Source organism: Bacillus sp. UMB0728, from assembly GCF_002858875.1.
GTDB classification, from domain to species: Bacteria; Bacillota; Bacilli; order Bacillales; family Cytobacillaceae; genus Bacillus_AB; species Bacillus_AB infantis.
Genome location: NZ_PKLA01000003.1, coordinates 802,159 through 917,501, shown reverse-complemented (window position 1 = coordinate 917,501; position 115,343 = coordinate 802,159). Strand labels below are relative to the sequence as shown.

Annotated in this window: 105 protein-coding genes, 1 riboswitch and 3 other annotated features (2 of these 109 only partly in view); of the genes, 86 read left to right on the top strand and 19 right to left on the bottom strand. The window is 46.9% G+C overall.

Features of this window, described 5'->3' with window-relative positions; translation table 11 throughout:
• A protein-coding gene (locus tag CYJ37_RS15585; RefSeq protein WP_101550539.1) for a transglycosylase domain-containing protein crosses the window boundary here: on the bottom strand, nucleotides 1-2,394 show its 5' portion. It extends 486 nt beyond the left edge of the window; only the first 2,394 of its 2,880 coding nucleotides appear in the window; it begins with the start codon at nucleotides 2,392-2,394; the stop codon falls past the left edge of the window.
• A gap of 815 nt (nucleotides 2,395-3,209) precedes the next feature.
• Nucleotides 3,210-3,432 (top strand) — a binding site (T-box leader).
• Nucleotides 3,433-3,506: 74 nt separating this feature from the next.
• On the opposite strand from CYJ37_RS15585, the gene tyrS reads away from it, so the two are divergent.
• A complete protein-coding gene (gene tyrS, locus CYJ37_RS15580; protein ID WP_101550537.1) occupies nucleotides 3,507-4,763 on the top strand; it encodes a tyrosine--tRNA ligase in 1,257 nt (418 codons plus the stop codon).
• 102 nt (nucleotides 4,764-4,865) lie between these two features.
• Here tyrS and rpsD read toward each other — a convergent pair whose 3' ends face one another.
• Nucleotides 4,866-5,468 carry a 30S ribosomal protein S4 gene (gene rpsD / locus CYJ37_RS15575; protein ID WP_009795353.1) on the bottom strand — a complete coding sequence of 201 codons (603 nt, stop codon included), beginning with the start codon at nucleotides 5,466-5,468 and terminating at the stop codon, nucleotides 4,866-4,868.
• Between the two features lie 471 nt (nucleotides 5,469-5,939).
• Between rpsD and CYJ37_RS15570 the strand changes: the two genes are divergently transcribed.
• From CYJ37_RS15570 to CYJ37_RS15555, 4 genes are all read left to right on the top strand, one after another.
• Nucleotides 5,940-6,530, top strand: coding sequence for a hypothetical protein (locus CYJ37_RS15570; RefSeq protein ID WP_101550535.1), 591 nt, complete (start codon nucleotides 5,940-5,942; stop codon nucleotides 6,528-6,530).
• A 53-nt stretch (nucleotides 6,531-6,583) separates the two neighbouring features.
• On the top strand, nucleotides 6,584-8,386 hold the full coding sequence (locus CYJ37_RS15565) for a sensor domain-containing diguanylate cyclase (RefSeq protein ID WP_101550533.1): 1,803 nt from the start codon (nucleotides 6,584-6,586) through the stop codon (nucleotides 8,384-8,386).
• Nucleotides 8,387-8,515: 129 nt separating this feature from the next.
• Nucleotides 8,516-9,703 carry a methionine gamma-lyase gene (gene megL / locus CYJ37_RS15560; RefSeq protein WP_101550531.1) on the top strand — a complete coding sequence of 396 codons (1,188 nt, stop codon included), beginning with the start codon at nucleotides 8,516-8,518 and terminating at the stop codon, nucleotides 9,701-9,703.
• A gap of 102 nt (nucleotides 9,704-9,805) precedes the next feature.
• Nucleotides 9,806-10,231, top strand: a complete 426-nt coding sequence (locus CYJ37_RS15555) for an OsmC family protein (protein ID WP_101550529.1) — start codon at nucleotides 9,806-9,808, stop codon at nucleotides 10,229-10,231.
• A 56-nt stretch (nucleotides 10,232-10,287) separates the two neighbouring features.
• Here the strand turns inward: CYJ37_RS15555 and CYJ37_RS15550 are convergent, their stop codons facing one another.
• Nucleotides 10,288-10,767 carry a GAF domain-containing protein gene (locus tag CYJ37_RS15550; protein WP_009795348.1) on the bottom strand — a complete coding sequence of 160 codons (480 nt, stop codon included), beginning with the start codon at nucleotides 10,765-10,767 and terminating at the stop codon, nucleotides 10,288-10,290.
• A gap of 231 nt (nucleotides 10,768-10,998) precedes the next feature.
• Here CYJ37_RS15550 and refZ point away from each other — a divergent pair, with 231 nt between their 5' ends.
• A complete protein-coding gene (gene refZ, locus CYJ37_RS15545; RefSeq protein ID WP_035403253.1) occupies nucleotides 10,999-11,628 on the top strand; it encodes a forespore capture DNA-binding protein RefZ in 630 nt (209 codons plus the stop codon).
• On the opposite strand, the gene hisJ is transcribed toward refZ, so the two are convergent.
• Nucleotides 11,625-12,422 carry a histidinol-phosphatase HisJ gene (gene hisJ, locus CYJ37_RS15540; protein WP_101550527.1) on the bottom strand — a complete coding sequence of 266 codons (798 nt, stop codon included), beginning with the start codon at nucleotides 12,420-12,422 and terminating at the stop codon, nucleotides 11,625-11,627. The two genes, refZ and hisJ, sit on opposite strands and share 4 nt — an antisense overlap.
• 349 nt (nucleotides 12,423-12,771) lie before the next feature.
• Here hisJ and ezrA point away from each other — a divergent pair, with 349 nt between their 5' ends.
• The gene (gene ezrA / locus CYJ37_RS15535) at nucleotides 12,772-14,469 is read left to right on the top strand and encodes a septation ring formation regulator EzrA (RefSeq protein WP_009795345.1); all 1,698 of its coding nucleotides are present in this window, start codon (nucleotides 12,772-12,774) and stop codon (nucleotides 14,467-14,469) included.
• 58 nt (nucleotides 14,470-14,527) lie between these two features.
• Here the strand turns inward: ezrA and brnQ are convergent, their stop codons facing one another.
• Nucleotides 14,528-15,853 (bottom strand): branched-chain amino acid transport system II carrier protein, encoded by a 1,326-nt coding sequence (gene brnQ / locus CYJ37_RS15530; RefSeq protein WP_101550525.1) that lies wholly within the window; start codon nucleotides 15,851-15,853, stop codon nucleotides 14,528-14,530.
• Between the two features lie 231 nt (nucleotides 15,854-16,084).
• On the opposite strand from brnQ, the gene CYJ37_RS15525 reads away from it, so the two are divergent.
• The 6 genes from CYJ37_RS15525 (at nucleotide 16,085) to rarD (ending at nucleotide 23,240) form a co-directional block, all read left to right on the top strand.
• Entirely contained in the window at nucleotides 16,085-17,227 is a 1,143-nt protein-coding gene (locus CYJ37_RS15525) for a cysteine desulfurase family protein (RefSeq protein WP_009795343.1), read from the top strand.
• Nucleotides 17,228-18,433 carry a tRNA uracil 4-sulfurtransferase ThiI gene (thiI, locus tag CYJ37_RS15520; RefSeq protein ID WP_009795342.1) on the top strand — a complete coding sequence of 402 codons (1,206 nt, stop codon included), beginning with the start codon at nucleotides 17,228-17,230 and terminating at the stop codon, nucleotides 18,431-18,433.
• Between the two features lie 103 nt (nucleotides 18,434-18,536).
• Nucleotides 18,537-18,740, top strand: a complete 204-nt coding sequence (locus CYJ37_RS15515) for an alpha/beta-type small acid-soluble spore protein (RefSeq protein WP_009795341.1) — start codon at nucleotides 18,537-18,539, stop codon at nucleotides 18,738-18,740.
• A gap of 139 nt (nucleotides 18,741-18,879) precedes the next feature.
• Nucleotides 18,880-20,466 carry an acyl-CoA synthetase MbcS gene (mbcS, locus tag CYJ37_RS15510; RefSeq protein WP_101550523.1) on the top strand — a complete coding sequence of 529 codons (1,587 nt, stop codon included), beginning with the start codon at nucleotides 18,880-18,882 and terminating at the stop codon, nucleotides 20,464-20,466.
• Nucleotides 20,467-20,614: 148 nt separating this feature from the next.
• A complete protein-coding gene (locus CYJ37_RS15505) occupies nucleotides 20,615-22,219 on the top strand; it encodes an amidohydrolase (RefSeq protein ID WP_101550521.1) in 1,605 nt (534 codons plus the stop codon).
• Between the two features lie 94 nt (nucleotides 22,220-22,313).
• Nucleotides 22,314-23,240, top strand: coding sequence for an EamA family transporter RarD (gene rarD, locus CYJ37_RS15500; RefSeq protein ID WP_009795338.1), 927 nt, complete (start codon nucleotides 22,314-22,316; stop codon nucleotides 23,238-23,240).
• 283 nt (nucleotides 23,241-23,523) lie between these two features.
• Here rarD and CYJ37_RS15495 read toward each other — a convergent pair whose 3' ends face one another.
• Complete coding sequence (locus tag CYJ37_RS15495; protein WP_035403221.1) at nucleotides 23,524-24,327, bottom strand: NAD kinase; 804 nt, start codon at nucleotides 24,325-24,327, stop codon at nucleotides 23,524-23,526.
• Nucleotides 24,328-24,471: 144 nt separating this feature from the next.
• Between CYJ37_RS15495 and sppA the strand changes: the two genes are divergently transcribed.
• The 9 genes from sppA (at nucleotide 24,472) to CYJ37_RS15450 (ending at nucleotide 32,309) form a co-directional block, all read left to right on the top strand.
• Nucleotides 24,472-25,479 (top strand): signal peptide peptidase SppA, encoded by a 1,008-nt coding sequence (sppA, locus tag CYJ37_RS15490; RefSeq protein WP_101550519.1) that lies wholly within the window; start codon nucleotides 24,472-24,474, stop codon nucleotides 25,477-25,479.
• A gap of 13 nt (nucleotides 25,480-25,492) precedes the next feature.
• Nucleotides 25,493-25,996 (top strand): RDD family protein, encoded by a 504-nt coding sequence (locus CYJ37_RS15485; RefSeq protein WP_009795335.1) that lies wholly within the window; start codon nucleotides 25,493-25,495, stop codon nucleotides 25,994-25,996.
• Nucleotides 25,997-26,142: 146 nt separating this feature from the next.
• Nucleotides 26,143-26,844 carry a DUF2953 domain-containing protein gene (locus CYJ37_RS15480; RefSeq protein WP_009795334.1) on the top strand — a complete coding sequence of 234 codons (702 nt, stop codon included), beginning with the start codon at nucleotides 26,143-26,145 and terminating at the stop codon, nucleotides 26,842-26,844.
• Between the two features lie 18 nt (nucleotides 26,845-26,862).
• Nucleotides 26,863-27,351 (top strand): GerW family sporulation protein, encoded by a 489-nt coding sequence (gene ytfJ / locus CYJ37_RS15475; RefSeq protein ID WP_101550517.1) that lies wholly within the window; start codon nucleotides 26,863-26,865, stop codon nucleotides 27,349-27,351.
• A gap of 141 nt (nucleotides 27,352-27,492) precedes the next feature.
• A complete protein-coding gene (gene tpx / locus CYJ37_RS15470; protein WP_009795332.1) occupies nucleotides 27,493-27,993 on the top strand; it encodes a thiol peroxidase in 501 nt (166 codons plus the stop codon).
• A gap of 154 nt (nucleotides 27,994-28,147) precedes the next feature.
• A complete protein-coding gene (locus CYJ37_RS15465; RefSeq protein WP_022544275.1) occupies nucleotides 28,148-29,134 on the top strand; it encodes a class I SAM-dependent methyltransferase in 987 nt (328 codons plus the stop codon).
• A gap of 494 nt (nucleotides 29,135-29,628) precedes the next feature.
• A complete protein-coding gene (locus CYJ37_RS15460; RefSeq protein ID WP_009795330.1) occupies nucleotides 29,629-30,816 on the top strand; it encodes an acetate kinase in 1,188 nt (395 codons plus the stop codon).
• 138 nt (nucleotides 30,817-30,954) lie between these two features.
• Entirely contained in the window at nucleotides 30,955-31,794 is an 840-nt protein-coding gene (locus CYJ37_RS15455; protein WP_094766897.1) for an EcsC family protein, read from the top strand.
• A complete protein-coding gene (locus CYJ37_RS15450; protein ID WP_094766898.1) occupies nucleotides 31,794-32,309 on the top strand; it encodes a MogA/MoaB family molybdenum cofactor biosynthesis protein in 516 nt (171 codons plus the stop codon). Before CYJ37_RS15455 ends, CYJ37_RS15450 begins: the two co-directional genes overlap by 1 nt.
• A gap of 73 nt (nucleotides 32,310-32,382) precedes the next feature.
• Here the strand turns inward: CYJ37_RS15450 and CYJ37_RS15445 are convergent, their stop codons facing one another.
• Nucleotides 32,383-32,697, bottom strand: a complete 315-nt coding sequence (locus tag CYJ37_RS15445) for a hypothetical protein (protein ID WP_094766899.1) — start codon at nucleotides 32,695-32,697, stop codon at nucleotides 32,383-32,385.
• Between the two features lie 225 nt (nucleotides 32,698-32,922).
• Here CYJ37_RS15445 and CYJ37_RS15440 point away from each other — a divergent pair, with 225 nt between their 5' ends.
• Both CYJ37_RS15440 and argH read left to right on the top strand, forming a co-directional pair.
• Complete coding sequence (locus tag CYJ37_RS15440; RefSeq protein WP_101550515.1) at nucleotides 32,923-34,128, top strand: argininosuccinate synthase; 1,206 nt, start codon at nucleotides 32,923-32,925, stop codon at nucleotides 34,126-34,128.
• Complete coding sequence (gene argH / locus CYJ37_RS15435) at nucleotides 34,125-35,513, top strand: argininosuccinate lyase (protein WP_101550513.1); 1,389 nt, start codon at nucleotides 34,125-34,127, stop codon at nucleotides 35,511-35,513. Before CYJ37_RS15440 ends, argH begins: the two co-directional genes overlap by 4 nt.
• Before the next feature lie 40 nt (nucleotides 35,514-35,553).
• On the opposite strand, the gene CYJ37_RS15430 is transcribed toward argH, so the two are convergent.
• Entirely contained in the window at nucleotides 35,554-36,006 is a 453-nt protein-coding gene (locus CYJ37_RS15430) for a universal stress protein (RefSeq protein ID WP_009791719.1), read from the bottom strand.
• A gap of 107 nt (nucleotides 36,007-36,113) precedes the next feature.
• On the opposite strand from CYJ37_RS15430, the gene CYJ37_RS27330 reads away from it, so the two are divergent.
• The gene (locus tag CYJ37_RS27330) at nucleotides 36,114-36,269 is read left to right on the top strand and encodes a hypothetical protein (RefSeq protein ID WP_022544273.1); all 156 of its coding nucleotides are present in this window, start codon (nucleotides 36,114-36,116) and stop codon (nucleotides 36,267-36,269) included.
• Between the two features lie 41 nt (nucleotides 36,270-36,310).
• Here CYJ37_RS27330 and CYJ37_RS15425 read toward each other — a convergent pair whose 3' ends face one another.
• Nucleotides 36,311-37,636 (bottom strand): purine-cytosine permease family protein, encoded by a 1,326-nt coding sequence (locus CYJ37_RS15425; RefSeq protein WP_101550511.1) that lies wholly within the window; start codon nucleotides 37,634-37,636, stop codon nucleotides 36,311-36,313.
• A 248-nt stretch (nucleotides 37,637-37,884) separates the two neighbouring features.
• Between CYJ37_RS15425 and ald the strand changes: the two genes are divergently transcribed.
• Nucleotides 37,885-39,006, top strand: coding sequence for an alanine dehydrogenase (gene ald / locus CYJ37_RS15420; protein WP_094766904.1), 1,122 nt, complete (start codon nucleotides 37,885-37,887; stop codon nucleotides 39,004-39,006).
• A gap of 44 nt (nucleotides 39,007-39,050) precedes the next feature.
• Here ald and CYJ37_RS15415 read toward each other — a convergent pair whose 3' ends face one another.
• Entirely contained in the window at nucleotides 39,051-40,145 is a 1,095-nt protein-coding gene (locus CYJ37_RS15415) for a M24 family metallopeptidase (RefSeq protein ID WP_094766905.1), read from the bottom strand.
• A gap of 158 nt (nucleotides 40,146-40,303) precedes the next feature.
• Between CYJ37_RS15415 and CYJ37_RS15410 the strand changes: the two genes are divergently transcribed.
• The 3 genes from CYJ37_RS15410 to CYJ37_RS15400 all read left to right on the top strand — a co-directional run bounded on the left by CYJ37_RS15410 (nucleotide 40,304) and on the right by CYJ37_RS15400 (nucleotide 42,794).
• The gene (locus tag CYJ37_RS15410; RefSeq protein WP_094766906.1) at nucleotides 40,304-40,984 is read left to right on the top strand and encodes a metal-dependent hydrolase; all 681 of its coding nucleotides are present in this window, start codon (nucleotides 40,304-40,306) and stop codon (nucleotides 40,982-40,984) included.
• Between the two features lie 107 nt (nucleotides 40,985-41,091).
• Entirely contained in the window at nucleotides 41,092-41,343 is a 252-nt protein-coding gene (locus tag CYJ37_RS15405) for a hypothetical protein (RefSeq protein WP_094766907.1), read from the top strand.
• 131 nt (nucleotides 41,344-41,474) lie between these two features.
• Nucleotides 41,475-42,794 (top strand): CBS domain-containing protein, encoded by a 1,320-nt coding sequence (locus CYJ37_RS15400; protein WP_094766908.1) that lies wholly within the window; start codon nucleotides 41,475-41,477, stop codon nucleotides 42,792-42,794.
• A gap of 315 nt (nucleotides 42,795-43,109) precedes the next feature.
• On the opposite strand, the gene CYJ37_RS15395 is transcribed toward CYJ37_RS15400, so the two are convergent.
• A complete protein-coding gene (locus CYJ37_RS15395) occupies nucleotides 43,110-43,421 on the bottom strand; it encodes a YtpI family protein (protein WP_022544270.1) in 312 nt (103 codons plus the stop codon).
• Nucleotides 43,422-43,601: 180 nt separating this feature from the next.
• On the opposite strand from CYJ37_RS15395, the gene CYJ37_RS15390 reads away from it, so the two are divergent.
• Complete coding sequence (locus CYJ37_RS15390) at nucleotides 43,602-44,534, top strand: DHH family phosphoesterase (RefSeq protein ID WP_094766909.1); 933 nt, start codon at nucleotides 43,602-43,604, stop codon at nucleotides 44,532-44,534.
• A 38-nt stretch (nucleotides 44,535-44,572) separates the two neighbouring features.
• Here the strand turns inward: CYJ37_RS15390 and ytrI are convergent, their stop codons facing one another.
• Nucleotides 44,573-45,076 carry a sporulation membrane protein YtrI gene (ytrI, locus tag CYJ37_RS15385; protein WP_009791342.1) on the bottom strand — a complete coding sequence of 168 codons (504 nt, stop codon included), beginning with the start codon at nucleotides 45,074-45,076 and terminating at the stop codon, nucleotides 44,573-44,575.
• A complete protein-coding gene (locus tag CYJ37_RS15380) occupies nucleotides 45,073-45,408 on the bottom strand; it encodes a YtrH family sporulation protein (protein ID WP_009791343.1) in 336 nt (111 codons plus the stop codon). Before CYJ37_RS15380 ends, ytrI begins: the two co-directional genes overlap by 4 nt.
• Nucleotides 45,409-45,944: 536 nt before the next feature.
• On the opposite strand from CYJ37_RS15380, the gene dnaE reads away from it, so the two are divergent.
• From dnaE to pyk, 7 genes are all read left to right on the top strand, one after another.
• A complete protein-coding gene (dnaE, locus tag CYJ37_RS15375) occupies nucleotides 45,945-49,304 on the top strand; it encodes a DNA polymerase III subunit alpha (RefSeq protein ID WP_101550508.1) in 3,360 nt (1,119 codons plus the stop codon).
• 243 nt (nucleotides 49,305-49,547) lie between these two features.
• Nucleotides 49,548-50,786 carry an NAD(P)-dependent malic enzyme gene (locus CYJ37_RS15370; RefSeq protein ID WP_022544269.1) on the top strand — a complete coding sequence of 413 codons (1,239 nt, stop codon included), beginning with the start codon at nucleotides 49,548-49,550 and terminating at the stop codon, nucleotides 50,784-50,786.
• A 66-nt stretch (nucleotides 50,787-50,852) separates the two neighbouring features.
• Nucleotides 50,853-51,419, top strand: coding sequence for a FadR/GntR family transcriptional regulator (locus CYJ37_RS15365; protein WP_050767249.1), 567 nt, complete (start codon nucleotides 50,853-50,855; stop codon nucleotides 51,417-51,419).
• Between the two features lie 198 nt (nucleotides 51,420-51,617).
• The gene (gene accD / locus CYJ37_RS15360; protein ID WP_009791348.1) at nucleotides 51,618-52,484 is read left to right on the top strand and encodes an acetyl-CoA carboxylase, carboxyltransferase subunit beta; all 867 of its coding nucleotides are present in this window, start codon (nucleotides 51,618-51,620) and stop codon (nucleotides 52,482-52,484) included.
• Nucleotides 52,478-53,455, top strand: a complete 978-nt coding sequence (gene accA, locus CYJ37_RS15355; protein WP_094766911.1) for an acetyl-CoA carboxylase carboxyl transferase subunit alpha — start codon at nucleotides 52,478-52,480, stop codon at nucleotides 53,453-53,455. Before accD ends, accA begins: the two co-directional genes overlap by 7 nt.
• Before the next feature lie 270 nt (nucleotides 53,456-53,725).
• Nucleotides 53,726-54,685, top strand: a complete 960-nt coding sequence (gene pfkA / locus CYJ37_RS15350) for a 6-phosphofructokinase (protein ID WP_009791350.1) — start codon at nucleotides 53,726-53,728, stop codon at nucleotides 54,683-54,685.
• A 173-nt stretch (nucleotides 54,686-54,858) separates the two neighbouring features.
• Nucleotides 54,859-56,619: a pyruvate kinase gene (gene pyk, locus CYJ37_RS15345; RefSeq protein WP_009791352.1), complete on the top strand. Its 1,761-nt coding sequence runs from the start codon at nucleotides 54,859-54,861 to the stop codon at nucleotides 56,617-56,619.
• Here the strand turns inward: pyk and CYJ37_RS27325 are convergent.
• The gene (locus tag CYJ37_RS27325) at nucleotides 56,592-56,768 is read right to left on the bottom strand and encodes a hypothetical protein (protein WP_156917018.1); all 177 of its coding nucleotides are present in this window, start codon (nucleotides 56,766-56,768) and stop codon (nucleotides 56,592-56,594) included. The two genes, pyk and CYJ37_RS27325, sit on opposite strands and share 28 nt — an antisense overlap.
• Nucleotides 56,769-56,804: 36 nt before the next feature.
• On the opposite strand from CYJ37_RS27325, the gene CYJ37_RS15340 reads away from it, so the two are divergent.
• Entirely contained in the window at nucleotides 56,805-57,191 is a 387-nt protein-coding gene (locus CYJ37_RS15340; protein WP_022544267.1) for an FxsA family protein, read from the top strand.
• A gap of 80 nt (nucleotides 57,192-57,271) precedes the next feature.
• On the opposite strand, the gene ytvI is transcribed toward CYJ37_RS15340, so the two are convergent.
• Complete coding sequence (gene ytvI / locus CYJ37_RS15335) at nucleotides 57,272-58,399, bottom strand: sporulation integral membrane protein YtvI (protein WP_009791355.1); 1,128 nt, start codon at nucleotides 58,397-58,399, stop codon at nucleotides 57,272-57,274.
• A gap of 382 nt (nucleotides 58,400-58,781) precedes the next feature.
• Between ytvI and CYJ37_RS15325 the strand changes: the two genes are divergently transcribed.
• The 26 genes from CYJ37_RS15325 to CYJ37_RS15200 all read left to right on the top strand — a co-directional run bounded on the left by CYJ37_RS15325 (nucleotide 58,782) and on the right by CYJ37_RS15200 (nucleotide 86,046).
• Nucleotides 58,782-59,240, top strand: coding sequence for a DUF441 domain-containing protein (locus CYJ37_RS15325; protein ID WP_009791357.1), 459 nt, complete (start codon nucleotides 58,782-58,784; stop codon nucleotides 59,238-59,240).
• Between the two features lie 369 nt (nucleotides 59,241-59,609).
• Nucleotides 59,610-60,728, top strand: a complete 1,119-nt coding sequence (gene citZ / locus CYJ37_RS15320) for a citrate synthase (RefSeq protein WP_009791359.1) — start codon at nucleotides 59,610-59,612, stop codon at nucleotides 60,726-60,728.
• A 240-nt stretch (nucleotides 60,729-60,968) separates the two neighbouring features.
• A complete protein-coding gene (icd, locus tag CYJ37_RS15315; protein ID WP_009791360.1) occupies nucleotides 60,969-62,237 on the top strand; it encodes an NADP-dependent isocitrate dehydrogenase in 1,269 nt (422 codons plus the stop codon).
• A 129-nt stretch (nucleotides 62,238-62,366) separates the two neighbouring features.
• On the top strand, nucleotides 62,367-63,305 hold the full coding sequence (gene mdh, locus CYJ37_RS15310) for a malate dehydrogenase (protein ID WP_009791361.1): 939 nt from the start codon (nucleotides 62,367-62,369) through the stop codon (nucleotides 63,303-63,305).
• Between the two features lie 106 nt (nucleotides 63,306-63,411).
• Complete coding sequence (locus tag CYJ37_RS15305) at nucleotides 63,412-63,888, top strand: MaoC family dehydratase (protein ID WP_009791362.1); 477 nt, start codon at nucleotides 63,412-63,414, stop codon at nucleotides 63,886-63,888.
• 221 nt (nucleotides 63,889-64,109) lie between these two features.
• The gene (locus tag CYJ37_RS15300; RefSeq protein ID WP_009791363.1) at nucleotides 64,110-64,823 is read left to right on the top strand and encodes a response regulator transcription factor; all 714 of its coding nucleotides are present in this window, start codon (nucleotides 64,110-64,112) and stop codon (nucleotides 64,821-64,823) included.
• Nucleotides 64,823-66,586, top strand: a complete 1,764-nt coding sequence (pnpS, locus tag CYJ37_RS15295; protein WP_101550506.1) for a two-component system histidine kinase PnpS — start codon at nucleotides 64,823-64,825, stop codon at nucleotides 66,584-66,586. The genes CYJ37_RS15300 and pnpS overlap by 1 nt, the downstream gene beginning before the upstream one ends.
• Nucleotides 66,587-66,828: 242 nt before the next feature.
• Nucleotides 66,829-67,797: an FtsH protease activity modulator HflK gene (hflK, locus tag CYJ37_RS15290; protein ID WP_022544265.1), complete on the top strand. Its 969-nt coding sequence runs from the start codon at nucleotides 66,829-66,831 to the stop codon at nucleotides 67,795-67,797.
• Nucleotides 67,790-68,725, top strand: a complete 936-nt coding sequence (hflC, locus tag CYJ37_RS15285) for a protease modulator HflC (RefSeq protein WP_009791366.1) — start codon at nucleotides 67,790-67,792, stop codon at nucleotides 68,723-68,725. The genes hflK and hflC overlap by 8 nt, the downstream gene beginning before the upstream one ends.
• Nucleotides 68,726-68,922: 197 nt before the next feature.
• Entirely contained in the window at nucleotides 68,923-71,556 is a 2,634-nt protein-coding gene (gene polA / locus CYJ37_RS15280; RefSeq protein ID WP_094766915.1) for a DNA polymerase I, read from the top strand.
• An 87-nt stretch (nucleotides 71,557-71,643) separates the two neighbouring features.
• A complete protein-coding gene (mutM, locus tag CYJ37_RS15275) occupies nucleotides 71,644-72,471 on the top strand; it encodes a DNA-formamidopyrimidine glycosylase (protein WP_101550504.1) in 828 nt (275 codons plus the stop codon).
• Nucleotides 72,472-72,807: 336 nt separating this feature from the next.
• Complete coding sequence (gene ytaF / locus CYJ37_RS15270; protein ID WP_022544264.1) at nucleotides 72,808-73,443, top strand: sporulation membrane protein YtaF; 636 nt, start codon at nucleotides 72,808-72,810, stop codon at nucleotides 73,441-73,443.
• 21 nt (nucleotides 73,444-73,464) lie between these two features.
• Complete coding sequence (gene coaE / locus CYJ37_RS15265; protein WP_101550502.1) at nucleotides 73,465-74,079, top strand: dephospho-CoA kinase; 615 nt, start codon at nucleotides 73,465-73,467, stop codon at nucleotides 74,077-74,079.
• Nucleotides 74,080-74,314: 235 nt separating this feature from the next.
• Complete coding sequence (locus CYJ37_RS15260; RefSeq protein WP_009791373.1) at nucleotides 74,315-75,346, top strand: glyceraldehyde-3-phosphate dehydrogenase; 1,032 nt, start codon at nucleotides 74,315-74,317, stop codon at nucleotides 75,344-75,346.
• 569 nt (nucleotides 75,347-75,915) lie between these two features.
• Complete coding sequence (gene speD, locus CYJ37_RS15255) at nucleotides 75,916-76,296, top strand: adenosylmethionine decarboxylase (RefSeq protein WP_009791374.1); 381 nt, start codon at nucleotides 75,916-75,918, stop codon at nucleotides 76,294-76,296.
• Nucleotides 76,297-76,555: 259 nt separating this feature from the next.
• Nucleotides 76,556-76,957, top strand: coding sequence for a hypothetical protein (locus CYJ37_RS15250; RefSeq protein ID WP_009791375.1), 402 nt, complete (start codon nucleotides 76,556-76,558; stop codon nucleotides 76,955-76,957).
• Between the two features lie 105 nt (nucleotides 76,958-77,062).
• Complete coding sequence (nrdR, locus tag CYJ37_RS15245; RefSeq protein WP_009791377.1) at nucleotides 77,063-77,521, top strand: transcriptional regulator NrdR; 459 nt, start codon at nucleotides 77,063-77,065, stop codon at nucleotides 77,519-77,521.
• Between the two features lie 107 nt (nucleotides 77,522-77,628).
• Nucleotides 77,629-79,026 carry a replication initiation and membrane attachment family protein gene (locus CYJ37_RS15240; protein WP_101550614.1) on the top strand — a complete coding sequence of 466 codons (1,398 nt, stop codon included), beginning with the start codon at nucleotides 77,629-77,631 and terminating at the stop codon, nucleotides 79,024-79,026.
• A gap of 12 nt (nucleotides 79,027-79,038) precedes the next feature.
• Nucleotides 79,039-79,965 (top strand): primosomal protein DnaI, encoded by a 927-nt coding sequence (gene dnaI / locus CYJ37_RS15235; protein WP_009791379.1) that lies wholly within the window; start codon nucleotides 79,039-79,041, stop codon nucleotides 79,963-79,965.
• A 240-nt stretch (nucleotides 79,966-80,205) separates the two neighbouring features.
• Nucleotides 80,206-81,072 (top strand): putative sporulation protein YtxC, encoded by an 867-nt coding sequence (gene ytxC / locus CYJ37_RS15230; RefSeq protein ID WP_101550500.1) that lies wholly within the window; start codon nucleotides 80,206-80,208, stop codon nucleotides 81,070-81,072.
• A gap of 413 nt (nucleotides 81,073-81,485) precedes the next feature.
• Nucleotides 81,486-83,417, top strand: a complete 1,932-nt coding sequence (gene thrS / locus CYJ37_RS15225; protein WP_101550497.1) for a threonine--tRNA ligase — start codon at nucleotides 81,486-81,488, stop codon at nucleotides 83,415-83,417.
• A gap of 257 nt (nucleotides 83,418-83,674) precedes the next feature.
• Nucleotides 83,675-83,801 (top strand) — a sequence feature (ribosomal protein L20 leader region).
• A 147-nt stretch (nucleotides 83,802-83,948) separates the two neighbouring features.
• On the top strand, nucleotides 83,949-84,452 hold the full coding sequence (gene infC / locus CYJ37_RS15220; RefSeq protein WP_022544261.1) for a translation initiation factor IF-3: 504 nt from the start codon (nucleotides 83,949-83,951) through the stop codon (nucleotides 84,450-84,452).
• Between the two features lie 16 nt (nucleotides 84,453-84,468).
• Nucleotides 84,469-84,669, top strand: coding sequence for a 50S ribosomal protein L35 (rpmI, locus tag CYJ37_RS15215; protein WP_009796129.1), 201 nt, complete (start codon nucleotides 84,469-84,471; stop codon nucleotides 84,667-84,669).
• Nucleotides 84,670-84,694: 25 nt separating this feature from the next.
• A complete protein-coding gene (gene rplT / locus CYJ37_RS15210) occupies nucleotides 84,695-85,054 on the top strand; it encodes a 50S ribosomal protein L20 (protein WP_009796130.1) in 360 nt (119 codons plus the stop codon).
• A gap of 86 nt (nucleotides 85,055-85,140) precedes the next feature.
• On the top strand, nucleotides 85,141-85,410 hold the full coding sequence (locus tag CYJ37_RS15205; protein ID WP_009796131.1) for a DUF1294 domain-containing protein: 270 nt from the start codon (nucleotides 85,141-85,143) through the stop codon (nucleotides 85,408-85,410).
• A gap of 63 nt (nucleotides 85,411-85,473) precedes the next feature.
• The gene (locus CYJ37_RS15200) at nucleotides 85,474-86,046 is read left to right on the top strand and encodes a TVP38/TMEM64 family protein (RefSeq protein ID WP_101550496.1); all 573 of its coding nucleotides are present in this window, start codon (nucleotides 85,474-85,476) and stop codon (nucleotides 86,044-86,046) included.
• Nucleotides 86,047-86,157: 111 nt separating this feature from the next.
• Here CYJ37_RS15200 and CYJ37_RS15195 read toward each other — a convergent pair whose 3' ends face one another.
• Nucleotides 86,158-86,553, bottom strand: a complete 396-nt coding sequence (locus CYJ37_RS15195) for a hypothetical protein (RefSeq protein ID WP_009796133.1) — start codon at nucleotides 86,551-86,553, stop codon at nucleotides 86,158-86,160.
• Nucleotides 86,554-86,724: 171 nt separating this feature from the next.
• Between CYJ37_RS15195 and CYJ37_RS15190 the strand changes: the two genes are divergently transcribed.
• Nucleotides 86,725-87,213 carry a dUTP diphosphatase gene (locus tag CYJ37_RS15190; RefSeq protein WP_022544260.1) on the top strand — a complete coding sequence of 163 codons (489 nt, stop codon included), beginning with the start codon at nucleotides 86,725-86,727 and terminating at the stop codon, nucleotides 87,211-87,213.
• A 114-nt stretch (nucleotides 87,214-87,327) separates the two neighbouring features.
• Entirely contained in the window at nucleotides 87,328-88,413 is a 1,086-nt protein-coding gene (locus CYJ37_RS15185; RefSeq protein ID WP_009796003.1) for a M42 family metallopeptidase, read from the top strand.
• 114 nt (nucleotides 88,414-88,527) lie between these two features.
• Here the strand turns inward: CYJ37_RS15185 and sspI are convergent, their stop codons facing one another.
• The gene (gene sspI / locus CYJ37_RS15180) at nucleotides 88,528-88,734 is read right to left on the bottom strand and encodes a small acid-soluble spore protein SspI (protein ID WP_009796004.1); all 207 of its coding nucleotides are present in this window, start codon (nucleotides 88,732-88,734) and stop codon (nucleotides 88,528-88,530) included.
• Between the two features lie 119 nt (nucleotides 88,735-88,853).
• On the opposite strand from sspI, the gene CYJ37_RS15175 reads away from it, so the two are divergent.
• The 3 genes from CYJ37_RS15175 to pheT all read left to right on the top strand — a co-directional run bounded on the left by CYJ37_RS15175 (nucleotide 88,854) and on the right by pheT (nucleotide 93,456).
• Nucleotides 88,854-89,603 carry a TrmH family RNA methyltransferase gene (locus CYJ37_RS15175; protein ID WP_101550494.1) on the top strand — a complete coding sequence of 250 codons (750 nt, stop codon included), beginning with the start codon at nucleotides 88,854-88,856 and terminating at the stop codon, nucleotides 89,601-89,603.
• Between the two features lie 79 nt (nucleotides 89,604-89,682).
• Nucleotides 89,683-89,930, top strand: a binding site (T-box leader).
• A 61-nt stretch (nucleotides 89,931-89,991) separates the two neighbouring features.
• On the top strand, nucleotides 89,992-91,029 hold the full coding sequence (gene pheS, locus CYJ37_RS15170; RefSeq protein WP_101550492.1) for a phenylalanine--tRNA ligase subunit alpha: 1,038 nt from the start codon (nucleotides 89,992-89,994) through the stop codon (nucleotides 91,027-91,029).
• Nucleotides 91,030-91,041: 12 nt separating this feature from the next.
• Nucleotides 91,042-93,456 (top strand): phenylalanine--tRNA ligase subunit beta, encoded by a 2,415-nt coding sequence (gene pheT, locus CYJ37_RS15165; protein WP_101550490.1) that lies wholly within the window; start codon nucleotides 91,042-91,044, stop codon nucleotides 93,454-93,456.
• 728 nt (nucleotides 93,457-94,184) lie between these two features.
• On the opposite strand, the gene rnhC is transcribed toward pheT, so the two are convergent.
• Nucleotides 94,185-95,111 (bottom strand): ribonuclease HIII, encoded by a 927-nt coding sequence (gene rnhC, locus CYJ37_RS15155; protein WP_022544259.1) that lies wholly within the window; start codon nucleotides 95,109-95,111, stop codon nucleotides 94,185-94,187.
• Between the two features lie 220 nt (nucleotides 95,112-95,331).
• Between rnhC and zapA the strand changes: the two genes are divergently transcribed.
• The 13 genes from zapA to CYJ37_RS15090 all read left to right on the top strand — a co-directional run bounded on the left by zapA (nucleotide 95,332) and on the right by CYJ37_RS15090 (nucleotide 110,884).
• Nucleotides 95,332-95,592, top strand: a complete 261-nt coding sequence (gene zapA, locus CYJ37_RS15150) for a cell division protein ZapA (RefSeq protein ID WP_101550488.1) — start codon at nucleotides 95,332-95,334, stop codon at nucleotides 95,590-95,592.
• 8 nt (nucleotides 95,593-95,600) lie between these two features.
• On the top strand, nucleotides 95,601-96,143 hold the full coding sequence (locus tag CYJ37_RS15145) for a CvpA family protein (protein WP_009796010.1): 543 nt from the start codon (nucleotides 95,601-95,603) through the stop codon (nucleotides 96,141-96,143).
• Between the two features lie 275 nt (nucleotides 96,144-96,418).
• Nucleotides 96,419-98,137 carry a DNA polymerase/3'-5' exonuclease PolX gene (gene polX / locus CYJ37_RS15140; RefSeq protein WP_094766924.1) on the top strand — a complete coding sequence of 573 codons (1,719 nt, stop codon included), beginning with the start codon at nucleotides 96,419-96,421 and terminating at the stop codon, nucleotides 98,135-98,137.
• An 88-nt stretch (nucleotides 98,138-98,225) separates the two neighbouring features.
• Nucleotides 98,226-100,580 (top strand): endonuclease MutS2, encoded by a 2,355-nt coding sequence (locus CYJ37_RS15135; RefSeq protein WP_009796013.1) that lies wholly within the window; start codon nucleotides 98,226-98,228, stop codon nucleotides 100,578-100,580.
• A gap of 14 nt (nucleotides 100,581-100,594) precedes the next feature.
• On the top strand, nucleotides 100,595-100,999 hold the full coding sequence (locus tag CYJ37_RS15130) for a DUF350 domain-containing protein (RefSeq protein ID WP_009796014.1): 405 nt from the start codon (nucleotides 100,595-100,597) through the stop codon (nucleotides 100,997-100,999).
• 299 nt (nucleotides 101,000-101,298) lie between these two features.
• Complete coding sequence (locus CYJ37_RS15125) at nucleotides 101,299-103,002, top strand: long-chain-fatty-acid--CoA ligase (RefSeq protein ID WP_101550486.1); 1,704 nt, start codon at nucleotides 101,299-101,301, stop codon at nucleotides 103,000-103,002.
• A gap of 283 nt (nucleotides 103,003-103,285) precedes the next feature.
• A complete protein-coding gene (locus CYJ37_RS15120) occupies nucleotides 103,286-103,870 on the top strand; it encodes a TetR/AcrR family transcriptional regulator (protein ID WP_009796016.1) in 585 nt (194 codons plus the stop codon).
• Between the two features lie 52 nt (nucleotides 103,871-103,922).
• On the top strand, nucleotides 103,923-104,696 hold the full coding sequence (locus CYJ37_RS15115) for an enoyl-CoA hydratase (protein ID WP_022544255.1): 774 nt from the start codon (nucleotides 103,923-103,925) through the stop codon (nucleotides 104,694-104,696).
• A 151-nt stretch (nucleotides 104,697-104,847) separates the two neighbouring features.
• Nucleotides 104,848-105,621: an electron transfer flavoprotein subunit beta/FixA family protein gene (locus tag CYJ37_RS15110; RefSeq protein ID WP_009796018.1), complete on the top strand. Its 774-nt coding sequence runs from the start codon at nucleotides 104,848-104,850 to the stop codon at nucleotides 105,619-105,621.
• 38 nt (nucleotides 105,622-105,659) lie between these two features.
• Entirely contained in the window at nucleotides 105,660-106,637 is a 978-nt protein-coding gene (locus tag CYJ37_RS15105; protein WP_009796019.1) for an electron transfer flavoprotein subunit alpha/FixB family protein, read from the top strand.
• A gap of 272 nt (nucleotides 106,638-106,909) precedes the next feature.
• Nucleotides 106,910-107,224 (top strand): thioredoxin, encoded by a 315-nt coding sequence (trxA, locus tag CYJ37_RS15100; protein ID WP_009796020.1) that lies wholly within the window; start codon nucleotides 106,910-106,912, stop codon nucleotides 107,222-107,224.
• A gap of 259 nt (nucleotides 107,225-107,483) precedes the next feature.
• Nucleotides 107,484-109,256, top strand: coding sequence for an excinuclease ABC subunit UvrC (gene uvrC / locus CYJ37_RS15095; protein WP_101550484.1), 1,773 nt, complete (start codon nucleotides 107,484-107,486; stop codon nucleotides 109,254-109,256).
• Nucleotides 109,257-109,325: 69 nt separating this feature from the next.
• Nucleotides 109,326-109,505: riboswitch (Lysine riboswitch) on the top strand.
• A gap of 146 nt (nucleotides 109,506-109,651) precedes the next feature.
• Nucleotides 109,652-110,884: an aspartate kinase gene (locus CYJ37_RS15090; RefSeq protein ID WP_101550609.1), complete on the top strand. Its 1,233-nt coding sequence runs from the start codon at nucleotides 109,652-109,654 to the stop codon at nucleotides 110,882-110,884.
• A 112-nt stretch (nucleotides 110,885-110,996) separates the two neighbouring features.
• Here the strand turns inward: CYJ37_RS15090 and CYJ37_RS15085 are convergent, their stop codons facing one another.
• Nucleotides 110,997-111,446 (bottom strand): YslB family protein, encoded by a 450-nt coding sequence (locus CYJ37_RS15085; RefSeq protein WP_101550607.1) that lies wholly within the window; start codon nucleotides 111,444-111,446, stop codon nucleotides 110,997-110,999.
• A 393-nt stretch (nucleotides 111,447-111,839) separates the two neighbouring features.
• On the opposite strand from CYJ37_RS15085, the gene CYJ37_RS15080 reads away from it, so the two are divergent.
• From CYJ37_RS15080 to CYJ37_RS15065, 4 genes are all read left to right on the top strand, one after another.
• Nucleotides 111,840-112,448, top strand: coding sequence for a succinate dehydrogenase cytochrome b558 subunit (locus CYJ37_RS15080; protein WP_009796028.1), 609 nt, complete (start codon nucleotides 111,840-111,842; stop codon nucleotides 112,446-112,448).
• 107 nt (nucleotides 112,449-112,555) lie between these two features.
• Complete coding sequence (gene sdhA, locus CYJ37_RS15075; RefSeq protein WP_009796029.1) at nucleotides 112,556-114,316, top strand: succinate dehydrogenase flavoprotein subunit; 1,761 nt, start codon at nucleotides 112,556-112,558, stop codon at nucleotides 114,314-114,316.
• Nucleotides 114,317-114,319: 3 nt separating this feature from the next.
• Nucleotides 114,320-115,081, top strand: a complete 762-nt coding sequence (gene sdhB / locus CYJ37_RS15070; protein ID WP_009796030.1) for a succinate dehydrogenase iron-sulfur subunit — start codon at nucleotides 114,320-114,322, stop codon at nucleotides 115,079-115,081.
• Nucleotides 115,082-115,202: 121 nt separating this feature from the next.
• A protein-coding gene (locus tag CYJ37_RS15065) for an acyl-CoA thioesterase (RefSeq protein ID WP_022544252.1) crosses the window boundary here: on the top strand, nucleotides 115,203-115,343 show its 5' end (the start). It continues 324 nt past the right edge of the window; 141 of the gene's 465 nt are visible here — the first part of the coding sequence; the start codon lies at nucleotides 115,203-115,205; its stop codon lies off the right edge, out of view.

Genomic DNA, 115,343 nt, shown 5'->3' with positions numbered 1-115,343 from the left:
TAGCTTTTCAATATAATCAGGGTTAAGGATAAGCCCTGATTCAGCAAATTCGGCTGGCGTTGAATCAAGCGCCAGATATTTTCTGTCGCCAATGCGGACGAATTTACCATTCACAAGGCTGTCATCCGTTTTGGTCGGCACATACTTGCTGTTAAACAGGTCTGTCTCCACCAGGCCGGCCTGTGAGCAGGCTTCTGATGGGAGAAGGCCGGATACACCGCAGAAGGATCTTCTGACAATCCCGCCTGGCATCTTGATGCTTTCGCTCGGATCAACGAGATCCGGGGCAACATCGTAGGCTGCATTCATCAAATCTGCCCAAAGATAAATATTCCTCATGCTGTAGCTCATGCCGCCTGTTTTTAATGACTTGGGCGTGTCATATCCTGTCCAGATGCCGAAAGAAACATTCGGGTTTGTCGCTACAAACCATGCATCATGGTACTGGTTTCCTGTACCGGTCTTCCCGGCCCAGTCTGAACTGAATTTCAGCCTGTTTTTTAAAGAGGTAGCTGTACCGCTGTTGATAACATCCCGCATCATATCGTAAGTAAGATATGCCGTTTGCGGACTGAAGACCTCAACAGGCTCAGGTTTATGCTGATAAACGATATTTCCATCCCTGTCAGTGATTTTGTCAATAATATAGGCATCGACAAATTTGCCGCTGTTGGCAAAGGTCCCGAATGCATTGGTGTTCTCTTCAACTGTCACGCCGTTCCCAAGAGATCCGATAGCCGTTGAAGGGTTTGTATAATCCGTTTCAATCAATGAGGTGAAGCCCATCTTTTTCAGATATTCTGCAGGCCTTTGGCCGAGAATATCCTTGTATAGCTTGACAGCTGGCACATTATAAGATTTTTCGAGGGCATACCTTGCTGTTACGAGTCCAGAGTAACGCTTATCATAGTTACTTGGCCATGGCCTGTTCAGGCTGGGATCAAGCCTCAGCGGAACATCCGGCAGGATGGTGCCCGGAGATGCCTTGCCAAGCTCAATGGCAGGTGCGTAAACCAGAAGCGGCTTCATGGTAGAGCCGTTCTGCCTGACAGCATGTGTGGCGTGATTCAGCTTTTCTTTCTTATAGTCACGGCCGCCCACAAAGCTGATGATCTTTCCGGTAGAATTCTCGATGAGGACAGCACCGACCTCGACCGGTTCCATGATGCTTACCTCTTCTCCGGTATCTGGATCAGTCATCTTCTGGGCTTTATCAGGACCGTAATGCTGATACTGATTTTTTACCTGCTGCATTCTATCGTAGATTTCCTTATTGATGGTTGAATGGATCTTGTAGCCGTTTTGGCGCAGATTCTTATCAGCCAGAGCGAGGTATCGCTGCTTGGTTTCTTCGTCACTGTTGTACTGCTCCATTGCGCCGTCTTTTTCAGCCAGCACCTTGGACATGACTTCGGCTGCACGCTCCTCAATTTCAAATGTGACCCAAGGATATTTTTCTACCGCACTTGAGCCTGCAGGAACGAAATCTTTGGTAATATCATAAGCAAGAGCTTCCTGATATTCTTTATCGGAAATCTTTCCGTCGTCATACATCCGTTTCAGAACGGTCTTCATTCTTGACAATCCAGGTTCCAGATCCTCTTTGACGGTCCCTTTGTTTGTAAAAGGGGTATATCCGAAAGGGCTCTGCGGAAGACCGGCGATAAAAGCGGACTGGGCAATATTCAGGTCTTTGGCAGGAACCCCGAAGATTCCCTTTGCTGCTGCCTGTACGCCGCCGATATTCCGGCCGGATGAATTGCGCCCGAATGTTGACACATTCAGGTAGGCTTCAAGGATTTCTTTTTTATCAAAGAATTTTTCGAGCCGGAGCGCGAGCAGGATTTCTTTTGCCTTCCTCTCGAATGACACTTCATTTGTCAGAATCTGATTCTTGATCAGCTGCTGTGTCAGGGTGCTTCCGCCGCTTTGTACAGCGCTGTTTGATACTTCCTGGTAGAGTGCGCGCAGAATTGCTTTTGGCACAACACCATCATGCTCATAAAAATATTCATCCTCTGTCGCAATGACTGCGTCCTTCAGATATTCTGATACATCCTCAAGCTTTACTTCCTCCCGTTCAAGGTCTGTGCGGAGCTTTCCGAGGTAGACATTATCGGCAAAATAAAGCTCTGATGTTTCTTCATAATTGTATATATCTTTCTTCATGCTCTCATAGGAACGGATCGGCTCATCTTTCACCAGGGAGGCAAAATACCCGGCACCCACTCCTCCTGCAAAAGCTCCTCCGAGAACAACGAGTATAATGAACAGAAGAGTTAAATTCCACACGACTTGATAGGTAATAGAAGCGCCTTTTACTGTCTTTTTATTTGTAAAAAGGCTTAGCCAGGACCTGAATTTATTGTTCAAATTATGTTTTTCCCCCTTCATTTTATAAACCCCCAAAACCACATACATTATAGCACAAACCCAGGCGCCATTTGACAAGCACTGACATTTTTCTGAAATTTCCTTTTTTATCAGGCGGCAGATTTGTAAGTTTTTTAATATGGAGGGAGGCTTCTTAAAAGGAGGTCGCAAATATATGGGGAAACTCGCAAATATATGGTGAGACTCGCAAATATATCAGAAATGTCGCAAATATATTGAAAAACCCGCAAATATAGTTGAAAACTCGCAAATATCTGCAGTTCAGGGTGCCCTGGTTAGGGGGTTAGCCCCTCGAGTCATAAGCCAATCAGGCCAGAAGGTTAAAGAACAACCTTCCGTCCTGATCGTCTTATGCTTGGGGTCCGCAGGACGCGGGTCATGCAGGCGTTGCCACAGGACGTGGCGTTTTTAGTCTGCGTTCCTTAATTGAACAAGGCTTTTCCGCATTTCGATTGTCCAGCTCCAGCGGCTAGAGCCTCGAGTCATAAGCCACGCAAGAATTAAAGGCAAAGAGCGCCTTTTATTCTTGCGCGTCTTATGCTTGTCGGCTCTGGGCAAGCCGCCTCCGCATTTCGATTGTCCAGCTCCGGCTCCTAGGTGCTCGAGTCATAAGTCACTTTGGAACCGAAGGCAAAGAACGCCTTCAATTCCAAAGCGCCTTATGCTGGGCCCGCAGGACGCGGGTCATGCAGGCGTTGCCACAGGACGTGGCGTTTTTAGCCTGCGTTCCTTAATTGAACAAGGCTTTTCCGCATTTCGATTTGACACACCCCCTTTCTTTATGGTAAAACTTTTGTATTATCTTATGTATTTGAATAGCTGCTTTGATGGGAATGAGTAGTGCTTCTGTCTCTGTTTCAGAAAGCCGGCGGGTGCTGTGAGCCGGTGCATGCAGAAGGATGAATTACCTCCCGGAGCTTCTGTTGTGAATCTGCGTATGCAGTAGTAGCAATGGACGGTTGAACCGTTATCAGGAAAAGAGCGGAGGACAGCTGTGTCCTCAATTTGGGTGGTACCGCGCTGTCAAGCGTCCCTGCATATTTGCAGGGGCGCTTTTTTGTTTTTTCCGACGGAGGCTGCCGGCGTTTAAAGAAATGAATGGAGGAAGAATGATGAGTTTGCTTGAGGATTTAAAATGGAGAGGCATTGTTTACCAGCAGACAGATGAAGAGGGAACAGAGGAGCTGCTGAAAAAAGAGAAGATTTCGCTATACTGCGGGATTGACCCGACGGCTGACAGCATGCATATCGGCCATCTGCTGCCGTTTTTAACATTGCGCCGTTTTCAGAATGAAGGCCATAGGCCGATTGTGCTTGTCGGCGGTGCCACAGGACTTATCGGAGATCCAAGCGGAAAGAGCGAGGAGCGCAAACTGCAGACGCTGGAAGCCATCCAGCATAATGTCAGCAGCATCCAGCAGCAGCTGAAGAAAATCTTCAGCTTCGAGGGTGAGAACGGTGCCCTTATGGTCAACAACTATGACTGGGCAGGCTCCATGGACATTGTTACATTCCTGAGGGATTATGGAAAGCATGTCGGTGTCAATTATATGCTCGCAAAGGATACTATCGCTTCACGTCTTGATACGGGTATTTCTTTTACGGAGTTTACTTATACCATCCTGCAGGCAATGGATTTCCTTCATCTTTATGAGAAGCATAACTGCAAAATGCAGATCGGCGGAAGTGACCAGTGGGGCAATATCACGACAGGGCTTGAGCTCATCCGCAAGATGATGCCTGAAGGTGCCAAAGGCTATGGTGTTACGATTCCGCTTGTAACAAAGGCAGATGGCACTAAATTCGGCAAAACGGAAAGCGGGGCAATCTGGCTCGATCCTGAAAAGACTTCTCCATATGAGTTCTATCAGTTCTGGATCAATACCGCTGATGCCGATGTCATCAAATACCTGAAGTACTTCACTTTCCTTCCAAAGGAAGAAATAGAGGCGCTTGAGAATTCGCTTGCTGAGGAAGCTCATCTCCGCAAAGCGCAAAAGGCGCTTGCTGAAGAGATGACAAAGCTGATCCATGGTGAAGCAGCGCTTGAACAGGCAATCAAAATCTCTGCCGCACTGTTCAGCGGCGATGTCAAAAACCTTACAGCATCAGAAATCACCCAAGGTTTCAAGGATGTGCCATCCTATGAGCCGACAGGCGAAGAGAATGGCATCGTCGATTTGCTGACGGCTGCCAAGATTTCTCCATCCAAGCGCCAGGCCCGGGAAGATGTATCAAACGGCGCCGTCTATGTAAATGGGGAAAGAATTACAGCAACAGATTATGAACTTACAGAAAAAGACCGCATTGAAGGCCAGTTCACAATCATCCGCCGAGGCAAAAAGAAATATTTCCTTATCAGATATTAAACCGCAGAAAGGTCCGCTTCCAGCAGGAGGCGGACCTTTCTGTTTAGATAGCAAAAAGAAAACACCAGCCAAAAGGCAGGTGCTTTCTTGTGCTTTTCCCGATTAACGAGAGTAGAATTCAACGATAAGAGCTTCATTGATTTCAGCAGGAAGTTCAGAACGCTCAGGAAGACGAGTGAATGAACCTTCCAGTTTGTCAGCATCGAAAGTCAAGAAGTCAGGAACGAAGTTGTTTACTTCGATTGCTTCTTTAACGATGTCAAGACCGCGTGACTTTTCACGCAATGTGATCGTTTGACCAGGCTGAACGCGGTATGAAGGAATATCAACGCGTCCTCCGTCAACGATGATGTGGCCGTGGTTTACAAGCTGACGAGCTTGACGGCGAGTACGAGCTAAACCTAAACGGTAAACAACGTTGTCAAGACGTGATTCTAGAAGAACCATGAAGTTTTCACCGTGCTTACCAGCCATTTTGCCGGCCTTGTCGAATAGGTTGCGGAATTGACGCTCAGTAACTCCGTACATGTGGCGAAGTTTCTGTTTTTCCTGTAATTGTAAACCGTACTCAGAAATTTTTCTGCGCTGGTTTGGACCATGTTGTCCTGGAGCGTAAGGACGCTTTTCTAATTCTTTACCAGTTCCGCTTAGAGAAATTCCAAGACGGCGGGATAGTTTCCAGCTTGGACCTGTATAACGAGCCATGAATGACTCCTCCTTGTGTTTTTATTTTGTTGTAAAATAAAAACAGATGCGTACGATCATTAAGCTCATTTTGTTTTCATGTACCTTCGCCCTAGCAGCAGCGGGTTACACAGTACCCCTTCGAATAAAAGGCTAAAACGCCATGCTTACCGGCATTTTGGGCTCAAACCCGTGCTTTCCGCCTCAAAAGAGATGGGAAGCGGTGCCTTATTTGAGGAACAAAATGATCACCTAAAGTGTCACATTTGCTGCGATATTTTACACAAAGGATATTATATAATTTTTATAAAGTTTATGTCAAGGCATGTTTTGCTTTTCCTGGAATAAGTGCTCCTGCCTCATCCTTTTTATTATCTCATTATGCAGGCATAGAGGGCAATTTACTGGAAAATATTTTTATCATATCATAACGGGGAGAATTTTCCTGTGGTATAATAGTCTTAATTAATTCTCGTAAAAGTGTTGATGAAATTGAGAGAAACGAAGAAGGAAAAAAACGTCCGCCTTTTTCTGGCTTTGGCATTTGCTGTCGTGGCCCTTGCTGCCATGTACTTCCAGTATTTTAAGCCAGTGAGCGGGACAGGGAGCCCGCTTGCCCTGGTCATAAAGGAGGGCACTGCCGAAGGCGACCCCCTCGTTGTTTTATATGATGAAAAAAAAGAGGACCATGTGCTGGCCCTTTATGAGGTAGAAAAAGACAATGATTTTAAGTTTCGCCTGATCAAATCTGCACCCCTGGAGAATGCCCCTGAGCAATTGGCGGTTGATCGTGACGGTGCCGGCTTCTGGGCTGAGTTGGATGGAGACTGGGTTTATCTGGATCGGGACCTGGAAGTGCAGGACCGTGAACCGGGCCTTCGGGGCACCATCACTTCGGATGGCGAGCCTTTTGAAGTAAGGAAGACTTCAAATCATACCGTTCTTGAAACGGAGGGCCAATATGAAGTAGCCTTCAATGAAGCAGGCAGGCCGGAGAGCATCCATGCCCTCACAGCCGATCATTCTTCATGGCTTATCCTGCTTGATGGAGGATTGAGGATTGCCTCCGGCAGGACGCTGTAAAACGGCATTTATATGAGAATGCCTATATGAACTGGGTAAATAGGGTGATGAATATGGAAATGCTCAAAAGCCAGAAAATATTATGCCTGAAAAGCCGCTTTTTTGACCTGATTGATACAGATGACGGATTTATTCAGTCTGATTCTTTAATTGTGCAAATGCTTGAAGCGGTCAAAGAGTCTGCTGAAGCCTCCGAAGCCTGCTATCGGGATCCCGGAGGCACCGTCAGGAGTACAGATTCCTCAGCTGTGAGATATGGGCAGGATGGACAGCCGTCAGGGAAAGCGGGCCTCAGGGGTTCCGCGTGCTGCCAGGTTCCGCTTTCTGCCAGGTCAATGGATCTGGGAATCCTTGAGCTGAACGGGCTGCCGGAACCCTTGACTGAAGAAAGCCTTAGGGAGCTCGGCGCTGCCTGTGCCGCCTTCATTATGAAGGCCAGGGAACTCGGGGGGATCTCAGCCAGGGAAAAGCGCTACAAGCAGCTTTTTCGCGTTACAGAGCAGTTTCATTCCTCAATGGATATGGATGCTGTTCTCGGAGAGATCATTAAAACCCTTCAGGAAGTATATCCTGACTTTACCTATTATCTAATGCTGTCCCATGACAATAACAGCCATGGGGATCTCCCTTTAAAAGATCTTAAATATGACAGTCAGAATATTGCGGCCATGCAGGCATATGTCACAGGCGCCATTCAGTTTGAGGATTCGATTTCGGAGAAGAGGTCTGTCCTTTATGCCCCTCTAAAAGGAAAGCAGGGTGTGTATGGCGTGCTCCAGGTCATTGCACCGAATGCACTGGTCTTTCCTGAAAGCGAAGTCGAATTCATTTCCATCCTCGCCAATACGGCAGGCGGTGCACTTGAGAACGCCCAGCTGTATCACCAGTCGAAGAGGCTGATTGCCGACCTCCAGCTAATAAATGAGACTTCGCACCAGCTTAATTCCAATCTTAGGCTGACGGAAACAATGACCTATATGGCTGAACAGATCATCAAGTCCTTTGATGCGGAAGAGGCAGGCTTTGTCCTTTTATCTGAAGAATCCGAACAGGTCAGCATTCTAAAAGGAAGCACTTCTTTCTTCCGGACAAGGGAATCCGGCATCTATATAAAATATATTAAAGAAAAGATCAGGCAGGATAAGGATAGCCTGTTCATTGGCGAGCTTGACCTCCAGAACGATGCCCTGGCCGAGCAGTTCAAATCAGTCATGGCGGTCCCGATGTCCCAGTCTGGTGTCCTGAAAGGATTTGCCCTTATCCTGCACCGCGATCCTTATCATTTTTCATTTGAGACATTTAAGCTTCTTCAGTCCCTGATTCACCATTCCACTTTGGCCCTTACAAACTCAATGCTGAGAGAGGAGCTTGAAAAGATGGTCGTCACAGACCACCTGACCAGGCTTTATTCCCGGAATTATCTGGATGAAAGGATACATCAGTCCTTAAGCGAGGATGCTGAGGGTGCTTTTATCCTGGTTGATATAGATAATTTCAAATCTGTCAATGATACATACGGCCATCAGGTCGGTGATGAAGTCATTGTCCAGGTGGCCGGGATTATTGTGAACAGCATCCGCAGCACCGATGTTGCCGCCAGATGGGGAGGGGAAGAGCTTGCCGTTTATCTGCCTTCTATTTCCCTGGAAACGGGCGTTGCAATTGCAGAACGGATTGTCAGGAAGGTCTCTGAGAGTACGAATCCCGTTGTTACCATTTCCTGCGGGGTGTCCCACTGGAATGTGGAAAGGGAGGATTCATATTCGCGCCTGTTCAAGCGGGCTGATAAAGCTTTGTATACAGCAAAAGAATCCGGAAAAAACCAGGTTGTGGTCCAGGGATTCAGCATTTCTTAAAGACAGGCCAGCCAAGCCTGTCTTTTTTCCTTTTCTTTCAGCACTCAAATTGCTTTGCAAAAACTGAAAAATAACATATCCTGTAAACATAGAATATTGTAAACGCTTTCAACTCAAGGGGGATATACAATGGAGAAAAAGAATATGCAGTTCGAGACAAAAGTGATCCATGAAGGGTATGATGCCCGGGAGTTTAAAGGGAGTCTGGCACCGCCGATTTTTCAAACCTCCACGTTCGTGTTCGATCATGCAGAACAGGGAGAACGGAGGTTTTCTGGAGAGGAAGAAGGATATATCTATTCACGGCTCGGCAATCCGACTGTTGCTGTTCTTGAAGAAAGGATGGCTGCCCTCGAGCAGGCTGAGGCTGCATTGGCCTTCAGTTCGGGGATGGCTGCCGTCTCAGCGGTGCTGGTTGCCCTGACAAAGGCAGGGGATCATATATTATGCTCACAGGGAGTGTATGGGTGTACCTTTGGCCTTCTTCAGCTGATGAAAAAGAAATACAATATCAATCATGATTTTTCTTTGATGGAATCAAAGGAGCAGCTGCTGGGGGCAATCAGGCCGGAGACTGCCTGTCTTTATATTGAAACGCCAATCAATCCGACTATGAAACTCGTTGATCTGGAAATGGCCGTGGAGGCTGCCAGGGAAAAGGGAATCCAGGTTATAGTGGATAATACCTTCTGCTCGCCGTATCTGCAAAATCCGCTGTCATTGGGCTGCGACATTGTTATCCACAGTGCAACTAAATATATATGCGGGCATGGAGATGTGATTGCCGGCATTGCTGCGGGCAGGAAAGAGCTGATGGATGAAATCTCCTTTACAACCCAAAAGGATATCGGTGGTGTTATTTCCCCATTTGATGCCTGGCTTCTTTTGAGGGGGCTGAAGACTTTGCCGGTCAGGATGGATCGCCATACCAGCAACGCGGAAAAGCTGGCCGCATATTTAAAGGGACATTCAAAAGTAACGGACGTTTATTATCCTGGCGATCCGCAGCATAAAGATTATCCTGTCATGCAAAAGCAAATGAGGAGCGGAGGCGGGATCCTTTCTTTTTCAATTACTGGCACGAAGGAGACGGCCCAAAAGTTCATGAACCAGCTTCAATTCATAAAAATTGCTGTAAGCCTGGGAGATGCAGAAACCCTTATCCAGCATCCTGCCACCATGACACACTCGGTGATCCCGCCGAAAACGAGGGAGGAAATGGGGATAACGGACACTATGCTCAGGCTGTCTGCCGGCCTTGAAGCATGGGAAGATATACGGGATGACTTGGAGCAGGCCTTTTCTTCAATAGAATAAGAATGGAGCTTTACAGAGCAGCGGCAAAAATAATTGAATGCCCCCGACCTCCTGCCGGAAGAATATAAAAAGAAAGATTGTGACCAAAAAGGAGGATATATCATGGATATGACGGTAACATGGACTGGAAACATGGCGTTTGCGGGGGCTGCACCTTCAGGCCATAAAATTGTGATGGATGCATCCGGGGAAGCCGGGGGAGAGAATGCCGGGGCAAGGCCGACAGAGCTGCTGTTGGGCGCGGCGGCAGGCTGCACGGGAATTGATATTGTGTCCATCCTGAAAAAGATGCGGCTTGAGCCAGTTTCCTTCCATATGGACATTAAAGGGACAAGGGCTGAAGAGCATCCGAAAAGGTTCACCGATATCCACATCCACTATGCGTTAGAAGGGGAGCTTCCGGAAGAAAAAGTGGTCAGGGCCATCAAGCTTTCAAAGGATAAATACTGCTCTGTCTCAAAGTCTTTAAATGCAGGTATCACGGTAAGCTACTCTATTAACGGATCTGCCGGCGGACAGAAGCTGTAAGAAAACAGCAGCAAAAAAGCCTGATTCCAAAAGGATCAGGCTTTTTTGCTGCTGTTTTATAGATGTTTGACAAGTGTATCAACAAAGTCTTCGAGGCCCTGCTGGTCGATTTCGTCAAAGCGGTTCTTTTCAGGAGAATCAATATCAAGGACACCGAATACTTCTCCATCCTTTATGATGGGAACTACAATTTCTGATTGGGATGCTGCATCACAGGCGATATGCCCAGGGAATGCATGGACATCCTCAATGCGCAATGTCTCGCGCTTCTGGGCAGAAGTGCCGCAGACGCCTTTTCCAAGCGGAATCCTTACACAGGCCGGGAGTCCCTGGAAAGGACCGAGTACCAGTTCCCCGCCCTCCATGGTATAGAAGCCGGCCCAGTTAATGCGATCAAGAAATTGGTTCAGAAGTGCTGCTGCATTGCTCAGATTTGCAATGCGGTTTGGTTCGCCCTCCAAAAGAGCATGGAGCTGTTTATTTAATAATGCATAATTTTTTTTGCGGTCTTCGCTGTATGTTTCGACTTTAAACAACGTGTTTCCCTCCACTATTCCGAGAATTATTATTCATTCTATCAAATCCGGGTGAAAAAGAGGAGACTTTGTCGATATTTTTTAAAAGGACAACCGGAAAATAAAAAGAATGTTTAATTAAGAAAGGCAATTGCACAGATATGCGAGGTTGATCACTTTCTGCTGTCCAGTCCCTGTATATCCATTCATATTGCGTTGTGCCAATGGGAATTTAAGAAGCGAGGTAGGATGATGAAAAAAAATTCGAAAGATGCCATTGTTGCTGCAGCGATTTCCCTTTTTAATACAAACGGATTCACCGGTACATCCATACGTGATATAGCCGCGAAAGCTAAGGTGAATGCCGCCAATATCGCCTATTATTTTCACAATAAACATGGTCTGCTGGAACACTGTTTCACGGAATTTTTTGAGGGATATATTGCCGAAATAGAGAAGGGTTTTTCCTGCTTGCACCTGGGGGCAGCGGCTGCCCTGAAGATCATTTCAGAAAATATCCTGATGTATCATAGCCGGAATATTCATCTGACCAGGTTTATCCTGAGGGAAGTTTCGCTTGATTCCCAGGTGGTGAGGGAAATCATGTCGACCTATTTGATGAAGGAAAAATATTATCTGAATAAAGTATTTGAAATCGGGATGAGAGCGAAGGAATTCCGCTCTCAGCACCCCAGTTATTTAATCATCCAGTTTAAAGGGCTGTTGTCGATGCCATTTTTAAATATGCAGTATGTGTCAGAGGTGCTTCACGTTTTTCCAAACGAAAGATATTTCGCAGATAAATACTTAATTGAAATCTATAATTGGATTGACGGAGCCGTCCTGGAACATGCTGCAAGGGAAGTCGTCATGGCCAATTAGCCTTCAAAGGGGAAACTGCTGAAGCCCTGACCCAGTTCTTTCGCCTGGTGTGCATCCGAACCATAGACGAGCTGAATGCCAAGGGACTTGGCCATCGAAGATGCCCATTCCGGCGGATAAGGCTCCCGGCAGAGCGGTTTTGCGGTGCCGGCCCCATTGCAGTCCAGTGCGTATCCGTGGAGTTTCATCAACTGAAGGATATCTGAAATCTCCTGTTTGTCTTCAAAGCCGGCAGGATATTTTTTTTGGAATTTATGGATCAGTGAAATATGGCCGATCCTCTTTGGCTTATATGGACCCAGGTCAGCTGCTATCGACTTTCTGACCGTTTCGTAATATTTTCTATAAACAGCCTCTGTGGAGCCGTATCGGCTGATCATGGAACAGAAGACGTCCGGGCTGTAATCTGCACAGTCATATTGCCAATCATAATACAAAAAGTGGACCGAAAGAATGCTGTCATCCAGAAGATGCCCGACCTTCGAGAGGAAGCTGCCTGTTTCTTTTTCAAAACCCTCTATAAAATCCACTTCAAGCCCTGCGTTGATCTTGATTTTATTTTTGTAGAGAGCTTTTACACGGCTGATTTCCTCGAAGTAGGCTTCCAGATCATCTGCCTGCATGGCGCTGTCCCGTGCAGGGGCTGTGTCTGTGAACCCATCGGGGAGCGGGGCATGCTCAGTGAAGGTCAGTTCTGCAAAACCGAGCGAAAGGGCCCTGTCTATATACTCTTCAAAAGCATCCTTCGAACCATGGGGGCAAAAAGGTGTATGTATATGTCCATCCCTTAGCATAGGGCATCGCTCCATTCTGTCGAAATTTAAAAATGCGAATTATTTGTAATGCGGCAAAACGTATTGTTCAATTATAGGTGCCGGGCTAAAAGACGTCAGGTTCCAGTTTTCTGGAGGGAAAGCAAGTTCATGCTTCAATTGGGAGCACTGGATCAGTCAATTTTGAATCCCGGGTTTTGCACAAAAACGGCAAGCGGGTTATAATAGCAAGTTTCTCTCAAAAAAAATTAAATTAATAGTCAAAAATTGTCGTTTACATGGTATCATAAAAACATTGAATTGCATATTTCAAGTTTTTTTTACATATATCTATCAGTTATCAGCTCGGCAGCAGAACAGGGGGCTTTCAATGGAATACATAATTGGAGGAATAGTGATCGTGATTGCACTATTTCTGACGGGTTATCTAATGAAAAAGAAATATTATAAAGAAATAGACCGGCTGGAAGGCTGGAAAATGGACATAACGGACAGGCCGGTCCTCGACGAAATGTCCAAAGTGAAGCAGCTGAATATGACTGGCCAGACAGAGGAGCTCTTCGAACGCTGGAGGAATGAGTGGGACGATATCGTTACCGGGCAGCTTCCTGGAGTGGAGGAGCTGCTGTTTGATGCTGAGGAATATATCGACCGCTACCGCTTTAAGAAGGCAAAGGAAGTTCAGCAGGCAATCGAGGAAAGCCTTGCAGGCATAGAGGATAAAATCAAATCCCTTCTTGCTGAAATCAATGAGCTGGTCGGAAGCGAAGAAAAAAACCGCACCGAGATCGACGGACTCAAAGATCTGTACAGGGAATGCAAAAAGGCGCTGCTTGCCCACCGGCATACTTATGGAAAGGCTGAAACCATCCTTGGCATCCAGCTTGATGAAGCTTTTGCGAAGTTCCAGGACTTTGAGGACCGGACAGCAAACGGCGACTATCTTCAGGCCAGGGAAATCGTCCTGACCATCCAGACCCAGCTGGACAGCATCCAAAAGAAAATGGAAGCTATCCCCGATTTGCTGGTGGATGCCGGGTCCAATATCCCATCCCAGCTTCTCGAGGTGAGAGAAGGCTTCCGTGAAATGGAGCAGCAGGGATATATGCTTGAACATGTAGAAGTGGACAAGGAAACTGAGTCATTAGAAAAAGAGGCTGCAGGATATCTCGCCATGATTGAGCGGGGAGAGACCGGTGAAGCGCATGAGGGCCTTGAGGATATCAAGCAGAGAATCGATGCGCTCTATGATCTGCTTGAAAAAGAAGTGTATGCGAGGAAGTTCATCCAATCGCATGATGAAAAGGTCCGTACTGAATTGTACAATGCCAAAGATGCAAACTTTATGCTGAAGAAAGAGCTCGGCATCGTACAGCAAAGCTACCATCTCCAGGAAAAGGACGAGGAAACACACAGCCTGCTGGAAACGAAGCTGACCAAGCTCTTCAAACGCTTCGAAATACTTGAGCATAAAATCAGCAATCAAAGCTCAGCCCATTCGGTACTTGGTGAAGAATTGGAATATATTAAAAATGAACTGGAAGCACTGTCAGAAGAGCAGGTGCATTTTGCCGAAAAACTGCAGGCCTTGAGGAAGGACGAGCTTGCGGCACGGGAGAAGGTAAAGGAAATCAGCAAAAAGCTGTCTGAAACCATCAGGCTCGTATCAAAGAGCAATATACCGGGACTGTCCCAAAACTACCGGTATTTAATGGAAGATACGAAGGAAAGCATTCAAAATGTCATTGAGAAGCTTGATGAGAAGCCCCTTGATATACCTGCTGTCCAGCAGTATCTGGAAATAGCGGTCATGACAGTTGATAAAGCTGCAGACAGCACGGCTGAAATGATTGAAACCGTCCAGCTGGCTGAAAAGGTGATCCAGTATGGAAACAGGTACCGCAGCAAATATCCTTCCATCGCTAAAGCACTGAGGGAAGCGGAGGATTCATTCAGGAATTACAATTATAAAGAGGCATTGGAGCAGGCCGCTTCATCTATTGAAGAGATTGAGCCAGGAGCTTTGAAAAGAATAGAAGATATGATCGGCGAAAAAGAAAATGCATAAAAAACCAGATCTGCTTTGGCAGATCTGGTTTTTTATTTTAGGAAAATAATTGGCCAGGCTATTTTGCTGTCTTTTTGCCCCTTCCGGCAATGAGCAGGCCGAGCAGTCCCCCGGCAACGGCTGGAATGACCCAGCCGAGTCCTTCTGAATAGAGAGGAAGAAATCCCAGCATGTCTGAAAAAATCCGGGTATCTGCCCCCGCTGCCTTTATTGCATCAATGGTACTGATCAGCCCCGCCGGTATCAGGGCTCCTGCATATACAGCTCTGGAGCCTCCAAAGGCATGATGCAGAAAAGAAAGCAATACCAGTACGATTGCGGGCGGATAGATCATCGTGAGCATTGGCAAAGATACAGAAATGAGCTGTGTCAAGCCGATATTGGCGATCATCATGCTGAATAAGGATAAAATCAGCACAAATGACCTGTAAGATATGCTTGGCACAACTTTTGAAAAATATTGCGCACAGGATGAGACGAGTCCAATAGAAGTGGTAAGACAGGCAAAAGTAATGGCCAGCCCAAGGATGACAGCGCCAAAAGATCCGAAAAGACGGGAAGCGGCGGCGGAAAGAAGCGCTCCCCCGTTATCCTGGAATCCAATAGATTCTTCACCGGATGCCCCGATGTATGCGAGCGAAAGGTAAACGAGCATAAGGGCAGCGGCAGCAATAAGTCCGGAATAGATGCATATTTTTGCAATCTGTTTTGAACTGCTGATCCCTCTTTCTTTTATTGAACCAATCACAACTATGCCAAAAACAAGGGCGGCGATAGCGTCCATGGTCAAATAGCCTTCGATAAATCCTTTAAAGAAAGGGGTCTCGGCATATGCGCCTTTTGGAGCCATTGGCTCACCTAAAGGGGTGATTATACTTTTTACAGCCAGAATGGCCAATATAGCAAGGAGAATCGGAGTAAATAATTTTCCGATCCGGTCTACAAGCTTAGAAGGGTTCATTGAAAGCCAAGCTGTGACGGTAAAAAAGATAATGGTATAAAAAAGCAGCGCCATCCCATATTTAGAAACGGTATCAGGCAAAAACGGAGTGATGCCAATTTCGTAGGCAACGGTTCCGGTCCTCGGAATCCCGAATAGCGGGCCGATGGCCAGATACAAAAGCAATGTAAAGGCAGCCCCGAATAAAGGGTGGACTCTTCCAGCCAGCGTTCGGAGATCCCCAGCTTTGGCTATGCTGATGACTCCCAAAAGCGGGAGGCCGACACCGGTTATGAGAAATCCAATGATGGCTTTTCCCATGTTGACACCAGATTCCTGCCCGAGATATGGAGGGAAAATCATATTCCCTGCGCCAAAGAAAAGAGCGAAAAGCATCAGTCCTATTGCGATTATTTCCCTGCTGGATAGGCTCTTATTATTCATACAAACCTCCATGACTGTCTATCGAAATGTTTAGAACATTTAACATACTAACACAGGAAGTGAGAAATTTGTCGAATGGAATTACAGTCAAAACATTCAGATTTTTATTGTTGCCTCTGTTCTGCTTTTGGCTTCCAAAAGAAAACTAAAAGATTATGCAGATGAAAACATTGTCCCAGTATGATAAGATTTACTATTGGCTAAACGGTTTTTCAAGGAAGGGGAAGACCCATGATTTACTTTGATAATAGTGCAACAACTAAACCATATAAAGAAGTGCTGGATTCATTTAATAAGGTGGCCTTAGATTACTTTGGCAATCCCTCGTCTTTGCATGGAATCGGCGGCAGGGCAGAAAAGCTCCTGTCACAAGCCAGGCTGCAGATTGCCGAGCTCCTGGGAGCCGGCCAGAAGGAAATCTTCTTTACTTCGGGCGGAACTGAAGGCAATAATCTGGCTGTAAAAGGGACTGCCATGATGCATAAAAGCAGGGGGCGCCATCTTATTACGACTGAATCAGAGCATTCGTCAGTAGCAGAAGCCTTTGAACAGCTGAAAGAGCTCGGTTTCCGCGTTACGTATATCCCTGTAGACGAGGATGGGAGAATCAGGCCGGAGGACATAGAGGCTGCCCTATGCCATGATACAATTCTTGTGAGTGTTATCCATGTTAATAATGAGGTTGGCACCATTCAGCCGATTGCTGAAATCGGCAAAATGCTCAAGTCTTATTCGAAAGTGCTTTTCCATGTGGATCATGTACAGGGAATTGCAAAGGTGCCGCTTGATTTTCAAGAAAATGAAATAGACCTTTGCACCATTTCTGCCCATAAATTCCACGGTTTAAAGGGCACGGGTGTCCTTTACATCAGGGAAGGCGTCAAGCTTTCACCGCTGTTTTCAGGCGGAAGCCAGGAATGGAACCAGCGGAGCGGTACAGAGAATGTACCTGGAATTGTCAGTATGGCCAAGGCGCTCAGAATCAGCCTTGAGAGGCACAGGATCGGACTGGAGCAGCTTAATAGGGTTAAATGTTTGCTGAGGGAAGGACTGGAATCCATTGAAGGGATCTCTGTCCATACACCGCTTGAAGGCTCGGCCCCGCACATTCTTAATTTTTCTGCACCAGGCTTGAAGGCAGAAGTATTTGTGCATAGCCTTGAGGAAAAAAATATATATGTCTCCACCACCAGCGCCTGTTCCTCGAAGAAGAAATCAGTCAGCAAGACACTGCTGGCAATGGGCATTCCTGAGGAGGATGCAGCAAGCAGCATCAGGATCAGCCTTTCTTATGATAATACAGCAGAGGAAGCAGAAGCTGTGCTGCAGGCAATTGAAGAAACAGCGAAAAAGTTAAGGAAGGTAATGAAATAAATGAATTATGACCGCATATTAATCCGCTATGGAGAAATTTCAACAAAAGGCCGAAACAGGGGGAAGTTTGTCGAGAAGCTGAAAAAAAGCATTAAAAAAGTTCTGCACAGCTACCCAGCCGTCAGGATCGAAGGCCAGAGGGACAGGATGTTCATCCAGCTTAACGGTGAAAATGGGGACGAGATCATCGAGAAGCTCAAAGGGGTTTTTGGCATCCAATCCTTCAGTCCTGCTGTAAAAACGGAAAAGGATATAGAAAAAATCAAGGAAGCTGCCCTGGCACTTTTAAAACGGGTATACAAGGATGGAGATACCTTCAAGGTATCGGCGCGGAGAGCGGATAAAAGCTTTCACCTTGACACCGGAGAACTGAACCATGCACTTGGCTCACATATCCTGAAGAATATGGAAGGCTTGAAAGTGGATGTGAAACAGCCTGATATCAATCTCCAGGCTGAGATAAGGCCGGAAGCCGCATATCTCTCATGCGAAAATATCCAGGGAGCCGGAGGGATGCCGGCAGGCTCAGGCGGCAAGGCGATGCTCATGCTGTCAGGCGGCATAGACAGCCCCGTCGCAGGCTATTTATCCATGAAGAGAGGGCTTGATGTAGAAGCCGTCCATTTCTACAGCCCTCCTTTCACCAGCGAAAGGTCGAAGCAAAAGGTGATTGACCTGGCAGAAAAGCTGGCGGGATATACAGGGCAGATGGTCCTTCACATTGTTCCTTTTACGGAAATCCAGCAGCTCATCCAAAAGCAGGTGCCTGAAAATTATACGATGACAACCACCAGAAGGCTGATGCTTAAAATTACGGATCTCGTCCGGGAAAAGCATGGCGGGCTCGCAGTCATTACCGGTGAAAGCCTCGGGCAGGTTGCAAGCCAGACACTGGACAGCATGTACGCTATTAATGAAGTGACAAGCACACCGGTACTGCGCCCGCTGATAACAATGGACAAGACCGATATTATTGAGATTGCACAGGAAATTGACACCCATGACATATCCATCCTGCCATATGATGACTGCTGCACCGTATTTGTCCCGGCTTCTCCAAAAACGAAGCCCAAGCTTGATAAAGCAGCATATTATGAAAGTTTTGTTGATTTTGATGCGCTTATTGCAAAAGCTGTGGAGCATATTGAAACTATTCACATCAAGCCGTATGAAGCAGGCAGTGGAAGTGAGGACGATCTTTTCTAGGGAGAATGAAAATTCGAACGGGATGATGAAAACATTACCAATTTAAATTTGTATGAAGCCATGTGATTCTACACATTCTAAACTCACAAGGAGGTGAGATCACATGGCAAGCAGCAACAACTCTAACCAGCTTCTAGTACCTGGCGTACAGCAAGCTCTTGACTCAATGAAATACGAAATCGCTACTGAATTTGGTGTTAACCTTGGCGCTGAAACAACTTCACGTGCTAACGGTTCAGTAGGAGGAGAAATCACTAAGCGTTTAGTTCAAATGGCTGAACAACAGCTTGGAGGTTTCCAACGCTAATCGAAAAATAAATAATATGGCTACAAGGGAGCAGGCTGACAGCCTGCTCCTTTACTTTTTGTTATACATTTTTAAATTTTTAAAAAATTATGTATAATAAACCATAAGGATACAATTTCAGATTAGGAGGACATATAACATGAAGCGTGAAGATCTGCTGGCGCCAGAAAAATATAATCTGGTCTCTGAAATGGAAAAGTTTGCAGAAGCTCCTGAAAGAACTGCCATCCTGTGGGAAAGCGGGGAAGGAGAAAGAAAGGAAATTACATATTCCAGACTCCTGTCCAATGCCAATAAAATTGGAAACGTTTTCTCCGAAAACGGCCTAAGGCAGGGGGATGTAGTCCTGATCATGGTCCCGCGCCTTATAGAAGCTTACCAGACGTACATAGCGGCACTTAAAATGGGCCTGGTAGTCATTCCCTGTTCAGAGATGCTCCGCTCTAAAGATATCCAATACAGGATCAATCATGGCGATGTGAAAGCCATTGTATGCTTTTCGCCGTTTACAGAGCAATTTGCAGGTGTTACGGAAGCTGCTTCGCTGCCTAAATTTGTGATTGGAGAGCCTGTGCCGGGCTGGATTCCGCTGGATGAAAAGATGGAGGCAGCCTCTGATATCATGGAGACTGCTGGAACAAGCAGGGACGACATGGCTTTCCTGTCCTATACTTCCGGTACCACGGGCAATCCTAAGGGAGTTGTACATACACATGGCTGGGCATATGCACATCTCCGTGCCGCCGGGCCCAACTGGCTTTGCATCAAGGAGGGGGATACTGTCTGGGCCACTGCCGGCCCCGGCTGGCAGAAATGGATATGGAGCCCTTTCCTCTCTGTGCTGGGTTCTGGGGGAACAGGACTGGTGTATTCAGGAAAATTCGAGCCGAAAAAATATCTTGCACTCCTTCAGGATTATAAAGTCAATGTTCTTTGCTGCACCCCGACAGAATACAGGCTGATGGCAAAGGTCGACAATCTTGCTGAATACAGCCTCCCGGATCTTCATAGTGCAGTCTCAGCCGGAGAGCCGCTTAACCGCGAAGTGATTGATGCTTTCAAAAAGCATTTTGATATTGAAGTGCGGGACGGATACGGCCAGACGGAAAACACCCTGCTGGTCGGCATAACAAAAGGGATGGAGCTTAGGCCTGGTTCGATGGGAAAGCCGATTCCCGGCAATTCTGTTGAGATCATCAATGAAGATGGAAAGGCATGCGGACCTGGGGAAGTGGGGGATATCGCCGTCCATATTGAAACCCCTGCGTTATTTAAAAATTATTATAAGGATCCTGAACGGACCGCCATGCAATTCAGGGGTGAATATTATGTGACCGGAGACAAAGCGAAAAAGGATGAAGACGGGTATTTCTGGTTTGAAGGCAGGGGAGATGATATTATCATCAGTTCCGGATATACAATCGGGCCGTTTGAGGTGGAGGATGCTCTTGTCAAACATCCGTACGTCAAGGAATGTGCCGTCGTGGCCAGCCCGGACGAAATCCGCGGAGCAGTCGTCAAAGCATTTATCGTCCTGCAGGATGGCATCGCGGAAGATAAGCCGGATCTCATTAATACCTTGCAGGAGCATGTAAAGGAGCTGACTGCCCCTTATAAATATCCCCGCAGGGTTGAGTTTCTTTCAGAGCTTCCAAAAACCACCTCAGGAAAGATCCGCAGGGTAGAGCTGAGGAAAAAAGAAATGGAGGAGGCTGCCCGCAGCTAGTATCCAGCTGGGAGATCCTCTATAAAAAAGATTTCGCTGAGCTTTTTTAAAGCTCAGTTTTTTTGTGTCCCGAAAGAAGATATAATCAGATCAGCAGGCACAGAGGATTTTTATGTGCAGAATTAGGAAGAAAAGGAGCAATAAGAAGATGCGGACACTATGGCATGGAGGACATATATATACCCTTCAGGAAGAAGGGCATAAAGCCGAAGCGGTTATGACGGAGAATGGAAAGATCCTGAGGGCAGGGCCGCTGGAAGACTTGAAAAGAAACTTCTCGGTAAAACCCTCTGAAATGAGGGACCTTGAGGGAACGCTGATGCTGCCCGGTTTTGTGGACAGCCATATGCATTTGATTGGGCATGGGGAGAGGCTGATAAGGCTTGATCTGTCTGGTTATACCTCAAAATCGCAAGTGCTGGAGGCAGTTAAAGAGTATGCAGGGAAGTTTTCAAAAGGCAGCTGGGTCATTGGCGAGGGCTGGAACGAAAATTTATGGGACATCCCTGCCCCCATTCTGGCAAAGGAGCTTGATGAAGCAGTCCCTGGACATCCAGTCTGCCTGAAAAGGATCTGCCGGCACGCAATTGCAGTCAATTCGAAAGCATTGGAAGCAGGCGGAATTACCCCTGAAACCATTTGCCCTCCAGGCGGAGTCATTGAAAAAGATGAAGAAGGCCTTCCATCAGGCCTGCTGAAGGACCAGGCACAGGAGCTGATCTTCTCTATTCTCCCTGGTGCTTCAAAGGAGTATCTGGAGACGGCAATGCGTGCAGCCATCCAGGATGCCTACGCGCTGGGCCTGACAGGGGCACATACTGAGGATCTTAATTATTATGGCGGTTTCCATGGGACCTATAGGACTTTCAAGGAGGTCATTGGTGAAGATAAACTGCCTTTCCGGGCCCACCTGCTCGTCCATCACGAGGTAATCAATGACATGAAGCTTGAGGGCGGAAATTATCTTGGTGGAGATGATTGGATAGAATTCGGTGCAATGAAGATTTTTTCAGACGGGGCATTGGGAGGCCGGACTGCTTTGCTGAGCCATCCGTATGCGGATGATCCTTCAACCTCAGGAGTGGCTATTTTTACACAGGATCAGCTTGACGGGCTATTGAAAAAAGCCAGGGAGCTGGATATGCCGGTGGCCATACATGCCATCGGTGACAGGGCTTTTGAAATGTCACTGAACAGCATTGAAAAATACCCGCTGAAAGGAAAAGGCAGGGACCGGCTCATTCATGCACAGATACTGCGGAAAGAACTCATTCCAAGGGCAAAAAAGCTTCCTCTTATACTGGATATACAGCCAAGATTCCTGGCTTCTGACTTTCCGTGGGTCATCAGCAGGATCGGTGAAGAGCATATGGATTACTGTTATGCCTGGAAAACATTGCTTGATGAAGGCATCCCATGTGCAGGCGGATCTGATGCGCCAATCGAGCAGGCTGACCCGCTCCTCGGCATCCATTCGGCGGTTACAAGAACCAGCAGCGATGACCCCGGGAGGATTGCCTATATCAAAGAGGAGGCATTATCCATGTACGAAGCTGTTTCCTTATATACAAAAGGCAGCGCATATGCAATCTGCCATGAAGTTGACAGGGGAATGATCAAGGAAGGATATCTTGCTGATTTCACAATCCTTGACCGGAATATATTCGAAGAAGATCCGGAGGCACTCCTCCGTACACGAGTCAATGAGACAGTAATAGGAGGAAAAACCGTTTATAAGCGCGGACAGATTTAAACGAGCGAATCCTGCTAAAACGAATAGGTTGCCAGTTTTTTTCTTTTGGCTTTATACTTATTTCGATATTAGAAAGAATCGAGGCTAACCAACAATGACAGATACTGAAGTAAAACAAGGGGCCCTGTACGCAGGGCTGTCTTATTTGATATGGGGCATCCTGCCGATCTACTGGAAGCTTCTCAATCATGTGAGTGCTGATGAAATCCTGGCCAGCCGGGTTTTCTGGTCCTTCATCTTTATGCTGGCTGTACTTGTCCTGACCAGGAAATGGCCGGATTTTGTCCGGACATTGAGAGGAATACGGAACAACAAGAAGCAAATGCTCGCTTTGACAATTGCTTCCTTGCTCATAAGCTGCAACTGGTTCATATACATTTGGGCAGTCAATTCCGGCCAAATGATTGAAGCAAGCCTTGGCTACTATATCAACCCGCTGGTCAGTGTCCTTCTGGGAATAGTTGTTTTAAAAGAAAAGCTTTCCTCTGTGCAGGCAGTATCTTTCCTGCTGGCTGCAGCGGGTGTGCTTATCATGACCCTCTCTTATGGACGATTTCCATGGATTGCGGTTGTGCTTGCTTTATCTTTCGGCCTTTACGGTTTGGCAAAGAAACTGATCAAGGTGGAATCTGCCATTGGACTGACGCTCGAAACGATGGTTGTCATGCCATTGGCACTTGGATATCTGATTTATTTATTTGCAGCCGGAAAGCAGTCCTTCCTGGCCATTTCCACAGGAACGGATCTCCTGCTGATCGGTGCAGGGGCAGCCACTGCGATCCCGCTTCTGTATTTTGCCAAAGGGGCACAGAAAATACCGCTTTCCATGCTGGGTTATCTGCAGTATATCGCCCCGACATTGACACTGCTGCTCGGCATTTTCGTATATGGTGAAGAATTCACAAAGACCCATCTGGTTGCATTCTTGTTCATTTGGCTTGCTTTGACCGTCTACTCGCTGTCCAGGACGAAATTATTTGCCAATATGAAATGGAAGCATGGAAAAGGGCTGGGGATGTAAAAAGGAAGAGGCCGCGGCCTCTTCCTTTTTCTGATTTGAACGTCCCTCTGCAGGGCCGCCAAAGAGCCTTTTTGGCTGTGGGACGAACTGTATTTTGATGTTATGGGCTGGAGAAAAAAAGAAAGTCATGTATTCCATCAGGCACCTGGGATACATATGTGTGAAAAAAAAGGAAGTCAAGTATTCCAACCGGCTCCTGGGATACATGATTGTGAAGAAAAAGGAAGTCATGTATCCCATCTGGTATCGGGATACATGACTTGTTCAGACAATCTTGGCCTTTTTATAGAAAACTCCTCTTTACCTTTTCCCAGAAGGAGTTGTCCTTAAGTTTGACAGTCTTGATTTGTTTGCCGCTCAGTTTGGCTTCAATTTTTTCGACATGCTGGATGCTTAGTGCTTCGTTGTCCATTCCCATTGTCGGATGGTCATTGCCGTCCTGGATGACTCTGAGGGTCAGGCTGCGGCCGCTGCTCAGGATGAATGAAGAACCCAGTGTCCTGTAGCGGTTATTGTTCAGGGATGCCAGTTCGCTGACCTGGAGGCAAGGGAGCATAGGGTCAACGATGGCGCCATTGACCGATTTATTATAGGCTGTACTGCCTGTCGGAGTTGCGACAATCATCCCGTCGCCCCTGAAGGTTTCGAAATGGAGATTATCGATAAATACATCCATAACAAATGTTTTGATGATCGCAGACCGTATGCTGAATTCATTCAGGCAATAGAAGGAGGATTCATCATCCACCTTTATCTCCATCGTCGGGTATCTCCTGACTTCAATCTGCTCATTGGCCATCGCTTCAACCATCTTGGATGTGTCATCAATATGGAAATCGCAGTACATGCTTAATGTGCCGGTCGTAGAGATGCCCGCGTACAGGCAGTCCTCGCGGAAGCCGGTCTTGCGGACCGCCTGAAGAAATGTCCCGTCACCGCCAATGCTCACAATGATATTAGCCTGTTTAAAGTCATTGACTATGGTAAAGCCGTATTTTTCGGCAAGCTCATAAAGATGGCCTGCTTTTTCCATCATTTCAGAATCTTTCTTATGGTAAAAATATAAGTTTCGGCGCGTCACTTTCATTCCTCCCATTCAAAATGATAATATTTGCGTATGATTGGTATTTTGCGGCAATAACGTTTATTGTCATCAGTGTACATGTTTTTGAAACATTTTAAAAGTTATTGCGTATTAACACTTGGAAAAGGAAAAAAAGGAGGAGAAGATATGAATGGGAAAAGATGGGCGGCTCTTGGAATAGCCGCTGCACTGCTGTTTTTCTCCATTATTACTAGTGTGCTGTCGACTTTCGCATTTAGAAATGCCGAAAGCACATTTGCGGATATGTTTCCAGTTGATGAAGCATTTTCTGAAGAAATCATTGAACCGGGCAGCAGTTCAAAGAAAATTGCCGTCCTGAATGTAGATGGGACCATCCAGGATGCAGGAGATGCCAGCTCACTGTTTGCCAGTCCCGGCTATAACCACAAATCTTTCATGAAAAAGCTGGACCATGTTAAAGAGGATGATAGTGTGAAAGCGGTCATTCTTCGCGTGAATTCCCCGGGTGGCGGTGTAGTGGAAAGCTCTGAGATCCATGATAAGATCGTGGAAATCCAGAAGGAAGCGAAAAAGCCTGTGTACATATCAATGGGGTCCATGGCTGCTTCCGGCGGCTACTATATTTCAGCACCTGCTGAAAAAATCTATGCCAGTCCTGAAACCCTGACAGGCTCCCTGGGTGTCATCATGCAGGGATATAATTATGCAGGGCTTGCCGAAAAGTATGGCGTAGAATTTGTCACGATCAAGAGCGGACCTTACAAAGATATTATGAGCCCTTCAAGGGAGATGACGGAAGAAGAACGGGAGATCCTCCAGTCTATGATCGACAATTCTTATGAAGGCTTTGTTAAAGTCATTTCAGAAGGAAGGGGCATCCCGGCAGATCAGGTGAGGAAAATCGCCGACGGACGGATCTATGACGGCCGCCAGGCAAAAGAGCTCGACCTGATTGATGGTTTCGGCTTCTTTGAAGATGTTGTAGATGAACTGGAGAAAGACCATAAGCTTAAGGGTGCACAGGTAGTCAGCTATTCGGAAAATATGGGCTTTGGCTCCTTGTTCAGCATGGGTGCGCGGAAAGTGATGGGCGATGATATTGAAATGGCCGGCATGATGAAGCTGTTGTCACAGCCGAATGCCCCGCGGCTGATGTACATGTATTCAGAATGAGGAGGGATGGCAAATGACCACATTAGACAGCCATTTGGACAAGGATTTGCCTGCTGACAATCATTCACCAGCCAGCCCGTCATATGAAGATCATGCGGCATCAGTCCGTTTTGCCGGTTTCTGGATGAGGTTCTGGGCGTATCTGGCCGATCTCATTGTCATAGGCAGCATTAACCGCATTATCGTGCATCCGATTTTTCGGGCGGCGGATCTTCCCCTTGCCGATTCCGGCATTTTCACTCCCGCAAATATCGTCACAAGCATCATTTTTTATGCCTATTTTGTCCTGATGACAAAGTATTTCAGGCAGACGCTCGGGAAAATGATATTCGGGCTGAAAGTAGTCAGTCTTAAAGATGAAGAAATGTCCTGGAGCACCATATTGTTCAGGGAGTGGATCGGTCGTTTCATTTCAGCCACTATTTATATTGGCTATGTCATTGTCGCTTTTCTGCCGAAAAAACAGGGGCTTCATGACCTGTTTGCCGATACAAGCGTCATTCACGAAAGAAAATAAGGAATAATTGAAAGAATCGCCTGCCGGCCTGCTGCCGGCAGGTTTATTTTTTTTCCCAAAAGGAAAGCCTAGATTTAGCGTCTGGATATCTTTAGCAGGAGACTAATGCGAAAAAATACACCAGCCTGTTAATAGGGGGTGATCGGATGTGGTGGCTGATCCTTGGAGCAGCAGCGGCAGTCATTCTGCTTTTGCTCATTATTCTTCTTTTCTCAAAGCTAACAGTTTACTTTAACTTTTATCATGGCCAGGACAATGACCATATATCAATAAAGTTCCGGGCCTGGTTGGGGCTTATCCGCTATAACATACAGGTTCCGCTGATAAAAATCGATGATGACTCCCCTTCCATTGTGGTTGAAGAGAAAGTGGAAGCCGGCCGGGAGGAGGAGAAGAAGCAGGAAGACCGGAAAAAGTTCACGCCGGAGGACTTCCTGAACAGTATCAAGGATGCCGAGGAGCTGATACGCCATGTATTTGGCCTCCACACGATCATCCGGCGATTTCTGAAAAAGGTGGCAATCAGGGATATCGAATGGCATACATTGGCCGGAATCGGTGATGCGGCGCACACTGCTGTCCTTGCAGGGATAATCTGGTCTGCAAAAGGAAGCCTGGTCGGCATTCTCAGCCACTATATGAGGATGAGGGACATGCCCGTTTTGTCGGTGACCCCCCATTTTCAGGCTGCAGTTTCCCAAACCCGTTTTTCATGTATGTTTCAATTCCGCATCGGGCAAGCTATGTTGGCAGGAATTAAACTGATTAAATATTGGAAAGGCGGAATGCCGGACTTTAGGACAAAGCCGTTATCCGTGCTATCTGATAATAAAACAAAATCCGTTTAGATGAGGAGGAAGTTTATTATGTCTGATCATCCGATACAAGGCTTGATGACGACCGCAATGGAAAATTTGAAAGAAATGATTGATGTGAATACAATCATCGGGGACCCGGTTGAAACTCCTGATGGAAGTGTGATCCTTACCGTATCAAAGGTCGGTTTCGGCTTTGCAGCAGGCGGCAGTGAGTTCATGCTTGAAGGTTCAGGCCGCGAGGGAGAAGGCAAACCGAAGCATCCGTTTGGCGGAGGAAGCGGCGGCGGAGTTTCCATAACGCCGATTGCTTTTTTAATCGTAAGTTCCCACGGAGTTAAAATGGTCCATCTGGACGAGAGCACACATCTATATGAAAAAATCCTTGATTTGGCCCCTCAGGCTGTTGATAAGATCCAGCAGATGATGTCAAAAAATAACGGATCAGGGAACAGCGGCCAGGATGGAAAGAGCGAAGGCCAAAGCAGCCAGAACCGCTCGAACGAATACAATGGACCAAAGCATGACCTGGACTTCTAAAATGGATGTTTGAAAAGGCTGGTCTTCTTCCCCGGAGACAGCCTTTTCTATTGCCGGAATAAATGGCTTTTCATTGCAAAATGATTTTCCAGGAAGTATGATTGCACTGTACATATATGAAAAATAAGGAGGAAGAAACCAATGGCATCAATTACTTTTAAAGGAAATCCGGTTACTTTGCTGGGGAATGAAGTGAAAGCAGGAGACCAGGCTCCGGAATTCAAAGTGCTTGCCAATGACTTATCTGAGGTAACGCTTGCGGATTCCAAGGGCCAGGTAAGACTGATTAGTGTTGTTCCCTCTATTGATACAGGCGTTTGCGACGCTCAGACGCGCCGATTCAATGAAGAAGCATCAAAGCTTGATAATGTAAAAGTTCTTACAGTCAGCGTAGATCTTCCTTTCGCACAGAAGCGCTGGTGCGCAGCTGCCGGCATTGAAAATGTGCAGACAGTTTCAGACCACCGCGACCTTTCTTTCGGTGAAGCTTACGGAGTAGCAATCAAGGAGCTCCGCCTTCTTGCACGGGCAGTATTTGTTGTTGATTCCAATGACAAAGTGGTTTATGCCCAATATGTGAGCGAAGCAACTGACCATCCTGACTACGAAGCTGCAGTGGAAGCTGCAAGGCAAGCTGAATAAACTTCGAAGAACCCCGGGCAATCGGGGTTTTTGTATGCCTTAAGAATGCCCAGGCTGTATTCCTTAATCTCCTGAATGGCAGGCGGCGGGCTTGTGATCCTGCCGGAACCCCGTTACAATAAGACAATAATATTTTAGCAGGAGGAATGAATTAGTGAGTATCACTCCCGTAGAAGAACTGTTCTCAGTCTTTAATGAAACAGCTATGATCTTGCAGGAAGAGCTGCAATGTACATATTTAGAGGCGCTTGCAGAAACAGGCGATAATATTTTTCAAGAGTCCATTCTCCAGGACGGACTCAGTGAGCTTAATGTAAAAAGGCTGAAAAAAAGCTATGAGTCGCTGAATCTTGACCTATATACAAGCGAGAATATCAGAAAGTCGTTTCAGCTGGCCATTTTAAAGGGCATGAAGGAAAATGTGCAGCCAAACCACCAGATGACACCGGATGCTGTCGGAATGCTGACAGGTTATCTGGTGAATAAATTTGTCGGGGCGAAATCTTTCCGCCTTCTGGATCCAGCGGTCGGGACAGGCAATCTCCTTACGACTGTCATCAATCAGCAGGAAGGAAAAAGCATTGAAGCAGTCGGGTCAGATGTGGACGACCTCCTCATTAAGCTTGCCTACATCAATGCCAACCTCCAGAAGCACCCCATCCAATTCTATAACCAGGACAGCCTTGAGCCGCTGTTCATTGAAAGTGTGGATGCAGTCATCAGCGACCTTCCGGTGGGGTATTATCCAAACGACATAAGGGCGCAGGACTATGAGCTGAAGGCAGACGAGGGCCATTCTTATGCCCATCACCTTTTCCTGGAACAGAGCATGCGCCATGTTAAGGAAGGCGGCTATCTGTTCCTGATTGTGCCAAATGGCCTGTTTGAAAGCGAACAGGCGGACAAACTGAAGGCGTATATAAGCAAGACAAGCATCATCCAGGGCCTGCTCCAGCTCCCGGAAACATTGTTTAAAAATAAAAATGCCGCAAAAAGCGTCTTTATCCTCCAGAAAAAGGGTGAAGGGGTCACAGCTCCAAAGCAAGCCCTGCTTGTAAACATGCCGAGCCTTTCAAAAACGGAACAGGTCGAGAGAATCCTTAAGCAGGTGGATGCCTGGTTCAGGGAAAATAAGATATAGAGTGCAAAAAGCATGGTCCCAAACTGGATCATGCTTTTTCTATTTGAATGAGAAGAAAATATTAATGGAGCTGTCCAGACTTAAAACCTGCTGGCATAAGTCTTCCGGAGAGTGTTAAGAGGATGCTGCCGCATTTAGTCTGGAGTCTTTAATTGGAAGTTCTGTTTTAGCTGAAGAGCCGCAGGGGTAATGGAAAATAAGAAATGGAAATCACCGAAATGTCGGAATACATTTAATTTTAACTGTAAACGATACCAATTTTGAATGTTCCTTGAAATCATGCAAGCACAGTGATTAAATGGGGAATTGAGAGATAAAATGATGCCAGTTGCACACAATAAATGTGTACCACATCAGGCATTAGATTAGCATCGGTGTTATATAAAGGCTGGCATCCTGGAGGGAAAAGAGATACATATTTCCCCATGGTCCCCATTGCACTGGTTAAACATACAGGACGTATGCGAGTCCGCATTTAAAAGGAGCGACATATCGTGGCGAAAATTATTGCAATTAATGCTGGAAGTTCTTCATTGAAATTTCAATTATTTGAAATGCCGAGCGAAGAAGTAATCACAAAAGGTCTTATTGAACGAATCGGTCTGAACGATGCAGTTTTCAGTATTTCTGTTAACGGCGAGAAGCAGACGGAAGTAACGGAAATACCTGACCATGAGGTTGCAGTCAAGCTTCTGCTCAATAAGCTGACTGATCTGAAGATCATCGAATCACTGGATGAAATTGAAGGAATCGGCCACCGTGTAGTACACGGTGGAGAAGAGTTTGCAGATTCTGCGGTTATCACGGAAGAGGTACTGAGCAAAATCGATGCACTTTCCGAGCTGGCACCTCTTCACAACCCTGCAAATATTACAGGAATCAAGGCATTCCAGCAGGTGCTTCCAAATGTACCGGCAGTAGCTGTCTTTGATACTGCGTTCCATCAGACTATGCCTGAAAGCTCATTCCTGTACAGCCTTCCTTATGAGTATTATGAGAAGTTCGGCATCCGTAAATACGGCTTCCACGGAACTTCACATAAATATGTATCAGAGCGTGCAGCAGAGCTTCTTGGCCGTCCGCTTGAGCAGCTTCGCCTGCTTTCCTGCCACCTGGGGAACGGTGCAAGCATCGCGGCCATTGAAGGCGGAAAATCAATTGATACATCCATGGGCTTTACACCGCTTGCCGGTGTGACAATGGGTACCCGTTCAGGGAATATTGACCCTGCTTTGATTCCATTCATCATGGAGAAAACAGGCAAGTCAGCTGACGAAGTGCTTAATGTACTGAATAAAGAGAGCGGAATGCTTGGAGTTTCTGGCTTCTCAAGCGACCTTCGCGACATCGAGGTACAAGCGTCTGAAGGAAACGAAAGAGCAGAGCTTGCTCTCGAAGTGTTTGCAAACCGGATCCACAAATATATCGGCTCTTATGCTTCACGCATGTACGGAGTTGATGCCATTATCTTTACAGCAGGCATCGGCGAAAACAGTGCTGAAATCCGCGAGCGTGTCCTTCAGGGACTGGAATTCATGGGCGTATATTGGGACCCTGCATTGAACAAGGTCCGCGGTGAGGAAACGTTTGTCAACTATCCTCACTCACCGGTCAAGGTTATCATTATTCCGACAAATGAAGAAGTTATGATTGCCAGGGATGTTGTAAGGCTTGCGAAATAATATTTGAATGATTGAAAGGACAAAGAAGCCAAGGCTTTTTTGTCCTTTTGTTTTTCTGCCTTCTCCATCCAATGAAACAGGATTTGCCTGAATCAATATGCTATACTGAACAAAAACACCGGCAAGGAGGATGAAGATATGGCACTAAACGGACGGGAAGAACAGGCTTTATCTGAGATCGCACAATGGGAAGACAAGCTGGCACAGTATGAATCCAATGATTTGGAGCTGACCTATGACAAATATTTAGAAAAGGCGTTCCTGCTGCTTCCTGAGAAAACTCAGCAGCAATTTTTTGCTTCCCTGGATAACTGGCTGTTCCATCTCCATGCCTTGATCCAAAGCTCACAGCTCCAGCTGGATGCAAAGGAACGAATCCTATCTGCAGGCCGCATCTTTGATGCCGGCATTGAAACAGTGGAAGATCTGGCTTCATTGGACATCAATCAGCTGCAATACATAGCCAATCAGCAGATTGCCCGCCACCGCCTTTACTCATTTGCACAGGGAGGGGCATCGGGGACCGGCGGTGTGCTGCTGCTTGGATCCGATCTTCCTGCGATGGCTGTCATCAATTTGCGTGCAGTCCAGCTCATCGCGATGACATATGGGATTGAAGTGAACACACCTTATGAGATGATGGCTTCTTTAAAGGTGTTTTGCGCATCAATCCTGCCGCCGCGGCTTCAGGGACAGGCCTGGGAACAGCTTCTGGCCGAACTGGAGAATGCGGAAGAAGCTTATTTTTATGAGGGGCAGGAGGAACTGACGGACATCGCCTGGATGGGCCAGCCGATCAAACAGCTTTTCAAAGGCCTGGCTATAGCAGCTTTCAAAAGGAAATCCATCCAGGGCATCCCGCTTGTCAGCATGGCCATAGGAGCAGGGGCAAACTATCAGTTTACAAGGAAGGTCACTGATTTTGCCCATAAATATTATCAGTACAGGTATCTGCTGAAGAAACAGGGTGAAGTTTGATGAGCAGCGAGGAACACAAAAAAGAAGCCCCCAAAACAGTCAGATGCAAAATCATTACCATCAGTGATACAAGAAATTCGGAGACCGATAAAAGCGGAAGGCTGATGAAGGAACTTCTTGAAGCAGAGGGCCACAGGGTAAGTTCCTACCAGATTGTCGCCGATGAAAAAGAAAAGATCCGTCAGGCGGTCCTGGAGGGATGTTCAGATCCGGATATCGATGCAGTCCTTACCAATGGCGGGACAGGAATCGCTTTAAGGGATGTAACCATTGAAACGGTGAGTGCACTTTATCAAAAGGAAATTAGCGGCTTCGGGGAATTATTCCGTATGCTGAGCTACCAGGAGGACATCGGCTCTGCTGCAATTCTCTCCCGCGCTTCTGCGGGCATCATCGAGAATACAGCTGTCTTTTCCACACCTGGATCTTCAGGTGCAGTAAGGCTGGCCATGAATAAATTGATCATCCCGGAGCTGGGGCATGTTATAAGGGAAGTAAAGAAAGATCTTGTATAAAAAGGGGGCGGGGCGCCATCATGGCGCCCTGCCTTTTTGCTTTGCCTGAATAATATTCTCTATAGATCTTAAATCAGCGATGCAGCTTTCCCCCGATTTCCTGATTGGCCCTGTACCACAGCCAAAGATCGTTGATGATGGAAGCAAGATCCGCGATCTCACTGTTCAATTTGCATGAAAGCTCAAAATTCTCTTCATCTGCGAGCTGGTCCTGTCTGCGGTTTATCTGCGTCTCAAGCTCTGATATCCTGTCCGGGATCCCCCCGCGTATCTTCTCCCATGTATACAGAATTTCCTGGCGCTCTTCCTGCGGGTACTCTTCCCACTCGCCATCCAGCACAGGGACAGCAATCCCCAGGCGCTTATCCAAAATGAAAACATCCTCCATCTCATCCGTCCCCCAAAAATAGGCTGCTTTTATTGTACATGGTGACAGGCACCTATACCAGTCGGCCGGACTGGTACAGGTGCCTGTCACCATAAATTTTTATACATTTTAACGAATAACTATTGAATTAATCCCGGAATATTGTTAGAGTATTAACTAGTTAATTGTATAAAAACATAATTTAAATGAATATTTATTCGTTCATCTATAGAGGAGGAAATTTTCATGTCAAATCAAAAAGTTGTTTTAGCATACTCAGGCGGACTGGATACTTCTGTGGCGATCAAATGGCTTGGCGACCAGGGATACTCGGTGGTTGCGTGCTGCCTTGACGTTGGGGAAGGCAAGGATCTGAAGTTCATCCAGGAAAAGGCGCTTAAAGTGGGAGCAGTCCAGTCATATGTACTGGATGTGAAAGAAGAGTTTGCGAATGAATATGCACTTGCTGCCCTTCAGGCGCATGCTCTATATGAAGGCAAATACCCGCTTGTATCTGCTCTTTCCAGGCCTCTTATTGCTAAAAAGCTTGTTGAAGTGGCTGAAAAGGAAGGCGCCGCTGCTGTTGCGCATGGCTGTACAGGAAAAGGAAATGACCAGGTAAGATTCGAGGTATCGATCCAGGCACTTAATCCAGACCTCAAGGTGCTCGCGCCTGTAAGGGAATGGAAATGGTCCAGAGAAGAAGAAATCCAATATGCAAAGGATAATAATATCCCGATTCCGATCAATCTGGATTCTCCGTTCTCAATAGACCAGAACCTTTGGGGCCGCAGCAATGAGTGCGGGATTCTGGAAGATCCGTGGGCGGCTCCGCCTGAAGAGGCCTACGACCTGACAACAAGCCTTGAGTATACGCCTGACACACCTGATATCGTAGAAATCGAATTCAGCAAAGGGGTGCCGGTAAGCCTGAACGGCAAAGCTTATCCGTTATCCGAGTTGATTCTGGAGCTGAATCTGATGGCAGGCAAGCATGGAGTCGGGCGCATTGACCATGTTGAGAACAGACTTGTCGGCATTAAATCAAGGGAAGTCTATGAGTGTCCGGGAGCCATGACGCTGATCAAAGCGCATAAAGAGCTTGAAGACCTCACACTTGTTAAAGAGCTTGCCCATTTCAAGCCTGTCATCGAGAAAAAACTGACTGAGCTGATTTATGAAGGGCTTTGGTTCTCGCCATTGAAAAAGGCTTTAACGGCTTTCCTTGAGGAAACACAAAAGCATGTGACAGGAACTGTAAGGGTGAAATTGTTCAAGGGGCACAGCATCGTCGAAGGCAGAAAATCTCCTTATTCCCTTTATGATGAAAAATTGGCCACATATACATCTGAAGATGAATTCGACCATAATGCCGCGGTTGGTTTTATCCAGTTATGGGGCCTGCCGACAAAGGTTCAAAGCATTGTCCAGAATAAGAAGGTGACAGTGTGAAAAAGCTTTGGGGAGGAAGATTCACGAAATCGGCAGAAGAATGGGTCGATGAATTCGGAGCCTCCATCTCCTTTGACCAGGAGCTTGTTGAGGAAGATATAGAGGGAAGCCTTGCACACGTGGAAATGCTGTCCCGCTGCGGGATTATTGAAGAGGAGGAAGCAGCTCAGATCCAAAAGGGACTCAAGCTGTTAAAGGAAAAGTCCCAGGAGGAAGGGCTTCCTTTCTCTGTAAAGCTGGAGGATATACATCTGAACCTGGAAAGCCTGCTTACGGACGAAATCGGGCCTGTCGGCGGCAAGCTTCATACAGGCAGAAGCAGGAATGATCAGGTAGCAACAGATATGCACTTGTATTTAAAGAAACAGGCAGCACATGTTATCAAGCTGATTGAAGAGCTCCAGGCAGCCCTGCTTTCCCAGGCAGAGGAGAATGTGGAAACCCTCATGCCGGGCTATACTCATCTTCAGAGAGCACAGCCTATTTCGTTTGCGCATCACTTGATGGCTTATTTCTGGATGCTGGAAAGGGATAAGGAGAGATACAGCGAGAATCTGAAAAGGATCAATGTTTCTCCTCTTGGTGCAGGCGCCCTTGCCGGTACAACCTTTCCAATCGACCGCGAGCTGACAGCCAGTCTGCTCGGGTTTGATGACATCTATGAAAACAGCATGGATGCTGTAAGCGACAGGGACTTTATCCTTGAATTCCTTTCAGCAAGCAGCATTCTGATGATGCATCTGTCCCGTTTCAGCGAGGAAATCATTCTCTGGTCGAGCCAGGAATTCCGGTTCATTGAGCTCGATGACAGTTTTGCTACAGGAAGCAGCATTATGCCGCAAAAGAAAAACCCAGACATGGCAGAACTGATACGCGGAAAAACCGGCCGCGTCTACGGCAACCTTGTCGGCCTGCTCACAGTGCTGAAGGGGCTGCCTCTTGCTTATAACAAAGATATGCAGGAAGATAAAGAGGGAATGTTTGATACAGTTAGAACGGTTATTGGCTCACTTAAAATTTTTTCCGGCATGGTTGGGTCCATGACGGTTAACAGTGAAGTAATGGAAAAGGCCACGAAAAGCGATTTTTCCAATGCGACAGAACTGGCTGACTATCTTTCCGGTAAAGGCTTGCCATTCAGGGAAGCCCACGAAATTGTCGGGAAGCTTGTCCTTGATTGTGTGAACAGAGGCTGCTTCCTTTCCGGCCTGCCGATGGAAGTGTATAAGGAGGCAAGCGCCCTTTTTGAGGAGGATATTTACGAGGTCATTGACCCGCGGGCGGCTGTTGCAAGAAGGAACAGCCAGGGCGGAACAGGGTTTGCCCAAATAAAGAAGGCGCTGGAAAAAGCAAAAGGGCGCCTGAAGGATAAAGCCTACTCATAACAATAAAGGCCGCTGCAGGGAAGCAGCGGCCTTTTAACTATTATTCCGGGTCCTTTTCGGTCCTGACTACAAGCACATCACATGGGGCATAGCGGGTGATATGTTCGGAAACGCTGCCGATCAGGAAGCGTTCAACTGCATTCAAACCAGTTGCCCCGCAGACAATCAGATCTGCATGCTGGACCTTGGCAATTTCCTTGGGTATCTTTACTTTCGGAGAACCATAATCTGTCACATATTCCACATTTTCTACTCCAGCCTCCACTGCTTCCTGCTGATATTTTTTAAGCAGCTCGGCTGCAAACATGTCAGCCCTTTCAGCAATCGTCCTGTCATAGGCTTCGACAGTTGCGAAGGTGCGCGTATCGATAATGTGGGCAAGGGTCAGCCTGGCTTTGTTCCTGACTGCGATCCCGACCGCCTTCTTGAAGGCCCATTCCGCTTCCTTGGAACCGTCTACTGCTACTAAAATGTTTTTGTACGTGAGCGTCATTTGCATCTCCTCCTTTACCTTTATTATACATTACCCCAAAATGCATAACTGTTACAGAAATTCGAAAGATAGTATAGATGAAAAAAATCGATAAGGGGGAAATGAAGATGCCAAAAGAGCCGAAAGGGCAGTCTCATTATATCTATGACGACCAGGGACACAGCCAGGTAAGTGCACAAATCATGGATTCGTACAACAGCGGTGTCATCGATCAGGAAAATGGAAGAGTCGACACTTACAGCAGCGAAGAGGAAACAAAATAAAACATTGAAAAAAGTGCAGGGCGCTGTCCTGCACTTTCTCGTTATTGCCTTCCTTTTCGCAGCTGAAGACAAATGTAAAGGGAAGCGGTGGCTATAAATGAAACAAAACCTGGAGAAGCATTTTCAGGCAGGAGGCTGTAAGAGATGATCCCGAAAGCCATGCTGATGATTGCCTGCTTATTGACAAAACCAGGCTCCCGCAGGACCAGCAGATCTGCCTCAGTCAGCTTCCGCCTTTTTATGAAAAGAAAATCTGCTGCAATAACCGCAGAAATGGGAATGACAAAGGTGCCGAGCAGAGAGATGTATTTCTGCGCTGATTCAACGATATCAGGAAAGCAGCTCAGAATGACCGCAGCGAGTCCGAACAGGCATGCACTCTTTATCCTGCCGAGCCCCTGGAATGTATTCAGCAGACTGAATCCGCCTGTATAGGCGTTGTTCAGGTTGATGGAAATCATCGACATCATGGCACAGGCGAAAATCAGCACCAGTACGGAAACAGAAGATGTGAGGGTGCTTGCCGACACAAATGGATTCAGCTCTCCCAGGAGGCTTGCAGACAATGCCCCTAAAACGGCTGTGATGGCAAAGCCGGCTGTGTTCCCGGAAAAAAGCCCCCAGAAAGCGCCGCGTTCAGACTTCGCGTACCTTGCCATATCAGAAGAAGCACTTAATCCTGAAACGTATTGGACAAAAGCCAGGCTTGAATAGAACAGGAATGAAGAAAACTCCCAGCTGCCATGGGTTAAGATTATGCTGTGATCAGTCTGGCCCGCTTTTTGGATCAGCAGGACAAACAGTGCAGCCTGGCCGATCAGCAGAAATGGCATAAAATAGCGGGTTGCTTTTTTCACCGCATCAAAGCCGACAAGCGCTAATATGGCCATGATCAGGGCCAGGCAGACCGACACTGCCAGAAAAGGCAGCCTGACAGAAAAAAGCCTGCTGCCCAGCTCGGTCAGTACAGCAGTTCCGCCGATCGTCTGGACAGCAAACCAGTATAATGAGGTCAAAGTACGGATCGGAGACGAAATATATCTTGCCGCCCCTGTGCCAAGCATGCTTCTGATCGCATATTGGGCAGGCAGCCCGTAGCGGGATCCGGGCAGCGTCAAGAAGGACACAAACAGAAAGGCGAAAGCCGCCCCGATCATGGTGGATGCTGCGGCAGCATAAAAAGAAAGGCCCCCTGAAATCACGGCGAGTGCAGGGACAAGGAAATTCCCCGAATTTACCGAAAAGGCCATCTGCAGAATCATGTAATCATACCAGGGTGTCTGTTTGAGATGGGAGGGAACGGCCTCCAGCCCAAGCTGCTCAATTTTACCCCGGCTGTCTTTTTGTATGTTGGCAGTTGACGCCATACTTGCATCAGCTCTCTTTCTAAATACATTTTACAATAATCGGTGGAACTGAAGGATATTTTTTTGTCCCGGGCATGGAAAGAAGTCATCTTAACCGAATAACTCAGCATTTTTAACAAGAGCGTATCATCACGGCAATGTAAGGGTTTGCAGGCGATAAAAAAATTTTACTTTCTTCTTTTCCTATAAAGGTGTTATAGTAGTATCGGTTCTATCCTATTTACTATATTTTGCAGGAGGTATGCAGCATGCGTATCGGAATACCCAGAGAGATAAAAAACAATGAAAATCGTGTCGCAATGACACCGGCTGGCGTTGTCAATTTGCTGAACTTTGGTCATGAAGTATTTATTGAAACCCAGGCTGGCATGGGATCCGGTTTCACTGATGAAGATTATACAGCTGCTGGCGCGAAAATCGTAAACAGTGCAGAGGAAGCATGGTCCATGGAAATGGTCATGAAGGTAAAAGAGCCCCTGCCTAGTGAATATGCTTATTTCCGTGAAGGCCTGATTTTATTTACATACTTGCATTTAGCTCCAGAGCCGGAGCTGACGAAGGCTCTGATTGATCATAAAGTGGTTGGGATCGCTTATGAAACGGTCCAGCTTGCCAATCATGCATTGCCTCTCTTGACCCCAATGAGCGAGGTTGCCGGAAGGATGGCTTCCCAGATCGGGGCGCAGTTCCTGGAGAAGGTCCATGGCGGCAAAGGGATCCTGTTATCCGGTGTGCCTGGCGTGCAGCGCGGAAAAGTAACAATCATCGGCGGCGGTGTAGCCGGTACGAATGCAGCTAAAATGGCAGTAGGACTTGGTGCAAAGGTGACAATCATCGACCTGAGCCCGGAACGCCTGCGCCAGCTTGATGATATCTTCGGCAATGATGTGACAACATTGATGTCCAATCCTTATAATATTGCAGAAGCGGTCAAAGATTCTGATCTAGTGATCGGTGCCGTTCTCATTCCGGGAGCAAAAGCGCCAAAGCTTGTGACAGAAGAAATGATCATGAGCATGAACCCAGGCTCTGTCGTGGTTGATATTGCGATTGACCAGGGAGGGATTTTTGAGACAACTGACAGAATCACTACCCATGACAACCCGACTTACGAAAAACACGGTGTAGTCCATTACGCGGTTGCCAATATGCCTGGCGCCGTGCCGCGCACTTCAACGATTGCCCTGACGAACGTGACTGTGCCGTATGCAGTCCAGATCGCCAATAAAGGGTATAAGCAGGCATGCGCAGATAATGAAGCTCTGCTGAAGGGAATCAATACTCTTAACGGCTATGTTACGTATAAAGCTGTAGCCGAGGCACATGGCCTTGACTATTCTGATACAGCGACGCTGCTTGAGCAGCAGTAAATAGAAAAGATCCGGAGCCGCTGCTCCGGATCTTTTTGCTTCAATCAGACAAATTGAAGTTCCTTCGGGAATTTCGTTAAAATCTCAACACCGTTTTCTGTTACGGCCAGATCATCCTCTATCCGGACGCCTGCCACACCAGGAACATAAATGCCAGGCTCAATGGTAAATACCATGCCTTTCTCAAGCTGAAGGGAGTTGGCTGAAGTCAACGAAGGATACTCATGTACACTTACTCCGAGACCATGGCCGAGGCGGTGAGGGAAGTATTCCCCGTAGCCGGCCTCTGCAATGATATTTCTTGCCGTCATATCTATTTCAGAGCAGGCAGCTCCCGGCTTTGATGCGTCCACGGCGGCCAGCTGCGCTTTAAGGACTGTTTCATATATTTCTCTCTGCTTCTCGCTGATCTCACCGTATGCGACAGTGCGGGTGATGTCTGAGCAGTAGCCGTCGACTACGACACCTAAATCAAAAAGGACAAGATCGCCTTTCTTGATTTTGGTCATTCCCGGTGTCCCGTGGGGGGAAGCGCCGTTTGCGCCGGTCAGGACCATCGTGGAGAAGGACATTTCATTGATGCCCTTTTTCTTCAAGGCATACTCGACCGCAGCGAGGACATCCATCTCGGTCTTTCCTTCCTTAATTTCTTCACAGCCTGTCTGGATGGCAAAGTCGGCCAGGGCGCATGCTTCACGGATGATTTTCAGCTCCTTGTCATCCTTCACCATCCTGAGCTTTCTCAGCTTTTCTTCTGCAGGAACGAATGCCGCGCTGGAGAATAAAGCAGAAATTGCTTCATAACGCTCTACATTCATATGTTCTTTTTCAACTGCAGCCCTGCTGACTTTTTGATTTCTTTTCTGGATGGCCGAAGAGATGAATTCCCATGGATTATCCGTATCGCTGTAGCCGATGATTTCATAATTCCATCCGGCATTCTTAGCATCATTTTTTTCCATCCCGGGGCAGACAAGGAAAGGCTCTTCATCCTGGAAAACGCCAAGGCCAAGGAGGCGTTCATGCGGATCGCTTAGGAACCCGCTTAAGTAAAAGACATTATCGGGAGAAGTGATAAAGCTGAAGTCAATATCCTCTTCCTTCATCCATTGTGATAACTTGCTGATTCTGCTGTCCATGCAAAAACCTCCTAAATCGTATGTAAGTGCAGTTTGCTTCATGTTAATTGTAAACTTTTAATTGTGAATTAGAAAGGGTATAGGACTATATCAGGGAGGAAATCCTGTATTTTTGTTGAACATTGAATTACATAAGAGTTTGAAGGGAGAAGATAGCGATGAAGGTTTCATACCATGGGCATGCTGTCGTAAAAATTGAAACAAAAGGCAAAGTAATTTTATTCGATCCATTCATCACAGGGAATGAACTGACAGACCTGAAGGCAGAGGACGTCAAACCGGATGTCATCATCCTGACACACGGCCACAGCGACCATCTTGGGGATACAGTGGAATTGGCAAGGAAGAATGATTCTCTTGTTATTGCAAATGCCGAGCTTGCTGCTTATCTTGGCTGGCAGGGCATCAGGACGCATGCGATGAGCATCGGAGGAGCTTATGAGTTCGACTTTGGAAAGGTAAAGCTCACACCTGCCATTCATGGCACCGGGCTGATGACAGAGAATAAAGAGATTATCTATCTTGGCATGCCGGCCGGCGTCCTTTTCACGTCTGAGGGAAAAACGGTTTATCATGCAGGAGATACTGCATTATTTTCAGATATGAAGCTGATCGGCGAGCGCCATCCGATTGATGTTGCATTCCTGCCGATTGGCGATAACTTCACAATGGGGCCTGAAGATGCCGCATATGCAGCTGAGCTGCTGAAGGCAGGGGTGACAGTACCGATCCATTTTAATACTTTCCCCCCGATCAAACAGGATCCGCAGAAATTTATTGAAATGCTTCCTTCAGGCAAAGGCAAGGTGCTTGAAGCAGGGGAGTCCATCGAACTATAAGTGCAGCTGCGGCTGCACTTCTTTTTTTCTGAGCCGCCCCCTCCTTATCTAAAGGTCTTTTTCAGGCATGTCCGCATAGATATAAAATAGAAAAAGGAGGAGTTGCAATGAAAAACAATCGGTATTTACTGTGTATCCTGCTGTGCGGGATGATGCTGTACTATGCGGTCCCCAAGCTGTCGATTGAAAGCGCGGGGGCGGAAGGCATCTTTGCCGGGGCCTGGCTGCTGCTGGCCCTGTTTGTGGTGGCCGGCAATCTATCCGGCCTGCTGTTTTCGCAGGCCAAAGCGAAGGCAAGGCTTTCTGCGGGAGCAGCAGCCAGAAGGAAAAAGAGGCCGGCCAGGAGCTTCAGCAAATAACCTGAGGGCTCCTGTCCTGCGGATATGTGTTATAACATCAATCGTAAATTGAATCGGCCGGGAATTCACCTTATAATAAAATAAGAAAAATTTACAAGACGAACAGCAATTTTAAATAAAGGGTGAAGGTTTTGGCTACTAAGCATGAACAAATTCTGCAATATATAGATGAGCTTCCGATCGGCGAGAAAATATCTGTCAGGCAGATAGCAAAGGCCTTGTCGGTCAGTGAGGGAACGGCTTACCGTGCAATCAAGGATGCTGAAAATAAAGGATATGTTAGCACGATTGAAAGAGTCGGCACCATCAGGATCGAAAGGAAGAAAAAAGAGAATATTGAAAAGCTGACATTCGCTGAAGTGGTCAACATTGTAGACGGGACTGTCCTTGGAGGGCGCGACGGCCTCCATAAAACCCTTAATAAATTCGTGATCGGCGCCATGAAGCTGGAAGCCATGATGCGCTATACAGGCGCCGGGAACCTGCTGATCATAGGAAACAGGACACGCGCCCATGAGCTGGCACTTAAAGCAGAGGCGGCGGTCCTGATTACAGGCGGATTCGATACGGATGATGAGGTCAAAAAGCTGGCAGATGACCTTCAGCTGCCGATCATCTCTACTAGCTATGATACGTTTACTGTTGCCACGATGATCAACAGGGCCATCTATGATCAGCTGATCAAAAAAGAGATTGTCATGGTAGAGGATATTTTGACCCCACTGCAGGAAACGGTGTTCCTTTATTCCTCTGAAACTGTTTCAGAATGGCATGGCCGCAACAGGGAAACCCTTCACAGCCGCTTCCCTGTCGTGGATCAGAATATGAAAATACAGGGCATGATCACTTCAAAGGATATAATGGGACATGCTCCGGAATCAGCTATCGAAAAGCTGATGACCAAAAGCCCGATGACTGTAAACGGGAAGACAAGTGTAGCATCAGCCGCCCATATGATGGTCTGGGAAGGCATCGAGGTTCTTCCAGTTGCCGATGAAGCCAATCGGCTCCAGGGGATCATCAGCAGGCAGGATGTACTCAAGGCGCTGCAGATGATCCAGAGGCAGCCGCAGGTGGGAGAGACAATTGATGATACTGTAACAAGCCAGCTGGTCCTGTCGCGCGGAAAGGCGAGGGGAGAAGATGTATACCGCTGCGAGGTCAGCCCCCAGATGACCAATCCGCTCGGCACAATCTCTTACGGCGTGTTCACAACCATTGTCACCGAAGCAGCCAACAGAGTCCTGAGAAGCTATAAAAAAGGGGATCTTGTTGTTGAGAATATGACTATCTACTTCCTGAAGCCTGTCCAGATCGACAGCGTACTCGAAATCGTTCCAAAAATACTTGAAGCCGGTCGCAAATTCGGCAAAGTAGACGTCGAAGTCTTCAGTGAAGGCATTCTCGTAGGAAAAGCCATGATGATGTGCCAGCTCATTGACCGGCATTAAGAAATGCAGAAAAGCTGTGCTATATTAAAGAACGCAGGCTAAGAACGCCACGTCCTGTGGCAACGCCTGCATGACCCACATCCTGTGGGCCCAGCATAAGACAAGAAGGGTGGAAGGTTGTTCTTTAACCTTCTGGCCTGATCAGCTTATGACTCGAGGGGCTAGCGCCCGGAACTGGACTGTTTTCGAAGACCGAAGAGGAATAACTATAAATGATAAAAGCGGAGGCGGCTTGCCCATTAGGCAGCTTCCGCATCTTGAACCAAGCCATAAATAAAAGCCGCTTCCATAAGGAACGGCTTTTTGAAAAAGGCTTTAATTTTGCTGTTTGCGGAGATCTTCTGCTTCCTTAGCGGCATAAGGAAGATAATGCTGGTAGGCTTTAAAACCTGCCCAGACATTGATTCCGCCGAGAATAATAAAGACGGCAGCGACAATATAGGTGACAGTTGTGCTGTAAAGGAAAAGCTGGTTGATGCCGAATAAGGCGACAAACAGTCCCAGCGCGATGCTTGACTTGGCAGACAGCCACTTTTTTTCCGCAGGCCTCCGGCTTCTCACAGTCTTTATTTTATAGAATACATAGAATGCAATGGAAATAACAATCAGTATGACTAAAACAGGCATTTGAATTCCTCCGGGCATCATTCTCTTGGGATTAATATAAGTGTCAGCCTGATTATGAGCCGGCACCTATATTATTTTAACGATAATCAGGAGGAAAAGCCATAAAAAGAGCAGGCCGTTTCTTTTTCTTTTGATTCTTTTATGCTAATAATTAGATATTCTTTCTAAAAGGAGACCACAATGAAATCAAAAATTCTTGATGAAATAAAAAAATATGATACCATCATCATCCACCGCCATGTAAGGCCTGATCCTGATGCATACGGCTCCCAGGGCGGGCTGGCGGAAATCATTAAAACATCTTTCCCGGAAAAAACGGTATATACGGTCGGGAAGGAGGAAGAGTCGCTGAACTTTATGAGGCGGCTTGACAGCATCCCGGATGAAGCCTATAAAGGGGCTTTGGTCATTGTGTGCGACACAGCCAATCAGGAGCGGGTCTGTGACCAGCGATATACGATGGGCGATAAGCTCATTAAAATCGACCATCACCCGAACGAAGATCCTTATGGCGACATTATGTGGGTTGAAACCGATGCCAGCTCTGTCAGTGAAATGATCTATGAGTTCTACCTGGAGGGGAAGGATGCAGGATTAAAGATGTCTGATGAGGCAGCCAGGCTGATATACGGGGGAATTGTCGGGGATACGGGACGATTCCTGTTTCCGAGCACAACGGAAAAAACCTTTGAAATTGCTGGTGAATTGATCCGCTATAATTTTTCACGGACAGATCTTTACGACAAAATGTATGAGCTGAAGCCGAATGTCGTCAAACTGAACGGATATGTTCTGCAGAATTTCGAGGTTCTTGCCAACGGCGCAGCATCTGTGACAATCAGCAGGGAGCTTCAGGAGCAATATGGACTTAAGGCTTCAGATGCATCCCTTCTTGTAGGGGTACTTGGCAATGTCCAGGGAATCAAAGCATGGGTATTCTTTATCGAGGAAGAAGATCAGATCAGGGTCCGCCTCCGTTCAAAGGGGCCGGTCATCAATGGCCTGGCCAAGAAGTATAAAGGCGGGGGACATCCCCTGGCAGCAGGAGCTTCCATCCATTCATGGGAAGAAAAGAAGGATGTTATCAAAGATTTGGAGGAAATCTGCCTGTAACAGGCTGAAAGGGCGCCGGTATAATGGGCGCCCTTTCCTTAGTCTTCAAAAGATATCTTCAAGGAAATCGTCAATGTTGTAAAAATGACCATTTCACTTACTTCCAGGCGGTATCTTTTATCATTGATGCGGAATGTCCGGTTTTCAATGACCTTCCTGATCAGTCCTGTGCTTTTCGATACGCTTTCCATATCCTTTGCCACCAGAATTCTTATATCCTCCTTGACGCTGTCCTCGACCTGAAGCACACTCAATGTATCAAGCTTATATTTATCGGCGTTGGTTATTTTTACTTTTATGTCCTGTACAGTCATCTGTTTAAGGCTTTTCTTATTCTGTTCCTTGAAGCTCTCCTGCCAGAGCTTGATATCATTTCTTAGCCCTGCAATTGTTTCTTCCTGTTTTTCTATCTTAAAACTGTAGTCCTCCTGCCATACGCCAAAAATGAACAAAAAGATGAACCAGCTGACGGCGCCGCCAATGGCCATGCCGGCAAACAGCTGCTGCCATGCCGGCTTCCTGTAATAAGGAGGGATCCTCATGATATATGCTCCTGTGTGAGCCAGCTGATGATTAGTGCCCCCGTTTGTGCTCCGCCCAGCGCGGAAAGAATGAGCATGAACTGTTTGAAAATATCTTTTGTCTCTCCCTGGAACAGCCCTCTTTCAAAGCTGTATACAGCATCGAAAGTGCCCCCGATCGCGGCGACGATCGCCCAGATCCTGATCATATTGGAGAGGCGGAACACCTCAGTCAGAGGCGGCTTGCCGGTCAGGAAAGCTGCAAGCCCCCCGATAATCGATCCGCCAATCAAAACACCCAGTGCAATAAAATAGCTTTCCATCATTGAAGCAAAAAATGGCTGGTGTTTCATAGTGTAATCCTTCCTTATCGAGATAGTCGCTCGTTTAAAAGATTCATAAATTTCCCCTATTCCATCTTATGGACAAACTCCAGCTATTATGTTCAGGATCAGGAAAGTTTGGAGGGATTTTTAAGGCAGATGAGCAAGGCTTTTCCGCATTTCGTGTTGTCCAGCTCCAAAGCCTAGCCCCTCGAGTCATAAGTCACTTAGGAATTGAAGGCAAAGAACGCCTTCTATTCCTAAGCGCCTTATGCTTGTCGGGGCTGATCAAGGCTTTTCCGCATTTCGTGTTGTCCAGCTCCAGCGGCTAGAGACTCGAGTCATAAGCCAATCAGGCCAGAAGGTTAAAGAACAACCTTCCGTCCTGCTCGTCTTATGCTTGTCGTCTCTGGGCAAGCCGCTTCCGCATTTCTTATTTTCTTTTTGGAAACGGACGTTCTATAATTGATATTATAAAAGTTTCTTTCTAGTGCGGGGCCGGCGGGAGAGGTTGAAGATCCCTGCCAGGCTTTGTGCCCGGAACGACGGATTAAGGGTGTGAGTTAATGTCATTTATTCACCTTCATGTATATAGTGCATACAGCCTGCTGACAAGTACGGTTTCGGTTGAACAGCTTGTTGCGCGGGCAAAGCAGAAAGGCTTCAGCGCCATTGCCTTGACAGACCGGAATGTAATGTATGGTACGGTTCAGTTTTACAAGGAATGTCTCAAGCATTCTATTAAACCGATCATCGGCCTTTGTGCAGATATTGAATCCGCGGGAGGGGAAAAGGGGCCGAGCCCTTTAGTGCTCCTGGCCCAAAACCAGGACGGCTTCCAGAACCTCCTGAAAATATCGAGCACTCTTCAAACGAAAGCGGACGGGGGGATCCCGGTAAAATGGCTGAAGCATTATTCCTCAGGGCTTATTGCCCTTACACCGGGCCTGGAAGGAGAAATCGAACAGTATATTGCCGGCGGTGAAGAAGAGAAGGCGCTTGAAGCCATTCGCCTCTATACAGAGATTTTCGGAAAAGACCGGTTTTATCTGGCCTATCAGGATCATGGCCTTCCGGAAGAAAAGAAGATAAACAGAAAGCTGAAGGAATTGTCTGTAAACCATGGCTTTCAGACCGCTGCGGCAAACCAGGTGTTTTATGCCGAAAAAGAAGATGCTTTTGCCCAGGAATGCCTTCTGGCCATTAAAAATGGCGATAAACTCCAGGACGAAAACCGCTTCCGTCTTCAAAGCGATGAATATTATCTTAAGACAGCAGAAGAAATGTCAGAGGTTTTTACAGAAAGCACTGAAGCACTGGAGAACACCATTAAAATTATGGAGCAATGCAATGTCATGCTGGAGCTTGATAAGAAGCATCTGCCAAAATACCCTGTCCCGGAGGGGGATGCGGATACACTGCTGGAAGAGCTGTGCTGGAAGGGATTTGCGGAGCGCTATCCCGAGGCTTCGGAAGTCCATCGCCAACGCCTTCTATATGAGTTAGGCATCATTAAAAAAATGAAGTTCAGCGATTATTTTCTGATTGTCTGGGATTTCATCAAATTCTCCAGAGAAAACGGCATCCTAACTGGCCCTGGCCGGGGATCTGCGGCCGGATCCATGGTGTCTTACGTCCTTTATATAACCGATGCTGACCCAATTGAGCATGAGCTCCTGTTTGAGCGCTTTCTTAATCCGGAGCGGATATCCATGCCAGATATTGATATAGACTTTCCGGACCATAGAAGGGATGAGGTCATCAGATACGTCGCAAAAAAATACGGAGAGCTCCATGTGGCCCAGATTATCACTTTCGGCACGCTGGCAGCCAAAGCGGCAATGCGGGATACCGGAAGGGTGTTCGGCCTGAATGCAAAAGAGCTTGAGCAGGTTTCTCGCCTGATCCCGTCCCGACCAGGCACAAACCTGAAAACAGCCTACAAAGAATCAGAACAGCTGCGGGCGTTTACGGCTGAATCCAGCCTGAATAAGAGGTTATTTGAAACAGCGCTGAAAATCGAAGGGCTTCCAAGGCATACATCCACACACGCTGCAGGTGTGGTTATCAGCGAATTTCCCCTTGTTAATGTGGTTCCAATCCAGCAGGGCCATGAAGGAGTCTATTTGACGCAATACTCAATGGAGCATCTGGAGGCTGCCGGCCTTTTAAAAATGGACTTCCTGGGGCTGCGCAATCTTTCCCTTATTGAAACGATTTTATCCTCCATTCAGCGGAAAACAGGAAAGAAACCTGATATAAAAAAGATCCCCCTGGATGATGAAAAGACATACCGGCTTCTTAGCTCCGGGGAGACGACAGGTGTCTTCCAGCTTGAATCTGATGGGATGCGGAATGTACTCAAGAAGCTGAAGCCGACCCGCTTTGAAGATATTGTGGCGGTCAATGCATTATACAGGCCGGGACCGATGGAGAATATCCCATCCTTCATTAACAGGAAGCATGGGAAAGAGCCGATTTCTTACCCGCATCCGGATTTGAAGCCGTATTTAGAAAAAACTTACGGAGTCATTGTCTACCAGGAGCAAATCATGCAGATTGCTTCCAAGATGGCCGGCTTCTCTTTGGGAGAAGCAGATTTGCTGAGAAGGGCTGTGAGTAAAAAGCAGAAGGATGTGCTGGACCGGGAGAGGGCCCATTTTGCATCAGGTGCTGTGAGCAGCGGCTATGACGAGAAAACAGCTCAGGAAGTTTACGACCTGATTGTGCGCTTTGCAAATTACGGCTTTAACAGAAGCCACGCTGTCGCCTACAGCTTTATCGCTTACCAGCTTGCCTATTTGAAAGCTAATTATCCTTTGAACTTTATGGCTGCACTCCTTTCACAGGCTTCAGGCAATGAAGATAAGCTTGCCCAGTATATCCGTGAGCTGAAGCATCTGGGGCTCACGCTTCTTCCGCCATCAATCAATTCGAGCGGCTATTCCTTCCAGGCAGAAAGCGGCGGCATCCGCTACAGCCTTGCAGCAGTGAAAGGGATAGGCGCCTCTGTCCTGAAGGATGTCTTTCACGCCCGAAGGCAGAAGCGTTTTGAGGATTTGTTTGATTTTTGCATCAGGGTACCTGCAAAATCAGCCACACGAAAAATTCTGGAGGCATTTGTGCATTCCGGCAGCTTCGACGAATTCGGGGAGGACCGCGCTGTTTTGCTTGCCACTCTGGATATAGCGATTGAGCATGCAGAACTGGTTAAGCCGGATGAGTCCGGCCAGGAGGATTTCTTCTCTGAAGATGAATTTTCCATCAAGCCGAAGTACGCGGAAAATGACCCCATCCGCATTGAAGATAAGCTTCAGTATGAAAAAGAGTATCTCGGACTTTATCTGTCAGACCATCCTGTTTCCGTTTATGCTGCCAGTTTTGCCTCCCTCGGTGTCACACAGCTGGCAGATATGGAACCTGGCAGCCGGAATATAAGAACTGCCGCTTATCTTTCAGAAGTAAAAAAAATCAGGACGAAGAAGGGAGAGGCCATGGCTTTCCTGTCCCTCAATGACCAGAGCGGAGAAATGGAGGCAGTTGTATTCCCTGCGGTATATAAAAGGGATTCTGCACTCCTGAAGCAGGGAGCTATCCTTCTCTTGGAAGGCAAAGCCGAGGAGCGGGATGGAAAGAGGCAGTTTATTGTGAACCGTGCCGCAGATATGGGACAGGCAGCAGCAGAAGCAGGCAAGCATGAGAGGACCTTATATTTGAAGGTCCCTGAAGATATAGAAACACCTGAAGGCCTGAAGGAGCTCAAAGCTATCCTGGGGAGGAATCCTGGATCAGTTCCGGTCGTCCTTCATTATGCAGGATCTCAAAAGACGATCCGCCTGGCAGAAGGAAACGGAGCAGATGCCTCAGAAAAGCTGCTCAAAGATCTGGGCAGCGTGCTCGGCACTGAAAATGTAATTATAAAATAGTGGGATTCTTGCCTGTTTCAGGCAGGAATTTTGCTTCTTCCGGCAGAAAGGTTACAGCAGCAAGTCGTCCTGAGATTAGGCAGAAACGGACGAAAATACGTCATTTGGACCGGTTGTTTTGTCTTTACATCAAATCAGGATATGTTATATTGGTAAATAGATTGACTGGTCTGACCACTAAAATAAGTCATTTAATAATATAGCAAATGAAACCTTTCTGCATAAACGAAGGAGTGAGCCGTTTTGACACTAAGAGAAGAAGCTTTGCATATGCACCGCGAAAACCAGGGAAAGCTGGAGTCGAAATCCAAGGTCCAGGTACGTAATGCCAAGGATCTGAGCCTTGCTTATTCGCCGGGAGTGGCTGAGCCGTGCAAGGCGATATATGATAAACCGGAAACAGTATACGAGTATACAATGAAGGGCAATATGGTTGCTGTAGTATCAGACGGTACAGCCGTGCTTGGACTCGGCAACATCGGCCCGGAGGCTGCGCTACCTGTAATGGAAGGGAAAGCGGTCCTTTTTAAAAGCTTTGCAGGCGTTGATGCTTTTCCCATCTGCCTGAATACAACCGATATTGATAAAATCGTTGAAACTGTAAAGCTTCTTGAGCCAACCTTCGGGGGCGTCAATTTGGAGGATATTGCGGCTCCTAATTGCTTCGTGATTGAAGAAAGGCTGAAAAAAGAAACCAATATACCAATCTTCCACGATGATCAGCATGGCACAGCTATTGTGACAGTTGCAGGGATGGTCAATGCCCTTAAGCTTGCAGGAAAGAAGATGAATGAGGTCAAAGTTGTAGCTAATGGTGCAGGCGCTGCCGGAATTGCCATCATTAAGCTGCTGTACAGCTATGGCGTCAGGGACATTATCATGTGCGATACAAAAGGCGCCATTTTTGAAGGCCGTCCGCAGGGCATGAATGATATTAAAAATGAAGTGGCGAAATATACGAACCGCGACAATAAGCAAGGAAGCCTGGCAGATGTCATTGTCGATGCAGACGTATTTATTGGAGTTTCTGCAGAAGGAGCTCTGACAGCAGACATGGTCAGGTCGATGAAGCAGGATCCTATTATTTTTGCGATGGCCAATCCTAATCCGGAGATCATGCCTGAAGAAGCAAAAGAGGCAGGCGCAATGGTTGTGGGCACCGGAAGGTCGGATTTCCCTAACCAGGTGAATAATGTCCTTGCTTTTCCCGGAATCTTCCGCGGAGCCCTGGATGTGAGGGCAACACATATAAATGAGAAAATGAAAGTGGCTGCGGTCGAAGCAATTGCAAGCCTGGTCAGCACAGAAGAGCTGACTGCAGACTACGTCATTCCGGGACCGTTTGATCCGAGGGTTGCGCCGGCGGTGGCTGCAGCGGTAGCGAGGGCAGCCATGGAGACGGGCGTAGCCAGGATCAAAGTGGATCCTGAAGAAGTAAAGGCAAAAACAAGCAGACTTGCAGTCATTGGAAAAAGTGAGTGATCAGAGAGCGTGAATTTGTCGGAAGGCTCCAAAGTATATGTTGAAATCGTGAAAGAATTAAGATCGATGATCCAGGAGGATGGCTTGAAGCCTGGGGACAAATTGCCTTCTGAACGGGAACTGACAGAGCGCCTGAATGTTGGGCGCTCTTCCGTCCGGGAAGCGCTGCGGGCGCTTGAACTGCTTGGCCTTATTGAGACAAGGCGCGGGGAAGGGACATTCATCCGTGACTTCAGGGGGCACCAGCTTGTACAATTATTGAGTACATTCATCCTGCAGGATGAAAGATCAAAGCATGATGTCAGGGAAACCAAGTACCTGATTGAGATGGACTGCCTGTGGCTGGTCATGCGCAAGGCAGAAGATGCCCAGCTTCTGGAGCTGCGGAAGTGGGTGGATTCATCTGCTTTTGCAGATGATGATTTTTTTTACAAAATTGTCAGCCTGGCGGATAACCATCTGTTCATCAGAATGTGGCTGATCCTGAAGGATTATTACAATTCACTGCATCTGCAAGGAGCCGATGCCACACTCGAAGAGTATACAAATCTTATCGACGCTCTTTCAACCCGGAAAGAATCAGAAGTCAGAAGAGTGTACCGGGATTTGAGGAAATTGTCGATTCAGCGGTGACAGTTTTTTGCAGATTCTGCAAAGCGATTGTTCTATATTGATAGGGACAAACATACGAAGCGCCTGAAAAGGCTTCGTTTTTTAGATCGGTGGTCTGACCACTGGATCTTAAGCAGTATTTAAGTATATTGGGGCTGATAGTTCCTGAGGCATTTGCCTGATATTAATTGCTTATGTAACGAATGGGGGAGGTTCACCTTGCTTAAAGATATATTCAGTAAACCAAAAAAGAAGAAATATGCAACCATACCTTCGGAAACCGCAAAGCATGATGTTCCAGAGGGAATTATGACGAAATGTCCTAATTGCAAAAAGATCATGTATACGAAAGAGCTGTCCAAAAATTTAAAAGTGTGCTTCCATTGCCAGCACCATCATTCCATGAATTCCCGTGAGCGGCTTAACAGCTTCCTCGATCCGCATACTTTTGAAGAGCTTAATGCTAATATGATTTCTGAAAATCCGCTTGGCTTTCCGGATTATGTAGAGAAGCTGGAGAAAGACCGCAAAAAGACAGGCATCAATGAGGCTGTCGTAACGGGGACTGGTGAAGTAGAAGGCATGAAAGTTTCTGTGGCTGTAATGGATTCGACTTTCCGGATGGGAAGCATGGGATCTGTAGTCGGGGAGAAGATCACCCGGGCAATTGAAAAAGCGGATGAACTGGCTGTTCCGTTCATCATTTTCACTGCTTCCGGCGGGGCAAGGATGCAGGAAGGGGTACTCAGCCTTATGCAGATGGCCAAGACCAGCGTTGCGCTGAAACGCTTCAGCGATAATGGCGGCCTGATTATCTCGATCATGACCCATCCTACTACAGGAGGCGTTTCAGCAAGCTTTGCCTCACTGGGGGATTACAATTTGGCAGAGCCTGGAGCACTGATCGGCTTTGCGGGCAGGAGGATCATTGAACAGACGATAAGGGAAGAACTGCCTGAAGATTTTCAGACGTCTGAATTCCTGCTTAAGCATGGCCAGCTTGATGCAGTGGTTTCAAGGACGGAGCTGAAGGAGAAAGTAGCCAACATACTCAGCATTCATCAAGGAGGTGACTTCGAATGGTAGGAGAACTTGAATTTGAAAAGCCGGTCGTCGAGCTGAAAAAGAAAATTGCCGAGCTGAAGGATTTTACAAAAGATGCAGAAGTCGACCTTTCTGCCGAAATAACCAAGCTTGAGAACCGCCTTGAGAAGCTGGAGAAGGATATTTATGAGAATCTGAAGCCTTGGGACAGGGTGCAGATTGCACGCCATCCTTCCCGGCCAACGACGCTTGATTATATATCCCACATCTTTACTGACTTTTTTGAGTGCCATGGAGACAGGGCCTTTGGGGATGATGAAGCCATTGTTGGAGGTATTGCAAAGTTCAGGGGACTTCCTGTCACGGTAATCGGCCAGCAGCGCGGCAAGGATACCAAGGAAAATATACGCAGGAATTTCGGGATGCCTCATCCTGAAGGATACCGCAAGGCACTCCGTTTGATGAAGCAGGCGGAGAAGTTTGGCCGTCCTGTCATTTGCTTCATTGACACGAAAGGCGCTTATCCCGGGAAGGCAGCAGAAGAGCGGGGACAGAGCGAAGCCATTGCCCGAAATCTATTTGAAATGGCTGGCCTCACGGTGCCCGTCCTTTGTGTCGTCATCGGTGAAGGCGGCAGCGGAGGCGCCCTGGCATTGGGAGTCGGGGACCGCATTATGATGCTTGAAAACTCCACCTACTCCGTCATCTCACCAGAAGGGGCAGCAGCAATTCTCTGGAAAGATGCAGCCCAGGCGAAAAGGGCGGCAGAGTCAATGAAGATCACCGCTCCGGATCTGAAAGAGCTTGGAGTTGTAGACGAAGTGATCCCGGAAATCAAAGGGGGAGCTCATAAAGATGCGAGAGGACAGGCCTTCGAAATCGAAAGCATCTTGTACTCGGCACTGAAGGAGTTGAAAGGCTTGCCGGTGGAGCAGCTTGTCAGCCAAAGATATGAAAAATATAAGTCGATCGGTGAATACTCGTTTTTGAATGACTATATTGGGGTAAATTAAAAAACGTGCTTCCAGCACGTTTTTCTTTTACTCCACATGGGAAAAGTCGTCCGGCTAAAGGTTAAACGCTTTCATTTTAGCGATAATTCCGTCTTTTGCTGTTTCGTGCAGGATTAAGTTGAGATAGACCATTCTTCATGGTATTTTAGAAATATTCCCTGCTATTATGTTTATAATAAGAGGGTATGAACTATCCTCTCAAATATAGATCTTTCCTATTTTATCCATTTACATAGTTTATTGCTATTGACAATTAATGAGGTGATTATGTTGAAACGAATTGGCGTATTAACAAGCGGAGGGGACGCTCCCGGAATGAATGCAGCTGTGCGTGCCGTAGTCCGAAAGGCGATCTTCCATGAAATTGAAGTATATGGCGTTTTCGGCGGATATGCAGGCTTGATCAGCGGAAATATCAAGAAACTGGAGCTTGGTTCAGTCGGCGATATTATTCACCGCGGCGGCACAATGCTTTATTCAGCAAGATGCGAAGAGTTCAAGACAAAAGAAGGACAGCAAAAGGGGATCGATCAGCTCAAAAAGCATGGCATTGACGGCCTTGTCGTAATCGGCGGGGATGGCTCCTACATGGGCGCCAAAGCCCTGACTGAGCAAGGATATCCTTGTGTAGGGGTGCCGGGCACAATCGACAATGATATCCCTGGTACAGAATTTACAATCGGCTTTGACACGGCTTTGAATACAGTTATTGATGCGATCGACAAAATCCGCGATACAGCTACATCTCATGAAAGAACCTTCATCATTGAGGTTATGGGCCGGAATGCAGGAGATATCGCCCTTTGGGCTGGCCTTGCAGGCGGAGCAGAAACCATTCTGATCCCAGAAGAAAATTACGATATGAATGATATCGCAGATCGTCTTCAAAAAGGGAATGAACGCGGCAAGAAGCACAGTATCATCGTGGTTGCTGAAGGTGTATGCAGCGGCCATGAGTTCGGAAAGCAGCTGAAAGAAGCCACCGGCACTGATAACCGGATTTCAACACTGGGCCATATCCAGCGCGGCGGATCTCCGACTGCTTTTGACCGTGTGCTGGCAAGCAGGCTCGGCGCCCGTGCTGTGGAATTGCTGCTGGATGGCAAAGGCGGCCGTGCAGTAGGCATGGAGCAGAATAAATTGGTTGATTATGATATTATTGAAGCATTGGGCAGAAAGCACACTGTTGACCTTGACTTGTACAAACTGTCACAGGAGCTTTCCATTTAAAGAAAATGGCGGAGGCTTGCGAGGAAGCCTCCCCGCCTTTTCATCAGGGCCGGCTCATGATCGGATTAAGGAGCCGGAACGCCCTGGATTATGAACGCAATGGCTTGCAGAAGCAAGCACAGGTACAGTAGGAGGAATCTGACTGTGCAAATATATCAGGAGGTTTGTGAAATATGCGCAAAACGAAAATCGTTTGTACGATTGGCCCTGCCAGTGAAAGTATTGAGAAATTGACACAGCTGATTGAAGCTGGAATGAACGTTTCCCGTCTGAATTTTTCCCACGGAGATTTTGAAGAACATGGAGCAAGGATCAAAAACATCCGCGAGGCTTCTAAAAGCACTGGCAAGACGGTCGCAATCCTGCTTGATACAAAAGGACCTGAAATCCGTACAAACAATATGGAAAACGGGGCAGTCGAGCTAGAAGCCGGAAACAATATCATTGTTTCAATGAATGAAGTTCTGGGGAATGCCGATAAATTTTCAGTTACATACGCCGGACTGATTGACGATGTCCATACTGGTTCAAAAATCCTGCTGGATGACGGCCTGATCGGATTAGAAGTAACAAAGATTGATAAGGCCAACAGTGAAATTCACACAAAGATCCTCAACAGCGGAACTTTGAAAAATAAAAAAGGCGTTAACGTTCCAGGCGTTTCTGTAAAACTTCCAGGAATTACAGAGAAGGATGCAAATGATATCCTTTTTGGAATTGAGCAGGGAGTAGACTTCATTGCTGCATCATTCGTGCGCCGTGCTTCGGATGTTCTTGAAATCAGGCAGCTGCTTGAAGATAATAATGCTTCACATATCCAAATCATCCCTAAGATCGAAAACCAGGAAGGCGTCGACAACATCGATGAAATCCTTGAAGTATCTGACGGTCTGATGGTAGCCCGCGGCGACCTTGGTGTTGAAATCCCTGCTGAAGAGGTTCCTCTTGTGCAAAAAAGCCTGATCAAAAAGTGCAATATTCAAGGCAAGCCTGTTATTACCGCTACACAGATGCTTGATTCCATGCAGCGCAATCCGCGCCCGACGCGTGCAGAAGCAAGCGATGTGGCCAATGCGATCTTTGACGGCACAGATGCCATCATGCTATCCGGAGAAACAGCAGCAGGCACATACCCGGTAGAAGCAGTGCAGACGATGCATAACATCGCTTCCCGTGCAGAATCAGCGCTTGATCATAAAGAAATCCTTTCTAACCGCAGCAAGGATAACGAACATAATATCACAGATGCGATCGGCCAGTCTGTGGCACATACTGCTTTGAATCTCGATGTTAATGCAATCATCACTCCAACGGAAAGCGGCCATACAGCAAGGATGATTTCAAAATATCGTCCAAAGGCACCGATTGTTGCGGTAACTTCCCAAGAATCTGTTACACGCCGCCTTTCATTGGTTTGGGGTGTATATCCTCAGGTCGGACAGGAAGCTTCAACGACGGATGATATGCTCGATTCAGCTGTACAGGAAAGCATGAACAGCGGACTAGTCGGTTCAGGCGACCTGGTTGTCATCACTGCAGGCGTCCCTGTTGGCGAGGCAGGAACAACGAATCTGATGAAGATTCACGTGATTGGCGATGCAGCACTGAGAGCACAGGGCATCGGCCGCAAATCAGCGTTCGGGAAAGTGGTTGTCGCAAAGGATGCAAAGGAAGCGATTGAAAAGGTCACGCAAGGTTCCATTCTTGTCACAGTCGGCTCTGACCGTGATATGGTTCCTGCCATTGAAAAATGCAGTGCCTTGATCACGGAAGAGGGCGGATTAACAAGCCATGCAGCTGTTGTCGGCCTTAATCTTGGAATTCCTGTTATCGTGGGTGCGGAAAACGCTACTTCCATTTTCAAGGATGGCCAGGAAATCACAGTCGATTCGCGCAGAGGCATCATCTATAATGGACATGCCAGCGTCCTGTAATTAAGAAAAGAAGAAGGGTTTTGCCGCCCTTCTTCTTTTTTGTCAAAAATTAATTTTATGATGTGCTGTTCCTGCATAATTGGTCTTTTAAGCCATACAGTTTTATAATAGGGACAGGCAGGTATTTTAGAAAAAATGTCTTCTGGCATGTAATCCACCACCTGTTCAAGACTGGAGGAAAAGAAATGCGCTATATTCTTCTGCTGTTGATCGTCATCCCGGCAGCTGAAATAGGAGTTCTTCTGCTGTCAGGAAAGGTCATCGGTGTATGGCTGACCATCCTGCTCATCATTTGTACAGGCCTGCTGGGTGCTTACCTGGCAAAGAAGCAGGGGCTTGAGACAATCCGCAGGGTACAGGAACAGCTCGGCCGCGGCCAGCTTCCGGGAGATGCGGTCCTGGATGGCATCTGCATCCTAGTCGGCGGCACGCTGCTCTTGACGCCCGGGTTTATTACAGATATAACTGGTTTCCTTCTGCTGCTGCCCCCTTCAAGGATATTCTTCAAAAATATCCTGATGAAAATTTTCAGGAGCAGGATTCAAAGAGGAAACATTAAGATTATCAGATAGAAAGAAAGTCTGCCCTGGAGCAGCGGGTTCCTTATTCCCCCGCTTCCTGCATGGCAGACTTTCTTCTTTTCATTGCCTGTTCATACAGGCTTTCTTCTGTCATTACCTTTAATGTAAAGCCATAAATCCCTGAACACGCCTGCCTTATGGAGGGTCGTGATAATGACAAGGACTACAGGGCCGGCAATGAGGCCAAGAAAACCGATTGTCTTAAAGCCGACAAACAAAGCAACCAGGGTAGCGAGCGGATCCATGCCTATGCTGGAGGAAAGCACCTTCGGCTCCATGATCTGCCTTTGTACAAGGACGATGACATATAGGACTCCCAGTCCGACTGCGGTGCTCATTTCTCCTGCAATGGCCTCGTAAATAATCCAAGGGACAAAAATCAGGCCTGTGCCCAGGTAAGGGATGATGTCAACGATCCCTGTAACGAGGGCAATCGTGATGGCATAATCTACACGAAGGATGAGCAGCCCGATTAATATGATGATAGCAGTGATAGAGACCAGGGTAGCCTGTGCTTTGACAAACCCGAATAAGGCCTTTTTCAGATCGGTGAAAACTGTTGCGCTGCTGGCTTTTGCTTTTTCAGGGAGCAGCCTGTTCCCCAGGATGGAAAGCCTGTACCAGTCTTTGCTGATGAAAAAAGTGGCCAGAAGGGAAAAAATCACGACGGTTGCAGCATTAGGGAACCAGGAAAGGATATTTGGGATTTTTTCAAAAAACGATTGTATAAAAGATCCTGCGGTCGCTCCGAATCTGGAGCCTACATTTTGGATATTGGCGAGGATGGTATCCTTTTGTCCCGTATCCAGGCTGTTGAACATACTGGTGAGCTGATTGTAAAGCGGGATCAGCTGTCCTGCAAAAAAGTCTTCGGCATATGTAATCAGCGTTTCAAGATGATTCGGAACCACCTGTGCCAGGTAGTCTGCACCAGAGACGATCTCGGCAATCAGCAGAGTAATAAGACCGGCAAAAAAGGCAAAAATAAGAATCAGGCTGATAAGAACGGCGAGAGCCCTTGGCATCCTCCCTTTCCTGACGAGGAAATTGACAAGCGGATTCATCAGAAACGCAATGGCGAATCCGATTATAAACGGATAGGTTACCTTTGAAACATAAAATAAACCAGCCAGGAGCAGGAGGACTGCTCCAATAACTACAATAAATCTCAGGGATCGATTCAGATAAACAGTATTCAAAACCGTTTTTCCTCCTTGGGATATTCAAATTTGCGCCGGGTGCTGCCCTCTGCCGTACTGCACTGCTCAGCAGGCATCACTTCATATTTACGTTCCCCGCTGGAGTAAGATTCGGCACTGCCGGAAAAAAGATATTTTTTGGGGCAGGCGCTAAAGCAGCCAGGACCAGCATATAGTGACATATTCGTTGAAGACGGTCCATTGTCCTGCTGCATATGTTTCAAAAGAAAAAGCGATTAAGCAGCTTCAATAGCATCAGAATCAGGAGGAAGACCAGACTGAAAAGCAATGTGGCAGCATGTGCGCATTGTCAGGCAAATCAATAAAAAACCTTAATTATATTATGTTAAAATAATGAAAGTATGAAGGAAGGAAGAATAATATGTCTCAGTCGCTTATTTTTTTGATCCTGCTGCTGGCCATCGGGCTGGCTGCGAAAAATAACTCTCTTGTCCTCGCTGTCATGGTGCTGGTGGCTATAAAAGCCATTGGTGCTGATTCAAAGATATTTTCCGTGCTGCAGTCAAAAGGAGTCAATTGGGGAGTCACGGTCATTACCATCGCAGTACTGGCCCCGATTGCAAGCGGAGATATCGGTTTCAAGGAACTGACAGCAGCTTTTAAATCGCCGTACGCCTGGATTGCCCTGATTTCGGGAATGGCAGTCGCGCTGATTGCAAAAGGCGGATTGACACTGCTGACCGAGGATCCGCATATTACGGCAGCGCTTGTTCTTGGGACCATTCTGGCCGTATCCCTGTTTAAGGGGGTTGCAGTCGGGCCATTGATCGGAGCTGGAATCGCTTACATGGCAATGAGACTATTTGAATTTCTAAAATAGTTTTCTCCAAAAATAATAATTTTTTCACATTTCGAGTGCCTTTTCATTCACAAATATCAGATAATTGTTTATAATAGGACTTGTAAGCGTAACCTTTTTACAATTTCCTGCCGCCAGAATCAGTAAAAGGCGGCAACGAAAAAATGAAAGCATTTTCTTTTTTTTAATACTGGTTCCGAGCAAGCGCTCGATATATCAGGCTTGCGGAGCTTTGTTCAAAAACCTGCAGCATCAGCTCTGCAGTCTATTACACAACAGGCTCGGTCGGGCTGAACAGAATGATCTTTTACCGGTGCTATTTTTGGACATGCCGGCATGTTTACAGGCATACCGGCAAGGGGAAAATCAATTTGTAAAGGAGAGGTTCATATGACAGCAACACGAGGACTTGAAGGGGTAGTGGCGACTACTTCCTCTATCAGCTCGATCATCGATGATACGCTCACTTATGTGGGATATAATATCGATGATCTGGCGGAAAATGCAAGTTTTGAAGAGGTAATCTATTTATTGTGGCACAGGAAGCTTCCGACTGCCAAACAATTGGAAGAGCTTAAGAACCAGCTGGCAGAAGATATGGAACTTCCTCAGGAAGTGCTTGAACATTTCAAAATGTATCCGATTGATAAGGTGCATCCTATGGCTGCGCTGAGGTCAGCTGTGTCCCTGCTTGGCTTATATGATGAGGAAGCAGATGAAATGAATGAAGAGGCCAATTACCGCAAAGCAGTCCGCCTGCAGGCCAAAATGCCTGCGATCGTTACGGCATTTGCACGTGTGCGCAAAGGGCTTGATCCGATCGCCCCTAGAAAGGATCTCACTTTTGCTGCCAACTTCCTTTATATGCTTACTGGCAACGAGCCGGAAGATATCGCAGTTGAAGCTTTCAACAAGGCGCTTGTCCTGCATGCCGACCATGAGCTGAATGCATCCACTTTCACTGCCCGTGTCTGTGTAGCGACATTATCTGACGTTTATTCCGGTGTCACTGCAGCCATAGGCGCTCTTAAAGGGCCTCTTCATGGAGGAGCAAACGAAGCCGTCATGAAGATGCTTACAGAAATCGGCGAATTGAATAATGTAGATTCATATATTCGCGAGAAGCTGGACAATAAAGAAAAAATCATGGGCTTTGGCCACCGCGTATACCGTAAAGGCGATCCGCGCGCCAAACACCTGAGGGAAATGTCTGAAAAGCTGACTCATCTGACTGGTGAGCCGCACTGGTATCAGATGTCAACACAGATTGAGGACATTGTGACAGGAGAGAAAGACCTTCCGCCAAATGTTGATTTTTATTCTGCATCTGTTTATCACAGCCTGGGAATCGACCATGACCTGTTTACGCCGATCTTTGCCGTAAGCCGCGTATCCGGATGGCTTGCCCATATTCTGGAGCAATACGAAAACAACCGCCTCATCCGTCCGCGCGCCGACTATACAGGACCGGGTATGCAGACATATGTTCCGGTTGCTGAACGCGGATAATATAGTAAACAATTTTACTTTTCAGTAAAAAATTGATGTAATAGAAGAAGGGAATTCGGATGCCTCTTTTTAAAGAGGATAGGATGGCAGCATGATAGAATGATAGGCTGCACTTTTAAACTTCCGTTTCCTGGAGAAAACCGCGCACCGATCGGCATTTCCGGCCAGCTTTTTCCCGCTGGTCTCTGCTGCCGGGGTGATGTGTGCCGGCCTATGCTTAAGAATTTGGAGGGAGAAACCATGCAAGGTGAAAAAATTACTGTAACGAACGGCGCTTTAAACGTGCCTAACAATCCTATCGTCCCATTTATCGAGGGAGATGGAACTGGACCGGATATTTGGGCTTCAGCATCAAGAGTATTGGATGCTGCAGTTGAGAAAGCTTATAATGGCGAGCGCAAAATCGTCTGGAAAGAGGTTCTTGCAGGTGAAAAGGCATTCAACCAGACGGGCGAATGGCTTCCATCTGAAACGCTTGAACTTATCAACGAATACCTGATTGCGATTAAAGGTCCGCTGACAACTCCAATCGGAGGCGGGATCCGTTCATTGAACGTTGCCCTTCGCCAGGAGCTTGACCTGTATGTCTGCCTGCGCCCTGTACGCTGGTTCGAAGGTGTCCCATCTCCAGTCAAGCGTCCTCAGGATACTGATATGGTTATTTTCCGCGAAAATACGGAAGATATCTATGCAGGGATTGAATATGCAAAAGGCTCTGATGAAGTGAAGAAGCTGATCACTTTCCTTCAAAACGAAATGGGCGTCAATAAGATCCGTTTCCCTGAGACATCAGGAATCGGCATCAAGCCAGTGTCTGAAGAAGGCACAAGCCGTTTAGTCCGTGCAGCTATTGATTATGCCATCAAGGAAGGCCGCAAATCAGTAACGCTTGTACATAAAGGCAATATCATGAAGTTCACAGAAGGCGCATTCAAAAACTGGGGCTATGAGTTGGCTGAGAAGGAATACGGCGACAAAGTATTCACTTGGGCCCAGTATGACCGCATCAAAGAAGAGCAGGGGACAGAAGCTGCCAATAATGCACAGGCTGATGCAGAAGCTGCAGGCAAAATCATCGTCAAGGATGCCATTGCCGATATCTTCCTTCAGCAGATCCTTACACGTCCGCGCGAGTTTGATGTAGTGGCTACAATGAACCTGAACGGAGATTATATCTCTGATGCACTGGCTGCACAGGTAGGCGGCATCGGAATCGCTCCTGGAGCAAATATCAACTATGTAACAGGACATGCAATCTTTGAAGCAACCCACGGCACTGCACCTAAGTATGCCGGTCTTGATAAAGTTAATCCATCTTCAGTTATCCTGTCAGGCGTATTGCTGCTTGAGCATCTTGGCTGGACTGAAGCTGCGAACTTAATCGTCAAATCCATGGAAAATACAATTGCATCAAAAGTTGTGACTTATGACTTTGCGCGTCTGATGGACGGTGCGACAGAAGTGAAATGTTCTGAGTTCGGCGATGAGCTGATCAAGAACATGAAGTAAAACCAGCAGGAACTTTTCAGGAGGCCGGTTCTCATCAGAGGACGGCCTCTTACATAATCGGAGATATCCGGCCGCTGCCCTGCCAGCTGCAGGCTGCGTACCAAACCATTCCTTAAGGGGGAACATGTCATGACATTGAAACGCAAAAAGATTTCTGTAATCGGCGGAGGATTTACCGGAGCAACGACAGCTTTCCTGCTTGCCCAAAAGGAGCTTGGGGATGTAGTCCTTGTGGATATTCCTCAAATGGAAAACCCTACAAAAGGAAAAGCGCTTGATATGCTTGAAGCAAGTCCTGTACAGGGGTTTGATGCCAATATAACAGGCACATCCAGCTATGAAGATACGAAGGATTCCGATATCGTGGTGATTACAGCCGGAATTGCACGCAAGCCTGGCATGAGCCGCGACGACCTTGTTCAGACCAACCAAAAAATCATGAAAAGCGTCGCGCAGGAAATTGTAAAATATTCTCCTGAAAGCTATATCATTGTCCTGACAAACCCGGTTGATGCCATGACCTATACGGTCTTCACAGAGTCAGGCTTCCCGAAAAACCGGGTAATAGGCCAGTCAGGCATCCTTGATACGGCGCGTTTCCGCACCTTTGTCGCCCAGGAGCTTAACCTTTCTGTTAAGGATATTACAGGCTTCGTCCTTGGCGGACATGGAGATGACATGGTGCCGCTTGTCCGCTATTCTTATGCAGGGGGCATTCCGCTGGAAACATTGATTCCGAAGGACCGCCTGGATGCAATCGTTGAGCGGACACGCAAAGGCGGAGGAGAAATCGTTAACCTTCTTGGAAACGGAAGCGCTTATTATGCTCCGGCTGCTTCTTTGGTGGAGATGTGCGAAGCAATCCTTAAAGACCAGCGGCGGGTGCTGCCTTCCATTGCTTATCTTGAAGGGGAATATGGTTATGAAGGCATTTATCTTGGCGTTCCAACCATTCTTGGGGCGAACGGGATCGAAAAAATCATTGAACTGGAACTGACAGACGAAGAAAAAGCTGCGCTGGATAAATCGGCAGAAGCTGTCCGAAATGTAATGGATGTGCTTGCTTGATAAACAATCAGATCGGGGGGGAATACCCCCGATTTTTTTAAAAATAAATAACTGAATTATCAAACTTAAAAATGAAAACGATTACAATAATTGGAGGTGCTCTTCCTTGCTTCTAGGAAAAAAGCGCAAACTGGGCAGGAGAATTGAAGAAATAACAGCAGGGGAAAAGCTGACATTAACAGAAAAAATAGAGGATAAGGATCTGCTGCTTTATCTTGGCTTGACCAATGATGCAAATCCTCTTTATATCCAGCATGACTATGCTTCCCAGACGCCTTATAAAAAACCGATAGTACCCAATATCATGCTGAATGGCATCATATCTTCGGCGGTTTCCAAGTATTTGCCTGGTCCGGGTTCTCATATTCTTAAACAGGAGATTGAGTATCATAAACCTGTGTTCCATTATTCTGTCATCGAATTTCTATTTTTGGTGGATGACGTAAATCAAAGCAGCCATACAGTAACAATCAAAGTGGAGGCCATCACGGAAGAAGGCGAACTCGCATTAAGCGGTTCTCTCCTTGTATGCCCTCCATACCGCCTGGAAGGAATGGAAGGCAGCGCATTGGATAACTTTTAAATAGACAATATTTAGACCCGGAATGGAAGCATTCCGGGTCTTTTTAATCTTTTTTAGCTTAAATCTCATGCTCGGACTGTCCACCGGTTGTGAGACATCCTGAAAATCATATTTCTTATCCCGGAATATTCCTTATTGCTTTTCCTCCGGCCCCATATATTATAATAGAGCTGTGGTACTTGGGGTTTTTACAGGGGTAATATAGATTATTGGAGGCCTTTATGGATAAAAAAGTGCTAGTAGTTGATGATGAACAATCCATTGTCACCCTTTTGGAGTATAACCTGAAACAGGCAGGATATGAGGTAATCACTGCAATGGATGGAGAGTCCGGCAAGGATTTTGCCCTGCAGGAAAGGCCGGATCTGATCGTGCTGGATCTAATGCTGCCAAAGCTCAATGGCATAGAGGTCTGCAAGCAGCTTCGCCAGGAAAAAATACATACACCCATCCTCATGCTGACTGCAAAGGATGATGAATTTGATAAGGTGCTTGGCCTGGAGCTTGGCGCTGATGATTATATGACAAAACCTTTTAGCCCGAGAGAGGTTGTTGCCCGGGTAAAAGCAATCCTGCGCAGGACTCAGCTGACGGCCGGGCAGCAGGAGCAGGCTGAAGAGGATTCTGATTCTATCCGGATAGGCGGGCTGAAGATCTTCCCGGAGCATTATGAGGCATTTTTCTCGGAAGAACTGCTGGAACTGACACCGAAGGAATTTGAACTCCTGCTTTACCTTGCCCAAAATAAAGGCAGGGTGCTGACGAGGGACCAGCTGCTGAGTGCTGTATGGAATTATGATTTCGCAGGCGATACAAGAATCGTGGATGTACATGTCAGCCATCTGCGGGAAAAGATTGAGGAGAATACGAAAAAGCCGGCTTATATAAAAACAATCAGGGGGCTGGGCTATAAACTGGAGGAGCCGAAGGGCTGATGACCAAATTCCGCACAAGGCTTCTTTTTGCCCTGATCACGCTTATCATTGCTGTTTTGGTAGGTTTGGGCCTCCTGCTGGGCCAGCTGTTTAAAAGCTATTATCTTAAGTCATTCGATGAAAGGCTCATCAAGGAAAGTGAGATGCTTTCTACATATATTGAAGACAGCGGGGGGATTGATGCGCTGAGCCAAAAAACCATCCTCGATTTTGGGGAAATGCTGGGTGTCCGTGTCACCATTGTCAATGCTGACGGCACCATCCGTTATGACAGCAAAGGTGAAAGAGAAAGCATTGATAGCAGGCATGAAGGGATTATACAGGGAATCCTAAGCAAAACAGGCAGAGATGAGGAGGTCTTCGAGGTTGAAGGCGGCTTTGATCTGCATTATTATTGGAAGCCGATTATCCAGGATGGAGCAAATGAAGGCTATATATTTCTCAGCTCACAGATGACAGAGCTGAAAAAAGCCTACAGGCAGATTTGGTGGATATTGACTGTCAGCCTCGGGCTTGCACTTGCAGTCATCATCCTCCTGGGCTCAAAGATTGCTGCGAGATATACGAAGCCAATTGAATCAGCTACTAACGTCGCCATTGAACTTGCAAAAGGAAATTACCGTGCAAGGACGTATGAGGATAATATAGATGAAACCGGTATGCTCAGCTCCTCGATCAATGTCCTTGCCAGAAATCTGCAGGATATGGTTAAGGCCCAGGAAATGCAGCAGGACCGGCTGGGAACCCTGATTGAAAACATGGGGAGCGGCCTTATTTTAATTGACAGCAGGGGCTATATCAGCCTTGTGAATAAGCCATACTATGAAATCTTCGGCCTGGAGCCTCACGGCTATGTCGGCAATCTTTATTATGAAGTGATTGAACAAAAAGAAATAACCGACCTGGTTGAAGATATCTTCATGACAGAACAGAAAACAAGAAAGCAAATGGTGATCCCGGTTGCAATTGAGCGCAAGCATTTTGAGGTGTATGGAGTCCCGATCATCGGAACGAATGATGTATGGAAAGGTATCCTGCTTGTTTTCCATGATATAACGGAATTAAAAAAGCTCGAACAGATGAGAAAGGACTTTGTCGCTAATGTTTCTCATGAGCTGAAGACACCGATCACCTCTATTAAAGGTTTTTCAGAAACACTGCTTGATGGTGCTATGCATGATCAAGCAGCGTTATCGGCTTTCCTGGACATTATATTGAAAGAAAGCGACCGCCTCCAGTCGCTCATCCAGGATCTGCTGGATCTCTCCAAAACAGAACAGCAGGGGTTCAGGCTTTCTGTCCAGGAGATGGATCTTTCGAGCCTGCTTGGCGAATGCCTGGCAATACTGAATGGAAAAGCAAAGGATAAGGCTATTGATATAGAGTATTCAGATCAATCGGGAAATGGGTGGATCAAGGGAGATCCTCACCGTCTGAAGCAGGTGTTCATCAACCTGCTGACCAATGCCATTACTTATACTCCGCAGGGCGGAAAAATATCCGTATCGCTGGAGGAAAAGGAAGATAAGGTCCAGGTTGAGGTTAAGGATACAGGCATGGGAATTGACCAGGATGAAATTCCCCGGATCTTTGAACGGTTCTACAGGATCGACAAAGCAAGGAGCAGGAATTCCGGAGGCACTGGCCTTGGCCTTGCCATCGTTAAGCATCTCGTTGAGGCCCACAAAGGCAGCATTACGGTTGAAAGTGAAGTGGGGAAGGGGACAACTTTTAAAGTGCAGCTGCACAGGGAAATTTCATAAAATGCGTACATATGGATTTAAGTTTACACATTCTTTACATGGTGTTTATTGTGCCTTAATATTCCATTGATACAATCATTTATGAAAAACCCCTTCATCCAAGGAGCCAAACCAGAAAGACGAAAGCAGACCCCGCTTTCGTCTTTCGCCATTTATTCAGCTTTTTTGTAATCATATTGAAACCTTTCTGTTATACAGCCGTATTAAGAGGCAGAGATAAAAACAGAAAGGGGAGCAGGGGAATGGTCAGTTTAAAAAGGATTTATACGATATTAGGCCTCGCGGTCCTGATTATCATACTGAGCATTGCAGCATTCACGACCTGGTATACAGTCGACGAATCTGAACAGGCTGTCATATTGACATTCGGTGAAGTGGAACAGGGCATCAATGAGCCTGGACTGCATTTTAAAATGCCATGGCCAATTCAATCAGTAGAAAAGCTATCGAAAGAAACCTTCAGCCTTCAATTCGGTTATGAAGAAAAAGATGGGAAGGTAAAGGAACATCCTCAAGATACAAAGATGATTACAGGGGATGAGAACATAGTCCATGCAGACCTTGTGGTGCAATGGAAAATTACAAATCCTGAAAAATTCCTTTTTAATGCTGATAATCCTGAGGAAGTCATGTATGATGCAACTTCTGCCTCATTAAGAAGCATCATAGGCAATTCTAAGATCGATGACGCCTTAACCTCAGGCAAGGCGCAAATCGAAGGGGATGTCAGAGAGATGCTGACTTCTTTGATTGAAAAATATGATATTGGCATATCGATACTGGCAGTCAAACTTCAGGATGTCGAACTTCCCAATGATGAAGTCCGCAAGGCATTCACCAATGTAACAGATGCCCGTGAGACGATGAATACTAAAATAAATGAAGCCAAGAAATATAAGAATAAGAGAATGAATGAGGCAGCCGGTGAAGAGGATGCCATGATTTCCAAGGCAAAAGGAGATAAAACTGCAAGGATCCAGGGAGCGACTGGTGATGTAGCCGTATTCAATAAGCTGTACGCGGAATATAAGAACAGCCCTGATATCACAAGGGAGAGGCTGGTGCTCGAAACGCTTGAGCAGGTTCTTCCCGGTGCTGAAATCTATATCATGAATGATGACGGGAATACCATGAAATATTTCCCGATCAGGCCTCTTGAGAAGGAGCAGCCTAAGGCACCGGCAGAGGAAGGAAGTGAAAGCAATGGATGATCAGAATGTAGTGAATATAAATGAGCGCGGAAACGGGTTTCAATGGCGAAACTATATTAAAGCAGGAATTTTTCTTGTAGTTGTCATCGCAGCACTGATTCTGGTCTTTGCCAACCTCTTTATCGTGAAGGAAGGCGAGTACAGGGTTATCCGCCAGTTTGGAGAAGTAGTCAGGATTGAGAAGGATCCCGGACTCAGCTATAAACTTCCTTTCATCCAGAGTGTCACTTCCCTGCCTAAGTATCAGATGACCTATGATGTCAATGAAGCGGAAATTAATACGAAAGATAAGAAAAGGATCATTATTGATAATTATGCCGTTTGGAGAATCGAGGATCCCAAGAAGCTGATTGCAAATGCCCAGACGATGGAAAAAGCAGAGTCAAGAATGGAAGAATTCATCTACTCGGTGGTAAGGGCAGAGCTTGGAAATTTGGAATATGAGGACATCATCACTGATGAAGAAGCCTCTTCCCGCGGTTCAATCAATGACAGGATCACTGAACAGGTGAATGAGATGCTGTCCAGGGACCAGTATGGGGTCGTTGTGACGGATGTCAGGATGAAAAGGACCGATCTGCCAAGCGAAAATGAGCAGTCTGTATACACAAGGATGATTTCCGAGCGGGATACAAAGGCACAGGAATATCTTTCACAGGGTGATGCGCAAAATAACAGGATTGTAGCAGAAACAGACATGAACGTTAAAGAGATGCTTTCAAAGGCACAGGCTGAAGCAGAAACGATCCGGGCGGAGGGTGAGGCAGAAGCTGCCCGCATCTACAATCAGTCGTTTTCAAAAGATCCTGATTTCTACTCTCTATACAGAACACTTCAATCTTATAAAAAGACGATCAATGGGGAGTCTGTTATTGTGCTTCCTTCCGATTCGCCGTATGCCCGCCTGTTGATGGGGTATACAAACTAGCAGGCAAATAGCTGCGCGCCGTTATTTTTCTTTCTTTATCCAGTCGTGATAAAATGAAAGAAGAATAACGGTTTTTTTATGATAAGCTACTTTTCTGCCAGGGTGAGGGGTATTTTGACTGGCTGAAGATGCGGCAGCGCTGAACAAGAGTGCGCTTCCGGGCTTTCAAAGAACTACGCTGCAAGGAGGATGGACCAATGGCTAAAAAGCTTGTATTGATTGATGGAAACAGTATTGCATACAGGGCCTTTTTCGCGCTTCCGCTGCTGAATAATGACAAAGGCATACATACAAATGCGGTTTACGGTTTTACGATGATGCTCATGCGCATCCTGGAGGATGAGGATCCTTCTCATATTCTGGTTGCTTTTGATGCAGGAAAAACAACATTCCGCCATAAAACATTCACTGAATATAAGGGAGGCAGGCAAAAAACTCCGCCGGAGCTGTCTGAACAATTCCCCTTCATCCGTGATCTGCTTGATGCTTATCAGATTCCGCGCTATGAGCTTGAAAATTATGAGGCGGATGATATCATCGGCACACTTTCCCTCCAGGCAGAGCAGGAGGGCTTCGAGGTAAAAGTCATTTCCGGGGATAAGGATTTGACCCAGTTAAGCTCTGAACATACTACCGTCGGAATCACCCGCAAGGGAATAACGGATATAGAAGAATATACTCCGGAACATATCCGGGAAAAATATGGCCTGTCGCCTGGCCAGATCATTGATATGAAAGGCCTGATGGGGGACAGCTCAGACAATATCCCAGGGGTGCCCGGTGTAGGAGAGAAAACAGCCATCAAGCTGCTGAAGGAATTTGAAACGCTTGAGAACCTGCTTGGATCCATCGATCGTGTGAGCGGCCAGAAGCTGAAGGAAAAGCTTGAGGAGCACAAAGATCTGGCAGTGATGAGCAAGGAGCTTGCCACCATCACAAGGGAAGCGCCTGTTGAAGTGAAGGTAGAAGATGTGGGCTATTCAGGCTACGACCAGGCCAAAGTCGTTTCCCTTTTCAAAGATCTCGGATTCAACTCGCTACTTGAAAAGATTGGCGGGGAATTACCAGAAGAAACTGCTGCGCCCCTTGAAGATATCCAGTTTGAAACAGCAGAAAACATCCTGGACGATTTATTTGCAGACGAAACTGCTTTTTATGTCGAGATGCTTGAAGAGAATTATCATACCGCCGAAATAGCCGGCTTCTCGGCTGCAAGCGGAAATGGGGTCTATTTTATTCCCGCTGAGCTTGCACTAAGCTCTGAGACCTTTAAGAAATGGGCCGAGGACGAATCTAAAACGAAGATTGTCTATGATGCCAAGCGAACGGAGGTTTCCCTGCGCCATCACGGCATCCACTTAAAAGGAGTGGAGTTTGACCTTCTTATCGCTTCCTATATCATCAATCCGTCAGAATCAATCGAAGACTTTGCTTCTGTTGCCAAACGCCATGGGTACAATGGTGTACAGACGGATGATGCTGTCTACGGGAAAGGTGCGAAAAGAAAGATTCCGGCACAGGAAGAGCTGGCAGGGCATCTTGCCAGAAAAGCTGCAGCCCTGGAAGCCCTTAGGGACAAGCTTGAAGATGAGTTAAAGGAAAACAGGCAGTATGAGCTTTTTTATGATCTGGAAATGCCGCTTTCGCTTATTTTGGCTGATATGGAGTCGCAGGGCGTCAAAGTCGACCTTGAAAGGCTTCAGGCGATGGGAGAACAGATCAATCAGAAGCTGGGCGATATTGAAGAGCGCATCCACGAGCTCGCGGGTGAGGCTTTCAACATTAATTCTCCTAAACAGCTTGGGGTCATCCTCTTTGAAAAGCTCGGCCTGCCTCCTGTCAAAAAGACAAAGACAGGATATTCTACTTCTGCTGATGTTCTGGAAAAGCTGGAAGATAAGCATGAGATCATCAGGGAAATCCTGCAGTACAGGCAGCTCGGCAAACTGCAGTCGACTTATATTGAAGGGCTGCTGAAGGTGACGGACAAGAAAACAGGGAAGGTTCATACCCGCTTTAATCAGGCACTCACACAAACGGGGCGCCTCAGCTCTACGGATCCGAACCTGCAGAATATCCCGATCCGGCTGGAAGAGGGCAGAAAGATCAGGCAGGCATTTGTACCTTCTGAAAAAGGCTGGGTCATTTTTGCAGCCGACTATTCCCAGATCGAGCTAAGGGTCCTTGCGCATATTGCTGGCGATGAAAAGCTGATCGAGGCTTTCCGTGAAGATCAGGATGTCCATACAAAGACAGCTATGGAGGTATTCCATGTTTCAGAAGGCGAAGTGACTTCGAACATGAGGCGCCACGCTAAAGCAGTCAACTTTGGAATTGTATATGGAATAAGCGATTATGGATTGTCGCAAAGCCTGGGGATTACGAGGAAGGAAGCCGGGCAGTTCATCGACCGCTATCTGGAAAGCTATCCCGGAGTCCGCGAGTATATGGACGATATCATCCAGGAGGCGAAACAGAAGGGATATGTTTCGACACTTCTTCACAGAAGAAGATATCTTCCCGAGATTACGAGCCGGAATTTCAATCTAAGGAGCTTCGCAGAGCGGACAGCCATGAATACGCCCATTCAGGGCAGTGCTGCCGATGTTATTAAGAAAGCCATGATTGACATGGCCGATCGGCTTCGGGAAGAAGGACTGCAGTCCCGCCTTCTTTTATCGGTGCACGATGAATTGATCTTTGAGGCGCCTGAGGAAGAAATTGAGATACTAAAGAGAATTGTGCCCGACGTGATGGAAAATACAGTAGATCTGGATGTCCCGCTAAAGGTCGACTTCTCATACGGCCCGACATGGTTTGATGCAAAATAGAAGGAAGAAGCAAGCGCTTGGGTACAGCCGGGCGCTTTCTTCCTTCCCGACAGCCCGGGCTGAAGAAAGAAGAAAGGAGAATGAATCATGCCTGAATTGCCTGAAGTAGAAACAGTCAGGAAAACATTGAAAGAGCTTGTCACCGGCAAAGAAATCGGGCAAGTGTCCATCCATTGGCCGAAGATGATCAAGCAGCCTGGTGAAGCTGAGCAGTTTGCCGATGCGCTTGCCGGACAGACTATCCTGGATGTCGGAAGGCGCGGAAAGTTCTTGATCATTTATACAGACGATTATGCTTTGGTTTCCCATCTCCGCATGGAAGGCAAGTATGCTCTCTATTCAAAAGAAGAGGACAAGGATAAGCATACCCATGTTATCTTCCATTTCACAGACGGTTCTGAACTCCGCTACAGGGATGTAAGGAAGTTCGGGACAATGCACCTGTTTGCCAAGGGAGAGGAGTTTGCGAGTCTGCCCCTTTCCCAGCTGGGGCCTGAGCCGTTTTCGGAAGAATTTACTCCCCAGTTTCTGCAGCAGCGGCTGGCCGGCACCAATCGAGCGGTCAAAACTGCCCTTTTAGATCAGAAAGCAGTCGTCGGACTTGGGAATATCTACGTGGATGAGGCGCTTTTCAGAGCAGGCATCCACCCTGAAAGGCTGGCCAGTTCTCTTTCTGATGATGAAATCGGCAGGCTGCATAAGGAGATTGTCGCCACACTTTCTGAAGCAGTTGAGAAGGGGGGCAGCACCATCAGGTCTTATGTGAATTCACAGGGCCAGATCGGCATGTTCCAGCTCGAGCTTTTCGTCTACGGGCGAAAAGGAGAGGAATGCAAAACATGCGGCAGCACACTCGAAAGAATCATCGTCGGCGGGCGGGGCACAGTCTTCTGCCCTGTGTGCCAGGTGAAGTAGAGGGACTTTCGCCCTCCGCATTTCGATTGTCCAGCTGCAGCGGCTAGGGACTCGAGTCATAAGTCACCCAGGAATTAAAGGCAAAGAACGCCTTTTATTCCTGGGCGCCTTATGCTTGTCGTCCCTGGGCAAGCCGCTTCCGCATTTCGATTCAGCTGCGGCTCCTAGGTGCTCGAGTCATAAGCCGCGCAAGAATTAAAGGCAAAGAACGCCTTTTATTCTTGCGCGTCCTATGCTTGTCGGCTCTGGGCAAGCCGCTTCCGCTTTTCTAATAACATTGGATTGGCTTCTTCCATATACTATCCTAGCGATTTACAGGAGGAAGGAGCATGATCCATGGTACACACACTCTCACTTCTTATGCTTGCATTTGCTGTCAGTCTTGACAGTTTCAGTGTTGGCTTGACATATGGGTTAAGGAAAATGAGCATACCCTTAAAGTCGATTTTAATTATTGCCTGCTGTTCGGCTATAACGCTTATAACAGCAATGACCATCGGCCATGTGATCGAGAGTTTTCTGTCACCTCAAGCTGCCGAGAGTCTTGGCGGAATTCTTTTGATTCTCCTTGGAGCCTGGGTCTTGTACCAGTTTTTCCGTCCGGAAAAATCAAAAGATGTTCTTCCCCATGAGAAAACGATTGTCAATTTTGAAATTAAATCATTAGGCCTTGTTATAAACATCCTGCAAAAGCCCATGGCTGCCGATTTTGATAAATCAGGCACGATTACAGGGATTGAAGCATTTATGCTGGGCCTTGCTTTATCTTTGGATGCGTTTGGAGCAGGGATAGGAGCCGCCATGCTGGGATATTCTCCCGGCTATCTGGCCGCTGCGGTGGCTGCGATGAGCTCGCTATTTGTTTTTGCCGGAATGAAAATCGGCACCATTTTCAGCCACAGCAGCTGGGTGCAGCGCTTTTCTTTTATTCCTGGGCTTTTGCTGATTGTCATCGGAATCTGGAAAATATAACGAGTCCGGAAAGGACAGAATATGCCGTTAGTAATAGGATTGACTGGAGGCATCGCCAGCGGGAAAAGCACCGTATCCTCCATGCTGATAGAAAAAGGGGTTACGGTCATTGATGCAGATTTGGAAGCACGGCTTGCAGTGGAAAAGGGAGAAGAAGCATATAACGGTATTGTCAGCCGCTTTGGAACCGGGATTCTGCAGCCTGATGGAGAAATTGACCGGGCAAAGCTCGGGGCCATCATTTTTCATAATGAAGAGGAACGGCTGGCTCTTAATGCGATTGTCCATCCTGCAGTCCGCAAGAGAATGCTGAAAAAAAAAGAGCAGGCCATCCAAAAAGGGGAGCAGCTAGTAGTGCTGGATATACCGCTGCTGTTCGAAAGCAAGCTGGAACATTTGGCAGATAAGACATTGCTTGTTTATACAGATGGGGAAACTCAGCTGAGGCGCCTGATGAACCGTAATTCATTAAGTGAAAAAGAAGCGGAGGCCCGCATCAATTCTCAAATGCCTCTTACTGAAAAAGTCAGGCTGGCAGATGCGGTTATTAATAATAATGGCACCATTGAGGAGACGAAGGAGCAGTTATCCGGGCTGCTTGATCTATGGCTGCCGGAGGAAAAGGGGAAGAGCTGATGCCTTCCTCTTTTTTATGTTTAAAAAACAAAACATTTATAGTATGTGCTTTGTTATTTCCGTTCATAAAAGGCTTAAAGCTGACTATATTGAACTGAAGTCTAAAAATGTTATTCTGAATAATTAGACTTTTTGAAAATGTGCACAATCAGGAGCACAAAAGGTTTTATATATGTTATACTAATAGCAAAGGTAAACAACATAAGTATAACACTTATTCGGAAGGGGCCGTATAATGATGGCGAGAATAGCGATTAATGGTTTTGGAAGGATCGGAAGAATGGTGTTCAGAAAGGCAATTATGGAGGAAAACCTTGAAATTGCAGCAATCAACGCCAGCTATCCTGCTGAAACTCTGGCTCATTTAATTAAATATGATACGAATCACGGGATGTTTGAAGGCGAAGTGATTCCTGAAAATAATGCAATTGTCGTAAATGGGAAGCGCATCAGGCTGCTGGCAAGCAGAGATCCCCTTGAACTCCCATGGAGGGACCTGGAGATTGATATTGTTATAGAAGCAACAGGCAAATTCAATTCCCGCGAAAAAGCAGCGCTCCATTTAGAGGCAGGAGCTAAAAAGGTTATACTGACTGCTCCGGGTAAAAATGAGGATGTCACCATTGTGATGGGAGTAAATGAAAGCGCATTAAATATTTATGAGCATGACATCATTTCTAACGCATCATGCACAACAAATTGCCTTGCGCCCGTCGCAAAGGTGCTTGATGAAAAATTCGGGATCGAAAATGGACTGATGACGACTGTCCATGCTTACACAAACGATCAGAAAAATATCGACAATCCGCATAAGGACCTGCGCCGCGCACGGGCATGCGGACAATCGATCATTCCGACATCGACAGGCGCTGCCAAAGCCCTTTCCCTAGTGCTGCCCCAGCTGAAGGGCAAGCTTCACGGAATGGCCCTCCGTGTCCCGACGCCAAATGTATCGCTGGTTGACCTTGTGGTGGACCTGAATAAAGAAGTGACTGCCGAGGAAATCAACGATGCCTTTGAAGCTGCAGCCAGAGGAAGCATGAGGGGCGTCCTGGATATTACAGAAGAGCCGCTCGTATCTGTCGACTTTAATACCAATGAACACTCTGCCATCATAGACGGCCTCTCAACCATGGTCATCGGCCCCAACAAAGTAAAAGTGCTCGCCTGGTATGACAACGAATGGGGCTACTCCTGCCGAGTCGTCGACCTCGTCAACTTCGTTGCCGGAAAAATGGCAAAACTAACAGAAGTAAAAGCAGGCTGACACACCGGAAAATTGTAAGCCAATGCTTGTTTATTAAAGCACGCTGAATTTAGACATAAGGGGTACGGAAGAATTCTTCCGTACCCTGTTTTTATTTTTTATTTTTTTGTATTATGATTTTGCCTTTTAAAATTTCTAAAACCAGTTGATTGCAGTGGAAGGCACGAAGACTCCTGCGGGATTGCAGCTGCAAAGCTGAGACCCCGCAAGAGCTTGCTCTGAGGAGGCTCAGCGCCGCCCCGCGGAAAGCGAAGTGCCTGGAACGGAAATCAACACTCCATTATTAGAGGATAGTCCTTTAAGTAAACCAGTTTTGTCCTGATTTATTTCAATGGTTGACCATCTAATGATGAGGAAAATAGCCATCTAAAAAAATCAAAAACTCCTGTTGCAAAAAAAATATAAACAAAGTATACTATTCCTCGTGAACTTCTTGAATTTTGGCAGTGATGGCTACTTAAAGGGTTAGGACCTCTCTGGACTAACTTTCCCCCGTGGTAGTTGTTGGCCAGTAAAAATGAAGAAGCTCATTAATTCGTTTGTATTTTTAAAAAGGGGGAAATTTGAATATGGAAACAATGGGCCGTCATGTTATTTCAGAGCTATGGGGCTGCGATTTTGAAAAGTTGAATGATATGGAATTTATTGAGCAGACATTTGTAGGGGCTGCATTAAAGTCTGGTGCAGAAATCCGCGAAGTCGCATTCCACAAGTTTGCGCCGCAGGGTGTAAGCGGAGTGGTAATCATTTCCGAGTCTCATTTAACTATCCACAGCTTCCCGGAGCATGGCTATGCAAGCATTGATGTATACACATGCGGAGATCTTGATCCTAACATTGCTGCAGACTATATTGCGGAAGAGTTAGGCGCTCAAACGCGTGAGAATATCGAAATTCCTCGCGGCATGGGTCCTGTTCAAGTTAAGCAAGCTCAAGCAAACGCACTATAAAAATGACAAACTGATAAACTGACAAATCAAAGGGGTGTATCCGTACACCTCTTTTTATATTGGCCGGAAGAAAGGGCAGGCAGCATGATCTTCTATAAAGATTAGATACTTTTTTCAGCTATGGCAGCTGTACAGCCCCAGCTCCTGCCCCTCAAGATCACAAGACGCTGCCGCAGGACGCAGCGTCCCGTTTTTGACAAGGCGCTGGCGCTTTTCTTGTGTTAAAATAGAGAAAAGTGATAACTCGGAGGATGAATGAATGTCAATTTTTCGGACAGTTTTCGGCCGCTTTCAAAAACAGTGTGAAACAAGCGAAAGCCATCGGGATGAGAATCTGCGCACAAGATACTATAAGGCCAGCTTTAATAAGGCTTTTGAAACCGCGGAAAACGTTCTGCGGAAGGACCCCAGTGTGAAAATGATCAGCTCTGCCAAAGAGCATGGAGAAATGGCTGCGGAAATTACCCGCGGCAAAAAGTACTTTGCCATTATCACCATTGTGTCTGTAAGAGGAATGGAGTCTGCCATTGATGTAAATATATCGACTGAGCAATTTTCTCCTGCGGGAGCATTACCTTCCCTGAAAAAGGAAATCACAGGTTTCTACAGCAGACTGGATAAAGAACTTACATATCTTGGTTCCGGCAGGAATGCTGAATAGCGGAAGCTTGTACAGCTGATGTGTTTTTTATATGATAGAAACAGAATGGCCTTCGTGCAGAGAAACGGCCAGCAAGTACATGAATGAGGATACGGAGCTGATTGTATGAAATGCCCTTCATGCCAGAATAACAATACACGCGTCCTTGATTCCCGTCCGGTCGATGACGGCCGTTCCATTCGCAGAAGGCGGGAGTGCGAGAAATGCGGCTATCGCTTCACCACATTCGAGAAGGTGGAGGAAATTCCGCTCATTGTCGTAAAGAAGGAAGGCACACGCGAGGAGTTCAGCCGCGATAAGATGCTGAGGGGCCTGATCAAGGCCTGCGAAAAACGTCCTGTAGCCCTTAAGGAGCTTGAAGAAGTGACATCTGAAGTGGAGAAGGAGCTTCGCAGCCAGGGGGTTTCTGAAATAAAAAGCGAATTTATCGGTGAAATGGTCATGGACAGACTGGCCAAAATCGATGAGGTTGCTTATGTCAGATTTGCCTCTGTTTACCGGCAATTCAAGGATATCAATGTATTTATCGATGAGTTGAAAGAATTAATCAAAAAAGAACAATGATCTTTTGGAAGTGATGCATTGAGGTGCCTCCAGCCAGAGCCGAGCTAAAGACTGTCTTTGGCTCTTTTTTGGCTGGTTTCCTGAAGATCGTAGAAAGGTTGGCAGCTATGGCCCAGCATTGGCAAGAAATGCTTCCGATTGACCGCTATGCAGTGGCCGCGAGCGGTCTTTTGCATGATTATGACAGAAAAGTTCTGACTTTGTTGTATCAGCCCTTAATCGGGGCGGCCTGTCTCAGTCTATATATGACGTTATGGGCTGAACTGGAGGAAAACAGGCTTTGGTCTCAATCTAACAGCCATCACAGCTTGATGAATTTCATGGGGATGAACTTAAAGGAAATTTATGAAGCAAGACTGAAGCTTGAAGGAATTGGTCTTTTGAAGGCTTTTGTGAAAAATGAGGAGGGCAGCCGCTCTTTTATATACGAACTGCAGCCGCCGCTGAGTCCGGAGCAGTTTTTCCTGGATGGGATGCTTAACATTTATCTATACCGCAAAATCGGCAAAAATCAGTTTCTGAGGCTCAAGCGCTTTTTCTGTGACCATGATTCCGGCGTGATGCAGGGTTATGATGAAGTGACTAAAGCCTTTCAGGATGTATATGAGTCAGGCCATCCTGCAGCTTTCTCCCCTGACCTAGATACAGGAAGGGATCTGTCTCTTGAAGAGGGATTTACCTTCATAGGGAGAACAAGCCCTGAAGAGATAAAAATCGGAGGTTCATCCTTTGATTTTGAGCTGCTGGCAGCGGGGTTGAATGAATCTCTTCTCCCCAAGTCGGCGCTGACCCCGAAGGTCCGGGAAGCCATCAGCAACCTGTCCTTCCTTTATGGGATTGATGCCCTGCAGATGAAAAACATCCTGATTAGTGCAATGACGGAAGATAATGATATCAATATTGAAGAACTGCGGAAATCGGCACGTGACTGGTATCAATTTGAGCATCAGGACCAGCTGCCTTCCCTGATAGACCGGATTCAGCCAGGCATCCATCAGGTTCAAGCCGCTGAGCCGAAAACACAGGAAGAAGAATTGATCAGATATATGGAGATCACTTCCCCGCGCCAGCTGTTAAAGGATATTTCCGGCGGGGCAGATCCCTCTAAAGGTGATCTGCAAATCATTGAGGACGTTATGTTTCAGCAGAAACTGCATCCAGGCGTTGCTAATGTTCTCATTCAGTATGTTATGCTAAAAACAGATATGAAGCTGACGAAAGCATATGTAGAGAAGATTGCCGGGCATTGGGCAAGAAAACAGATTAAAACGGTTAAAGAAGCTATGATGCTGGCCAAGAATGAACACCGCCAGTATCTGGAGTGGGCAGAAGGCAAAAAGGCGAAGCCTGCTTCAGCGAAAAAGCCGATCAGAAAAGAAGCATTGCCTGACTGGTTTGATGAGCAGCAGGAAGAGCAGCCGCAAAAAGCAGCTGCCGCCAATGACTCAGAATATGAGGCAAAAAGGCGGGCCTTAGAGGAAAGGCTTAAAAAGTATCGGAAATAAGGAGGTGGCAGCATGGAAAGAATCAATGAGACATTGAAAAAACTTGCAGGTAATGAAAGCTTTCAAAAGAGGTACGAGCAGCAAAAGAAGGAAGTTTTCTCCCATCCTGATGTAAAAGCTTTTTTGCAGGAGCACCGCGCAGAAATTACAGCTGAAATGGCAGAAAGGAGCATGATCAAGCTTTCGGAGTATGCCCAGCAGAGCAAGGAATGCAGAGAGTGCCCAAGCCTTGGGGAATGCAAGAATATGATGCAGGGATATCATCCTGAACTGGTCATCAGGCGGGGAATCATTGATGTCCAATACAACCGCTGCCCGCGCAAGGTGATTCATGATGAACGGAAGAAAAATGAGAAGCTGATCCGGAGCCTGTATATCCCAAAAGAGATTGTCAACGCCTCCTTCGCTGATGTTTACCTGGATACAAGACTGGATGCGGTGGATAAAGCGGAAAGCTTCGTCGAAAATTACCAGCCCGGGACAAGGCAGAAGGGGCTGTATTTCTATGGGAAGTTCGGAGTCGGCAAATCATTTCTGCTTGGTGCAATTGCCAATGAGCTTGCCAAGAAGAAGATTTCGTCCATGATCGTCTATGTCCCGGAGCTTTTAAGGGAAATGAAAAGCAGCATCGGAGATTCGACCTTAAATGAAAAGCTTGAGGCCATCAAGCGCGAGCCGATCCTGATGCTCGATGATATTGGCGCCGAAACGATGTCCAGCTGGACAAGGGATGAGGTATTAGGACCGATCCTGCAGTTCAGGATGCTGGAGAACCTGCCAACCTTCTTTACGTCCAATTTTGATATGCAGGGGCTGGAGCATCATCTGACCTACAGCCAGCGCGGTGAAGAAGAAAAAATGAAAGCGCGCCGGATCATGGAGCGCATCCGCTACCTGTCTGAGCCTGTCCTGGTTGACGGTCCGAACCGCCGTGTATAAAGAATGAATCTGAAAACTGCCTTGGGAAAGGCAGTTTTTATTTTTTCTCCAAATTCCATTCCTCCAATATGTCCCCTTTTTTATCCCTGTTATGCTCCGCATCTGCTTCTAAATTGTACAAGTTTCCCATATACATGGAATCAGGGATATTAACGAAGGAAGCCGTATAGGTAAGGAGAGGATATCTCCCGGCGCTTGCTGCAGCTTCGAATATTGTTTAAAAAACAAGGGGGGATATGATTGATTGAAATCATTTTCCAGAATCAGCAGGATGCGAGGAAACTGCAGGGTCTCCTGGAGCTTGGACTGTCATCCTCTAATATATCATCACTTCAGCTTAAAGACGGGTATGCTGTTCAGATTAAAACGGGCGGATTGCAGGAGACGGCAGACCTGGTAAAAAGGGCGATGACACATTTTATTATAGAAACGAAGCAGGATGACTGGTTCCGCAGGATTCTTTCGGAGCAGTATTTTTATGAAGACGAGGAAGAGCAGCAGCAGATATTGGATATCATCCATTCTATCCTGGAGGGAAACAGGGATGATTTGTCTGCTTTTCTGGACGGTCCTGGACCGGAGGAAAGCCTTAGCCTCGCAATTGAAGAATTAATGACAGGGGACATCTCTTCGTTTTCGTTCGACTCTTTTGTAAAATTCCGTCTCCGCCCGATGATGGACCAGCTTGAACGATATGCAGCACTTTCCATAGATGAATATAAAATGGAGCAGGAATACCAAATGTTCATCCACATGCTGAGGGACTTCCTGAAGGGCAGGGCCCCTAAGCGCAGTGCTGTCCATCTGGTGATGGGGGAGGAGACTGCTTTTTATGATGGAGGACTTATTGAAATCAAGCGGGCTGAGCTCTTGAAGATGGTTGACCGCCGGCTGCTTTTTAACCATCCAGTATACGTCGACTCTGTTACGATTGCCCCGCTCCTTTCAATGGCACCGTCAGCCATTTATCTTTATTCTGATGAACCAGACTGTCCGCTCGCCAGTACCGTCCGCAATATTTTTGAGGAAAGAGTAATCATCCAGCCTCTTGAGGCCTTTATAGAACTGAAGAAAATCCTCTCTGCAGCAGGAAGGGAGAAAATCTGAAATCCCTTGATTTTTCCAAGATAAACTACTATAATAACGTACATAATAATTCAAACACCACAAATGTAGCGACGAGGACAAGGGTATTCATTACGGTTCAAAGAGAGGGAAGCCAAGGCTGAAAACTTCCCAGCACGGATGAAATGCTTACCGCCTCCGAACAACAGCCAGGAAAAGGACGATGATTTTGCGCCCGTAACAATAGCCGGGTGCAGCAGACGGCGAAAAGATTTGCTGCTGTTATCATTGGCCAAAGTATCGGCTGGCGGGTATGGGACCGTTATATCCCTCACTAAGCCGGACTGCGTGTTTTTTTGCGTCTGGGAATTTGGGTGGAACCACGTGTTAAATACAACTCGTCCCTTCTTTAGGGACGGGTTTTTTGTTTTTTAAGCACATAAGGAGGAATTTTCATGTCAGAATTAATTAAATTGACTTTTCCGGATGGAGCTGTAAAGGAATTTCCGAAAGGAACATCTACAGAGGATGTGGCTGCATCCATCAGCCCGGGATTGAAGAAAAAAGCACTGGCCGGAAAGCTGAACGGCATAATGTACGATCTTCGCAGGCCGATTGAAGAAGATGGTTCCATTGAAATTGTCACTCAGGGCAGTGATGAAGCGCTCGAGGTTCTTCGCCACAGTACAGCCCACTTAATGGCACAGGCCATCAAACGCCTGCACAAGGGCGCCAAATTCGGTGTTGGCCCTGTCATTGAAGGCGGATTCTATTATGATGTGGATCTTGAAGAATCACTGACTCCGGAAGACCTGCCGCTGATTGAAAAAGAAATGGCCAAAATCGTCAATGAAAACATTAATGTGCACCGCAAAGCAGTTAGCCGTGAAGAAGCGGTCGAGTTCTTCAAGGAAATCGGCGATGAGTACAAGCTTGAACTGATTGAAGCGATTCCGGAGGGGGAAACTGTCACTCTTTATGAGCAGGGTGATTTCACAGACCTTTGCCGCGGTGTCCATGTGCCTTCCACAGGCAAGATCAAGGAATTCAAGCTTCTCAGCATTGCCGGCGCATACTGGCGCGGAGACAGCGACAATAAGATGCTGCAGCGCATTTACGGTACAGCATTCTTTAAGAAAGAAGATCTGGCTGAGCATCTGCGCCTGCTCGAGGAAGCGAAAGAGCGCGACCACAGGAAGATCGGCAAAGAGCTTGATCTGTTCATGACTTCCCAGAAGGTCGGCCAGGGGCTGCCAATGTGGCTGCCGAAGGGTGCAACCATCCGCCGCATCGTCGAGCGCTATATCGTTGATAAGGAACAGCGGCTCGGCTATGAGCATGTATATACGCCAGTTATGGCAAATGTTGAGCTATATAAAACATCCGGCCACTGGGACCACTACCAGGAAGATATGTTCCCTGTCATGGAAATGGATAATGAGGAGCTTGTCCTCCGCCCGATGAACTGCCCGCACCATATGATGATTTATAAAAACAGCATTCACAGCTACCGTGAGCTGCCGATCAGGATTGCCGAGCTTGGCACCATGCACCGCTATGAAATGTCTGGTGCGCTGTCCGGACTGCAGCGTGTGCGCGGAATGACTTTGAATGATGCTCATATTTTTGTGCGCCCGGATCAGATCAAGGAAGAGTTCAAGCGCGTTGTTCACCTGATTCTCGAGGTATATAAAGACTTCAATATTGAAGATTATTCATTCCGCCTCTCTTACCGCGATCCTCAGGATACTGAGAAGTACTTCAATGACGATGAGATGTGGGAAAAAGCACAATCCATGCTGAAGGAAGCGATGGACGAGCTTGGCCTTGACTACTATGAAGCAGAAGGCGAGGCAGCATTCTACGGCCCTAAGCTGGACGTGATGGTAAAAACAGCGCTTGGCAAAGAAGAGACCCTTTCCACTGCCCAGCTTGATTTCCTTCTGCCTGAGCGCTTTGATCTCTCTTATGTCGGCGAAGACGGGAAGCAGCATCGCCCTGTCGTCATCCACCGGGGTGTCGTCTCCACGATGGAACGCTTTGTAGCTTTCCTTATCGAAGAATATAAGGGGGCGTTCCCGACATGGCTGGCACCAGTACAGGTACAAGTGATCCCGGTTTCCCCTGACGCCCATTTCGACTACGCGAAAAAGGTTCAGGAAGAGCTCCAGGCTCAAGGCTACAGGGTGGAATTGGATGCCCGCAATGAGAAAATCGGCTACAAAATCCGCGAAGCACAGATGCAGAAAATCCCTTATATGCTTGTTCTTGGGGACAAAGAAGTTTCAGATAATGCGGTAAATGTCCGCAAATACGGCGAGCAGAAGTCTGAGACCATGTCATTTGATGTATTCAAGGATGCACTGAAGGAAGATACAGTGAGATAACAATTTTTACAGGGAGGCTTCGGCCTCTCTTTTTATTAGTTAAACTTTGTTATTAATGGTTGATTTTGGGCTCGTTTGCGTGAAACTCTGTTTAACACAGCCAATCATTATAATGATTAAGAAAAAAATCCGCAAAAACTATTGCAAGAAATCAATTTCTTTGATAGAATTCAAATCGTTGTGATAAAAACATCTATTCGTTTGACACGAAATTATCATTTGTGATATAGTTACTTAGGTAAATTGAATACGGCTTTGAGGAAAAGAAGAAGCACCCGCTTCTCACCTGGCTGACGCAAAGAGCAGTTGGCAGGTTTTACTGAAACAGCTTTTAACTTGTCGTTTCGTAAGTGTGGGTGATTTCATCCGCACTTTTTTATATGTCTATAAAGCTTTATGATGTAATATTGTCAGTGTCATGCTGGATGCAGCGTGGGATTCGGTGCAGGTTCTGCAGCTTGCGGCTGCTCTTGACTCAGACGTTGTATTCGCACAAAACCTTGGAGGTGGCTAACTATTAGCAAACAAGATATGTTGTTAAACGAGGGCATCCGCGCCCGTGAAGTTCGTCTAATTGACCAAAATGGCGAGCAATTGGGAATCAAGTCCAAGAATGAAGCGCTGGAAATTGCTACACGCGTAAATCTTGACGTTGTTCTTGTTGCGCCAAATGCTAAACCTCCTGTAGCCCGTATCATGGACTATGGAAAGTTTAAGTTTGAGCAGCAGAAGAAGGAAAAAGAAGCTCGCAAAAACCAAAAGATTATCAATATCAAAGAAGTTCGCTTAAGTCCGACTATTGATGAGCATGACTTTAATACAAAGCTGCGAAATGCAATTAAGTTCCTGGAAAAGGGCGATAAAGTAAAAGCTTCGATCCGATTCAAAGGTCGTGCGATTACACATAAGGAAATTGGTCAGCGTGTTTTAGTCCGTTTTGCGGAAGCCTGCAAGGAAGTTGCAGCTGTGGAATCACATCCGAAAATGGACGGACGCAGCATGTTCATGGTCTTAGCACCTAAAATCGACAAGTAAAGAGGGGGAATTCCACATGCCAAAAATGAAAACTCACCGCGGTACAGCTAAGCGCTTCAAGAAGACTGGTTCAGGCAAACTGAAACGTTCTCACGCTTACACTAGCCACTTATTTGCTAACAAATCAACTAAACAAAAGCGTAAGCTTCGTAAAGCTGCGATTGTTTCCAAAGGCGATTTCAGACGCATTCGCCATATGCTAGACAACATTAAGTAATTTCCGAATATAGGAGGGAAAAGATATGCCACGTGTAAAAGGCGGTACAGTTACTCGCAAACGTCGTAAAAAAGTTCTTAAATTAGCCAAAGGTTATTTCGGTTCAAAACATACATTATATAAAGTTGCTAACCAGCAGGTTATGAAATCATTAATGTATGCATACCGTGACCGTCGCCAGAAAAAGCGCGACTTCCGTAAACTATGGATCACTCGTATCAATGCGGCTGCCCGCATGAACGGTCTTTCTTACAGCCGTTTGATGCATGGCCTTAAGGTTGCAGGCATCGAAGTGAACCGCAAAATGCTTGCTGAACTTGCAGTTGCTGACGAAAAAGCATTTGCAGAATTAGCTTCTGTTGCAAAGCAGAACCTGAGCAAGTAATAAGGCTGAGGCCTTTAGAAAGCCATTCTCGCTAAGAGGATGGCTTTTTTCAATAATATGACTATACATAAAGGGGCTGGCTGATAATGCAATGGGCTGCTTTGTATTTGCTGCTGATCAATGCAGCAGGCTATTTTATTATGAGGGCAGATAAACAAAAAGCACAGAAAAATCAATATCGGATAAGCGAAAGAACACTTTGGACCATAGCTTTTGTTTTCGGGGCTCCGGGAATGTACGCCGGCATGAATAAATTCAGGCATAAAACAAAGCATGATGCTTTTAAATACGGGCTGCCGGCGCTGAGCATAATTGAAGCGGCAGTCTGTATATATTTGCTTGCCGTTTGGTCATAAGCTGCCTTCATTTGCTATATGTTAAAGTAACATCAAGATTTAACAGCAAAGAAGGTGGCAACCATGAATGAAATGCTGTCTCTTGTATTGGCCGCCGTCCATACGGGCGGCTGGCTGTCTCCGGTCTTATTCATTCTGCTTCATACAATAAGGCAGTTTCTTTTCGTGCCTGCGGCTGCTGTTTGTATAGCGGGAGGGGCGGCATTCGGAATGGTTCCGGGCACCGCCTATTCTGCTGCAGGGCTTCTCCTTGGGAATATGCTCTTTTATTGGCTGCTGGAAAAAATGCCCGCTGCCCGCAGTAAGCTGACTTCTTTGAAGAAACGCTGGTTCGGCGAATACAGGAATCTTACTGCAGGCCAGGTGGCTGTTCTCCGGCTGATCCCTTTCGTTCATTATCATCTGCTCACCTTTTGTCTGCTTGAGCGGTATAAACGGTTTGGGGAGTTTGTGAAGGGAAGCTGGCTGACCAATCTGCCTATGGCGGTATGCTATACCATGTTTGGCGGGTTCATCAGCCGGTTTTCGCTTCCGGCCGCATTGGCAATTCTGCTGGTACTTGGAGTTTTAGTGTATATACTAAGAGAGAAGATAAGCGTTATTCAATGGCGGGATTTTTTCAAGGAAACAGCATAAGAAGAACATCGCTCCGGCCGCTGGGTATAAGTCGATTTTCTGCATGATAAAAAGGCGCCAGCCGGATGATTGGCGCCTTTTCCTTTTTCTAAAGTTCAGCTTCAAACTCCCTTAAATAGAGTCTGTGCCTTTGCTCATGAATTCCTTGATGGGGCTCTTCCAGTCAAGCTTTGCATTGGGATATTGCTCCGAAATTTTTCTTTCAATGAATTGAAAGTCTTCCCTTACCATCCCTTTGAGAGAGGACGGATTATGAGGCCAAATAAAAATGGAAACAACCTCAAAAGCATTGTCAGTGGTCCCTAAATATTTCTCCCCCTCAAGCAGGACGCCCTTGTACGTAATCAGGAAATTTTTGCGGACATTATTCTGGTCATCCAGGAAATAATAGCGCTTTTGTTCATGGGCAAGCTCGAGCTTCCGCTTAGGATTGATTATATATTTCACGCATGTGTAGATGAGAAATAAAATGAGTGCAAACAAAAGCAAGCGTATCGCCCACATCATAAAATACCTCCACTGGTCACAGTTTTATCTTTACTTACGGATATATCTCAAAAAAGTTTCGTTCTTTTTTTAATTTGTTATAATTTTTTTGACGGATGATTTTTTTGCCATGGCCCATCACCGTCAGCTGCCAATCCAGGGGGCCGGTTTGAAAGGAGAAGTTTGATTGCTATGAATATTAACAGGCTTTTTGATATGCAGAGAGCGCTTGACCTTCATATTGAGACAGAGCACCAATTAACAGAAGAAAATCTTTTTGACAGAAAAATCCTTGCCCTTTTGGTAGAACTGGGTGAGCTGGCCAATGAAACGAGGTGCTTTAAATTCTGGAGCCAGAAGCCGGCTTCTGAGCCTGCAGTCATTCTTGAGGAATTCGTCGACGGCGTCCATTTCATCCTGTCACTCGGAATTGAATGCGGATTTGGGGAAAGTGCCGCCATTGAGCCGCAGGAAAAAGGCGAATCATTGTCCCATCAGTTTCTGAATCTCTATCATTTAATAGATACATTCAAAGCTTCCAGGACCCTTGAGGATTTTAATGTGCTTTTGGGCGCTTATATAAGTCTGGCAGAAATGCTTGGCTTTTCTGAAGAACAAATTGAAAGGGCTTATGTGGAGAAAAATGAAGTGAATTATGAAAGGCAGCGGCAAGGATACTAACAGATTAATTTTGTCCGATCGGGAGGAATCCGCAAGATTCGGATTTTTCTTTTTACACCATGGGACAGTAAGGTATAATGGAGAAGAAAATAAATATTAAGGGAGTCGAAACATATGGCAAAATTAGATGAAACGCTGACGATGCTGAAAGAATTGACTGATGCAAAAGGCATTCCGGGCAATGAGCGCGAAGTTCGCGAAGTCATGAAGAAATACATAACAGAATTTGCAGACGAAGTGACAACTGATGGCCTTGGCAGCCTTGTGGCCAAGAAAACAGGAAAAGAGGGCGGACCGAAAATCATGGTTGCCGGACATCTGGACGAAGTAGGATTCATGATCACAAGCATTGATGACAAAGGTTTCCTCCGCTTCCAGACGGTCGGTGGCTGGTGGTCACAGGTTATGCTTGCCCAGCGTGTCACCATTGTAACTAGCAAAGGGGACGTTACAGGCATCATCGGATCCAAGCCGCCGCATATCCTTCCTCCTGAAGCCCGCAAAAAGCCGGTCGACATCAAGGATATGTTCATTGATATCGGTGCTTCCAGCCGCGAAGAAGCGATGGAATGGGGAGTCAAGCCAGGTGATATGGCAGTCCCTTATTTTGAATTTACTGTGATGAATAACGAAAAAATGCTGCTTGCCAAAGCATGGGACAACCGCATTGGCTGCGCCATCGCCATCGATGTGCTGAAGCAGCTTAAAGATGCCGAGCATCCAAACGTGGTATACGGTGTCGGTACTGTGCAGGAAGAAGTCGGGCTGAGAGGAGCAAAGACAGCTGCCAACCTCATTGAACCGGATATCGGCTTTGGCGTGGATGTAGGAATCGCAGGGGATACACCGGGGATTTCTGAGAAGGAAGCATTGAGCAAGATGGGCAAAGGACCGCAGATCATCCTTTATGATGCATCCCTTGTTTCCCACAAAGGCTTGCGCGACCTTGTCACAGATACAGCGGACGAAATGAATATTCCATATCAGTTCGACAGCATTGCCGGCGGAGGTGCAGACTCAGGCGCCATCCATCTGTCACATAATGGGGTGCCGTCCCTGGCCATTACGATTGCCACACGGTATATCCATTCACACGCAGCCATGCTTCATCGCGACGACTATGAAAATGCAGTTAAGCTCATCGTTGAAGTGATTAAACGTTTGGATAAGGAAACTGTTGACAGGATTACTTTCGATTGAAAAAACGAACAGCCCCTCTTTGCGGGGCTGTTCGTTTTTTGGTTTTCAGCGGGTGACAGGCACCTATACCACTTTCGGAATTGGTATAGGTGCCTGTCACCATCCCTGCAGCTCCTATTTCAAACTGCTCTCCAAGGTCTGGAGCATTTCTTTTTTGTCTTCTTCTGATGAGTTCTGCCAGATGACTTCGAAGAGGACGCCAAGGCCAGGCAGCATTTTTTCTTCGCCGTTCTGGATTGCGTCGACTATGGTCTCCTTCAGCTCGTCCTGAGAGTTGCCGGAAACATTGTGGATAATGGCATTGCGCAAGTTCAGATTCATCTGCACGCACCCCTTTCATATTCAATTCTTTAATATGTTTTCTATTTTTGGATTTATTATGTACAGAGGGTAAGCTATAATAAGAAAATTGAAAGCTGAAAGATAAAGGAGAGACCGTGTTGAAGCATATTCAATCTGCCAATAATCCGCAGATCAAACAATGGAGGAAGCTGCTGGCCAAGAAAGAGCGCGATAAAACGGGGATGTTTCTTGCTGAAGGATATCACCTGGCGGAAGAAGCCCTAAAGGGAGAAAAAGCCATCGAGCTGATCATCAGTGAAAATGCAGAGCTGCCTGTCCGCTGGGATTACGGCGAACTGCAGGTAACAATGGTAACCGATGAAATCATCAAATCACTCTCAGACACCGAAACTCCCCAGGGGGTCATCGCGGTATGCAAAGAAGAAAAAACGCCGGCTTCTGTAATGGGAAGCACCTTCCTGCTGATTGATGCTGTCCAGGATCCCGGCAATCTGGGAACCATGATCAGGACAGCTGATGCTGCTGGAATTGATGCAGTGATAGTCGGGAAAGGCAGTGCAGATATTTATAATCCTAAGGTTCTCCGGTCCGCCCAGGGCAGCCACTTCCATCTTCCGATTATAAGAGGCAGTCTCAATGAGTGGATGGACAGGCTTGAGGAAGAGGAAATACCGGTCTACGGGACTGCGCTTGAAAATGGATCACCATACAAGGAAACCCATCCGGCCGGCCGTTTTGCGCTTCTGGTCGGAAATGAAGGCAGCGGTGTCAGCCCTGAGCTGCTTGCGCGGACAGATAAGAATCTTTATATCCCGATATACGGAAAAAGCGAGTCGCTCAATGTTGCGGTCGCAGCAGGCATCCTTCTGTATTATCTGAAGAATTGAATTGGGCCAGCAAAAACTTGAAAAGAGTTTGAAACAAAGGGAAGAATATACTATAATAAACAGCAAAACTGCATTACATAAAAAAGCGATGATGGAGAAAAGTAGCTTATAAAAGCTCACCAGGGATAAAATGCCGTGACTGGAAGCATTTTAGAGTATTTTTTAAGTGAAGTTCACCTCCTGAGCTGGCATCGGGAACATTTGCAGACACTGCAAATCGAAAGATGCCCCCGGCACAGCCGTTATCTGAATGAAGCGAACAGCACCTTCTTTGAAAGGCGGCTGTTAATAAGGGTGGTACCGCGAATCCAAAACCTCGTCCCTTAACAGGGAGGGGTTTTTTATTTTGCCTAAAAATATCGCTGTTACGTAAAAAGGAGGAAAAAAGATGCAAGATCGTTTAAAAGAATTGCAGCAGGAAGCTTTAACTTCAGTTGAAAAAGCTGAGAACCTGAAAGAGCTCAATGATATCCGTGTATCTTATCTTGGCAAAAAAGGCCCGATTACTGAAGTCCTGAAAGGGATGGGCAAATTATCGGCGGAAGAGCGTCCGAAAATGGGGGCGCTGGCAAATGAAGTGCGCGACAGCATTTCTTCAGCCATCGAAGAAATGCAGAAAAAGCTTGAGAGGGCAGCAGTTGAACAAAAGCTGGCCGAAGAGACCATCGATGTGACCCTTCCGGGAAGCCCAGTCAGAACCGGGACTCATCACGCGCTGACGAAAATCGTGGAAGAGATTGAAGACCTGTTCATTGGGATGGGCTATTCAGTAGCGGAAGGCTATGAAGTCGAAAGCGACTATTATAACTTTGAAGCGCTGAACCTGCCGAAAGGCCATCCTGCCAGGGATATGCAGGATTCATTCTATATTACGGAAGAAACGCTTCTCCGCACCCATACCTCTCCTGTCCAGGCGCGCACAATGGAGGCAAATGAAGGGAAAGGACCTGTCAAAATCATCTGTCCAGGCAAGGTATACCGCCGCGATAACGATGATGCGACTCACTCCCATCAGTTCATGCAGATAGAAGGATTGGTTGTGGCCGAAGGGATCAGCATGGCAGATCTAAAAGGCACACTTGAGGTCTTTGCTAAAAAGATGTTTGGCGAGGAACGGGAAATCCGCCTCCGCCCGAGCTTCTTCCCGTTCACAGAACCTTCTGTTGAAGTGGATATTTCCTGCAAGATCTGCGGCGGGAAAGGCTGCAGTGTCTGCAAAGGCACCGGCTGGATCGAAGTGCTTGGTGCAGGCATGGTCCACCCGCATGTGCTTGAGATGGCAGGCTATGATCCGAAGAAATATACCGGCTTTGCATTCGGCATGGGCGTAGAGCGGATTGCGATGCTGAAATATGGCATAGATGATATCCGCCATTTTTATACAAACGACATTCGTTTCTTGAAACAATTTTCAGTACAGGAATAGGAGGACTGCTTTATGTTGGTTTCATATAAATGGCTGCAGGAGTATGTAGATTTATCCGGCATCTCCGCAGCACAATTGGCAGAAAAGATTACTAAGAGCGGAATAGAAGTAGAAGGAATCGAAACATTGAACGAAGGCATCAAAGGTGTAGTTGTCGGCCACGTGCTGGAACGCGAGCAGCACCCGAATGCCGACAAGCTGAATAAATGCCTAGTTGATACAGGAGGAGAAGCGCCGGTGCAGATTATCTGCGGCGCGCCTAATGTGGATAAAGGGCAGAAGGTTGCCGTTGCAACAGTCGGCGCTGTCCTGCCGGGCAACTTCAAGATCAAACGTGCAAAGCTGCGCGGCGAAGAATCCAACGGCATGATCTGCTCTCTTCAGGAGCTTGGAATCGAGAGCAAGCTTGTGGCCAAGGAATTCTCTGAAGGCATCTTTGTTTTCCCGAATGACGTGGAAGTGGGCGAGGATGCGCTTGAAATGCTCAACAGGGATGATCATATCCTGGAACTCGGCCTTACTCCTAACCGTGCAGATTGCCTGAGCATGCTCGGTGTAGCTTATGAGGTTGCAGCCATTCTGGGAAGAGAAGTGAAGCTTCCATCCCCGCAGGCAGCCGAATCAGCTGAAAAAGCTTCTGACTATATCACTGTGAATGTAGAAGCCAAGGAAGACAACCCGCTTTATGTGGCAAAGGTAATCAAAAACGTGAAAGTCGGCCCTTCGCCTCTATGGATGCAGACGAGGCTGATGGCTGAGGGCATAAGGCCGCATAATAATGTGGTTGATATCACGAACTATGTCCTGCTTGAATACGGTCAGCCGCTCCATGCTTTTGACTATGGGCGCCTTGGCTCCAAAGAAATCCTTGTACGCCGTGCGAATGAAGGTGAAACCATTGTCACGCTGGATGATGCAGAAAGGAAGCTTTCAGCAGAGCATCTTGTCATTACGAATGGAAGTGAGCCTGTAGCGCTTGCAGGTGTAATGGGCGGCGCAAACTCTGAAGTGCAGTCAGATACAACGACAGTCCTTCTTGAATCTGCGTATTTCACAGCGGGAACGATCCGCAAAGCGTCTAAAGACCACGGCCTGAGAAGCGAAGCCAGCACCCGCTACGAGAAGGGTGTAGACCCTAACCGTGTCCGTGCTGCTGCAGCAAGAGCAGCTGAACTGATGGAGAAGTATGCTTCAGGTGAAGTTCTTGAAGGATCAGTTGAAGCTGATTCGCTCACAATCGAGCCTGCAGTCATCTCCATTTCCCTGGAAAAGATCAACAGGGTCCTCGGAACTGAACTGGCGATGGCAGAGGTAGAAGATATCTTCGCCCGCCTTCAGTTTGAGGCATCTGCAGACAATGGTTCCATTACCGTAACAGTCCCAAGCCGCCGCGGTGATATCACGATCGAGGAAGACCTGATTGAAGAAGTGGCAAGATTGTATGGGTATGATAACCTTCCTGTTACATTGCCTTCCGGGGAATCGACTCCAGGAAGCCTGACGGAGTATCAAAAGAAACGCCGCATCGTCCGCCGCTATCTTGAAGGTGCCGGGTTATACCAGGCAGTGACCTATGCTTTGACCAGCGAAAAGAAAGCAGGTCAATATGCCCTTGAAAGCCGCGAACCGATCAAGCTGGCGATGCCCATGAGCGAAGACCGCAGCATCCTTCGCCAAAGCATTGTTCCGCAGCTGCTCGAGGTATTGAAATACAACACAGCCCGCCAGAATGACAGCCTTGCCGTATATGAGACAGGTTCCGTATTCCTGTCCAATGGCAGCGAGAGCCTCCCGGAGGAGCGCGAGCATCTTGCAGCGGCAGTCACAGGCCTTTGGCACTCCCACCCATGGCAGGGAGAGAAAAAGCCGGTCGATTTCTTTGTGTTAAAAGGAATCGTGGAAGGCTTATTTGCCCGCCTTGGCCTTGAAGGAAAAGTTGAATACCAGCGTGCCTCAGTTGACGGCATGCACCCGGGAAGAACAGCTGAAATTATTCTTTCCGGCAAAAAAATCGGTTTTATCGGGGGAGTCCATCCAACAGTCGAGAAGGATCTTGACCTGAAGGAAACCTATGTATTTGAGCTTTCCCTCAAGGATGTGCTTGAAGAGGAAACCGCTCCGCTTCAATATCAAGCCATTCCGCGCTATCCGTCAATCACAAGGGATATCGCCCTTGTGATTGATTCTGGAAAAGAAGCAGGAGAGCTGGAGCGCATCATCAAGGAAGCTGGCGGAAGCCTTCTGAAGGAAGTCGCAGTGTTCGATCTATATGAAGGAGACAGGATGGAGGCTGGCAAAAAATCGCTTGCATTCTCCCTGAAATATTTTGATCCGGAGAAAACACTGACAGATGAAGATATCGCCAAAGCTCATGATAAAGTGCTTGAAGCAGTAAAAGAAAAAGCCGGAGCAGTATTGCGAGGTTAATATTAATATAAAAGGCAGCCGACAGGCTGCCTTTTGTAAATAAAAAAATTGAGTTTGAAGGAAGTTGCTATTGTAAATGGGGCTGTTGATTTCCGTTCCAGGCACTTCGCTTTCCGCGGGGCGACGCTGAGCCTCCTCACGCTGCGCGCTGCGGGGTCTCAGCATTGCCGCTGCAATCCCGCAGGAGTCTGCGTGCCTTGCACTCCAATCAACAGGGTTCTTAAAATTAGTTGGGCAAGTTTGCAGGCTCAGCTAATGGGGCTGTTGATTTCCGTTCCAGACACTTCGCTTTCCGCGGGGCGACGCTGAGCCTCCTCCCTCTGCGCGCTGCGGGGTCTCAGCATTGCCGCTGCAAACCCGCAGGAGTCTGCGTGCCTTGCACTCCAATCAACAGGGTTCTTAAAAATTAGTTGGGTAAGTTTGCAGGGCCAATTAAAGAGGCTGCAGATGTCTGATTAAAGTCCGTCGCTCCTTAGGATAAGTTGGGCCTTCTCCCGCTGCGCCCGGATTGTGTGAAAATTGCCCGTGCAGTCCCGCCGGAGCCTACGTGCCTTCCAATCCGATTAACAGGGTTACGAAAGTTATGATTTCAGCTCTGCCCCCCGGATTAATACAGGAGACACGTTGTTAAATAAAGGTCGCATAAGCGTAAAAAGGGGTACGGAAGATTCCGTACCCCTTTTTTCTGCAGAATCAATTAGCTGCAGGCTTCCTTTTTAAGTCTCAGGCTAAATGCCTGCAATCCGCGAAGCTTTCTCTGTATTAGCGAAATGCAATTTCACAAAATCAGGCAGAACCTGCCTTCCTTTAGCCTTGATCAGCCGTGCCGCAGCTTTATCCACCTGAGCCCCGGCACCTTTTGGCAGGGTAAATCCGGCTTCTTCACTGAGCTTGTCGAAATACCGCAGGAAGGCGTAGCGGGCCAGAATGGAGGCGGCGGCGACCGAGAGGTGGATGCCTTCAGCCTTTGTGCTGAAAAAGACATTTTCCCTTTGGATCACTGACTGTCCTTGAAGATGTCTATAATAGACATCTTCTTTTGCAAACTGGTCAATCAGGATGGCTTCAGGCTTTTCTGGTGCCATCTTTTTCAGCACATTGCCGATTGCCTGGTTGTGAAGCAGCGCTTTGATCTTCCCCTGGGACATGCCTGACTGCTGAAGCTGGTTATATTTGCTGTTTTTAAGCGTCAGCAGGCTGTACGGAACAACCTCTTTTATTTCCTTGGCAATCCTGATAATCTGGTCATCCTTCAGATGTTTTGAATCTTTTACGCCAAGTTCCTTCAGCAGCGGGAGGCTTTCTTTTTTTGCATATGCCGCAACAACAGTGATTGGACCGAAATAATCGCCTGTCCCGACCTCATCTGATCCGATGACAGAAAGGCTTTCAAAAGAAGGCGGAAGGTGTGAGCCTTGGGGGCTTTTGGGTGATGCCGCCTTTTTTTCGGCAGGGCTTCCCCATTTTGCCGCTTCTGATGCAGAGCCGGCCCCTTGGAAAAGCACCTTCCCGGATTTATATGCAGTTATGCTGCAATTTGCCGTTTTGGCGGCAAAAATGCCTCCCTGTGGTGTTTTTCCGGACAGGTTCGGCTTATAGTAAGCTTTCATTTCCTCGATTTCCGAGGGATGTTTCTGAAGTACAACATGGCTCATATCTACCACTCCTAGAAAAGAAATATATATGTATAAACAAAACTTTACAGGCCAAAATTGAATCCGCCGATCAACTCCAGCATCAGTCTTCATGTAAACGATCCATAAAAACAGCAGCATTCCCCTTGATACGGCTTAATTTGACAGGCTTTGACTTCCCACTCTTTTACGTTCATGTTATCATATAGATTAGGATTTGGAAGGAATGGGGGCATTAGCGTTGTCAGATACGCAGAAAAACCGCACAAGTGTTGATATTTATGGACAGCAGTATGTCATCGTCGGCCAGGAAAGCTCAGGCCATATCCGGCTTGTCGCTTCTATGGTTGATGAAAAGATGCGCGAAATAAGCTCCTTGAATCCTTCACTTGACAGCAGCAAGCTTGCCGTCCTGACGGCAGTCAATGCCGTTAATGATTATATTAAGATATTAGACCGCCTTGAACGGCTTGAAGATGAATTAAAAAGAGTAAAGGACTGAACAGGGTCATGTTGGATCTCGCCATTTTAATATTACTGGTTTTTGGATTTTTTATGGGATTAAAAAGGGGGTTTATCCTTCAGCTCATCCATTTAGCAGGCTTCATCGTTGCTTTTATTGCAGCAAATATGTACTATGATGACCTCGCTCCCAAGCTGAACCTCTGGGTGCCCTATCCGAATTTTGGAAGCGATTCTTCCCTTCAGCTGTTTTTCGACAATGCCAATATGGAGGATGCCTATTATCGCGCCATTGCTTTTGTCGTGATTTTTTTTGCTGTAAGGATCATTCTGCAGATCATCGGCAGCATGCTGGATTTTGTATCTTCACTGCCTGTGCTGAAGCAGCTCAATGTTTGGGCAGGCGGACTGCTCGGTTTTGCTGAAGTCTATCTTATCATTTTTATCCTGTTATACATAGGAGCACTGCTCCCTGTGGAAGCAGTCCAGCAGCCGATCGATGATTCAGGCACAGCAAAGTTCATCATAAACCATACACCTGCACTTTCGCAGCAGCTAAAGGAAATGTGGATTGAATATAAGGCTGCATAACTTCTCTTTGAGCAGAGAAGTTTTCTTTTTATAATGCTTTGTTAGTGGTAGATGCTGTTTTGGGGCTCATTCGTGTCAAACTCTGTTTCACTCGCCACTCAGCTGTGCTGATTCCCCAAAATCAACAGCGTGTTTAGCACAGTTTATTTAAAAAATCGTGATAGTAGGCTATGTTTGCTATTATACTTATATGCTCTCCTGGATGGAATGGGAGAATAATCGCTGTTTCAGGGTAAGGATAAGGAGAGAGAATGTTCTAAAGGCAGGTGCAGAAAATGAACCCAAATAAAAAAGATGTGGTAAGACTATTGGAGACAATAGCAGTATATATGGAATTGAAAGGTGAAAATCCGTTCAAGGTCGCGGCCTTCCGGAAGGCTGCAGGAGCCCTGGAAGCAAATGATGACAAGTTTTCAGAAATAAAGGATTTCACGAAGCTTTCCGGTATCGGTAAAGGGACGGCTGCGGTCATCGAGGAATATATCGAAGAAGGAACATCAACCGTGCTGAAGGAGCTGCAGGAAGAAGTGCCTGCAGGCCTTATCCCGCTGCTACAGCTGCCGGGACTTGGCGGCAAGAAGATAGCGAAGCTCTATAAGGAGCTTGGGGTCGAGGACGCTGAAGACCTTGAGCAGGCATGCAGGGACGGCAGGGTTCAGGCGCTTGCAGGCTTCGGAAAGAAAACAGAGGAAAAGATCCTTGAAGCGCTTGCCAATGCAGGTAAAAGGCCGGACCGTCTCCCGGCTGCCTTTATGCTTCCGATTGCAGAGGATATTGAAGCAAGGCTTGCAGGGGTGGATTCGATCATCAGGTTCTCCAGGGCAGGCAGCCTGCGCAGGATGCGGGAAACAGTCAAGGACCTGGATTTTATCATTGCTTCGGATGATCCTTCATCAGTGAAAGAAGCCCTGCTCAGCCTTCCGGGCATTAAGGATGTCATTGCTGCAGGCGACACAAAGGTCTCGCTGACATTTGATCATCAGTATGATGTGTCTGCTGATTTCCGGATCGTATCACAGGATGAATTTGCGACAGCGCTTCATCATTTTACCGGCTCTAAGGACCATAATGTGCGGATGCGCCAGCTGGCAAAGGAACGCGGGGAAAAAATAAGTGAGTATGGTGTTGAGAATGCTGAAACGGGCGAAGTCCTTACTTTCAAGGATGAAGAAGCCTTTTATGCGCATTTCGGCCTCCCTTTCATCCCTCCGGAAATCCGCGAGGACGGCCGTGAGGTAGAAGATTTTAAGGCAGGCATGGAGCTCATTTCCCTGGAAGATATAAAGGGAGATCTTCATATGCACTCCACCTGGAGCGACGGTGCCCACACTATTGAAGAAATGGCAGAGGCATGCCGCAAAAGAGGCTATCAATATTTGGCCATCACTGATCATTCCCAGTACCTGAAGGTAGCAAATGGACTGACGCCGGAAAGACTGAGAAAGCAAATGGAAGAGATCAGGAGCTTGAATGAAAAATATGACGACATCAAAATCCTGACAGGGATCGAGATGGATATCCTTCCGGATGGGACGCTCGATTTTGAAGATGACTTGCTGGCAGAAGTTGATGTGGTCATCGCCTCGATCCATTCCTCCTTCAGCCAGCCAAAGGATAAAATAATGGAACGTCTGAAGACGGCCCTGATGAACGGCCATGTGGATATCATCGCCCACCCGACCGGCAGGCTGATCGGCCGGAGGGAAGGCTATCAGGTGGATATGGAGATGCTGATCGAGCTTGCCAGGGAGACAAATACTGCCCTGGAGCTGAATGCCAACCCGAACCGGCTTGATTTGGCAGCAGAACATTTAAGGAAGGCACAGGAGGCGGGAGTGAAGCTTGTCATCAATACAGATGCGCATAAGCTTGACACCCTCATCCATATGGAAATCGGTGCTGCAGCAGGGAGAAAGGCATGGCTGAGGAAGGAAAATGTGATAAATGCTTACAGCATGGAAGAACTTCTTTCCTTCCTTAAACGGAATGATTGATGATCCCTTTGTCAAAGGCGGAGAATTACAGCCGGACTTGAGGGCTTATATAGAGAAGGACTAGAAAGAAAAAGGGAGGAATTACTCCATGGATTCACGGGTGCTTAAGGTGCTTGAATTTAATAAAGTCAGGGAGCAGCTGCTTGAGCATGTGTCATCTTCGCTTGGACGCAGCAAAGCAGAAGTGCTCCTTCCTTCTGCCGATTACGAAGAAGTGGTGCGGCTGCAGGAGGAAACAGATGAAGCGGTTAAAGTGCTGCGGATAAAAGGCAATATTCCGCTTGGGGGCATTTTTGATATCCGTCCCCATGTAAAAAGATCAGTGATTGGAGGCATGCTGAGCCCCCAGGAACTGGTGCAGATTGCAAGCACAGTCCATGCAAGCAGACAGCTGAAGCGCTTTGTTGATGATTTTTCAAACGAAGAATCAGAACTGCCGATACTGACTGAGTATATGGATAGGGTAATCGTGCTGGCTGAGCTTGAAGAGGCCATCCGCATGGCAATCGATGAAAACGGCGAAATGCTGGATAGTGCGAGCGATGCCCTCCGGTCCATCAGAACACAGCTTCGCACAAGGGAGTCACGTGTGCGTGAGCGGCTGGAGAGCATGATCCGTTCTTCCAATGCGGCGAAAATGCTGTCAGATGCCATTATCACCATCCGGAATGACCGTTTTGTCATCCCGGTCAAACAGGAATACCGCGGCCATTACGGGGGAATCATCCATGATCAAAGTTCATCAGGGCAGACGCTGTTCATTGAACCGCAGGCAATCGTGCAGCTGAACAACGAGCTGCAGAGCATCAGGGTGAAGGAACAGCAGGAAATTGAGCGCATACTAGTTGAACTTTCCGGACGGGCGGCGGCCTATCAGCCTGAGCTCGATATGATCGTCGAGGTCCTGGCCGAGGTTGACTTTATGTTTGCAAAGGGAAGGTACAGCAGGAGGCTTAAAGCATCCAAGCCGGAAGTGAATAATGAGCGAAGGATCAATCTATTCAAGGCAAGGCATCCGCTGTTGCAGATAGATGAAGCGGTGGCTAACGATATTTCCTTAGGCAGGGACTACACAACCATTGTGATTACGGGACCGAATACCGGAGGAAAGACTGTAACGCTTAAGACTGTGGGGTTGTGTACGCTGATGGCCCAGGCAGGCCTGCAGATTCCTGCTCTGGATGGATCAGAGGTGTCTGTATTTGGGGCTGTCTATGCGGATATCGGGGATGAGCAGTCTATTGAACAAAGCTTGAGTACATTTTCTTCACATATGGTCAATATTGTTGATATTTTAGCCAAGGCTGATTTTGAAAGCCTTGTCCTTTTCGATGAGCTTGGAGCCGGGACAGATCCGCAGGAAGGGGCAGCCCTTGCTATTTCCATCCTTGATGAGGTATACAAAAGGGGCAGCCGCGTTATTGCGACGACCCATTATCCTGAACTGAAGGCTTACGGGTATAACAGGGAAGGAGTTATCAATGCCAGTGTCGAATTCGATATTGAGACGCTCAGCCCCACTTATAAACTCCTGATCGGGGTACCGGGCCGGAGCAATGCCTTTGAAATCTCCAGGCGCCTTGGCCTCGATAATTCTGTAATCGAATCTGCACGCTCCCATGTGAGCGAGGACAGCAGCCAGATCGAGAACATGATCGCGTCTCTTGAAGACAGCAGGCGCCAGGCGGAAAAAGAGCTGGAAGAGGCTCACGAGCTGCTGCGGGGCGCTGATATGCTCCATAAGGATATGCAGAAGCAGATGATGGAGTATTATGAGCAAAAGGACGAGATGCAGGAAAAGGCTGCCGCCAAAGCCGCTGACATTGTCGAGAAGGCGAAGGCGGAAGCAGAAGAGATCATCCGTGATCTCAGAAAGATGCGCATCGAAAAGCATGCTGAAGTGAAGGAGCATGAGCTGATCGACGCCCGGAAGAAGCTGGAGGATGCTGCACCGAAAGTCAGCAAAAGCAAAAAAGAGGCAAGAAAGTCTGACAAGCATGATTTTGCAGCCGGGGATGAAGTAAAGGTACTGACCTTTGGCCAAAAAGGGCATCTTCTGGAAAGAGCTTCAGAAGACGAGTGGCAGGTTCAGATCGGCATCCTGAAAATGAAGGTAAAAGAACGGGACCTGGAGTTTATTAAAAGTCCAAAGCCGAAGGAAACAAAGGCGATGGCCATCGTAAAAGGCAGGGACTCCCATGTAGGCCTTGAACTGGACCTGCGCGGTGAGCGGTATGAGGATGCGCTGATCAGAGTCGAGAAATATATTGATGATGCGCTATTGTCCAATTATCCCCGGGTCTCGATCATTCATGGAAAAGGGACAGGGGCTCTGCGCCAGGGAGTGCAGGAATACTTGAAGAACCACCGGTCTGTAAAGCGGATCCGTTTCGGGGAAGCGGGTGAAGGCGGATCAGGCGTAACCGTGGTGGAGTTCAAATGATGGGGAGAGTCTGAATGAACGGTTTTTGGGAAAATGAGTATATCCAGACAGCGGCATATTACAGCGTCGTCATTTTGTGCATGATTGTGTTTTTGGCCATTTTTGAACTTGTCACTAAATATAAAAACTGGGAAGAAATCAAAAAAGGCAATATTGCTGTAGCCATGGCAACAGGGGGGAAGATATTCGGGATCGCCAACATCTTCAGGCATTCCATTTCTCAGCATGATTCACTTTTCACCATGATCGGCTGGGGGGTCTTCGGGTTTTTCCTTTTGCTGGCAGGCTATTTCATTTATGAATTCCTGACCCCGAAGTTCAGGATCGATGAGGAAATCGAAAATAATAACAAGGCGGTCGGATTCATATCCATGGTCATTTCAATCGGATTGTCATATGTCATCGGGGCAGGCATCTAACAGGGAGCGGGAGAACTGTGGAAAAATTGGCGAAAATTCTTCTGGTGCTTTGCGGGCTATTTATAGTCATCGGAGCCGTGTATATATTTTTCATCGCATAAAGTTAGAGCCGCCGGCATATGGCGGCAAAAACTGCAGGCAAACCCTTAATGCGGGGCATGCCTGCAGTTTTTTTATTTTTCAGGAACCAAACAGCAGGTCCTTTGGCTCATACAGATTGTCATGATTATTTCCTTATACTATAATGAATGGGAACAGTTAGAATGTTCTAACAAATCATTTTTGAAGGAGGGAAAAAAATGACAGAAGAAAGGCCTTGGCTTCAAAGCTATCCGGAAGATATCCCCCCGACTTTGACATACACAGACGAACCGGTACAGCAGTATTTAAAAAGAGCAGCAGAGGAGTTTCCAACCAAAAGCGCCATTCACTTTATGGGCAGGGAATTTACATTTAAGGAGGTGTATGAGCAGGCGCTCAAGCTTGCCTCCTATCTTCAGGGGCTGGGCATCGAAAAAGGGGACAGAGTGGCCATCATGCTTCCCAATACCCCGCAGTCAGTCATCAGCTACTATGGCATCCTGATAGCGGGCGGGGTGGTAGTCCAGACCAATCCGCTCTATATGGAAAGAGAAATTGAGTACCAGATGAAAGACTCCGGGGCAAAAGCCATCATTACACTTGATATTCTGTTTCCGCGTGTTTCAAAGGCTGTCCCAAAAACAGAGATCAAGCATATTATTGTAACCGCTGTCAAAGATGCTCTCCCTTTCCCGAAGAATCTTGTCTACCCGTATATCCAGAAAAAGCAATATGGCATTGTAGTTAATGTGAAGCATGAAGGAAATAACCACTTGCTGAAGGAAATATTGAAGCGTCCCATCGGCAGCCTGAAGGAGCATAGCTTCGACTATGAAGAAGATATCGCCCTTCTGCAATATACAGGCGGGACCACAGGATTCCCCAAAGGGGTCATGCTTACCCACAGGAATCTTGTCAGCAATGCTTCCATGTGCCAGGCATGGCTGTACAAATGCCGCCGCGGGGAAGAAATTGTACTTGGCCTGCTGCCGTTTTTTCATGTGTACGGCATGACCACCGTGATGATCCTTTCCATTATGCAGGCATATAAGATGGTCCTGCTGCCGAAATTTGATGCCGAGACAACTTTGAAAACCATCCAAAAGCAAAGGCCAACCCTGTTTCCTGGAGCGCCAACCATCTATATAGGGCTTCTCAACCATCCGGATCTTCAGAAATATGACCTGTCATCGATCGATTCCTGCATCAGCGGCTCAGCTCCCCTGCCGGTTGAAGTACAGCAGCGTTTTGAGGAAGTGACGGGAGGAAAGCTCGTTGAAGGCTACGGGCTGACAGAATCTTCGCCGGTCACCCATTCAAACTATCTATGGGACCGTCCGCGGGTTAAAGGAAGCATTGGTGTTCCATGGCCTGATACAGATGCTGCGGTGTTCTCAATGGAAAATGGCGAAAAGCTGCCTCCCGGGGAAGTCGGGGAAATAGCAGTAAAGGGCCCTCAAGTCATGAAAGGCTACTGGAACCGTCCGGAGGATACGGCCCAGACTCTAAGGGATGGCTGGCTCCTCACAGGTGATCTTGGGTATATGGACGAATCAGGCTATTTCTATGTTGTGGACCGCAAAAAAGATATGATCATTGCCGGCGGCTTCAATATTTACCCGCGTGAAATAGAAGAAGTCATCTATGAACATCCGGGCGTACAGGAAGTTGTGGCTGCAGGGATCCCTGACCCATACAGGGGGGAAACGGTCAAAGCCTATATAGTCATGAAAGAAGGGCATGAGGCATCCGAAGAAGAATTGAATGAATTTGCGAGGAAACATCTTGCTGCCTACAAGGTTCCAAGGATTTATGAATTCAGGAGTGAGCTCCCGAAAACAGCCGTCGGAAAAATACTGCGCCGGGCTCTTGTAGAAGAAGAGAAAAAGAAATTGGAAGAAGAACAGAAAAAGCAAGCCTGATCATTTTTAAAATAGGGGATAATAGAGTAAAGTATAAACAAACAGATTCAGATCCTTCCTGAGGCCGGATCTCCATTCGGACTCTTTGTTTTGAAAAATAGAGCTTGTCCGCCTCAGCGCCGATAAGAAAATTTTATCATGACAAATTCTTGACAACTTTTGCTTGTAATACTATTATAAAAATATGAATGATGGTTCATTCATTTTAGCACAAAGGAACAATCTGCATGACAGCATTATCCCTTTCTTTGCGCTTTTTGATAAATGGAACGGGGGAAAAATGTTGAAGAAGAATAAACCAAAATATATGCAAATTATTGAGGCTGCTGTAGTGGTTATAGCAGAAAACGGCTACCACCAGGCCCAGGTTTCGAAAATTGCGAGGCAGGCCGGGGTGGCTGACGGGACGATATACTTATATTTTAAGAATAAGGAAGATATCCTGATTTCACTTTTTGAAGAGAAAATGGGATCTTTTGTTGAAAAAATCGAACAGAATATTGCAGGAAATGACTCAGCCACAGAGAAATTATTAATGATGGTCGAAAATCATTTTAAGCTCTTATCTGAAGATCACCATCTGGCCATTGTCACCCAACTTGAATTAAGGCAGTCCAATAAGGATTTGCGCTTAAAAATCAATGACGTGCTGAAAGGCTATTTAAAGGCGATCGATCAGATACTTGCATCAGGAATTGAAACCGGGGAATTTTCACCCTCGCTTGATATCAGGCTGGCCAGACAGATGATTTTTGGCACAATAGACGAAACTGTAACGACCTGGGTCATGAACGACCAAAAGTACAGCCTGACTGATCTGGCCCCTGCTGTCCATAAACTGCTTGTGCACGGCTGTTCCAGCCGTTAGGGCAGGCAGACTCTGATAATAAGAGTAAACCGACGATTATAGGAGGGTAAACATGGAGTATTTAACTTGGTCGCATCAGGATATGGTTGCCGAGATTGCAATCAGCCGGCCTCCTGCAAATGCACTTTCTTCCGGCGTGCTTAAAGAGCTTTCCGGTGTATTGGATGAAATTGAAGAAACTGACGAGGTCAGGGTGGTCCTCATCCATGGGGAAGGCCGTTTCTTCTCAGCGGGCGCTGACATCAAAGAATTTACAGAGGTAGAGTCCAGCGGCGACTTTTCTAAACTGGGCAAGTTCGGCCAGGATCTGTTCGAAAGGATGGAATCATTTCCGAAGCCGATTATTGCCGCCATTCACGGAGCTGCGCTTGGAGGGGGCCTCGAGCTTGCCATGGGCTGCCATTTCAGGCTTGTTTCCGAAACAGCCAAGCTGGGCCTTCCAGAGCTTCAGCTGGGTCTTGTCCCGGGCTTTGCCGGCACACAGCGGCTGCCAAGGCTGGTAGGATCTGCACGGGCAGCGGAAATGCTGTTCACAAGTGATCCGATCACAGGCATCCAGGCAGTCCAGTATGGCTTGGCCAACCATGCATTCCCTGAAGAAGAGCTGCTGGAAAATGCGTTTAATATGGCAAAGAAAATTGCCAGGAAGAGTCCGATTGCGCTGAAAGCGGCAATTGAGCTTCTCAGCCATTCCAAGCATGCTGAGTTTTATAATGGGGTAGAAAAAGAAGCGGAACTCTTTGGAAAAGTGTTCGCCTCTGAAGATGGGCAGGAAGGGATCTCGGCTTTCATTGAAAAAAGAGAGCCTGCTTTTAAAGGAAAATAACTGCTGCAAAGAGAGTGTTTCCCTCAGCTTCTTGGCTGGGGATTTACTCCGCCTTGAATTTTCCCAATCTTTTAAACTGATATTTTTTTCTAAAATGTAAACGCAAACAATTATTCGATTCATCTAACCTATCAATTTGGGAGGGAACATAATGAACATTTATGTTTTATTAAAAAGAACCTTTGATACCGAGGAGAAAATTTCCATTTCGGGCGGACAGATCAATGAAGATGGCGCAGAATTCATCATTAACCCGTACGATGAATATGCCGTCGAGGAAGCGATCCAGGTGAGGGATGAGCATGGCGGCGAAGTCACGGTCATTTCTGTAGGCACGGAGGAAGCTGAAAAGCAGCTCCGGACCGCACTTGCGATGGGAGCTGACAAAGCGGTACTGATCAACACGGAAGATGATGTGGAAGCCGGAGACCAGTTCACAACAGCCAAGATCCTGTCCGAATACTTAAAGGACAAAGAAGCCGATTTGATCCTGGCAGGAAATGTGGCCATTGACGGCGGCTCAGGCCAGGTTGGCCCTCGTGTCGCAGAGCTGCTGGATATCCCTTATATCACTACTATCACGAAACTGGACATCAGCGGTACAACAGCAACGATTGTCCGGGATGTTGAAGGTGATTCTGAAGTGATTGAAACAAGCCTTCCTCTTCTCGCTACAGCTCAGCAGGGCTTGAATGAACCGAGATATCCTTCTCTGCCGGGAATCATGAAGGCGAAGAAAAAGCCGCTTGAGGAGCTTGAGCTGGATGATCTTGACCTTGAAGAAGATGATGTAGAGGCGAAGACAAAGACGATCGAAATATATCTCCCTCCGAAGAAGGAAGCCGGTAAAGTGCTGGAAGGCGACCTTGAAGACCAGGTCAAAGAGCTTGTCAGCCTTCTTCACACTGAAGCGAAAGTCATTTAATTCATTGATACAGAATAAATACTCAGGAGGTACACAAAATGGCTAGAAAAGTATTGGTATTGGGCGAAGTCAGGGACGGATCATTGCGGAATGTATCGTTCGAAGCGATTGCAGCTGCCAAAATTGCATCTGAAGGAGGCGAGGTTGTCGGCGTTCTGATTGGGGATTCAGTCAGCGCACTGGGAGCAGAGCTGATCCAGTACGGTGCAGACAGGGTTGTTACTGTGGAGGACGAAAAGCTGAAGCAATATAGTTCAGACGGCTTTTCACAGGCACTCCTGGCTGTGGTGGATTCTGAAGGTCCGGAAGGGATCGTGTTCGGACATACAGCGCTTGGGAAAGACCTGTCGCCGAGGATTGCAGCAAAGCTTGAATCCGGCCTCATCTCTGATGCAGTCAGCGTCGAAGAAAGCGGCGGAAATATCGTATTCACACGCCCGATTTATTCAGGCAAAGCTTTTGAAAAGAAGATCATCACAGACGGGCTGATCTTTGCAACGATCAGGCCAAATAATATCGCACCGCTTGAAAAGGATGAGTCACGCACTGGGGATACAGCTTCACTTTCTGTTGAAATCAAAGACCTGCGCACCATCATTAAAGAAGTGGTAAGAAAAGCTTCTGAAGGGGTGGACCTCTCTGAAGCGAAAGTAATCGTAGCAGGAGGCCGCGGCGTCAAGAGTGAAGACGGCTTCGGGCCGCTGAAGGAGCTTGCAGATCTTCTTGGAGGAGCGGTCGGGGCTTCCCGCGGTGCCTGTGATGCAGAGTACTGTGATTATTCACTTCAGATCGGCCAGACTGGAAAAGTTGTTACACCGGATCTTTATATCGCATGCGGCATCTCCGGCGCCATCCAGCATTTAGCCGGGATGTCCAATTCAAAGGTGATTGTAGCCATCAATAAAGATCCTGAAGCAAATATCTTCAAAGTGGCAGACTACGGGATCGTCGGAGACTTGTTTGAAGTGCTCCCGCTGCTGACCGAGGAATTCAGAAAGGTCGTTGTAAACGCATAATGAGGGGAGCGGCACGAGCCGCTCTTTCTCTTTTGGCCCCTGGTTTAATTCTGGGTCAAACCATGAATATAACAGTGTTAAAAGGGTATATTACGGACGAAACAGATTATTAGCTTCGTCAGGGAAACGGTGATATACTGTCATTAGAATTCGAGCTGGCGGTTTGATTGGGCAGCCAGGCATAGATATGCTGCCCGGGAAAACTGTATTGTTCAATCTGAATCCAGACGGGACTTCCCGGCAAACTCTATACTTTTTAGGAGGCATATATTATGGCAATTACAAATGCGACTGATCAAACTTTTGCAACAGAAACTGGCTCTGGCCTGGTTCTTGCTGACTTCTGGGCACCATGGTGCGGACCATGCAAAATGATTGCACCTGTGCTTGAAGAGCTTGACAGCGAAATGAGCGACAAAGTGAAAATCGTCAAGATCGATGTAGATGAAAATCAGGAAACAGCAGGCAAGTTCGGTGTCATGAGCATTCCTACACTGCTGGTCCTTAAAGATGGCGAAGTCGTTGACAAAGTTGTCGGCTTCCAGCCAAAAGAAGCTCTTTCAGAACTTCTTTCAAAACACGCGTAAACATTGAAGATGGCCCCGGTTCTAAGAGCCGGGGTTTTGTTATGTATAATATTGCCTTATGTCTCCTGATGCCGGGCTGGAAGTTTTTATAAAAAAAGAAAATATTGACGCAGTCCTGTGGAATTTTTATAATAGTAATCTTGCCCTCCTTTCCTTTATTGCTTTTTTCCTTTTGTAATTTTTATTAAAATGGAAGGGCGGCATCTAAATTGTAACGCAATGCGTGTATATAGATTGATTTTGCACCGGGGGTGAAAATATGAACGAAAGAATCAAGAATAAGCTGATGCTGCTGCCGGACCAGCCAGGCTGCTACCTTATGAAGGACAGGCAGGATACCGTGATTTACGTTGGGAAAGCAAAGGTACTGAAGAACCGAGTCCGCTCTTACTTTACCGGTTCACATGACGGCAAAACGCTCCGCCTTGTAAATGAAATTGAGGATTTCGAATATATTGTCACATCATCAGATATGGAAGCCCTCATTCTTGAAATGAACCTGATCAAAAAGTATGATCCAAAATACAATGTCATGCTGAAGGACGACAAAAGCTACCCGTTCATCAAGCTGACAGCTGAACGCCATCCAAGGCTGATCACAACCCGGAATGTCAAAAAAGACAAAGGGAAGTACTTTGGGCCATATCCGAATGTCCAGGCGGCGAATGAAACAAAAAAGCTGCTTGACCGGATCTATCCGCTCAGGAAGTGCTCGACCCTGCCTGACAGGGTCTGCCTGTACTATCATATGGGCCAGTGCCTGGCGCCCTGCGTCAAGCCGGTCAGCGAAAAGCAGTATAAAGATATTGTCGATGAGATTGCACGATTTTTGAACGGCGGCTACAAAGACATCAAGAAAGAGCTTACAGTCAAAATGACGGCAGCAGCAGAGGAATTGGATTTTGAAAGGGCGAAGGAACTGAGGGACCAGATCGCCCATATTGAAGCGACGATGGAAAAACAGAAAATGACATCGACCGATTTTACTGACCGCGATGTATTCGGCTTTGCCGTCGATAAGGGCTGGATGTGCGTCCAGGTCTTTTTTATCAGACAGGGGAAGCTGATTGAAAGAGATGTTTCGCTGTTCCCGGTTTACGGAGAGCCTGAGGAAGAAATGCTTACCTTCATGGGCCAGTTCTATACAAAGGCAAACCATTTTAAACCGCGTGAAATTCTGGTGCCGGATACGGTCAATGAAGAAATGGCAGAAAAGCTCCTGGAAGTAAAGGTGCTCAAACCGCAGCGCGGCCAGAAGAAAGATCTGGTCAAGCTGGCAGGGAAAAATGCCAGGATTGCCCTCCAGGAGAAGTTCTCCCTTATAGAACGGGATGAGGAACGGACGATCAAAGCGGTTGAAAATCTTGGCAGGCAGCTGGGCATTTATACGCCGCACCGCATTGAAGCTTTTGATAACTCGAATATCCAGGGCACTGACCCGGTTTCTGCCATGATTGTATTCATAGACGGCAAACCGGAAAAGCGCGAATACAGGAAATATAAGATCAAGACAGTCAAGGGACCGGATGATTATGAATCCATGCGCGAGGCTGTCCGGAGGCGGTACACCAGGGTGCTTAAAGAAGGTCTGCCCATTCCGGATCTTATTATTGTCGACGGCGGGAAAGGCCATATTGAATCGGTCAGGGATGTACTTGAAAATGAGCTCGGGCTTGATATCCCGATATCCGGCCTTGCCAAGGATGAGAAGCACAGGACTTCCCAGCTCTTGTATGGGAATCCGCTGGAAATCATACCGCTTGAGCGGAACAGCCAGGAGTTTTATCTGCTTCAGCGCATCCAGGATGAAGTCCACCGCTTCGCCATCACCTTCCACCGGCAGCTCCGCGGAAAAAGCGCCTTCCAGTCATTGTTGGATGACATTCCCGGAATTGGCGAGAAGAGAAAGAAGCTGCTTTTGAAAACCTTCGGATCCGTAAAGAAAATGAAAGAAGCCGGCTTGGATGAATTTACAGCTATCGGAATTCCGGCTAATGTCGCACAGGAATTAAAAAATAAATTATCTGAATAGCATTGATATAAAAAAAACGCTATGATATAATGATTTCAACTTTATAGCAATATCACTTTATAGCATTAAAGTGAAGGTAGAGGTGCAAACTTCATCAGTAAAAGCTTGGAGAAAGATGAGTTTCCGTGAAAAGCTTTGAAAGGGAATGTTTGCCGAAGAAAAGGAAGTCTCATTTCTTTCTTTTCTGGTCCTGTATTGAATAAATACTGGATTGTCAAGACAGCGCCGTCTTGGAGAGCTATCTCACTGTGTGGGCATATTTTATATGTATTTAAAACACAGCAATGGGATGGTTATTCTCATTGCTTTTTTGTGTTCAAATCAGCAATGGATAACCTCTCTTTTACATGTCAGGCGGCCGGAAAAACGATATCCAGATGAAAGAAGGAGAAACGATGGGATTAATTGTCCAGAAATTCGGAGGGACTTCTGTTGGCAGCACAGAAAGAATCATGAATGCAGCAGAGCGCGCAATTGAAGAAAAAGAGAGAGGCAATGACGTAGTCGTTGTTGTATCTGCAATGGGGAAAACGACTGACCAGCTTGTAGGCCTGGCCAGGGAAATTTCTGCTTCGCCCAGCAAGCGTGAAATGGATATGCTCCTTACAACAGGTGAACAGGTGACAATCAGCCTTTTGAGCATGGCTTTGAACGAAAAAGGCTATGAAAGCATCTCCTTCACTGGATGGCAGGCAGGAATAGAAACTGAGGCTGTGCATGGGAACGCAAGGATTGTACATATAGATCCGGAGAAAATCCAAAATCAGCTTAATCAAGGAAAGATCGTCGTGGTTGCCGGATTCCAGGGAGTAACAGAAGATGGGAGCATTTCCACCCTTGGACGCGGCGGCTCCGATACAACGGCAGTGGCGCTGGCAGCAGTGCTGAAAGCGGATAAGTGCGATATTTATACAGATGTGACAGGCGTCTATACGACTGACCCGCGCTATGTAAAAGGAGCAAGGAAGCTGCAGTCCCTGTCATATGACGAAATGCTTGAGCTTGCGAATCTCGGTGCAGGTGTGCTTCATCCGAGGGCAGTGGAATTTGCCAAGAATTATGAAGTGCCGCTTGAAGTCAGATCAAGCACTGAAAGGGAAAGAGGAACGATCATTGAGGAGGAGCCAACGATGGAAGAAAATTTAGTTGTACGGGGAGTAGCTTTTGAAAATGCGATCACCAAGGTAGCAATCCTCGGGCTGGAGGACAGCCTGAAGGGCCTGTCCACTGTCTTCACGACACTTGCTGCGCATCACATCAATGTTGACATCATTATTCAGAGTGTTGCTGAAGGACAAACAGGAAGCCTGTCTTTTTCAATTAAAAATGATGATCTGGAAGAAACGCTTAAGGTTCTGGAGAACAATCGGGATACACTGAAATATGACCGGATTGAATCAGAATCAGGACTTGCAAAAGTGTCTATTGTCGGTTCGGGAATGGTGTCGAATCCTGGGGTGGCAGCGGAGATGTTCGAAGTGCTTTCTTCAAATGGGATCCAGGTCAAGATGGTCAGCACTTCAGAGATCAAGGTGTCAACGGTCATCAGTGACAGCTCTATGGTCAAAGCGGTGGAAGCCCTCCACGAAGCGTTCGAACTGTCAGGCACTCCGGCAAAGAGCGTGTAAATCAAAAAAGATGGCAGAGGCGCCGGGCTGGATGCATCGGGGAAGGATCTCCTCCCGGATGCGCGCCGCGCTTCGTGCCATCCCTTCTTTTATGCTTACAGCAGCTTATCCATTATAGCGGGCTGATGCGGTCTTTTTTATCCCACTTCACTGTGAAAAGGACAAGGCCGCCCCTTTTTTTGGGATGCTCAAAGGCTTCAGAGAGCAGTTCTTTCTGGAATTCCAGCTGCTGTGCAAGAAAACCGGCTTCGAGCTGAAAAGTGCAATCTGGATTTTCCTTAAAGCGCCTGGCGAACAATGGGCTTGAAAGCTGGAGCTCCATTTCGCTCCTTTTTTCTTCTTTTACAGCAAGATTTCCCCAGCCGGCGTTTTCAAAAAACTCAATGACTGCTTCCATTGATTCAAGCGGGTATTTCCTTGCCAGCCTTTTGCCGGCCCAATAAAGTATTTCGGCTGCATCCTTGCCGAGCATATCGGTAAGAATCTCTTCCCGGATCAATTCATAGCCGAAAGCAGGGACGGTTTCCGGCCCGTGCTCAGCCTTTGTTTCTGCAGATGTCATATTGCTCAATCGTCTCCCCTCTTTCTATGATTCTATTATATACAATCCAGATAAAAATAAAGCACTGATTCAAGAAAAAACAGCTTCAGTCCTATAAGAAAAAAATGCTATTTCAATATATTCTCCTATACATAAGGAATCATAGCCAAATAGAGGATTTTCGTTCTTTATATAATATCAATATATTTTAAAAATTTTATTTATATCATATATTTTATGTATCCGTTTTCTTGACGCTCTATTCCTATGGGAGTAAAATGGACATGTCACTTAATTGTAAGAAAATGAATAATTAACATTTTCTCGATGATGGAAAGGACCTGTTTTCCAGAAATAATATTTTCATAGAAAAGGCCTTTCATCATTTCTTCAAAATTCAGGGGGGGTAAATCAATGGCAGGTAATCGGGAGTTTTTCAATCGCAGACTGCATTCATTACTTGGGGTCATTCCAGTTGGGCTGTTTCTTGTTCAGCACCTTGTAGTGAACCATTTTGCAACAGGAGGAGAAGAGTCGTTTAACAAGGCAGCACACTTTATGGAGCAGCTTCCATTCAGATATGTCTTAGAAACGGTAGTCATCTTCCTGCCTTTGCTGTTCCACGCGATCTATGGCCTTTATATTGCTTTTACTGCTAAGAATAATGCTGGCAGATTCGGATTTTTCCGCAACTGGATGTTCCTTCTCCAGCGTGTTTCCGGTGTAGTGACACTTATTTTCATTACCTGGCATGTGTGGGAGACAAGGGTTGCTGCCGCTTTTGGCGCAGATGTCAACTTCCAGATGATGGAGAATATTTTGTCGAATCCGTTTATGTTCTGGTTCTACATTGTCGGCGTTATTTCTACAATATTCCACTTTGCAAACGGTTTGTGGTCTTTCGCAGTAAGCTGGGGAATCACCGTTACTCCTCGTTCACAGCTGATTTCCACTTATGTTACAATCGCAATTTTCATTGCCCTTTCCATCGTTGGGATCCGCGCAATCACGGCATTTGTTTAAGAGTTTCAGAGTGCTTAAATCTTGTAATTTTCAGCATAGCGCAGGGGAAAATGCGCTTAGGCTTAGTTTGAAATAGAGCTGTACTAGTATTGAGGGAGTGAGCCATGATGAGTAAAGGAAAAGTAATCGTTGTCGGCGGCGGACTGGCCGGCTTGATGGCAACAATTAAAGTAGCAGAATCAGGGACTCCGGTTGAATTATTTTCTCTTGTCCCGGTTAAACGTTCTCACTCTGTTTGTGCCCAGGGCGGTATTAATGGAGCGGTCAACACAAAGGGTGAAGGGGATTCACCTTGGGAGCATTTCGATGATACGGTTTACGGGGGAGATTTCCTTGCCAATCAGCCGCCTGTAAAGGCCATGACTGAAGCAGCGCCGGGAATCATCCATTTATTGGACCGCATGGGCGTCATGTTCAACCGTACACCGGAAGGACTGCTGGACTTCAGGCGCTTCGGCGGAACCCAGCATCACCGTACAGCATTTGCAGGCGCCACGACCGGCCAGCAGCTTTTGTACGCATTGGATGAGCAGGTGCGCCGCCATGAGGTGGCTGGCCTTGTAACAAAATATGAAGGCTGGGAGTTCCTTGGCTCTGTCGTCGATGATGAAGGCATTTGCCGCGGGGTAATTGCTCAAAATCTCACATCCATGGAGATTAAATCGTTCTCAGGGGATGCCGTGATCATGGCAACCGGAGGCCCGGGCATCATCTTCGGAAAATCAACCAACTCTGTCATCAACACAGGGTCTGCTGCATCGATCGTATATCAGCAGGGAGCATATTATGCAAACGGCGAATTCATCCAGATCCACCCGACAGCCATCCCGGGGGATGACAAACTGCGCCTGATGAGTGAATCGGCACGCGGTGAAGGCGGCCGTGTATGGACCTATAAAGATGGAAAGCCATGGTACTTCCTGGAGGAGAAATATCCTGCCTACGGAAACCTGGTGCCTCGTGATATCGCCACACGTGAAATATTCGATGTCTGCGTCAATCAGAAGCTTGGCATCAATGGCGAGAACATGGTTTATCTTGACCTGTCCCATAAAGATCCTAAAGAGCTTGACATCAAGCTAGGCGGAATCATTGAAATCTATGAAAAATTCATGGGGGATGACCCTCGCAAGGTACCTATGAAAATTTTCCCTGCCGTACACTATTCGATGGGCGGACTGTGGGTAGATTATGATCAGATGACGAATATCCCAGGTTTATTTGCAGCAGGGGAGTGCGATTATTCCCAGCATGGTGCAAACCGCCTGGGCGCCAACTCCCTTCTGTCTGCCATCTACGGCGGAATGGTTGCAGGTCCGAAAGCACTCGAATATATCGCCGGCCTTGAAAAGAGTGCAGAAGATGTTTCGTCTTCCGTTTTCGACAGGTATGTCAGACAGGAAGAAGAAAAATGGAGCAGCATCATGTCCCTTAATGGAACAGAGAATGCATATGTTCTCCATAAAGAGCTGGGCGAATGGATGACAGATAATGTAACGGTTGTCCGCCATAATGATAAGCTATTGAAAACTGATGAAAAAATCGTAGAATTGCTTGAACGCTATAAAAATATCAATATCAATGACACAGCAAAATGGAGCAATCAGGGAGCTGTCTTCACACGCCAGCTTCAAAACATGCTGCAGCTTGCCAGGGTCATCACAATTGGTGCCTATAACCGGAATGAAAGCCGCGGGGCTCACTATAAGCCTGAATTTCCTGACCGTAATGATGATGAGTTCCTGAAAACGACCATGGCAAAGTTCGCTGGTCCTGATTCAGCGCCACAATTCCATTACGAGGAAGTAGATACAGGCCTGATCACGCCTCGTAAACGTGATTACACGAAGAAGAAAGGGGGAAAATAAACGATGTCTGAAAACAAAACAGTTACATTTCAAATCACCCGGCAGGACTCGCCTGATTCAGCCCCTTATCAAGAAGAGTTCAAACTGGCTTACCGCCCGAATATGAACGTTATCTCAGCACTGATGGAAATCCGCCGTAATCCGGTAAATTCCAAAGGGGAGAGCACGACGCCGATTGCATGGGACATGAACTGTCTTGAAGAAGTATGCGGCGCCTGCTCAATGATCATAAACGGCAAGCCGCGCCAATCCTGTACTGCGCTTGTCGACAAGCTCGAGCAGCCGATCAGGCTTGAGCCGATGCGTACATTCCCTGTCGTCCGCGACCTTCAGGTAGACAGAAGCCGCATGTTCGACTCCCTGAAAAAGGTGAAAGCATGGATTCCGATTGACGGAACATACGATCTTGGACCTGGACCGCGCATGCCTGAGAAGAAGCGCCAATGGGCTTATGAGCTGTCCAAGTGCATGACTTGCGGCGTTTGCCTTGAGGCCTGCCCGAATGTGAACAGCAAAGCCGATTTCATCGGTCCTGCCCCGTTATCACAGGTGCGCTTGTTCAACGCCCATCCAACTGGTGAGATGAATAAATCCGAACGCCTGGAGCAGATCATGGGCGATGGCGGACTGGCGAATTGCGGAAATTCCCAGAACTGCGTTCAGTCCTGCCCGAAAGGCATCCCTTTGACTACCTCAATCGCAGCATTGAACCGGGATACAACAATCCAGTCATTCAGAAGCTTCTTCGGAAGCGATCAGGCTTAATAGAACAGACCCCCTTTCAGGCTGAAAGGGGGTTTTTGTGCATTTGATGTTTCCAAATCCGGTGAAAGAAATTATAATAATATAAAACGACTGAATGTTCATTCATTATTGGAGGCGCGTCATGAGTAAAATGAATTATGTTGATGACTTTGCGGCTTGGGAGGAAAGCTTTGTGTTTTCCCATCCTGTCAAGGTCCGGTTTTCAGAAACAGATATGTTTGGCCATTTGAATAACACAGTTCCCTTCACATATTTTGAGGAA

What these genes read in the sequence shown, in the direction of transcription:
- tyrS (WP_101550537.1), top strand. Translation starts at nt 3,507, where the DNA reads ATGAGTTTGCTTGAGGATTTAAAATGGAGAGGCATTGTTTACCAGCAG.
- rpsD (WP_009795353.1), bottom strand. Translation starts at nt 5,468, where the DNA reads ATGGCTCGTTATACAGGTCCAAGCTGGAAACTATCCCGCCGTCTTGGA.
- CYJ37_RS15565 (WP_101550533.1), top strand. Translation starts at nt 6,584, where the DNA reads ATGGAAATGCTCAAAAGCCAGAAAATATTATGCCTGAAAAGCCGCTTT.
- megL (WP_101550531.1), top strand. Translation starts at nt 8,516, where the DNA reads ATGGAGAAAAAGAATATGCAGTTCGAGACAAAAGTGATCCATGAAGGG.
- CYJ37_RS15555 (WP_101550529.1), top strand. Translation starts at nt 9,806, where the DNA reads ATGGATATGACGGTAACATGGACTGGAAACATGGCGTTTGCGGGGGCT.
- refZ (WP_035403253.1), top strand. Translation starts at nt 10,999, where the DNA reads ATGAAAAAAAATTCGAAAGATGCCATTGTTGCTGCAGCGATTTCCCTT.
- hisJ (WP_101550527.1), bottom strand. Translation starts at nt 12,422, where the DNA reads ATGCTAAGGGATGGACATATACATACACCTTTTTGCCCCCATGGTTCG.
- ezrA (WP_009795345.1), top strand. Translation starts at nt 12,772, where the DNA reads ATGGAATACATAATTGGAGGAATAGTGATCGTGATTGCACTATTTCTG.
- brnQ (WP_101550525.1), bottom strand. Translation starts at nt 15,853, where the DNA reads ATGAATAATAAGAGCCTATCCAGCAGGGAAATAATCGCAATAGGACTG.
- CYJ37_RS15525 (WP_009795343.1), top strand. Translation starts at nt 16,085, where the DNA reads ATGATTTACTTTGATAATAGTGCAACAACTAAACCATATAAAGAAGTG.
- thiI (WP_009795342.1), top strand. Translation starts at nt 17,228, where the DNA reads ATGAATTATGACCGCATATTAATCCGCTATGGAGAAATTTCAACAAAA.
- CYJ37_RS15515 (WP_009795341.1), top strand. Translation starts at nt 18,537, where the DNA reads ATGGCAAGCAGCAACAACTCTAACCAGCTTCTAGTACCTGGCGTACAG.
- mbcS (WP_101550523.1), top strand. Translation starts at nt 18,880, where the DNA reads ATGAAGCGTGAAGATCTGCTGGCGCCAGAAAAATATAATCTGGTCTCT.
- CYJ37_RS15505 (WP_101550521.1), top strand. Translation starts at nt 20,615, where the DNA reads ATGCGGACACTATGGCATGGAGGACATATATATACCCTTCAGGAAGAA.
- rarD (WP_009795338.1), top strand. Translation starts at nt 22,314, where the DNA reads ATGACAGATACTGAAGTAAAACAAGGGGCCCTGTACGCAGGGCTGTCT.
- CYJ37_RS15495 (WP_035403221.1), bottom strand. Translation starts at nt 24,327, where the DNA reads ATGAAAGTGACGCGCCGAAACTTATATTTTTACCATAAGAAAGATTCT.
- sppA (WP_101550519.1), top strand. Translation starts at nt 24,472, where the DNA reads ATGAATGGGAAAAGATGGGCGGCTCTTGGAATAGCCGCTGCACTGCTG.
- CYJ37_RS15485 (WP_009795335.1), top strand. Translation starts at nt 25,493, where the DNA reads ATGACCACATTAGACAGCCATTTGGACAAGGATTTGCCTGCTGACAAT.
- CYJ37_RS15480 (WP_009795334.1), top strand. Translation starts at nt 26,143, where the DNA reads ATGTGGTGGCTGATCCTTGGAGCAGCAGCGGCAGTCATTCTGCTTTTG.
- ytfJ (WP_101550517.1), top strand. Translation starts at nt 26,863, where the DNA reads ATGTCTGATCATCCGATACAAGGCTTGATGACGACCGCAATGGAAAAT.
- tpx (WP_009795332.1), top strand. Translation starts at nt 27,493, where the DNA reads ATGGCATCAATTACTTTTAAAGGAAATCCGGTTACTTTGCTGGGGAAT.
- CYJ37_RS15455 (WP_094766897.1), top strand. Translation starts at nt 30,955, where the DNA reads ATGGCACTAAACGGACGGGAAGAACAGGCTTTATCTGAGATCGCACAA.
- CYJ37_RS15450 (WP_094766898.1), top strand. Translation starts at nt 31,794, where the DNA reads ATGAGCAGCGAGGAACACAAAAAAGAAGCCCCCAAAACAGTCAGATGC.
- CYJ37_RS15445 (WP_094766899.1), bottom strand. Translation starts at nt 32,697, where the DNA reads ATGGAGGATGTTTTCATTTTGGATAAGCGCCTGGGGATTGCTGTCCCT.
- CYJ37_RS15440 (WP_101550515.1), top strand. Translation starts at nt 32,923, where the DNA reads ATGTCAAATCAAAAAGTTGTTTTAGCATACTCAGGCGGACTGGATACT.
- CYJ37_RS15430 (WP_009791719.1), bottom strand. Translation starts at nt 36,006, where the DNA reads ATGACGCTCACGTACAAAAACATTTTAGTAGCAGTAGACGGTTCCAAG.
- CYJ37_RS27330 (WP_022544273.1), top strand. Translation starts at nt 36,114, where the DNA reads ATGCCAAAAGAGCCGAAAGGGCAGTCTCATTATATCTATGACGACCAG.
- CYJ37_RS15425 (WP_101550511.1), bottom strand. Translation starts at nt 37,636, where the DNA reads ATGGCGTCAACTGCCAACATACAAAAAGACAGCCGGGGTAAAATTGAG.
- ald (WP_094766904.1), top strand. Translation starts at nt 37,885, where the DNA reads ATGCGTATCGGAATACCCAGAGAGATAAAAAACAATGAAAATCGTGTC.
- CYJ37_RS15415 (WP_094766905.1), bottom strand. Translation starts at nt 40,145, where the DNA reads ATGGACAGCAGAATCAGCAAGTTATCACAATGGATGAAGGAAGAGGAT.
- CYJ37_RS15410 (WP_094766906.1), top strand. Translation starts at nt 40,304, where the DNA reads ATGAAGGTTTCATACCATGGGCATGCTGTCGTAAAAATTGAAACAAAA.
- CYJ37_RS15405 (WP_094766907.1), top strand. Translation starts at nt 41,092, where the DNA reads ATGAAAAACAATCGGTATTTACTGTGTATCCTGCTGTGCGGGATGATG.
- CYJ37_RS15395 (WP_022544270.1), bottom strand. Translation starts at nt 43,421, where the DNA reads ATGCCTGTTTTAGTCATACTGATTGTTATTTCCATTGCATTCTATGTA.
- CYJ37_RS15390 (WP_094766909.1), top strand. Translation starts at nt 43,602, where the DNA reads ATGAAATCAAAAATTCTTGATGAAATAAAAAAATATGATACCATCATC.
- ytrI (WP_009791342.1), bottom strand. Translation starts at nt 45,076, where the DNA reads ATGAGGATCCCTCCTTATTACAGGAAGCCGGCATGGCAGCAGCTGTTT.
- CYJ37_RS15380 (WP_009791343.1), bottom strand. Translation starts at nt 45,408, where the DNA reads ATGAAACACCAGCCATTTTTTGCTTCAATGATGGAAAGCTATTTTATT.
- dnaE (WP_101550508.1), top strand. Translation starts at nt 45,945, where the DNA reads ATGTCATTTATTCACCTTCATGTATATAGTGCATACAGCCTGCTGACA.
- CYJ37_RS15365 (WP_050767249.1), top strand. Translation starts at nt 50,853, where the DNA reads ATGATCCAGGAGGATGGCTTGAAGCCTGGGGACAAATTGCCTTCTGAA.
- accA (WP_094766911.1), top strand. Translation starts at nt 52,478, where the DNA reads ATGGTAGGAGAACTTGAATTTGAAAAGCCGGTCGTCGAGCTGAAAAAG.
- pyk (WP_009791352.1), top strand. Translation starts at nt 54,859, where the DNA reads ATGCGCAAAACGAAAATCGTTTGTACGATTGGCCCTGCCAGTGAAAGT.
- CYJ37_RS27325 (WP_156917018.1), bottom strand. Translation starts at nt 56,768, where the DNA reads ATGCCAGAAGACATTTTTTCTAAAATACCTGCCTGTCCCTATTATAAA.
- CYJ37_RS15340 (WP_022544267.1), top strand. Translation starts at nt 56,805, where the DNA reads ATGCGCTATATTCTTCTGCTGTTGATCGTCATCCCGGCAGCTGAAATA.
- CYJ37_RS15325 (WP_009791357.1), top strand. Translation starts at nt 58,782, where the DNA reads ATGTCTCAGTCGCTTATTTTTTTGATCCTGCTGCTGGCCATCGGGCTG.
- citZ (WP_009791359.1), top strand. Translation starts at nt 59,610, where the DNA reads ATGACAGCAACACGAGGACTTGAAGGGGTAGTGGCGACTACTTCCTCT.
- icd (WP_009791360.1), top strand. Translation starts at nt 60,969, where the DNA reads ATGCAAGGTGAAAAAATTACTGTAACGAACGGCGCTTTAAACGTGCCT.
- mdh (WP_009791361.1), top strand. Translation starts at nt 62,367, where the DNA reads ATGACATTGAAACGCAAAAAGATTTCTGTAATCGGCGGAGGATTTACC.
- CYJ37_RS15300 (WP_009791363.1), top strand. Translation starts at nt 64,110, where the DNA reads ATGGATAAAAAAGTGCTAGTAGTTGATGATGAACAATCCATTGTCACC.
- pnpS (WP_101550506.1), top strand. Translation starts at nt 64,823, where the DNA reads ATGACCAAATTCCGCACAAGGCTTCTTTTTGCCCTGATCACGCTTATC.
- hflK (WP_022544265.1), top strand. Translation starts at nt 66,829, where the DNA reads ATGGTCAGTTTAAAAAGGATTTATACGATATTAGGCCTCGCGGTCCTG.
- hflC (WP_009791366.1), top strand. Translation starts at nt 67,790, where the DNA reads ATGGATGATCAGAATGTAGTGAATATAAATGAGCGCGGAAACGGGTTT.
- polA (WP_094766915.1), top strand. Translation starts at nt 68,923, where the DNA reads ATGGCTAAAAAGCTTGTATTGATTGATGGAAACAGTATTGCATACAGG.
- mutM (WP_101550504.1), top strand. Translation starts at nt 71,644, where the DNA reads ATGCCTGAATTGCCTGAAGTAGAAACAGTCAGGAAAACATTGAAAGAG.
- ytaF (WP_022544264.1), top strand. Translation starts at nt 72,808, where the DNA reads ATGGTACACACACTCTCACTTCTTATGCTTGCATTTGCTGTCAGTCTT.
- coaE (WP_101550502.1), top strand. Translation starts at nt 73,465, where the DNA reads ATGCCGTTAGTAATAGGATTGACTGGAGGCATCGCCAGCGGGAAAAGC.
- CYJ37_RS15260 (WP_009791373.1), top strand. Translation starts at nt 74,315, where the DNA reads ATGATGGCGAGAATAGCGATTAATGGTTTTGGAAGGATCGGAAGAATG.
- speD (WP_009791374.1), top strand. Translation starts at nt 75,916, where the DNA reads ATGGAAACAATGGGCCGTCATGTTATTTCAGAGCTATGGGGCTGCGAT.
- CYJ37_RS15250 (WP_009791375.1), top strand. Translation starts at nt 76,556, where the DNA reads ATGTCAATTTTTCGGACAGTTTTCGGCCGCTTTCAAAAACAGTGTGAA.
- nrdR (WP_009791377.1), top strand. Translation starts at nt 77,063, where the DNA reads ATGAAATGCCCTTCATGCCAGAATAACAATACACGCGTCCTTGATTCC.
- CYJ37_RS15240 (WP_101550614.1), top strand. Translation starts at nt 77,629, where the DNA reads ATGGCCCAGCATTGGCAAGAAATGCTTCCGATTGACCGCTATGCAGTG.
- dnaI (WP_009791379.1), top strand. Translation starts at nt 79,039, where the DNA reads ATGGAAAGAATCAATGAGACATTGAAAAAACTTGCAGGTAATGAAAGC.
- thrS (WP_101550497.1), top strand. Translation starts at nt 81,486, where the DNA reads ATGTCAGAATTAATTAAATTGACTTTTCCGGATGGAGCTGTAAAGGAA.
- infC (WP_022544261.1), top strand. Translation starts at nt 83,949, where the DNA reads ATGTTGTTAAACGAGGGCATCCGCGCCCGTGAAGTTCGTCTAATTGAC.
- rpmI (WP_009796129.1), top strand. Translation starts at nt 84,469, where the DNA reads ATGCCAAAAATGAAAACTCACCGCGGTACAGCTAAGCGCTTCAAGAAG.
- rplT (WP_009796130.1), top strand. Translation starts at nt 84,695, where the DNA reads ATGCCACGTGTAAAAGGCGGTACAGTTACTCGCAAACGTCGTAAAAAA.
- CYJ37_RS15205 (WP_009796131.1), top strand. Translation starts at nt 85,141, where the DNA reads ATGCAATGGGCTGCTTTGTATTTGCTGCTGATCAATGCAGCAGGCTAT.
- CYJ37_RS15200 (WP_101550496.1), top strand. Translation starts at nt 85,474, where the DNA reads ATGAATGAAATGCTGTCTCTTGTATTGGCCGCCGTCCATACGGGCGGC.
- CYJ37_RS15195 (WP_009796133.1), bottom strand. Translation starts at nt 86,553, where the DNA reads ATGATGTGGGCGATACGCTTGCTTTTGTTTGCACTCATTTTATTTCTC.
- CYJ37_RS15190 (WP_022544260.1), top strand. Translation starts at nt 86,725, where the DNA reads ATGAATATTAACAGGCTTTTTGATATGCAGAGAGCGCTTGACCTTCAT.
- CYJ37_RS15185 (WP_009796003.1), top strand. Translation starts at nt 87,328, where the DNA reads ATGGCAAAATTAGATGAAACGCTGACGATGCTGAAAGAATTGACTGAT.
- sspI (WP_009796004.1), bottom strand. Translation starts at nt 88,734, where the DNA reads ATGAATCTGAACTTGCGCAATGCCATTATCCACAATGTTTCCGGCAAC.
- pheS (WP_101550492.1), top strand. Translation starts at nt 89,992, where the DNA reads ATGCAAGATCGTTTAAAAGAATTGCAGCAGGAAGCTTTAACTTCAGTT.
- pheT (WP_101550490.1), top strand. Translation starts at nt 91,042, where the DNA reads ATGTTGGTTTCATATAAATGGCTGCAGGAGTATGTAGATTTATCCGGC.
- rnhC (WP_022544259.1), bottom strand. Translation starts at nt 95,111, where the DNA reads ATGAGCCATGTTGTACTTCAGAAACATCCCTCGGAAATCGAGGAAATG.
- CYJ37_RS15145 (WP_009796010.1), top strand. Translation starts at nt 95,601, where the DNA reads ATGTTGGATCTCGCCATTTTAATATTACTGGTTTTTGGATTTTTTATG.
- polX (WP_094766924.1), top strand. Translation starts at nt 96,419, where the DNA reads ATGAACCCAAATAAAAAAGATGTGGTAAGACTATTGGAGACAATAGCA.
- CYJ37_RS15135 (WP_009796013.1), top strand. Translation starts at nt 98,226, where the DNA reads ATGGATTCACGGGTGCTTAAGGTGCTTGAATTTAATAAAGTCAGGGAG.
- CYJ37_RS15130 (WP_009796014.1), top strand. Translation starts at nt 100,595, where the DNA reads ATGAACGGTTTTTGGGAAAATGAGTATATCCAGACAGCGGCATATTAC.
- CYJ37_RS15125 (WP_101550486.1), top strand. Translation starts at nt 101,299, where the DNA reads ATGACAGAAGAAAGGCCTTGGCTTCAAAGCTATCCGGAAGATATCCCC.
- CYJ37_RS15115 (WP_022544255.1), top strand. Translation starts at nt 103,923, where the DNA reads ATGGAGTATTTAACTTGGTCGCATCAGGATATGGTTGCCGAGATTGCA.
- CYJ37_RS15110 (WP_009796018.1), top strand. Translation starts at nt 104,848, where the DNA reads ATGAACATTTATGTTTTATTAAAAAGAACCTTTGATACCGAGGAGAAA.
- CYJ37_RS15105 (WP_009796019.1), top strand. Translation starts at nt 105,660, where the DNA reads ATGGCTAGAAAAGTATTGGTATTGGGCGAAGTCAGGGACGGATCATTG.
- trxA (WP_009796020.1), top strand. Translation starts at nt 106,910, where the DNA reads ATGGCAATTACAAATGCGACTGATCAAACTTTTGCAACAGAAACTGGC.
- uvrC (WP_101550484.1), top strand. Translation starts at nt 107,484, where the DNA reads ATGAACGAAAGAATCAAGAATAAGCTGATGCTGCTGCCGGACCAGCCA.
- CYJ37_RS15090 (WP_101550609.1), top strand. Translation starts at nt 109,652, where the DNA reads ATGGGATTAATTGTCCAGAAATTCGGAGGGACTTCTGTTGGCAGCACA.
- CYJ37_RS15085 (WP_101550607.1), bottom strand. Translation starts at nt 111,446, where the DNA reads ATGACATCTGCAGAAACAAAGGCTGAGCACGGGCCGGAAACCGTCCCT.
- CYJ37_RS15080 (WP_009796028.1), top strand. Translation starts at nt 111,840, where the DNA reads ATGGCAGGTAATCGGGAGTTTTTCAATCGCAGACTGCATTCATTACTT.
- sdhA (WP_009796029.1), top strand. Translation starts at nt 112,556, where the DNA reads ATGAGTAAAGGAAAAGTAATCGTTGTCGGCGGCGGACTGGCCGGCTTG.
- sdhB (WP_009796030.1), top strand. Translation starts at nt 114,320, where the DNA reads ATGTCTGAAAACAAAACAGTTACATTTCAAATCACCCGGCAGGACTCG.